At 51.5% G+C, this 115,343-nt stretch carries 90 protein-coding genes and 2 tRNA genes (1 of these 92 running past the window's edge); 51 read left to right on the top strand and 41 right to left on the bottom strand.

All coding sequences use genetic code 11. From position 1 onward, the window contains the following. Both IE073_RS11970 and IE073_RS11975 read right to left on the bottom strand, forming a co-directional pair. On the bottom strand, positions 1 to 6,925 hold a 6,925-nt coding region (locus IE073_RS11970), incomplete at its 3' end, for a DUF4347 domain-containing protein (RefSeq protein ID WP_189586356.1). A 229-nt stretch (positions 6,926 to 7,154) separates the two neighbouring features. Continuing rightward, positions 7,155 to 8,642 carry a TolC family protein gene (locus IE073_RS11975; RefSeq protein ID WP_189586358.1) on the bottom strand — a complete coding sequence of 496 codons (1,488 nt, stop codon included), beginning with the start codon at positions 8,640 to 8,642 and terminating at the stop codon, positions 7,155 to 7,157. Between the two features lie 255 nt (positions 8,643 to 8,897). On the opposite strand from IE073_RS11975, the gene IE073_RS11980 reads away from it, so the two are divergent. The 4 genes from IE073_RS11980 to IE073_RS11995 all read left to right on the top strand — a co-directional run bounded on the left by IE073_RS11980 (position 8,898) and on the right by IE073_RS11995 (position 14,259). Continuing rightward, on the top strand, positions 8,898 to 9,674 hold the full coding sequence (locus IE073_RS11980) for an efflux RND transporter periplasmic adaptor subunit (protein WP_189586363.1): 777 nt from the start codon (positions 8,898 to 8,900) through the stop codon (positions 9,672 to 9,674). A 3-nt stretch (positions 9,675 to 9,677) separates the two neighbouring features. Then, the gene (locus tag IE073_RS11985) at positions 9,678 to 11,030 is read left to right on the top strand and encodes an efflux RND transporter periplasmic adaptor subunit (RefSeq protein WP_189586366.1); all 1,353 of its coding nucleotides are present in this window, start codon (positions 9,678 to 9,680) and stop codon (positions 11,028 to 11,030) included. Between the two features lie 3 nt (positions 11,031 to 11,033). Further along, complete coding sequence (locus IE073_RS11990; RefSeq protein WP_189586369.1) at positions 11,034 to 13,148, top strand: site-2 protease family protein; 2,115 nt, start codon at positions 11,034 to 11,036, stop codon at positions 13,146 to 13,148. A 118-nt stretch (positions 13,149 to 13,266) separates the two neighbouring features. Further along, entirely contained in the window at positions 13,267 to 14,259 is a 993-nt protein-coding gene (locus tag IE073_RS11995; RefSeq protein WP_189586373.1) for a hypothetical protein, read from the top strand. 52 nt (positions 14,260 to 14,311) lie between these two features. Here IE073_RS11995 and IE073_RS12000 read toward each other — a convergent pair whose 3' ends face one another. Next, on the bottom strand, positions 14,312 to 16,402 hold the full coding sequence (locus IE073_RS12000; protein WP_189586376.1) for a M3 family metallopeptidase: 2,091 nt from the start codon (positions 16,400 to 16,402) through the stop codon (positions 14,312 to 14,314). A gap of 223 nt (positions 16,403 to 16,625) precedes the next feature. Beyond that, a complete protein-coding gene (locus IE073_RS12005) occupies positions 16,626 to 17,129 on the bottom strand; it encodes an Lrp/AsnC family transcriptional regulator (RefSeq protein ID WP_189586378.1) in 504 nt (167 codons plus the stop codon). Positions 17,130 to 17,267: 138 nt separating this feature from the next. Between IE073_RS12005 and IE073_RS12010 the strand changes: the two genes are divergently transcribed. The 3 genes from IE073_RS12010 to IE073_RS12020 are packed head-to-tail and all read left to right on the top strand — an operon-like array spanning position 17,268 to position 21,171. Continuing rightward, positions 17,268 to 18,551, top strand: coding sequence for a purine-cytosine permease family protein (locus IE073_RS12010; RefSeq protein ID WP_233350066.1), 1,284 nt, complete (start codon positions 17,268 to 17,270; stop codon positions 18,549 to 18,551). Beyond that, positions 18,548 to 20,086 (top strand): hydantoinase/oxoprolinase family protein, encoded by a 1,539-nt coding sequence (locus tag IE073_RS12015; protein WP_189586381.1) that lies wholly within the window; start codon positions 18,548 to 18,550, stop codon positions 20,084 to 20,086. Before IE073_RS12010 ends, IE073_RS12015 begins: the two co-directional genes overlap by 4 nt. Beyond that, on the top strand, positions 20,083 to 21,171 hold the full coding sequence (locus IE073_RS12020; RefSeq protein WP_189586384.1) for an S-methyl thiohydantoin desulfurase family protein: 1,089 nt from the start codon (positions 20,083 to 20,085) through the stop codon (positions 21,169 to 21,171). The genes IE073_RS12015 and IE073_RS12020 overlap by 4 nt, the downstream gene beginning before the upstream one ends. Here IE073_RS12020 and IE073_RS12025 read toward each other — a convergent pair. After that, positions 21,168 to 22,730, bottom strand: coding sequence for a tetratricopeptide repeat-containing sulfotransferase family protein (locus tag IE073_RS12025; RefSeq protein ID WP_189586386.1), 1,563 nt, complete (start codon positions 22,728 to 22,730; stop codon positions 21,168 to 21,170). The two genes, IE073_RS12020 and IE073_RS12025, sit on opposite strands and share 4 nt — an antisense overlap. Before the next feature lie 219 nt (positions 22,731 to 22,949). On the opposite strand from IE073_RS12025, the gene IE073_RS12030 reads away from it, so the two are divergent. After that, entirely contained in the window at positions 22,950 to 25,361 is a 2,412-nt protein-coding gene (locus IE073_RS12030) for a TonB-dependent receptor (RefSeq protein WP_233350067.1), read from the top strand. A gap of 249 nt (positions 25,362 to 25,610) precedes the next feature. Here the strand turns inward: IE073_RS12030 and IE073_RS12035 are convergent, their stop codons facing one another. The 4 genes from IE073_RS12035 to IE073_RS12050 are packed head-to-tail and all read right to left on the bottom strand — an operon-like array spanning position 25,611 to position 30,217. Beyond that, positions 25,611 to 26,876, bottom strand: coding sequence for a spinster family MFS transporter (locus IE073_RS12035; protein ID WP_189586390.1), 1,266 nt, complete (start codon positions 26,874 to 26,876; stop codon positions 25,611 to 25,613). Beyond that, a complete protein-coding gene (locus IE073_RS12040; protein WP_189586393.1) occupies positions 26,873 to 27,802 on the bottom strand; it encodes an alpha/beta fold hydrolase in 930 nt (309 codons plus the stop codon). Before IE073_RS12040 ends, IE073_RS12035 begins: the two co-directional genes overlap by 4 nt. Continuing rightward, on the bottom strand, positions 27,799 to 28,677 hold the full coding sequence (locus IE073_RS12045) for an alpha/beta fold hydrolase (protein WP_189586396.1): 879 nt from the start codon (positions 28,675 to 28,677) through the stop codon (positions 27,799 to 27,801). Before IE073_RS12045 ends, IE073_RS12040 begins: the two co-directional genes overlap by 4 nt. Beyond that, positions 28,655 to 30,217 (bottom strand): class I adenylate-forming enzyme family protein, encoded by a 1,563-nt coding sequence (locus IE073_RS12050; protein ID WP_189586399.1) that lies wholly within the window; start codon positions 30,215 to 30,217, stop codon positions 28,655 to 28,657. The genes IE073_RS12045 and IE073_RS12050 overlap by 23 nt, the downstream gene beginning before the upstream one ends. 79 nt (positions 30,218 to 30,296) lie before the next feature. Here IE073_RS12050 and IE073_RS12055 point away from each other — a divergent pair, with 79 nt between their 5' ends. Beyond that, a complete protein-coding gene (locus IE073_RS12055; protein WP_189586402.1) occupies positions 30,297 to 30,944 on the top strand; it encodes a TetR/AcrR family transcriptional regulator in 648 nt (215 codons plus the stop codon). Positions 30,945 to 30,950: 6 nt separating this feature from the next. Here the strand turns inward: IE073_RS12055 and IE073_RS12060 are convergent, their stop codons facing one another. The 8 genes from IE073_RS12060 to IE073_RS12095 all read right to left on the bottom strand — a co-directional run bounded on the left by IE073_RS12060 (position 30,951) and on the right by IE073_RS12095 (position 41,553). Continuing rightward, complete coding sequence (locus tag IE073_RS12060; RefSeq protein ID WP_189586405.1) at positions 30,951 to 33,212, bottom strand: TonB-dependent receptor; 2,262 nt, start codon at positions 33,210 to 33,212, stop codon at positions 30,951 to 30,953. 352 nt (positions 33,213 to 33,564) lie between these two features. Next, positions 33,565 to 36,219 carry a DEAD/DEAH box helicase gene (locus tag IE073_RS12065; RefSeq protein WP_189586408.1) on the bottom strand — a complete coding sequence of 885 codons (2,655 nt, stop codon included), beginning with the start codon at positions 36,217 to 36,219 and terminating at the stop codon, positions 33,565 to 33,567. A 2-nt stretch (positions 36,220 to 36,221) separates the two neighbouring features. Then, on the bottom strand, positions 36,222 to 37,889 hold the full coding sequence (locus IE073_RS12070) for a site-specific DNA-methyltransferase (protein WP_189586411.1): 1,668 nt from the start codon (positions 37,887 to 37,889) through the stop codon (positions 36,222 to 36,224). A gap of 112 nt (positions 37,890 to 38,001) precedes the next feature. Further along, positions 38,002 to 38,535 (bottom strand): hypothetical protein, encoded by a 534-nt coding sequence (locus IE073_RS12075; RefSeq protein WP_189586414.1) that lies wholly within the window; start codon positions 38,533 to 38,535, stop codon positions 38,002 to 38,004. Positions 38,536 to 38,756: 221 nt separating this feature from the next. Then, a complete protein-coding gene (locus IE073_RS12080; RefSeq protein ID WP_189586417.1) occupies positions 38,757 to 39,824 on the bottom strand; it encodes a tyrosine-type recombinase/integrase in 1,068 nt (355 codons plus the stop codon). Between the two features lie 62 nt (positions 39,825 to 39,886). Then, positions 39,887 to 40,321, bottom strand: a complete 435-nt coding sequence (locus IE073_RS12085) for a helix-turn-helix domain-containing protein (RefSeq protein WP_189586422.1) — start codon at positions 40,319 to 40,321, stop codon at positions 39,887 to 39,889. Between the two features lie 9 nt (positions 40,322 to 40,330). Continuing rightward, entirely contained in the window at positions 40,331 to 40,534 is a 204-nt protein-coding gene (locus IE073_RS12090) for a helix-turn-helix transcriptional regulator (RefSeq protein ID WP_189586425.1), read from the bottom strand. 107 nt (positions 40,535 to 40,641) lie between these two features. Next, positions 40,642 to 41,553 (bottom strand): hypothetical protein, encoded by a 912-nt coding sequence (locus IE073_RS12095; RefSeq protein ID WP_189586429.1) that lies wholly within the window; start codon positions 41,551 to 41,553, stop codon positions 40,642 to 40,644. A 290-nt stretch (positions 41,554 to 41,843) separates the two neighbouring features. On the opposite strand from IE073_RS12095, the gene IE073_RS14235 reads away from it, so the two are divergent. Further along, on the top strand, positions 41,844 to 41,966 hold the full coding sequence (locus IE073_RS14235; RefSeq protein WP_267905576.1) for a hypothetical protein: 123 nt from the start codon (positions 41,844 to 41,846) through the stop codon (positions 41,964 to 41,966). A gap of 57 nt (positions 41,967 to 42,023) precedes the next feature. On the opposite strand, the gene IE073_RS12100 is transcribed toward IE073_RS14235, so the two are convergent. The 4 genes from IE073_RS12100 to IE073_RS12115 form a co-directional block, all read right to left on the bottom strand. Beyond that, entirely contained in the window at positions 42,024 to 43,208 is a 1,185-nt protein-coding gene (locus IE073_RS12100; RefSeq protein WP_189586432.1) for a tyrosine-type recombinase/integrase, read from the bottom strand. A 135-nt stretch (positions 43,209 to 43,343) separates the two neighbouring features. Further along, positions 43,344 to 43,430 (bottom strand) — tRNA-Leu (locus IE073_RS12105). 146 nt (positions 43,431 to 43,576) lie between these two features. Continuing rightward, the gene (gene thpR / locus IE073_RS12110; RefSeq protein WP_189586435.1) at positions 43,577 to 44,131 is read right to left on the bottom strand and encodes an RNA 2',3'-cyclic phosphodiesterase; all 555 of its coding nucleotides are present in this window, start codon (positions 44,129 to 44,131) and stop codon (positions 43,577 to 43,579) included. Between the two features lie 7 nt (positions 44,132 to 44,138). Next, positions 44,139 to 45,182, bottom strand: coding sequence for an aldo/keto reductase (locus tag IE073_RS12115; RefSeq protein ID WP_189586438.1), 1,044 nt, complete (start codon positions 45,180 to 45,182; stop codon positions 44,139 to 44,141). A 117-nt stretch (positions 45,183 to 45,299) separates the two neighbouring features. On the opposite strand from IE073_RS12115, the gene IE073_RS12120 reads away from it, so the two are divergent. Continuing rightward, positions 45,300 to 46,034 (top strand): Bax inhibitor-1/YccA family protein, encoded by a 735-nt coding sequence (locus IE073_RS12120; protein ID WP_189586441.1) that lies wholly within the window; start codon positions 45,300 to 45,302, stop codon positions 46,032 to 46,034. Between the two features lie 154 nt (positions 46,035 to 46,188). Beyond that, complete coding sequence (locus IE073_RS12125; protein WP_189586445.1) at positions 46,189 to 48,060, top strand: transglycosylase domain-containing protein; 1,872 nt, start codon at positions 46,189 to 46,191, stop codon at positions 48,058 to 48,060. A 7-nt stretch (positions 48,061 to 48,067) separates the two neighbouring features. On the opposite strand, the gene IE073_RS12130 is transcribed toward IE073_RS12125, so the two are convergent. Together IE073_RS12130 and IE073_RS12135 are read right to left on the bottom strand one after the other, a co-directional pair. After that, the gene (locus IE073_RS12130) at positions 48,068 to 48,778 is read right to left on the bottom strand and encodes an outer membrane beta-barrel protein (protein WP_189586448.1); all 711 of its coding nucleotides are present in this window, start codon (positions 48,776 to 48,778) and stop codon (positions 48,068 to 48,070) included. A 257-nt stretch (positions 48,779 to 49,035) separates the two neighbouring features. Then, positions 49,036 to 49,809 (bottom strand): M48 family metallopeptidase, encoded by a 774-nt coding sequence (locus IE073_RS12135; RefSeq protein ID WP_189586451.1) that lies wholly within the window; start codon positions 49,807 to 49,809, stop codon positions 49,036 to 49,038. Here IE073_RS12135 and IE073_RS12140 point away from each other — a divergent pair. From IE073_RS12140 to IE073_RS12155, 4 genes are all read left to right on the top strand, one after another. Further along, a complete protein-coding gene (locus IE073_RS12140; protein ID WP_189586454.1) occupies positions 49,808 to 51,412 on the top strand; it encodes an aq_1923 C-terminal domain in 1,605 nt (534 codons plus the stop codon). The two genes, IE073_RS12135 and IE073_RS12140, sit on opposite strands and share 2 nt — an antisense overlap. 24 nt (positions 51,413 to 51,436) lie before the next feature. Then, positions 51,437 to 52,162, top strand: coding sequence for a TMEM175 family protein (locus IE073_RS12145; RefSeq protein ID WP_189586456.1), 726 nt, complete (start codon positions 51,437 to 51,439; stop codon positions 52,160 to 52,162). Positions 52,163 to 52,278: 116 nt separating this feature from the next. Continuing rightward, positions 52,279 to 53,028 carry an electron transfer flavoprotein subunit beta/FixA family protein gene (locus IE073_RS12150; protein WP_189586459.1) on the top strand — a complete coding sequence of 250 codons (750 nt, stop codon included), beginning with the start codon at positions 52,279 to 52,281 and terminating at the stop codon, positions 53,026 to 53,028. Next, entirely contained in the window at positions 53,028 to 53,969 is a 942-nt protein-coding gene (locus IE073_RS12155; RefSeq protein WP_189586461.1) for an electron transfer flavoprotein subunit alpha/FixB family protein, read from the top strand. The genes IE073_RS12150 and IE073_RS12155 overlap by 1 nt, the downstream gene beginning before the upstream one ends. An 83-nt stretch (positions 53,970 to 54,052) precedes the next feature. Here IE073_RS12155 and IE073_RS12160 read toward each other — a convergent pair whose 3' ends face one another. Together IE073_RS12160 and IE073_RS12165 are read right to left on the bottom strand one after the other, a co-directional pair. Beyond that, positions 54,053 to 55,942 (bottom strand): hypothetical protein, encoded by a 1,890-nt coding sequence (locus IE073_RS12160; protein ID WP_189586465.1) that lies wholly within the window; start codon positions 55,940 to 55,942, stop codon positions 54,053 to 54,055. A gap of 584 nt (positions 55,943 to 56,526) precedes the next feature. Further along, a complete protein-coding gene (locus IE073_RS12165) occupies positions 56,527 to 57,384 on the bottom strand; it encodes an alpha/beta fold hydrolase (RefSeq protein WP_189586468.1) in 858 nt (285 codons plus the stop codon). 76 nt (positions 57,385 to 57,460) lie between these two features. On the opposite strand from IE073_RS12165, the gene IE073_RS12170 reads away from it, so the two are divergent. Beyond that, positions 57,461 to 59,251: a gamma-glutamyltransferase family protein gene (locus IE073_RS12170; protein WP_189586471.1), complete on the top strand. Its 1,791-nt coding sequence runs from the start codon at positions 57,461 to 57,463 to the stop codon at positions 59,249 to 59,251. A 13-nt stretch (positions 59,252 to 59,264) separates the two neighbouring features. Here IE073_RS12170 and IE073_RS12175 read toward each other — a convergent pair whose 3' ends face one another. From IE073_RS12175 to IE073_RS12190, 4 genes are all read right to left on the bottom strand, one after another. Next, entirely contained in the window at positions 59,265 to 60,674 is a 1,410-nt protein-coding gene (locus tag IE073_RS12175; protein WP_189586474.1) for a sensor histidine kinase, read from the bottom strand. A 48-nt stretch (positions 60,675 to 60,722) separates the two neighbouring features. Further along, entirely contained in the window at positions 60,723 to 62,177 is a 1,455-nt protein-coding gene (locus tag IE073_RS12180) for a dihydrolipoyl dehydrogenase family protein (RefSeq protein WP_189586477.1), read from the bottom strand. Positions 62,178 to 62,261: 84 nt separating this feature from the next. Next, on the bottom strand, positions 62,262 to 63,029 hold the full coding sequence (locus IE073_RS12185) for a TVP38/TMEM64 family protein (RefSeq protein ID WP_189586480.1): 768 nt from the start codon (positions 63,027 to 63,029) through the stop codon (positions 62,262 to 62,264). A gap of 33 nt (positions 63,030 to 63,062) precedes the next feature. Next, on the bottom strand, positions 63,063 to 64,073 hold the full coding sequence (locus IE073_RS12190; RefSeq protein ID WP_189586483.1) for a DUF547 domain-containing protein: 1,011 nt from the start codon (positions 64,071 to 64,073) through the stop codon (positions 63,063 to 63,065). A 261-nt stretch (positions 64,074 to 64,334) separates the two neighbouring features. Here IE073_RS12190 and rpmH point away from each other — a divergent pair, with 261 nt between their 5' ends. From rpmH to IE073_RS12225, 7 genes are read left to right on the top strand one after another with little or no spacing between them, the layout of a single operon-like run. Further along, positions 64,335 to 64,469 carry a 50S ribosomal protein L34 gene (rpmH, locus tag IE073_RS12195; RefSeq protein ID WP_189586486.1) on the top strand — a complete coding sequence of 45 codons (135 nt, stop codon included), beginning with the start codon at positions 64,335 to 64,337 and terminating at the stop codon, positions 64,467 to 64,469. A 39-nt stretch (positions 64,470 to 64,508) separates the two neighbouring features. Further along, entirely contained in the window at positions 64,509 to 64,907 is a 399-nt protein-coding gene (gene rnpA, locus IE073_RS12200; protein WP_189586489.1) for a ribonuclease P protein component, read from the top strand. Then, the gene (gene yidC / locus IE073_RS12205) at positions 64,904 to 66,742 is read left to right on the top strand and encodes a membrane protein insertase YidC (protein WP_189586492.1); all 1,839 of its coding nucleotides are present in this window, start codon (positions 64,904 to 64,906) and stop codon (positions 66,740 to 66,742) included. The genes rnpA and yidC overlap by 4 nt, the downstream gene beginning before the upstream one ends. Further along, positions 66,739 to 67,446 (top strand): ribosome biogenesis GTP-binding protein YihA/YsxC, encoded by a 708-nt coding sequence (yihA, locus tag IE073_RS12210; RefSeq protein WP_189586495.1) that lies wholly within the window; start codon positions 66,739 to 66,741, stop codon positions 67,444 to 67,446. Before yidC ends, yihA begins: the two co-directional genes overlap by 4 nt. Before the next feature lie 8 nt (positions 67,447 to 67,454). Continuing rightward, positions 67,455 to 68,315, top strand: a complete 861-nt coding sequence (gene argB / locus IE073_RS12215; RefSeq protein WP_189586498.1) for an acetylglutamate kinase — start codon at positions 67,455 to 67,457, stop codon at positions 68,313 to 68,315. After that, positions 68,315 to 69,379 carry a DUF1036 domain-containing protein gene (locus IE073_RS12220; protein WP_189586501.1) on the top strand — a complete coding sequence of 355 codons (1,065 nt, stop codon included), beginning with the start codon at positions 68,315 to 68,317 and terminating at the stop codon, positions 69,377 to 69,379. The genes argB and IE073_RS12220 overlap by 1 nt, the downstream gene beginning before the upstream one ends. 22 nt (positions 69,380 to 69,401) lie before the next feature. Further along, positions 69,402 to 70,100 (top strand): pyrimidine 5'-nucleotidase, encoded by a 699-nt coding sequence (locus tag IE073_RS12225; protein ID WP_189586504.1) that lies wholly within the window; start codon positions 69,402 to 69,404, stop codon positions 70,098 to 70,100. Here IE073_RS12225 and IE073_RS12230 read toward each other — a convergent pair. Continuing rightward, positions 70,097 to 71,053 carry a TolB-like translocation protein gene (locus IE073_RS12230; RefSeq protein WP_189586507.1) on the bottom strand — a complete coding sequence of 319 codons (957 nt, stop codon included), beginning with the start codon at positions 71,051 to 71,053 and terminating at the stop codon, positions 70,097 to 70,099. The two genes, IE073_RS12225 and IE073_RS12230, sit on opposite strands and share 4 nt — an antisense overlap. Before the next feature lie 92 nt (positions 71,054 to 71,145). On the opposite strand from IE073_RS12230, the gene IE073_RS12235 reads away from it, so the two are divergent. From IE073_RS12235 to truA, 4 genes are all read left to right on the top strand, one after another. After that, on the top strand, positions 71,146 to 71,331 hold the full coding sequence (locus IE073_RS12235) for a hypothetical protein (protein ID WP_189586510.1): 186 nt from the start codon (positions 71,146 to 71,148) through the stop codon (positions 71,329 to 71,331). Positions 71,332 to 71,379: 48 nt separating this feature from the next. Beyond that, positions 71,380 to 71,898: a peptide deformylase gene (gene def, locus IE073_RS12240; protein ID WP_189586513.1), complete on the top strand. Its 519-nt coding sequence runs from the start codon at positions 71,380 to 71,382 to the stop codon at positions 71,896 to 71,898. 144 nt (positions 71,899 to 72,042) lie between these two features. Then, on the top strand, positions 72,043 to 72,993 hold the full coding sequence (gene fmt, locus IE073_RS12245; RefSeq protein ID WP_189586517.1) for a methionyl-tRNA formyltransferase: 951 nt from the start codon (positions 72,043 to 72,045) through the stop codon (positions 72,991 to 72,993). Further along, a complete protein-coding gene (truA, locus tag IE073_RS12250; RefSeq protein ID WP_189586520.1) occupies positions 72,994 to 73,731 on the top strand; it encodes a tRNA pseudouridine(38-40) synthase TruA in 738 nt (245 codons plus the stop codon). It begins immediately after the preceding gene. 38 nt (positions 73,732 to 73,769) lie between these two features. On the opposite strand, the gene IE073_RS12255 is transcribed toward truA, so the two are convergent. Next, on the bottom strand, positions 73,770 to 74,330 hold the full coding sequence (locus tag IE073_RS12255) for a hypothetical protein (protein ID WP_189586523.1): 561 nt from the start codon (positions 74,328 to 74,330) through the stop codon (positions 73,770 to 73,772). 44 nt (positions 74,331 to 74,374) lie between these two features. Between IE073_RS12255 and IE073_RS12260 the strand changes: the two genes are divergently transcribed. Beyond that, positions 74,375 to 74,839: a cupin domain-containing protein gene (locus tag IE073_RS12260; protein WP_189586526.1), complete on the top strand. Its 465-nt coding sequence runs from the start codon at positions 74,375 to 74,377 to the stop codon at positions 74,837 to 74,839. Here IE073_RS12260 and msrA read toward each other — a convergent pair whose 3' ends face one another. Together msrA and IE073_RS12270 are read right to left on the bottom strand one after the other, a co-directional pair. Next, positions 74,840 to 75,442 (bottom strand): peptide-methionine (S)-S-oxide reductase MsrA, encoded by a 603-nt coding sequence (msrA, locus tag IE073_RS12265; RefSeq protein ID WP_189586529.1) that lies wholly within the window; start codon positions 75,440 to 75,442, stop codon positions 74,840 to 74,842. Between the two features lie 13 nt (positions 75,443 to 75,455). After that, entirely contained in the window at positions 75,456 to 76,175 is a 720-nt protein-coding gene (locus IE073_RS12270; RefSeq protein ID WP_189586532.1) for an N-formylglutamate amidohydrolase, read from the bottom strand. Positions 76,176 to 76,875: 700 nt separating this feature from the next. Between IE073_RS12270 and IE073_RS12275 the strand changes: the two genes are divergently transcribed. Both IE073_RS12275 and IE073_RS12280 read left to right on the top strand, forming a co-directional pair. Further along, positions 76,876 to 77,667, top strand: a complete 792-nt coding sequence (locus tag IE073_RS12275) for a helix-turn-helix domain-containing protein (RefSeq protein ID WP_189586535.1) — start codon at positions 76,876 to 76,878, stop codon at positions 77,665 to 77,667. Continuing rightward, the gene (locus IE073_RS12280; RefSeq protein WP_189586538.1) at positions 77,642 to 79,186 is read left to right on the top strand and encodes a GNAT family N-acetyltransferase; all 1,545 of its coding nucleotides are present in this window, start codon (positions 77,642 to 77,644) and stop codon (positions 79,184 to 79,186) included. Before IE073_RS12275 ends, IE073_RS12280 begins: the two co-directional genes overlap by 26 nt. Positions 79,187 to 79,208: 22 nt before the next feature. On the opposite strand, the gene IE073_RS12285 is transcribed toward IE073_RS12280, so the two are convergent. Both IE073_RS12285 and IE073_RS12290 read right to left on the bottom strand, forming a co-directional pair. Continuing rightward, positions 79,209 to 81,086, bottom strand: coding sequence for a DUF885 domain-containing protein (locus tag IE073_RS12285; RefSeq protein WP_189586542.1), 1,878 nt, complete (start codon positions 81,084 to 81,086; stop codon positions 79,209 to 79,211). A gap of 79 nt (positions 81,087 to 81,165) precedes the next feature. After that, complete coding sequence (locus tag IE073_RS12290) at positions 81,166 to 82,296, bottom strand: carboxylate-amine ligase (RefSeq protein ID WP_373298712.1); 1,131 nt, start codon at positions 82,294 to 82,296, stop codon at positions 81,166 to 81,168. 127 nt (positions 82,297 to 82,423) lie between these two features. Here IE073_RS12290 and IE073_RS12295 point away from each other — a divergent pair. Next, positions 82,424 to 82,514: transfer RNA gene (locus IE073_RS12295), tRNA-Ser, on the top strand. A gap of 215 nt (positions 82,515 to 82,729) precedes the next feature. Here IE073_RS12295 and IE073_RS12300 read toward each other — a convergent pair. After that, positions 82,730 to 86,608, bottom strand: coding sequence for a beta strand repeat-containing protein (locus IE073_RS12300; RefSeq protein ID WP_189586548.1), 3,879 nt, complete (start codon positions 86,606 to 86,608; stop codon positions 82,730 to 82,732). Positions 86,609 to 86,767: 159 nt separating this feature from the next. On the opposite strand from IE073_RS12300, the gene IE073_RS12305 reads away from it, so the two are divergent. The 4 genes from IE073_RS12305 to IE073_RS12320 all read left to right on the top strand — a co-directional run bounded on the left by IE073_RS12305 (position 86,768) and on the right by IE073_RS12320 (position 91,028). Continuing rightward, positions 86,768 to 88,513 carry a bifunctional helix-turn-helix transcriptional regulator/alpha/beta hydrolase gene (locus tag IE073_RS12305; protein ID WP_189586551.1) on the top strand — a complete coding sequence of 582 codons (1,746 nt, stop codon included), beginning with the start codon at positions 86,768 to 86,770 and terminating at the stop codon, positions 88,511 to 88,513. A 293-nt stretch (positions 88,514 to 88,806) separates the two neighbouring features. Next, complete coding sequence (locus tag IE073_RS12310) at positions 88,807 to 89,148, top strand: hypothetical protein (RefSeq protein ID WP_189586553.1); 342 nt, start codon at positions 88,807 to 88,809, stop codon at positions 89,146 to 89,148. A 132-nt stretch (positions 89,149 to 89,280) separates the two neighbouring features. After that, entirely contained in the window at positions 89,281 to 89,856 is a 576-nt protein-coding gene (locus IE073_RS12315) for an NUDIX domain-containing protein (protein ID WP_189586556.1), read from the top strand. Next, positions 89,856 to 91,028, top strand: coding sequence for a BaiN/RdsA family NAD(P)/FAD-dependent oxidoreductase (locus IE073_RS12320; protein ID WP_233350068.1), 1,173 nt, complete (start codon positions 89,856 to 89,858; stop codon positions 91,026 to 91,028). The genes IE073_RS12315 and IE073_RS12320 overlap by 1 nt, the downstream gene beginning before the upstream one ends. Here the strand turns inward: IE073_RS12320 and IE073_RS12325 are convergent. Continuing rightward, positions 91,025 to 91,786 carry a sulfite exporter TauE/SafE family protein gene (locus IE073_RS12325; protein WP_189586559.1) on the bottom strand — a complete coding sequence of 254 codons (762 nt, stop codon included), beginning with the start codon at positions 91,784 to 91,786 and terminating at the stop codon, positions 91,025 to 91,027. The two genes, IE073_RS12320 and IE073_RS12325, sit on opposite strands and share 4 nt — an antisense overlap. Before the next feature lie 30 nt (positions 91,787 to 91,816). Between IE073_RS12325 and IE073_RS12330 the strand changes: the two genes are divergently transcribed. From IE073_RS12330 to IE073_RS12380, 11 genes are all read left to right on the top strand, one after another. Further along, a complete protein-coding gene (locus tag IE073_RS12330) occupies positions 91,817 to 92,587 on the top strand; it encodes a 5-oxoprolinase subunit PxpA (RefSeq protein WP_189586562.1) in 771 nt (256 codons plus the stop codon). Then, a complete protein-coding gene (gene pxpB / locus IE073_RS12335) occupies positions 92,587 to 93,246 on the top strand; it encodes a 5-oxoprolinase subunit PxpB (protein ID WP_189586565.1) in 660 nt (219 codons plus the stop codon). The genes IE073_RS12330 and pxpB overlap by 1 nt, the downstream gene beginning before the upstream one ends. After that, entirely contained in the window at positions 93,243 to 94,178 is a 936-nt protein-coding gene (locus IE073_RS12340) for a 5-oxoprolinase subunit C family protein (protein ID WP_189586568.1), read from the top strand. Before pxpB ends, IE073_RS12340 begins: the two co-directional genes overlap by 4 nt. Before the next feature lies 1 nt (position 94,179). Further along, complete coding sequence (locus IE073_RS12345) at positions 94,180 to 95,901, top strand: aminodeoxychorismate synthase component I (RefSeq protein ID WP_189586571.1); 1,722 nt, start codon at positions 94,180 to 94,182, stop codon at positions 95,899 to 95,901. 71 nt (positions 95,902 to 95,972) lie between these two features. Then, on the top strand, positions 95,973 to 96,941 hold the full coding sequence (locus IE073_RS12350; protein ID WP_189586574.1) for a zinc transporter ZntB: 969 nt from the start codon (positions 95,973 to 95,975) through the stop codon (positions 96,939 to 96,941). 7 nt (positions 96,942 to 96,948) lie between these two features. Then, positions 96,949 to 97,719, top strand: coding sequence for a hypothetical protein (locus tag IE073_RS12355; protein WP_189586577.1), 771 nt, complete (start codon positions 96,949 to 96,951; stop codon positions 97,717 to 97,719). Continuing rightward, on the top strand, positions 97,716 to 99,272 hold the full coding sequence (locus IE073_RS12360; RefSeq protein WP_189586580.1) for a hypothetical protein: 1,557 nt from the start codon (positions 97,716 to 97,718) through the stop codon (positions 99,270 to 99,272). The genes IE073_RS12355 and IE073_RS12360 overlap by 4 nt, the downstream gene beginning before the upstream one ends. Beyond that, positions 99,269 to 100,264: an AAA family ATPase gene (locus tag IE073_RS12365; protein ID WP_189586583.1), complete on the top strand. Its 996-nt coding sequence runs from the start codon at positions 99,269 to 99,271 to the stop codon at positions 100,262 to 100,264. Before IE073_RS12360 ends, IE073_RS12365 begins: the two co-directional genes overlap by 4 nt. Before the next feature lie 24 nt (positions 100,265 to 100,288). Continuing rightward, a complete protein-coding gene (locus IE073_RS12370) occupies positions 100,289 to 101,635 on the top strand; it encodes a DUF58 domain-containing protein (RefSeq protein ID WP_189586586.1) in 1,347 nt (448 codons plus the stop codon). A 24-nt stretch (positions 101,636 to 101,659) separates the two neighbouring features. Continuing rightward, positions 101,660 to 102,673: a stage II sporulation protein M gene (locus tag IE073_RS12375; RefSeq protein WP_189586589.1), complete on the top strand. Its 1,014-nt coding sequence runs from the start codon at positions 101,660 to 101,662 to the stop codon at positions 102,671 to 102,673. Next, positions 102,670 to 103,551 carry an RDD family protein gene (locus tag IE073_RS12380; RefSeq protein ID WP_189586593.1) on the top strand — a complete coding sequence of 294 codons (882 nt, stop codon included), beginning with the start codon at positions 102,670 to 102,672 and terminating at the stop codon, positions 103,549 to 103,551. Before IE073_RS12375 ends, IE073_RS12380 begins: the two co-directional genes overlap by 4 nt. Positions 103,552 to 103,568: 17 nt before the next feature. Here the strand turns inward: IE073_RS12380 and IE073_RS12385 are convergent, their stop codons facing one another. The 4 genes from IE073_RS12385 to IE073_RS12400 all read right to left on the bottom strand — a co-directional run bounded on the left by IE073_RS12385 (position 103,569) and on the right by IE073_RS12400 (position 111,213). Continuing rightward, a complete protein-coding gene (locus IE073_RS12385) occupies positions 103,569 to 104,951 on the bottom strand; it encodes an L-serine ammonia-lyase (RefSeq protein WP_189586596.1) in 1,383 nt (460 codons plus the stop codon). 113 nt (positions 104,952 to 105,064) lie between these two features. Beyond that, a complete protein-coding gene (locus IE073_RS12390; RefSeq protein ID WP_189587110.1) occupies positions 105,065 to 106,474 on the bottom strand; it encodes an AMP nucleosidase in 1,410 nt (469 codons plus the stop codon). A 152-nt stretch (positions 106,475 to 106,626) separates the two neighbouring features. Further along, a complete protein-coding gene (locus IE073_RS12395) occupies positions 106,627 to 107,874 on the bottom strand; it encodes a NupC/NupG family nucleoside CNT transporter (protein ID WP_189586600.1) in 1,248 nt (415 codons plus the stop codon). Between the two features lie 201 nt (positions 107,875 to 108,075). Further along, positions 108,076 to 111,213, bottom strand: coding sequence for a TonB-dependent receptor (locus tag IE073_RS12400; RefSeq protein ID WP_189586603.1), 3,138 nt, complete (start codon positions 111,211 to 111,213; stop codon positions 108,076 to 108,078). A gap of 263 nt (positions 111,214 to 111,476) precedes the next feature. On the opposite strand from IE073_RS12400, the gene IE073_RS12405 reads away from it, so the two are divergent. From IE073_RS12405 to IE073_RS12420, 4 genes are all read left to right on the top strand, one after another. Next, positions 111,477 to 112,115 carry a uridine kinase family protein gene (locus tag IE073_RS12405; RefSeq protein ID WP_189586606.1) on the top strand — a complete coding sequence of 213 codons (639 nt, stop codon included), beginning with the start codon at positions 111,477 to 111,479 and terminating at the stop codon, positions 112,113 to 112,115. A 43-nt stretch (positions 112,116 to 112,158) separates the two neighbouring features. Beyond that, complete coding sequence (locus IE073_RS12410; RefSeq protein WP_189586609.1) at positions 112,159 to 113,400, top strand: NupC/NupG family nucleoside CNT transporter; 1,242 nt, start codon at positions 112,159 to 112,161, stop codon at positions 113,398 to 113,400. 94 nt (positions 113,401 to 113,494) lie between these two features. Beyond that, complete coding sequence (locus tag IE073_RS12415; RefSeq protein ID WP_189586612.1) at positions 113,495 to 114,088, top strand: hypothetical protein; 594 nt, start codon at positions 113,495 to 113,497, stop codon at positions 114,086 to 114,088. A gap of 80 nt (positions 114,089 to 114,168) precedes the next feature. After that, a protein-coding gene (locus tag IE073_RS12420; RefSeq protein WP_189586615.1) for an aromatic ring-hydroxylating oxygenase subunit alpha crosses the window boundary here: on the top strand, positions 114,169 to 115,343 show its 5' portion. 34 nt of this gene lie beyond the right edge of the window; only the first 1,175 of its 1,209 coding nucleotides appear in the window; the start codon lies at positions 114,169 to 114,171; the stop codon falls past the right edge of the window.

The raw sequence follows: 115,343 nt of genomic DNA on the forward strand, positions 1-115,343 counted from the left end.
TCTCATTATCAACAGCAGACTGGTCACCAATCGCAGCATCAACAACAGGGATCGGGTTGGTAAAACTATAGGTTACGGGTGTAGAGACAGACGTTCCGTCTGGGTCGGTGGCGATAACTGATATCGTATACACTCCAGCTGCGCCGCCTTGAGAGGCATCTGCTGGTGGAGTTCCCGTAATCACGCCTGTGGCTGGATTAATCGACATCCAGCTTGGGAGGTTGGTTGCCGTGTAACTTAAAGACTCACCGTCTACATCAGAGAAGACAGTTGAAGCATCAAAAGGTACTTGAGCTGTTCCGTCACTGCCCATCTGTGCGGCCAGCGTTCCTGTCACAATTGGCGTATCATTGGCGCCTTGGATAGTGACTGTTACAGTAGCTGTATCTGTCCCACCTTCGCCATCGGAGACCTGATAGGTTAAAGTTGTTGTCGCCGTCTCACCAACGTCGAGGCCTTCAAAATCACCATTTGGGTCGAAGTTTAGGTCACCATTGGCGTCAATCGTGAACAAACCGCCATTTGCACCCGCGACAGAGTTGCCAACGTTGCCAACTGTTCCATCAACCAAAGACACAAAGAGAGAGTCGCCGTCAGGGTCACTATCGGAACCCGTGATTACATTTGTTGTCAGGGCAGTGTCTTCGCTGGTCGTCAGTGCATCATCAACTGCAGTTGGGGCAGGGTTTGTGACTGACAAATTAAAGGTGTCGGAGACCGTCCCTCCATTGCCATCAATTGCCGTCACGGTAATGGCATACACGCCCGCTGTTCCGCCTTGGCTAGCGGAGTTGTCGATCATGCCGAAGATTTCGCCTGTAGCAGGATTAATGTTCAAACCTGCCGGTAGATTGATCGCGCTATATGTAAGGGAATCACCATCCGCGTCCGTGATGTCAGCGGTGATTGAAACAGTTTGGCCATCGATTGCAGAGGTATCGGGAATTGCGGTCGCAACAACGGGCACGTCATTCACATCGCGGAAATATAGATCTCGCACGAGCGGAATGGCATTACTCCCATCAGCGTCAAGTGCAGGAACCCCCGCCAGGTTAAAGTTGGTGTTAGATGAATCAAGGTTTTCATCGTTTACATCAAAGCCATCATTGACGTTCGACCCCTCAAACACATCAGCAAGTCCATCGCCATCCGTGTCGCCGGCAGCATAAGTTGCGCCGTGGCCCGCTTCGTCTATGTCTGCAATACCGTCGTCGTCTGAGTCAGGATCAAGCACGTCTGCTGTGCCTAATCCGTCAGTGTCAACTGGCAGTAAACCGACGCTACCTGCGCCATTAGACGAGCCCGTTGGAGTCGCGTCATAGACATCATCAAGACCGTCGCCGTCGAAGTCGCCCATAAGGGCACCTGTCCCAGATGGCGCGATATAGCCGGCTGTTGTTTGAGCTTCGACATTATCAGTGATGCCGTCATCATCGCTGTCGATGTCGAGATGGTCCGCAATACCATCTCCATCAGTGTCTCGGATCACGATTGGCATTTGGATCAAGAACTCAATTCCATCACCGAGCGTATTGGAGCTATCATTACTATTTGCTGCATCGAAGGTCAGCGTAAAACTAGAGGCCGCGCCCTGTATTTCCAATGAGCCTGCAGCTGTTTGGTCTGCACCCCAATTAGATTCAGATGCTTGTGTTCCCGTTGTGCCATTTGAGCTGTCGACAGCCGTTGTTGCGGTTGTTCCAAAGTCAGTGGTTCCTGAAAGTTCTGCCCACGTAAGCCCGCCCGTCAAAGTGATAAGCGCGCTGTTATGTTCATTACCTTGGGTGGTTGGCGTTAATTGAACGATGGCCGCACCACCGATCCGGTCCATGTGAATAACCGGGTTTAGAACGACTACGGGGTCGCCCGTAACCGTGTCGTAAAATTCAAATGTCAACTCGCTGCCGAAGCTGAAAACGCCAGACAAGCTGGCATCATTTGCAAGATTGCTAGGGTCCCAAAATTCTTGCCCCGCAGCCTCGCCACCTGGGTTAAGTACATTATTCGAAAAGTTACCTAAGAAGGTCGTGCCCGAAACTGAAGTCGAATTTGTCTCCGCGCGAACGGAAATGCCATTTCCAAAATCATAAGTCGCTGTTTGGCCAGAAAGCACCCAAACGCCCGTTTGTGAATTTGTTTCGATATACCCTTCATTGACATCCAAAATGCCGTCATTGTCGTCATCAATGTCATCTGAGTTTATGACACCGTCTCCATCAGTGTCAGCTGCGAGAGACGCAGTAAAAGCTGCCGTCGAAAGTGAAGACGTGTTTCCTGACCCAGATCCGCCCGAATCATCAGAGACGCTCGAAGGAGGATTAGACGCTGTACCGACAGTTCCATCCCAAACTCGGAATCGGATTTCAGCATCGTTGGAAAAACCAGGATTGGGAACAAAACGCAGAATTGCGTCTGGATCCATTAATAATGCTTCGCCATCTGGAACAGGATTTGAGTCGGAATTTTCAGGATCACCCAGTTGGAAGTTGGTCCATTGGTGTTCGAAGTCAGTTTCGACTTCTGAGGTGTCTGGATTATCCGTGATGTCCGGACGACGATACTGCCACACGCCTTCCGTTTCATCTGCGTAAATAATACCAATACCAAGATCATTCCCCTCGGCATCAACTGTATCAAGTTGCGCCAAAAGCTCGGCCACCGTAATGATTGTCGGCTCGCCTGCAACCACTGTTGCAAACGGTGTTGGGCTGCCGCTGCCGACTGTCGTTACCGTACCATTGGAAGAGGTAGATGTTGTTGGAACTGGCGCATCATTTGACCGCTCTACGGTCATGGTTGTCGTGGCGATGGTCACACCGACAGGGTCAATCACGTTAAATGCAAAGGAACGATTGCCTTCAGAATTGTTCTGGCTTGCGTTTTGATAGGCTAACAACCGCATGAACCCTTGCAGGTCATCAGAATTCATCACGCCGATTTGAGAATTTGCATTTTCAATCGTTAGAACGCCTGTTTCATAGGACACGGCGAAAGTTGTCTCTCCATATACCAATGGATTCGGCGCTGTAATTTCGCCTGTGCTCAAATCGACAGTAAGCTGTAAATCGCCTTCATCAATTCTGAAAACTTCATCGGAACCATCATTATTTGCGGGTAAATTTATCTCAATTTGAATCTGCCCGATATTGTCTTCAGGATCATCAATAACGGCGTCAAAGGTTAGCAGATTGGCAAGTGGTGCGCCTGGTGTATCTTCAACGAATACAGCGTCGTAATCGGTGCCCGGCAGTGCACCATTCAAGTCAATGATCGGTGAGTCGTTCGTGCCCGTAAGCGTAAGTGTGACAGTGGCTGTATCCGAACCACCGTTTCCGTCGGAAATGGAATAGGTGAAAGTCTCTTGAGCAGACTCACCTGTATCAAGGTAGTCAAACGCTCCATTTGGATCATACTCAAATGATCCATTGGCATTGACAGTTAACAGCGCTCCTGAGCTAAGCGTGATTTGGTTTCCGACATTTGCCGCGACACCTTCCACAGCGGAGATCGTCAAACTGTCATTGTCCGCGTCACTATCAGCGCCATTCCCATTATCGGTAAGCAGGCTGATGACACTAAGGACGCCATCTTCACTCGTCGTAAAAGAGTCATTCTGAGCGATTGGCGCCCGGTTGTTCAGGACGCTGTCTCGGAAATCCACATCTGCTGTAAGCGGAACGCCCGCAGACGCGTCTGTGTCAATATCTGGATAGGACGCGGCGCCGGTCGCGATCCCCTCATTAACCACATATCCATCTGAAGAAGTTGTACCATTTTGCGTATCAAAGACGTCAAAAAGACCGTCACCGTCAGCATCATTTAAGGCCGTCGATAAACCTGTGGCCGTGCCGGTCAGACCCGCTTCAACCGTATCATTTGCACCTTCATTATCCGAGTTCGTATCTCGGAAATCTGGGTTATCCGTGTTATCCGTGTTAACCGGTGACAGACCATTGGGCCCGTAATTGTCATCCAATCCATCTGCGTTTGCATCAGCAAAATCTGGAGTGCTTCCGACACCGCTTGGCGCGATATAGCCTGCAGTCGTCTGCGCTTCGATGTTATCTGTTATACCGTCATTATCTGAGTCGATGTCTAGATGGTCTGCAATACCATCTAAGTCAGTGTCGATCGGCATCCTTGCCGAAAAATTCAGAGTCAGGTCATCAAACGCAATGGTATTATCAGGCAACACAGTGCCATTCGCTAAACTGGCGTTATTCTGCTCATTATAAACGTAGAAACGAACTGTATAACTACCCGCTGCGAGGACGGTATCAACATTTTCAAAGGACGTTTCATACCCACCGTTAGGTTGAGGCTGGTAACCATCCTGATAGAGGATCGACGAAGTCGCAAAACCGTCGCTAGAAATTTCTGCGGTAACATTATAATTACCAGCCTGAGATCCGCCCCAACCCGTCGGAACAAGACCATGTTGTATCGAGTTTAAGGTCGCGGCTTCCGATAGCGTGAAGGACACCTCGACGTAGTCATTCTGGTCACGTGCTTCCTGATATGTATCTGCAGACGCGTCTAAAAGGACATGTTCATAATCTGACCCCGTGGTCGTTAGACCGCTGCCGAAAGAAATATTTTGAGCCGTCGAAATAAAGCCCTGAGCTGAAGCATCGATGCCGCCTGCAAAGGACGTTCCCGCAGGCGAGCCACCGTTATGGTTCCAAGTTATACCGCCAGACACCAAAGCGCCCATTTCGGCACTGTCTAAGATGCCATCATTATCATCATCGCGATCCGTTACATCCAGAACACCATCGCCATCCGTGTCATACCCAACGGTAATCGTACCAGAAGACGCGAAGCCCTCTTCGCCCATCTCGTTCGTCACACCGAATGAGATCACTCGAGCCAATTCCATCGTACTGGTTGTGGTGAATCCAACTTCTTGAAGTGCTAGATCGAAGGTGGACTCTGGCAACGCAAAACCACCAGTCGCCACCAATACAATTTCAGTTGATGTTTGGGATTGGACGCTAACATTCACTGGAAGATCAGTCGTATTGACTGTCAAACTATCACCAATTTGGGCGTCCGTCAGGCTGATACGAACCGCCGAAATATCTCCGACGACATTTCGGATCGTTACGTCGCTGTCGACAACCGCGATCGTTGCACCAGACCCGATTGCATACGTGCTGTTGTACCCCGTTCCGAGAGCCCCAGAGGAGTCATCCGCGTCCAAATCAATGGTCGCCTCTCCGCGGAAAGCGATGTGATAAGTAAAGGTCTGGGCTACCCCTGGGTCGTCCAAGTTAAATTGGATGCCAAGTCCGTTATCGGTATTAGGGTTGACGTCAATCGTGTTCTGAATGTCGCCACCATCGTTGATGCCAACTCCTGGCAATCCACCATAGAGGTTAGATCCATCATATGCCGCAGAATAATATTGATCAAATTCTTCTCCGCCTTGCTGCTCAGCGAAAGCAGTAAAAGCGTCGATTGTCCCATCACCATCGGCGTCGCGCGCCACACCAACAACAGAGGGGTTACCGACACTTTGGTCTAATGTGAAACCTGGTCCCGCGTCAGGGTTTAATCCGGCAGGGACATTGATATTTAAATAGGTGTCAATCGTATGATAAAATTTGATCGGAGCTGTATTTGTAGATGGCGGCGTGATTGTAACGCTCTGTGTGAAATATGGATTAGGTGCTGAATATGTGGTGGTTATGACAACTTCGAAATCGGTCGCTGCATCATAAATACCCGATAGACCACCGGCATCATAAAACATGGTTGTAGTGACAATGTATGGATCGGATCCAGTTCCTGACCCCGTCACCGTTTGCCCCGACTCAATAAAAGTTACGTCGGTCGAAGCTATTCCAGGACCGTTCGCGGGACCTGAATATGGCCCCGTCAGCGCACTATCTGTGAAACCGCCAACCACAGTATTATCGACGGCTAGATACACACCGTTAAAGAGGTGAGCGCTATCGTCTGTCGCCAACGGATGATAGAGTTGTGTCTCGCCGCGGAACACAACTTGCAACTGTCCATTTGACGCTACGTAGATCAATAGTCCATCAGACCCGTCAGCGGCCATACCGCCTGACTGATTTAAAACGGTCCGGTCGAGCAGGTAGTTCCAATTATCTAAAGTTAGAACATCGGAGTCTATCTCGCCATCCGAAGCTTCCAAATCCCAGTTTCCGCCAAGGTCTGCGGAACCCGTGTCATTTGTGGAGGCCGCGATATCAGCACCCGTTAGATCGGCCATTAGACTCAAAGCATCAGAGTTCTGTCCGAAGTCGCAGCCGTAAATCAGGATATCTGCGGACTCGGTCAAAGAAGACGCGATGCCAGCAAAATCGTCGGCATGCTCGCCCTGTAATGTTTCGGCCGTAATAATACTGGTACCCAGCGTCAATTGGTCAGACTGACCATGGGATAAAATATGTATTGCCGCGACATCGTTGCGATTAGCTAACGTGGTCGTGATGACCTCTAACCCATCCGCATCGGCAGGAATGAATATGGTTTCATATCCATCGGGTATTTCTGCAGCTAATGATTCCCATCCCTCTACGGACTGGTCAATGAATACAAGTCCAGCGCCATTGACGGGTGGCTCAACCCAATCAATGTCCAGAACTTCTGCAGCGTTATCCCCAATTGTGTTTGTGCTGGATTGATAGTCAGCTTCGGCCTCACTTAGGGCAGATAGCAAAGCATTGACCTGACTAACTTCGCCTCTCGGCGCCAGAGGTGTCGCCTCAGTGTTGAAAAGGATCGCCATATCCTCAGCAACATTTTGCGTATCCATCGCGTCCATTGCAACATCTGCCCCAGTCACAAATCCCGCTGCATCCAATAGTATCCGGGGCTCTAGAGCGCGAAGACCCAGGCGAGAGGTGCTGTTTTTCAACTTATTGGTGATAGGGTTTTTGGTTTTCTCGGACATGGTCAACTCTTCCATTCGATTAAGCGGTGGCGATATTGGCCCGGCATTGACGAGAGCGGGGTAGAACTCTGTTGCTTGCCGGGCCGGTTGTTGCGCGGAAAATTCAGGGACGTTCGCGCAACAAATGTTATTAATTTGCCAATTAGGTTGAGTTGCGAAATGCGCCGATCAGGTCCATCACAAGATGGCATCGGAGCTTTCGGAACAAGCCCATTCAGCCGTTGGGACGCTAGCCTGGAGCGCGGGCACGCTCGGTCCAAAGGACCTTTAAATCGGCTGCGATGGTGTCGATATTTTCAGTTCCATCAATAGCTGTGGTGTAAGGATCATATCCAAGTGCCGTGTAGATATGCGCTGAGGCCTCAGCCATTTCCGCCATCACCGCATCACGACGAGCTTCCGATAAAATCGAATTCATTCGTTCACGAATAAGAGTTTGCTTCGACGCAGAGGACGCTTTCGCCAAGGACTCTATCTGACCGAGGATGTCACCCTGGACCATGGCGCCGTCACTGGCTGTTTTATATTCGCTGGCTAGACTTTCATATCTAGTGCGCGCCACACCGACTTGGGTCATAACAGCCATAGCTGTCGCTAAACCACGCTCTCGCTCAAGTGCAGCCTGCGCTTTCGCTTTTTTCTTTCTCTTCCCAGTTGAGAAAACTTTCAGGAGATTCCAGCTCGCCCTTGCGCCATATCCGGCCCAGTCATTATTGAAGAGGAAGTCGTTTGAGGAAGCATCAATCCCAACGAAACCCTCCAAAGATGGAAGAGCCTCTAGGGTAGCTTTCTTGATTTCCATTTCGCCTATTCTTTGCGCGTAAAGGCTCTCACGGATTTCTGGGCGGTTCTGTAACGCCTGATCGATCATTTCCTCATACGTCATAACCATCCGATTTGGACGCGGCATTTGTTCGGGCAATTGCAATGAATACTGCTGATCAGGTGCAAGCCCCATTAAAGCAGCTAATTCTAATTTTGCCATTTGCATGTCGCGAGTAAGTCGCTGCGCTTGCCCTTGAATATCGTTTAATTCACGCTGGTACGATAGGGCGGGCATCGGCGCAGTTCGACGAAGGGCGAATTGCTGGCGTGATGTTTGAAAAGCGCTGCTAACATCGCCTTCGAGGGCACGCAGACGGCTGGCAAGGCGTTCCGCCGATACAGCTCGATAATACGCACGATGCACGTCTTCCATAATTTGAATGATCGCTTTGCGACGACGTTCTTCTTGAATCAGAGCTTCATCGCCCAACTGCTGTGCGCGGATTTTAGACAGACCGAAATCAAGAATATTCCAACTTGCCGTCAGATCGCCTGTGTAAATATCACGTTCTTGCGACGTCGATGGTTCAAGAGATTGCCTGCCAGACAGGAGGGAAAGTGACGACGCCCCGGCCTCATTTGATCGCCCGTAATATTGCCCATTCGCAACGATTTGCGGCAGCATATCCCAGCGTGACAAATCATAATCGGCTTGAGCTAAATCCGCTTCCATCATGGCCACATGATGATCGAGATTATGTTTCAACGACCTTGCCATCGCTTCGTATAACGAGATTGACCCCGTTACTGGGGTCTGGCGACTTTCTATCTCAACGCGAGAAGAAGTTGCAAAATTTGCGGCTTCAGCATCTGTGACCCTCGATACGGTTGCCGAGCACCCCACTAGCAATACAGCTGCGCCGCAGGCTGTTCCCAAGAGTATTTTTCGCATGAAGTTCTCCAATATGCCACTTTTGGTTGTAGCTAGAGAGAATGTTTGAACTAATTCTTAATATGCTATCACAAATTGTAATTTCATTCGGGGGGCGCCTTGGAATACTAAACGGCTAGGTTCCTCACACGCGTCGAAATACAGATGCGTGCTACCGATACAGACACTGATAAATTCAAAACTTATAATTGTATTTTAAGATCAGGTTAAGTCTTCCTATGCAATCTTTGAGTGTATTTATAAATAGGCTCGCTTATGTCTCGAATTCTACGGCACACTATTCCAACTCTTGCATTTGCACTGGTTTCAACCCCAACCTTTGGTCTCGAGACCGCAGGTAAGGAAGTTGCGATCCCAAAAGACGAAACTGCGCTCTCAGTCTCTACACGCGGCGTGCTTGTCGCTGGGCAGTCAGCCGACATCTCTGCAGGAATGACGGGGCGCTTAACATTTACCCCCTTTAAGACAGGTCAGTATTTCAAGCGCGGCGCCACTTTGGCAAAGTTTGATTGCGAGCGTCAGGAAGCGGAACTACAATCACGACAGGCCGCGCATGCAACACAATCTTTAAGATATGAAAATCAGGCAGAGCTACTCAAAATGGGGGCTGCGGGAGAGTTAGATGTCTCTATCGCGAAGTCTGAACGCGATCAAATCGCGGCAGAGGTCTCCTCTCTGAAGATTGCCTTGAAAGATTGCGTGGTCTCAGCGCCCTTTCCTGGATTCATAACCGCACGCCACGTAGATGCCTATGAAAGCGTCCAAGCGGGCCAACCGCTTTACTCTCTCAATCGCGCCGGGACGACCGAAATCTCGATCATTGCCCCTTCGGCCTGGGCCAGTTGGGTCAAAAGCGGCACGAAATTGACGTTTAAAGTCGACGAAACAAGCGAGTCTGTGGCGGCAAAAGTCCAACGCCTATCCGCTATCGTCGATCCCGTTAGTCAGACAATCGAGATTACGGCACAATTGACAGGAAAACACTCTGGCCGACCCGGCATGAGCGGAATTGCGGTTTTTGAGGCGCCATAACTGATGGCCGAACCTGTCAAATTAAGGTCTGTTGCACCACCGGAAGCTCGACGTTCGCGTCCCAGCGTCTTAGAAACACTGATCCGCTTGGAAGGCGAAGCCATTGCCGCAACCGATGCGCTGTCCCTGCAACATCAGGCCGTCAACAAGCCCAGAGACATCCTCGACTGCGGACACATCTTTTGGGTCTCTAGAAAAGGCTCAGCCGTTAAAATCTTGGCTGTTACTGGCCAAGAACAAATGGAACGCCACACGCCTTTCGGGCAATGGCTCAAATCCGATTTAAAGACTCGAATTCAGAAAGGCGAATTGAACACGGCCAGTCAATGGCAATTCAAATCTGGGAAGAGTGGCGATGTCATTACCTACCCCTTTATTCACGCATTCTTCGCGCCCTTTTCCCCAAACCCAAAATCTGGCGGGCTCTTATTCGCCTTTGCTGCGCCACCGCCTGAATCGCATGTGCCAATTATGGCGAGATTGGGTGAAATCTACGGTCTTGTACACGCAGCGCGACGCGGCGCCAAACGCGCGCGCATGGCGCCGCGCAAACGCAACTTGTTTTTGGGAACGGTTGGAGCTCTCGCACTCATTGGTTTAATTCCAATTCCAATGACGACACTCGCCCCTGCGGAAGTCGTAGCGGATTCTCCATTCATACTGTCAGCTGAGTTTGATGGCGTGATAAAAGATATTCTTGTGGCGCCGAACGCCCAAGTAAAGGCAGGTGACGCTTTGGTTCAATTGGACGACGTCACTCTACGAAATGAGCTGATCCTAGCGGAAAAAGAGCTCCAATTGTCAGAAGTAAGGCGCAAAATGGCAGGGTTGCGCGCCTTTGTTGACGCTGAAGCGAAACGGGAATTGGCTGTGGCCAATGCCGAAGCCGATTTAGCCAAAGCGCGGCGCGATTATGCGCAAGAGCGGCTAGATAAAACAATTCTACGAGCGCCTCGCGATGGCTTGGCACTATTTTCAGATGTCTCCGAGCTGACTGGGCAGCCCGTGAGCAATGGTGAGGCAATTCTTCGAATTGCTGAACCCACACGTGTACTCTTGCGCCTCCATGCCCCCCTCGCTCATGGCGAGGCGTTGCGCGAGGGTGCGCGTGTGCGGATGTTCCTCGATACCGATCCTGTAACCCCTTTAGAAGCAGAGCTGGTCAGAGCGAGCTACCGAGCTGTCACCCTTCCAGAAGGCGGCATGGCCTTTGATGCGCATGCTATGCTGACTGATGGTGACGTGCCTCGGATTGGCGCGCGCGGCGTCGCGAAAATCTATGGAGAAAAAGCGCCACTTGGCTATTTCCTTATTCGCCGCCCATTAACGTTGTTCCGTCAAATGACAGGCCTCTGACCCATGCAGGCTGCGGCAGAGGAGCAAGCACCGCCGCTTCCGCCATTGCGGCAGGAGTTGCGCCTAGAGCGCGATGAATTGCGAGATCGTTGGCTATTGCATGATCCCGTCCGGGGACGGTTTCATGCCATCGGGCATGTTGCGTTCACGGCTTTAGCCCACTGGGATACCATCCAGCCCGATGAATTCATCACACAACTAAATGCAGAAAACCCAGATCTAGATTTCGACGCAGAGGAATTAAAAGAACTCACGGAGTTTCTTTTTGCAGAAAAGCTCCTGGACCAAAAGGGAGGCCAAGACGCTGAACGGCTGGCAACACATGAGGCGGCGCTTCGCAAACCGTGGCATGAACAGCTGATACACAAATATCTTTTTTTCAGGATACCTCTCTGGAATCCACAGGCTTTTCTGGATCGGACTGGCCCATCTGTCTCAAGATTTTTAAGACCGTCGGTTTTTAAAGTTATTTTTTTTGTGGGCCTTATCGGCCTCTATTTCGCCTTGCGACAATGGGATAACTTCACCTCAACCTTTCTCTATTTTTTCACGCCACAAGGGTTTCTTTTTTACGGCCTGAGTTTGATCGTATTAAAAATCTTGCATGAACTCGGACATGCCTACGCGGCTCGTCATTTCGGCGCGCGAGTTCCAGTTATTGGCATCGCATTTTTGGTCATGTTTCCAATCCTCTACACCGACACCACCGACGCTTGGCGGGTACAGGAGCGACGTTCCCGGACATTGATCAACGGCGCTGGTATCACAGTAGAGCTCTGCATCGCCGCGATCTCTGTATTTTTATGGGCCTTTCTCCCCGATGGAATTTTTCGCTCTATCGCGTTTTTTGCCGCCACGACGAGTTGGGCGATGAGCTTGTTTGTCAATTTGAACCCATGGATGCGTTTCGATGGCTATTATTTGATAAGCGACCTTCTAGGCGTTGAGAATTTGCAAAAGCGGGGCTTCGAAGTTGGCCGCTGGGTGATGCGAAACACACTATTTGGCTTAGACGAAGGTCTTTCGGAATCTTATCCGCGGAAAGCACTTTTCGGGATGACGATCTACGCTTGGTCGACATGGGTTTATCGGTTTTTCCTGTTCTTAGGGATCGCCATCCTCGTTCATCATATTTTCCCAAAGGCAATCGGGATTGTGCTGTTTACCGTTGAGATTGCCATGTTCATCGCCGTTCCTATCTGGCGCGAAATCAAACATTGGTGGAGCCAACGTATGTCTATCTTGTCCCATAATCGCGGCCGTGCAACCTTGGCCGTGTCGACCCTCGCACTTTTGGCCTTCGTTGTGCCTTGGCCCTCAACGGTCAGTGCCCCCGCCCTTATCCGACCTGCGGACGACACCCGACTCTACCCGCCTGCAGCAGCTCGCATTCAGTCAATCTCTATTCGCAATGGAGACACCGTAAGCGAAGGCACAATTGTAATGCAGCTTTCGTCCCCGGCATTATTGCACGCCAAGGCGCTCGCCGAGCTAGAGTTAAAAGTTGCAGAAGCACGTTGGGCCCAACGCGCGGCGTCGCTACAGGACCGTCAATCGGGCGAGCTTCTTCGGGATGAATTGGAGCAAAAACGCGAAGCTCTGGAGTCAGTCAATCGGGAACTGGACCGCTTGACTCTGCGTGCACCCCACAAAGGTGTGATTTCCGACATGCCCGACAGCTTGACGTCAGGCACACAAGTCCAGGTCGCTTCGGCGCTTATGAGGATATCAGACCACGAAAAAATTGAACTCATTGCACTTCCTTCGGAAAAGCACGCCGATCGTTTGGCCAGCGGCAATGATTTCGTATTCATCAGCGATCAAGCAGGCCGGCCCAAACGTGGCGGACAACTTGCCCATCTAGCGCCAACAGCCGACATCTACGTGACCGAGCCCGTGCTAACAGTCATGGGTGGGGGGCCAATCGCCGTGAAAGAAGATGACCAAGGTCACGCGATTGCCGATATTCCTGTGTTTAAAGTCTCAGGTCCGCTGCCCAATGAACAGCTCTTACGAGAGGAGCGCGGCGTCGTACGTATTGATGCCAAGCCGCGCAGCGCAGCTCGTGCCGTCTATAATTCAACTATGGGCATATTACTGCGGGAGACGGACTTCTAAGACTTAGGGACCCAAAAATCTTGGTTGGCTGAACTTCGATCATAGAACCGACACCTAACATCATCCATTCAGCTCACTCGGACGTATTTTGAAGGTAACCCACTCAAAGTAGGCCTAAGTGAAACCATCGATAACGACATATTTGCCCCTCCGGTCTGGAGAGCGGCCTGTTGAGAACGCGCCTTTAGTTCAAACAGAGTCTGGCAACCAATGTATTCCCCAGCATTATCTGGAGTTCCATCATACCTTAGGAACCATCGAGGAAATCGTTTCTCAAATTGCCTACTCGGCGCGCTACCCTGTATTCGTCAGCGAAGATGAAGGTGGGATATTCGTGCAGATTGGGGTTATCGGACCCGATAATTACAAGGCCATACCGAGCGAAAAAATCGTATTCGGGCGGCGCTGGCGTGTAGAACCACATCTTCCGACATCCGAAATCATTCAAACGGTTTTCCTGGCTCTAAAAAAAGCGCGCGAACATGAAATTCGTGAACAATTTGTGCTCTTGTCAGATGAACGCGTAACGACACCCTTTAATTGCCATCATGACTTACCGCTTATGGTTCATTTGTCAGATGAGCTGTCGAGACACCACCGCGAGGATTTTTCACTGATAGAGTTGCAGGACTTGCTAACTTGCATGCGGTTCCAAGACGTCGAATATGAACTTCTTGAGTCTTTGCAATTGGCTAGCGGAGCATTTGCCGTGACCTTGCGGGCGCAGACACGTTGCTCAGATTTTATCGATGTTTATGGCGCGAAAATAAGTTTTATAACCCCAACGCTCGACAGTGCGGCGCTATTGCACAATATCGCTGCAGAGTTGATCCGTCTGAGCGACCGACATGTCGACGAAACCTTTACATTCGATGGCTTCGCGAGGTTTAGTCACGCCATCGACCCCTTCGCCATTGCAGAAATGTCGGCGAAATATCGTGCACATCCGTCCAAATTCATGGATCCAAACGCGGTCGCGCCACAATTAAAGAATGCGCTAAAGTCGATGAATTATGAAGTTGACCAGAAACGCATTCCCGCTTTGTCAGACAGCCTTTACGGGGCGCGTATCAGAGAGAATTTGGCCACTTTTGGCCTAGCTATAAGCTAAAATAGTTTGTCTGGACTTGATATCGTGCATCAAGCCCAGACCTAGTCTTTCATCACTTCTCTTCGGGAACGGGAAAACCGCGTTTTCTCATGAGCGGGGCAATCGAAACATCGCGACCACGAAATGCGCGGAACCCGTCAGCAGGGTCAACCGTATCGCCAACGCTCATGATATTCTCATAAAGAGATTTGGCGGTCGCCTCGTCATAAAAACTGCCCGCTTCCTCAAAAGCTTCAGCCGCGTCCGCAGTCAAAGTATCGGACCACAAATAGCTGTAATAGCCCGCGCTATATCCACCGGAGAAAATATGCCCAAAATGCGGGGTACGGTGACGCATAACGATCTGTGGCGGCATACCCAGTTGTGCCAGCGTTTCGCGCTCAAAGGCATCTGGGTCGATTGGGTCGCCGCCAGCCATATGAAGTTTCATGTCGATCAGCGCACTACCCAAATATTCTACGGTGCTAAACCCTTGATTAAACGTCGCGGCCTTCCGCATCTTTGCCAAAAGCTCAGCAGGAATGGGCTTACCCGTCTCATAGTGAACCGCATATGTGTTCAAGACCTCAGGCGTTTCTAACCAGTGCTCATTTAGTTGCGACGGAAATTCAACATAATCTCGCGCGACGGATGTCCCAGACTGACTTGGATAGGTTACATTGGAGTTGAGTCCATGTAACGCGTGACCAAATTCATGGAACATAGTGTTAGCGTCATCCCAGCTGATCAACACAGGTTCCCCTGGTGCAGGTTTGACGAAGTTTGAATTGTTGGACACGATAACTTTTATATCCTGTCCGTCCATACGATGCTGGGTCCGATAGGCATTCATCCAAGCGCCAGAGCGCTTGCCTTTGCGCGCATAAGGATCAAAATACCAAAGTCCAACAAGGTCATCGCCATTGGTGACTTTCCAGACGCGGACGTCTTCATGAAAGACTGGCACATCTGTGACCTGCTCAAAGTCAAAATTATAGAGACGCTTGGCCGCATAAAACATGCCCTCGCGTAGTTTCTCCATCTGCAAATAAGGTTTCACCAAATTGAAATCGAGATCATATTTCTCTTTGCGAACTTTTTCCGCGTAGAAGCGGTAATCCCAAGGCGCAATTTCGATCTCTGCGCCCTCTCTATCGGCGACGGCTTGCATATCCGCCACTTCTTCCGTCGCTCTTGCTACGGCGGCCGGCCAGACAGCTTCCATCAAATCAATGGCGTTTTGCGGTGTTTTTGCCATGCGCGTCTCCAGCGCCCAATGAGCGTGGGATTCATATCCAAGAAGCTGTGCGCGCTGAAAGCGCAGCTGCAAGATTTCCGTGATGATCGCATTGTTATCGAACTCGCCACCATTATCGCCACGACCATAATATTTATTCCATACGGTTTCACGCAGCCCGCGATTGGTAGAATAGGTTAGGAACGGATCCATAGAGGATCGAGTGTTGGTTACCGCCCATTTGCCCTCTTCGCCCAATCCCTTGGCTGCATTTGCCATAGAAGAGATCAACCAATCTGGTAGTCCATCGAGGTCAGATTCATTCAATATCGTAGGGTAATTTTCTTCGTCATTTTGGACATTTTGACCAAACTTAGTGCTGAGTTCTGCCAGTCGCGAATTTATCGTCGAGAGCGTTTCTTTGTCATCTTCAGACAAGTTTGCACCCTGACGAACAAAGCTGCGGTATTGGTCCTCAACCAATCTTTGTTGGACAGGGTTCAGACCTTCCTCGTCCATATTTTCATAAACGGCTTTGACCTTGTTAAACAACTTTTTGTTCTGCGTGATTCCATCATAGAAAGCCGAGAATTTCGGAGACATTTCTGATTGAATGGCCTGCATTTCAGGCGTGGACAAATTACTGGCGTGAACGCCATAGAGCCGCGACGCACGATCTAACGCTGCACCACTGCGTTCCATGGCCAAGATGACATTCTCGAAGGTTGGCATCGCTTTATTGTCAGCAATCTGATCAATGTCTGCCTGTGCGGTAGCCATGGCCTGTTCCAAGGCTGAGCTAAAGACGTCTGGATCGACTTTATCCCAAGGTGGGACGCCGCCATAGGGACCCGTCCAATCTGCATTGATCACGTCGATGGCGGCTTGATTGTCTGGCAATGGAATACTTTCAATCTCAGTCGTCATTGGGACTTCGACCTTCGAAGTCTTGGGTGAACAAGCACTCAACAAAGCTGCGCTCAAAAGAACGGCACTCAGGGAAGCGGTCGACAAAAGCTTAGATTTAACCACGTAAAGTCTCCATATTTTTTAACAATATGGGCTTTTAAATCCTCATGACAATGCGCAACGGGGCCATAGTTGCGGCGCGGCCCTCCCATACTCTGGATATAAATTTGACGGCAGAGACCTAATCAATCCATTTTAGTTTCTCCAAAGGATATCCAAGATACCATTTGGCGCGCTCTAAAATGATGCGTGTCTTCACAATCTTTATTCCCAGATCCTCGCGACCACTTATGTCGTCAATCAACGCGTTCAGGGCCTGAGTATTTGAGCAACAGGTGAAACAGATATAATCCACATCTCCCGTGATCCGCAGACAATCCATGAACTCGGGGATTACCTCAATTGCCGCTTCAAAGCTTTTCCGAAAGGCCGTGCTGTTATTCTCCAAGGTAAACTCAACATAGGCCAAAACGTTCTCGACCATCCTGTCCAAGTCTAAGTCGGTGTGAAAGCTCACGAAGTAACCAGCTTCTTTTAGCGCCTTCATGCGTTGAAAACAGGCGCTGGGTGACAGGCCAACCCGTTCCGCAAGTTCTTGGTTTGAGATATCTGAGTTTAGATGAGTGATGGAAAGAATCATTTTATTGATCGCATCCAGCTTCAGGTTTCTTTTCTTTGACGGCATCTTTTCCTCACTTCGTTCAAACCATAAAGCGAATTTTGATTTGTCCGCAATGACGAAATTGTTCTTTGCTGGCGCTATCGCATTCGACCGATAATTCTGTAGGGATACCGCTAATACTGGAAAAAAGAGGGTGGGCCATTGGAAGATAATAGCGAATTTGCAGCGGTTACGATTACCGAGAGCCAACTTGTGCCTTGGCCGCGCGTCGCAGCCGTAGGGGCAATGGTAGCATTTTCGCTACCGACTTTTGTGACGGGTCTAGAAGTCGGCGCAGGATTGAGCCCAATGAACACGGTTTGGGCTCTGCTTTGGGGCTCAATCATTATCGTCATTATCGGCGCAACCATGGGAGTTATCGGAGCCAAATCTCGGATGAGTTCATACCTCTTGGTCCGAATAGCATTTGGTGATGTCGGCGCAGGTTTAGTGAATATCGCTTTCGCTGTCTCCTTACTGGGATGGTTCGGGGTCAACATTAATCTATTTATGGACGCCGTTGCGGGATTAGGGCGAGACGTTTGGGGCATCGAACTGCCGCCTATCGGCCTCGCAATTTTCGCGAGTTTCTGCATGACGCTCACGACATTGATCGGTTTCAAAGCGATCAACCTGTTGGCAAGTTTACTGGTCCCAGTCCTGGCTGTCGTGACAGTTCTATTGGCGAAATTTGCGCTCTCCACACAGACCCTCTCCGAAGTTTTCGCTGCAGAAAAGGCGGAAGCCCTCACTGTTGGCGAAGGCATTTCCGCGATTGTCGGAGCCATCATTATAGGAGCAATCATCCTGCCTGACATTACGCGCTTTTTGAAACATTGGAGTGGCGCAATCTATACAGCCATAATCTCCTACATTATTGTTCAGATGGCCGTCATGGGGGCTGCGGCGCTTGCGGGAGCGACATCAGGTAAAGACGACGTCCTTGAAATCATGTTGGACCTAAACTTAGGCATTGGCGCGTTCATCATCGTGATTGCGGGCAGTTGGGTTCTTAATTCTCTAAACCTCTACAGCGCCGTTCTCGGAATGAAGGCGACATTTCCCAAACTTAAAACCGTCCTGCTAACGATCGCGCTAGGCGTAATCGGCGTAGCGGCAGCCCTGATGAATATTTTAGATAACTTCATTATTTTTCTATTCTATCTTTCGGTCATTTTCATCCCAGTCGCGGGGGTTCTCATGATTGATGGTCTACTCATTCGGCCCAAGGCGTACCGGATAGAGACGCTAGAAAATAATAGAAGCTTGAACTGGAAGGGCTTTGTGGCTTGGGCTGTCGGCGCGGCCATTGCTATCTTAGCCTCTGAAGGCATCACCCAACCCCTTTCAAAGATAGCGGCCATAGACGCCGTATTGTTGTCTGCCATTATTTATATCGCCTTGGCGTGGAACGAGCGCGAGAAGAAACAGGTTATTTCGGTATGAGAATAGGGATTGATGTCGGCGGCACGCATACAGATGCGGTGATATTGAATGGTGACGACGTCATTGCCGCGACTAAGGCTTTGACATCGGCTGATGTGATATCTGGCGTGACGGCTGCGCTCGACGAAGTCTTAAAACAATCTGGGGTGTCGGTCTCATCAATCAGAACCGTTATGATCGGGACAACCCAATTTACGAATGCAATTATCGAGCGACGCGAGCTCTCGCGGGCGGCCGTCATTCGCATCGGTCTACCTTCGGGTCGAGGGATGCCGCCAATGGTAGATTGGCCGCAAGATATGATCGATGCCATCGACGCAGAAGTCTACATGTTGCACGGCGGGTATCTTTATAACGGTTGGCCTGTGGCAGATATGCGGGATGATGAAGTCAACGCCGCAGTTTCTGACATCCAACGCAAAGGCATCAAGAATGTCTCGATCGCGTCTGCATTTTCGCCGATGAACAATACGCCAGAGACTCAAGTGGCTGAAAAAGTTCGGGCGGCCATTCCCGACGCGCGCATAACTTTATCTCATAGCTTCGGGCGGCTCGGCCTGATGGAACGTGAAAATGCGGCGATTATGAACACGACGCTTCTACCTTTTGCAGATCGTGTCGTGACGTCGTTCCTTGGCGCCTTGGCCCAGCGCGGCCTCACCTGCCCAGCGTTCATTAGCCAAAATGATGGCACGCTTATGAACGCCGATTTCGTTCGCGCTTATCCCGCCCTTACCTTTGCGTCGGGGCCGACGAACTCCTTGCGCGGCGCCTATAAATTGACGGGTTTAGAAAATGCGATTGTCGTAGATATCGGGGGTACAACATCTGATATCGGCGTTATCCAAAATGGGTTCCCACGCGAGTCTAATGTGATTGTAAATGTTGGTGGTATTCGCACAAACTTCCGTATGCCCGACATCCTCGCGATCGGGCTCGGCGGGGGCAGCTTGGTGTCGAGTGATGGCAGAATAATTGGCCCTCAATCGGTCGGCCATAAGCTTGTGACCGAAGGGTTAGTCTTCGGAGGGCGAACGCTGACGACAACAGATATTTTAGTAGCGAGTGGTCATTCCGATATCGGCGACAAAGCCCGAGTTGCCCATCTGGCACCTGAGGTCGTCACCCAAGCCACGGCGACAATGCACACAATGCTAAACGACAATATCGAAATGATGAAGCCTGGCGGAAAAGACATGCCCGTCATCTTGGTCGGCGGCGGCGCGGTGCTTGTGACCGACGGATTAAATGCGGCGTCCAAATTGCATCGCCCTGAAAACGCCGGTGTCGCCAACGCGATTGGAGCCGCAATTGCGCAGGTCGGCGGAGAGTCTGAGCGTATGTTGTCTTATCGTCAAACGCCACGAGCGGAAGCGATCGCGTCGGTGACGCGTGCCGCAACAGATCGCGCGATTAAAGCAGGTGCTGATCGCGCAACCATACGCGCGGTTGATATTGAAGAAACGGCAGTGCCCTACATGGATGAGGGCGCAACGCGAGTAAGGGTGAAGGTTATCGGAGAATTGGCGCAATGAAAAAAATCGATTTGAGCCACCTCGACGATTTAGCATTAGGTTCGGTTTTCCTTGCAACAGGCGGCGGTGGTGACCCGCATGTGCCGCAACTCATCACGGAACAGGCAATTAAAGCCTATGGGCCCATCTCGTTGATCGCTCCGGAAGCTCTTGATGACGACGCCTTCATCGTCCCGATTGGAAATGTTGGCGCCCCGACCGTAAGTTTGGAGCTTCTTCCCTCCGTCGACGAAGCCGCGAAGACGATTGATGCATTTGAAGCCCATGTAGGACGAAAAGTTGACGCAGTCGCCTCATTCGAAATTGGAGGAGGGAACTCTCTGATCCCATTGGTTGCCGCAGCAGTGAAAGGCATTCCCGTCGTCGATGGTGACGGCATGGGGCGCGCCCTGCCCGAGGCACAAATGATGTCCTATGCCATCGCAGGCGTAAGACCTACGCCCGCCTTAGCGTTGGATTATGCTGGGAACCAAGCGACGTTTCAGACCAAGACTACAGAAGTTTATGAGCGCCATATTCGAAGTTTTGCTATGGCGGCCGGCGGCATGATTACGACGGCTGAACACGCAATGAGTGGCGCAGAATTGAAGCGATCCGTAATCCCCGGAACGCTCAGTTTTTCTATCGAACTGGGTCGCACATTGCGTGAAAATCGCGGGCAAGCAGAAGGACTATTGAAACCCCTTCAAGACATCTTCGTTCCCTCTATCTACGGAGAGTGTAGATTAGTCTTCCAAGGTAAAGTCATCGACAAAGCCACGCGTATTGTGGGCGGATATGATGTCGGGGAAGCGACCATTGATCGTTTCGATGGTTCGGGTGAACCTCTTAAAATCAGTATAAAAAATGAGTATCTTCTCGCGACTATTGGCGACAAAGTTATTGCGAGCGTTCCGGATTTAATCGTGATCGTAGACTATGAAACCGGTACGCCGATCAATGCGGAGCGTTTGCGTTACGGACATCGGGTTGCCGTTTTTGCTGTCGGATGTCCTGAGTTTTACCGAACACCAGAGGCCTTGCGCGTGGTGGAACCGCGCTGCTTTGGATTTGATATTGACTATGTCCCGTTAGAGAAACTCTAATCGGCCAAATTTGCGAGGGCGGCCTGCAGGCCGTCCAGTTTATTACCGTACTTTTTCCATCGATCTATTGAGCCCGAATAGAGAGGTTGCCTGACTTGCACCGAACTCGCCGTTGAAACGGCCGCGGTATTCTCGTGGAAGCGAAGACAGGCCTCTTCCCAATCCAAACCGCAAAAACTGAGCAACCGTTGGGTTTGATTTTCTTGATCGTGCACGATGTCTTCGTACCGAACTTCCATGAACCGATCCTCCGGCAGCGTTTCGCGCCAATGCGTCATCAGGTCATCAAATAGGCGATAAAAATAGGCCGTGTCGTCGAGGTCGAACGTATAATTATAGTAGGAAAACTGCGTCGAAAATAGCTGTCGAAAATTTGACAAACAACTATCCATCGCCCCGCGCCGCAATGCGATGATTTTGACCTTGGGAAAAGCGTTAGCGATCAGAGCCGCGTAGAAGAAATTAAGCGGCATTTTGTCGACCATATGGGGCGCCCCCCCAGCTAGACCTTGGGTTTGGGATAAATAGCCCTTGGCTGCGTCTTGCAGCACGAGGTCCTTACTGGCGTCCAGTGTCTCTGCATCCAATACGAACGGACTCTGGCTATTTGTCAGTCTTTTGATTTGCTCGGCGAAAACATCCAGCTCGCCAGCAGATTTGACTTGACTATGCGACGATAAAATCCGGTCCACGAGTGTGGTTCCTGTCCGAGGTAAGCCAACGATGAAAATTGGGACTCTAACTGGATCGAAAGATTCGGTGGGACGTTTGATATGAGCTGTGTTTTTGGCCGCCTCGAAAACTTTTGCCGCGCTGTCGGTGTCAAATGGGAACTCGGCCCGTTTTTCCAATTTTGCCCTTAACAACCAAGAAAGGCTCTCCTCATGCTGCCCAAGGTCCTCCAGAGTTTTGGCAATAGCGTGCCCGAGATGAAGTTTAACGTCAGAGGAATTGCTGGGCCTATCGAACATATCCTTGAGTGTCTGGAGTTGCTGCGTTTCCGGGGATTGTTTGTTCAAAGCAATCAGAGATGACCAAGCGCGATGGTGTGTGGGTTCAAGGCTAAGAACTTTTTCGTAAGCAGTTTTTGCCTCATCAAATCGACCTAAAAATTGTTGAGAGGCCGCGAGATTGTAAAAATAGTTGGGCTCTTTATCGTTCAATCTCACGGCAACTTTGAAATGCTCCACTGCCTTTTCATGATCCCCGCAGCGACTGTAAACTACGCCGAGCATATCGCGTAGATGCGCATTATTGCCGACGACTTTTGAGGCTAGATTGGCGGCTAAGAGAGCCTCATTTGAGCGGCGGAGCGTAGATAGAACCATCGCTTCATAGGCGACGTAAAAAGGCTCTTCGGGATCAAATTGTTTGGCTTTAGAAAAAAGATCCAAAGCTTTCCCGAAATTATTGTGATCGAAGGCGATAACGCCCAATAAGAAATAAGGAATTGGCGCTATAACATTTGCTTTGATCTCTTTAATCGCACTGGCGTGAACCGCCTTGTAAGCCTTCTCGCGCAAAAGCCCCAATCCGCTTTCAAGTGTGAGTTTGGGCATGAATTTTCTCTGCTAGGCTAAGTTCGTCTGAATACGTCTAAATACGTGACTCATGTGCACATATTGAAATCTAATTTTGTGCACTACGGGAATTTAGATAGAATGGTTAGAGTTTTGGCTTGATTTCAAGGCCTAATTTCGCTGAAGCTGCTGTATCAATACCGTCGACCAACCACGTTTGTTTGGCATTTCGACCAGTTCTTAGGACAAAAGAAGACTATGATCACGCCCCGCACAACCCTAAAAAACCGTTTGAAGATGACAGCGAGCCTTTTAGCCTTGCCAATCAGCTTTGCAACTTTTGCCGCTCCAGTACAAGCTCAAGACCAAGTCCAAGATGAGGATCAAATCATCGTCACAGCAACGCGCCGCGACGCCACAGTGCAAGATGTACCTTTCAACATTTCTGCTGTGTCTGCGGTTGAGCTCGAAGACATTGGGATTACAGATCTGGCAGAACTGTCTGCCTGGGTGCCCGGTTTTCACATCATCAATGGCGGTGGTCGTGAGCAAGATGGGATTGTCATTCGAGGCCTGAATGCGGATGGCCTAGGCGCGGCTAATAACAACGGAACTGTCGCGACCTACATTGGAGAGATACCACTCTTCGTGGATTTGAAGCTCAACGATATGAAGCAAGTTGAAGTTTTACTTGGGCCGCAAGGCACGCTTTATGGTGCGGGGACGATGGGCGGCGCCGTCCGATACATCCCGAACAAACCAGAAATTGGAGAACAGCTTTTCACTGTAAGAGCAGACGCCTATAATTATTCTAAAGGGAGCGGAATTTCGACGGACATTGGTTTGACGGCCAACATTCCTGTTTCTGATACATTTGCTATCCGAGCAAATTTGGACTTCTTGAATGACGATGGTTACATTGATTATGTCAATGTCGTGAACCAGATTGGTTTCTCAAACCCTGATGTTGCGAGCGACGTGCGCACAGTCAAGGATGCCAACAAAGAAGAGACACTTTCCCTTCGGGTTGCGGGGCGTTGGACGCCTGTAGATGCCGTCGATGCCACACTCACCTATTACGGACAGTTTCAAGATGTTGATGGACGTTCCCATAATGGATTTGTCGATGGACGAGATGCAAACAACACATTTATTACAGGGCGCTATGAATCGGGTACGCGAGTATTAGAGCCTAACAAACGTGATGACGAGTTGTTGGCATTAGAGGTTGTCGCAGATCTTGGCTTTGCGGAACTAACATCAGCGACTGGTTTTGGTAAATATGACGAGCTAGGTAATCGCGATCAAACGGATTTGCTGATCGGTCTGCAATATAGCTATGAGAGCTTCCCTAACTTTACAGCGATTACCGAAGAGGCCGTTCAAAGCAAGTTCTTCAACCAAGAGGTACGTTTGGTATCCAAAGGTGATAACCGCTATAATTGGATTATCGGAGCGTTTTACAACGAAAATGAGACCCAATCTTATTCCCAAGAATTCACGCCTAATCACCCCTTCTCAACAAGATCCGATGATCTAGAGTATGACGCTTTCTCGAATTCCAAGAATATTGAACAAGCGGTGTTCGGAGAGATTGGATTCGATATTACCGAAGCGTGGCAGGTCACTGTAGGCGGACGGTATTTTGAATATGATTTGAAATCCGCCAGTGAAGCCTTCGTCCCGTTTTTCGAGGCCGCAAGCTACCAACGCTCCACATTGGATGGGATTGAATCCATAGACTTTGACCCCAATAATGACGCCAAAGATGATGGTACACTTTTCAAGTTTAATACATCATATGCAATTAATGACGACGTAAATATTTACGCGACCGTATCCGAAGGGTTCCGCTTAGGTGGATCCAACGGCATCGCTCCCTGTCCAGACGTCATTCCAGATCAGCAAACTCTTTGTGCCTTACCTGACGAACAGAACTATGGGCCTGATACCACAACGAACTATGAAGTGGGTGTCAAATCCACTCTCATGGATGGGAAACTGATTTTGAATGGTGCTGTCTATTTGCTCGATTGGGAAGGAATTTTACTGGCGGGTGCAACTGAGAACGGCGGCCTTACCTTCTTACAAAATGGAGGTACCGCTCAGTCGAAAGGATTGGAAGTTAGTTTTGATTATGAGCCGGTTGAAGACCTAAACATTCGCGGCAACTACGCTTACACCAATGCAGAACTTACGAGCGATGCACCTGGATTGTACACGGAGAATGCATTCTTTAGCGTCGCCGCAGATGATACAGGCGGTGTCGACGGCGACCGTTTACCAGGTTCGCCAGAGCATCAATTCAGCCTCTTCGCAGACTACACGCATGGTCTGTCTGGTGGTCAGGACTTGGTGGCACGCGCGGGTCTATCCTATACAAGTGATATCCTCCAGCGGGTCGGGTCGATCGCGAATGGCGAAACCCTCGATGGGTACCTACTCACCAATGCGTCGATTTCTTATCAGGAAGACAATTGGAGCCTTACGCTTTACGCAAACAATCTTTTTGATGAGTATGCCGAAGCTACGATTACAGGGACAGGTGCGTCCGTGCAGACGTTCAGGGACGACTTTGGTGACGGTGGGTTGCACGTCTTCAGAGGTTTCCGCCCAACACCTATCCCGCCACGGGTCATCGGAATGCGAGCGTCCTATACATTTGAGTAAATCGTAACGAAAATCTCAAACAAACGGACCTCACATCCCCGAGTTTTGAAATACGTGTGAAGCCGGTCAGGACCATGATCGGCTTCCAGTCGCGCTTACTCACTCTTAAACCGGCTCAAGAGTCTCATCGGGCGACCATTTTTCAAAATGGTCGCCCGTAATATATTTGGGTTCTAGCATTTAGACGATGTTGCATTACGCAGACACACGGGGCCTCTGATCCCTTCACGCCAAAGCGCCAAGGAAAACTTATGCTGCACTCGCTCTCGCAACGCCTGCGCGATAATGGTTGGCCGCATCCAAATAAAAAACAATGCTCAACAAATTGAATCCCAAGATGATCGTAAGGGCGCGTTTGATGGAATCCTGACCCAAGGACGGCGCAAAGAAGTCTGACAATAGGCCAAGGATAACCGGCCCAAGACCAATACCCAATAACGTCAAACACAGAAGCATCACGGCGGAGGCCATTGCCCTCATCCGAACTGGAACAAGCTCTTGCATCGCCGCGTAAGAAATAGATGCGTAGAGAAGCCCAAACAATCCTGGCACAATATAGGCCCAATACGCCGTCGTTTTATTAGGGGCGTAGAGAAACATCACGATGAATGGAAACGCCAGTAGACCCGTTATTAAAATCGTCCAAGGCCGCCATCTCAGGTCTTTTTCTGAAAGCTTATCACAAAGCGCCCCAACGGTGATGGCCCCAATGCCGCCTAAGCCGCCCATGAGCAGTCCCAATGCCACACCGAGCTCCCCAATTGGAACGGAGTGAACGCGAATAAGGTAGAGCGGAATTCCGGATAAAAAAGCGTTCGCGGAAATACAGACAAAGACTCCGCCGAACAGAAGACTAACCATTGCGCGTTGGGATTTAAAGAATGTCAATGTTTCGCGAAGGCTCGGAGCGTCTTGATCGGTCACACGACTTTCAGAGGCTCCACGTTTCGGCTCTTTAACGGTGAGAAACAATATTGTTGCAATCAGCAATCCTGGGGTCCCGGCAACGAAAAAGGCAGCGCGCCACCCAAATTTTGCCGCGATGAAACCACCTAAAATGAAACCGATCAAAATACCCAGACTAATTCCTGTTGTGTATATGCCCAAGGCGAGGGCGCGACGTTTCGGTGGGAAAATATCTGCGATCATTGCCGTTGCAGGCGGCGTCCCACCAGCCTCACCAATGCCGACGCCCATACGAGCTAATGCCAGGTGCCAGAAGTTGCCAGCAAATCCGCTTAACGCGGTCATGCCAGACCATATCGTCACTGCGAGAGCGATTATATTCCGTCGATTTCCGCGATCGGCCCAAGCGGCAAAAGGAATACCCAATGTCGCGTAAAACGCGGCGAATAATATCCCCGTAAGCAAACCAAGCTGTGTATCGCTAATTCCAAATTCTTGTTTGATCGGCTCTTGCAAAATCACCATGATTTGTCGGTCAACGTGGTTCAACGCATAGACGATGGTTAAAACGCCGAGAATATACCATCGGTTAGAGGAACGAATGTTCATGGCGTTTCCGTTGTTAAAATGAAGTCTCGAATGTCAGCCGCAAGACGGGAAGTCGCTTCTTCTTGGGGAACATGACCGACGCCCTCATAAGAAATTAATTTGGCGTTTGGCATTATATTGGCAAATTCCTGACCCTGTTCTGGCGGCACCATGACATCTCTATCGCCCCAAATAATAAGTGTGGGTTGCTCAACTTTGGCAAGGTCACCTTCTGGATTTGGCAGAGTAAACTGCCCTGCGCGCGCGACAAACGCGTCCCCATTTCCTGGCTGGAGCATCAAATCACGCATCTGCGAAATACGCGTTTCAGAAACTTTTGAGGCGTCGCCGAAAAGCGCGGCGCTAGCTTGTTTTACTCCGGCTTCAGGCGCTTTGGTAAGATAATATTTCACCATCATGGGCACCTCCACAGGGGTCTCCGTCACACCGTTGATCGAAAACCCACCCGGAGATATCAGGACAAGTTTTGAAGCGATATCGGGATTCGCCACAACAGCGCGCCAAGCGACCAACCCGCCCAATGAATTCCCGAGCAATGTGGGGGTTTCCAAATCCAACGCTTTGACGAACGCATTAAAAACTTCGACCGTTCGGGTGTTGGAATAATCTGACAGAGGATCCGTACCGCTCAAACCATGCCCCGGAAGGTCCAATCGGATGAGACGGAAATCGTCAGAAAGATCAGCCGCAAGCGCGTCCCAGGTCTCTAGCGACGAGGTGAACCCGTGGATCATAACCAAGGTGGGCGCATCGATGTTCCCTTCCTCGCGATACCGCAGGGACACGCCGTTAACAGTGACCATCTTGTCAGTGGCTTTGAAATACGGGTTTTCCATTGGAGATGTAACGACTGGACCACTCGGATTTCCACAGGCGGTAAGTCCCATCCCAAGCCCAATAAAAAATGGAATTAATCGAAGTGTCATGTGACCGCCTTTAAAAAATTTTGGATAGCCAGTAGACTCTCCGGCTCGTCTAACATCGGAGCATGGCCAATATCGGGGATTTCGGCGACGATACAATCAGGGTGACGGCTCTGCATTTTCCGGGCTGTCTTTGGCGATAATATATCGGATGTCGCCCCTCTGATGATTAAAAGCGGTGTCGATCGCAACGCGTCAAAAACAGGCCAGAGGTCAGGCGGTGCGGCAGATGTGTCGTCTGTCCTAAATGGCGTGCTCAGTGCGGGATCATAGGCAAATTCGACTGAGCCATCCTGACGTTCACGGCAGGTTCTCTTCGAAAAGTTGATCCAGTCCTCTTCAGTGTACAGAGGGAAAACGTCAGGTCCTTGAGCCTTTATGGCAGCAACCGCCTCGTCCCAGTTTCTGAAAGGGCCCGCATTACCAACGTAGCCTTTGATCCGTTCGAGACCTGCGGGATCGATTTCCGGACCAATATCATTTATTACAGCCGCACGGATTGATTTGGGCCGCATGGCGGCCATCATCATCGTCATCAATCCCCCCATCGACGTTCCGACGGCTATCACATCAGGTAATTGAAGATGGTCCATTAAGGCAAACATATCGCCGCAATAGATATCAGGCCGGTAATTTTGAGGGTCTGGGTCGTAGGCAGACAATCCCCGCCCCCTTTGGTCAACAGATATCACGCGGTGCTTATCCCGCAACTGAAGCGCAAGATTGTGAAAGTCCGCCGAATTCCGTGTTAGTCCATGCATGCAGAGAATTGTCGGAGTCAAAAACTCACCGCGGTAGTCTCTGGCGTATAGCTCAAGCCCGTCCGAGGCGTTATAGAAAATATCTTTGTAAGCCTCAGTCAAAAACACGGTCCTCATAGGTTTTCCGTAATTCTCTTTTCAGAATTTTTCCATTTGGATTACGGGGAATTTCATCGATCAATTCAAGTCCGGCAATGCGCTGTTGTTTCCCCAGCTTCTCATTGGTCCACTTTTTTATGTCTGTAGCTTCGCCGCGTCCATTCTTTAAAGCGACGAGGGCTAATGGCGTCTCGCCCCATTTATGGCTTTTGACGCCGATAACGGCGACGTCTTCAACATCGGGGTGCTGAACGATAACGGCCTCGATATCCTGCGGGTAAATATTTTGACCGCCTGAAAGGATCATGTCCTTCTTTCGGTCGACGATGTATAAATAACCCTGTTCATCTAAATAGCCGATGTCTCCCGTGCGGAGCCAATGGGTGCCTTGTGAGTCCACCCATAAGGCTTCTCTGGTAGCATCCTCTCGACCCAAATATTCTGGCATCACAATTCTTCCGGCAGACAAAATTTCTCCTGATTTTCCAGATGGGCACTCCTTCCCATCGTCATCCAAAATTTTGATATCTGTACCGATCAAAGGCAGACCAACAGATGCGAGCCGTCCTTTGGCGTCCTCAGGGTCGAGCGTCGTAATGACCCCCTCGGTAAGGCCATAAAGCTCTATAATCCCACACTCAAATCGATCGAATAGTGCGGCTTTGACGGGTTCGCGTAATGGAGATCCTGCGCTCATCATACCGCGCATGGCGCCAACGTTAAAACGCCGAGTATCTTCTATGGCCATCATGCGTTCATACATCACGGGCACCATCGAAAGGTGAGTGATCCGATCGCGCTCTAATTGCTGCCACAAGGCTTCTGCGTCAAACTTATCGGCGATTATCAATGTTCCGCCCGCGAGCAATGTACACAACATACCGACCCAAGTGATGTTGGAGTACAGCCCGATAGTTGCAAGAAAACGCGCGGAGCTATCATATCGAAGTGCGATGGCAAGATCATAAGCCCAATCTCTGCGGCCTTGGTGCGTATGCACGATGCCTTTGGGCTGACCCGTTGTTCCTGAAGAATAGATGATATTTAAAAAATCATCCGGATTAATTCGGGTTGCAGGCCGAGCCTCGGATTGCGCCTCACGCCAATCGGTATAAGGCGTCCAATCTGGCTTTTTTTGGCCAGCGCAAATTAAATTCTGTTTGAGGGTCTTAGGGAGATGCGCCGCCAATGCATCGATCCGAGCAGATTGATCGTCAGTACAGATGATAGCTTTTGCTCCACTATCGAGGATCATACTCAGGATTGCGTCATCCGTAACGGAAGTATTCAAAGGCGCAGAGACAAAGCCGCCCATCATCGTACCAAAAAGGACTTCTGCCATGGGGGCACCATTGGCCATGAGCAAAACAACGCGGTCACCCTTTTCTAGCCCTTTTTCAGCAAGACCATTTGCGACTTGATTCATGCGGCGCGTGAAGGCCCCCCAGTTCAAAGTTTCGGTCGATGTGACCAACGCATCTTTGTCGCGGCGCCATTTTCCATGCAGTGAAAATATATCTGGCAGTAACGGATTGGTGGGTTGAATGATTTTAGACATATCTGATCTTGTAAGGTTTGACCTGCGCGCGGAAGCGCAGCAATAGAGAGCGCATTAGTTCCGTTTTTAAGGTCGTAAGTTGTCGAGTGAATCCACAAAGAAGTCGCGAAAAGAACGTATCTTGGATGCGGCGGAAGAACTGTTTTCCGAGCATGGCTTTGACGGTGTAACCCTCCGTAATATTACAACAGCGGCCAACGTAGACGTCGCTTTGGTGAATTATCATTTCGGCCCAAAGCGCGATTTGTTTGATGCTGTCCTGAACCGCCGCGCCGAAGTTTTGAACCAAGTCCGAAGTGATGCTTTGGACGCTTGCCTTCTCAACGCGGGTGATGGGCAATTGACCGTTGAAGACATTATTCATGCTTATCTTGCGCCGATGGGCGAAATTCAGGGATCCGCTGATGAAGGTTGGCGCCATTATTTTGCTTTGATCGCCTATGTGAATAACTCCCCAGAGTTTGGTCGAGAGGTGATGAGCCAGTATTTTAACCCCCTTGTATCGCGGTTCATCGAGGCTTTGCGGAAAGCCCTCCCGGATGCAGATGATGAGGCTTTGTATTGGGGGTACCACTATCTCTCCGGGGCGCTCACATTGACGATGGCAGACACCGGCCGATTGGATACATTGTCCAACGGTTTGGCGAAATCTGCGGATGCTGAAAAAGGCTACGCGCATATGATCCCATTTATCGCTGCGGGATTTAGGGCCATATGCGCGCGCTAGTTTGCTCTAGTATTTAAACCCGAGCGTCGCACTTACAGTGCGGGGAGCACGATAAAATGCGGAATATGCGCCATCGGCTCCTAATTGCCCTGGCGTTACAAAGTTATAAGCCGCAACCCGAGCGCGTTCATCCGTGAGATTGCGTCCGTAAATTCCGAAGTCCCACATTCCACTTTCGCTTGTCCATTTGGCTCCAAGATCGAATACGGTATAGGCATCCGGATCAAGAGCGGGGCCGCCCTCTGGGAAGACAGCACTTTGACCCGCTGGGAACCCTGGGTTCGCGACATTAAACAGGAAATAATCATCCCGATAAGCCGCTGAACCTGTGAACATGATGCTTCCGTGATTTTCGACATCATGGGTGTAAGCAAAACCGAAACGTGATGTTAGCTCGGGCGTATTTTGCGTCTCAAAATTATCAGCGATATTGACACCCGCGGATAAAATTTCTTCAATTTCGGCATCAATGTAACCGGCCATCGCGCTCAGCGTGAAATTCTCAGATAGACGCAAAGCGCCTTCGAACTCCAGACCCTTATACTGAGAGCTACCCGCATTAAAGACGGAGGATACGAACGTATCATTCGTGCCATCATTGTCGGAATCTACGCCCTGCTGCGTTGTGATTTGCTGATCATTATAATCAGCGACAAAGCCGGCTAGGCTGTAGGTTAAGCGGTTCTCAAAGAGACTTCCTTTTACACCCAACTCGTAGCTATCCACTGTTTCAGGACCGAAACCTTCTTGAGACAATCCGAGTGGATCTAGATCAGCGCGAGCACGAGGGTCGAAGCCACCCGCTTTGAAACCCTGCGAGAATGATCCGTAGACATTTGTATTGTCTGCAACTTTATAGCTGACAGCGATGCGAGGCGAGAATTCAGAATCTTTACGCTCCAACCCCTGGTAACCGGTCTGCGTTGCAAGGAAAATGGAACCGGTATTTGCAGCGTCGAAGGATGCCGAACCGAGGCCAAACCAGACTTCTCGTGTCACATCGGCGACGGTTTTGTCTTCCGTATATCGACCGCCCAATGAAACGCTCAACGCATCGGTGACATCATAGGTAAAGTCAGCATAGGCAGAGAGGTTTTCTTTTTTCTGGTCACCGGCCTGATAAATTGTGAGACCGAGAGAACTGAGGAGCAGATCGAAATCGCCATTGGCAGACCCATCAAGATAATAGACACCCGCAACGCCTGAAAGTCGATCCGACGAATAAAGAATCTGAAATTCTTGGCTGAATTGGTCATCAGAATAATTTGCAGGCACATCAAAATCTTGCTGTGGTAAGGCATCGAAATCAATCGGGGTAACTGTATCGCCTTCGCGATAGGCCGTGATGGATTTAAGCGTGATCGCTTCGTTTACATCCCAAGAGCCAGTGAAGGAGACGCCTTTTGTCTTGACCTCATTGCGGTCCCCCGCACCGCCGCGCGTATCATATTCGTTGTCTGTGACTGGAATAGTGCCGTCGCCACTTGGCAGAAGGCGATGCCCGTGCTTGGCGTTAGAATCATCATCCGTCATGTCGGCAGCTAGACGGAAATTCAGGCTTTGCGTTGGTGACCACTCCGCGCTGACCCTGGCGGCGAGAATGTCTTTGTTGTAGTGGCTCGCGCCTGTGAACAGGTTGTCGCCAAATCCAGAGCGCTGATAATTTGCGACAGCGGCCCCAATCGCGAATGTATCAGAGACGGGCAGTGAGCCAGACAAAATCTGATCGAATTGCCCATACGAACCCACATTAATGCGAGCTTTTAACTCAGGGTCTTCCATATTCAGACCCTTGGTGACGTATTTGATCGCCCCACCAATTGTATTTCGGCCATAGAGTGTGCCCTGCGGGCCACGGAGAACTTCGACGCGCTCGACGTCAAAAATATCAAGCACAGACCCTTGCGGTCTTGCGACATAAACATCGTCAACATAGATGCCGACCCCAGGTTCAAACCCCCACAATGGGTCCTGCTGGCCCACACCGCGAATAAAAGCGATCAGCGTCGAGTTCGAGCCGCGCGCAACTTCTATCGTCGCATTAGGCGTAATTTTTTGAACGTCAGTAATGTCAACCGCGCCAATGCTATCCAGAAAATCACCGGATATAGCCGTCACGGAAATAGGTACGTCTTGGACATTCTGGGCTCGGCGCTGCGCTGTAACGACGATTTCGTCGTCGACTTGAGCGTAAGCGGGCGCGGCACTTACTAGCGCCGCTAAAATGAGACACGAGGACGAAACTTGGAGGCGTGAGCGGTTTAACATGACTTTCCCTTATTATATTTTTACAGAAATTCAACAAACGTTCAATTTCAACATTTGTTGAATAACTAAAAGAACGATTTTGTCAATCACCCACTTTCGGCAAGGCTATCTCTCAAAATTTAGGACGGGAGCAACGAAACGAAATTGGTCTACGGCAGCCGAAAACACTTGAAGAAAGGCGAGGCTTCCCTGAAGCATTCGAATGGATCAAAAAGTTGAGAATGGCAGGAAAATGGTGCCAGAAGAGGCAACGAATATTCTAGCTAAGTTATTGAATTATCATCATTATCTTTATAGGTAAAAATAAGGCACCCCCAAAAACACCCCCAACCATTGTATTTGTCGGAAAATCTTAGGCGTTTATCGCTTCGTCAATCGCCTTCAGATCGTTGTTCACTGGCATAGCAAAGACGCAATCACCGCCGCTGGCGTCAGCCCAGAGCTGGCCAATATCACGTTTCGGCTTGGCTTGCTCTTCTAAATGGCCGCCTTTGTATTCAACCGCCATCTTACGGCCATCGGTTAAGAGCGCCACGAAATCTGGATAAAACTTACCATTGGGGAGCTGAAGCCAAAATGAGTTCTGTTTACGGTCAACATTGCGTAGCCAATAGGCAACTTTAGAATGCTCTTCTAAATAAACCGCGCAGTTAAACTCTTCACCGCTTGGCTTCAGATCGCCAATGATTGGAAAGTAGTGCTTATGGAACCTCCGCGCGCCACGATAGGGTTCGTTATAGTCGTAGCTTTGTTCATCGAAGAGAATGGAGAGGTCTGCACTTGTTGCAAACTTATCAGCTTCAGCGTCAAACAACGCGCCATAGCTTCCCGTTTCGCGTTCTTTCCGCAACGTACTGATAACGTCCGCCATCTTTCGTCGCGCCTCATATTTGTAGCGGGCAATCTCATCAAGTGAATAACCACGTTTCGCCATGACGGCTTCAATCGCATTTAGTATAAACATGCGGGCAGCTGGCTTTGTTATGTCGCGGTGCGGTATCCCTCTATCAATCCAGTTGACTAGGCGCGGAAGTGTCCAAGCGGGTTCATGGATGATCATTGAGAGCTGGGCTTGCAAGGTTCCCACAAAATCAATGAACGTTCTGCCATCTTCGCTTATGTCCAATTCGCCAGCGTGAGCCGTGTCCGTAATCGTGAACGCATCAGCGAAAGCCATCGGGTCGCATTCAGCAAGGTTCCACGGCAAACTTAGAAAATGGTCAGTTCCGAAAAGCTCCAACTCACCTTGCCGCATAAATCCAAGGCGGGGCATTAGGAAAGGCGGCTTCACGCCATCGGTTGGCGTTTCGCTGGCCTGTATGGCGTTCGATTTCAGGAATAGTCGGTCAATGACTTTTCCCGCGCCTTCAACTTTGGCAAAGCTCAACAACATCGTGTTGCGTTCATCACGCCCCATCGGGCGCTCAATTCCCAATACACGGGTTACGGGATCAAACTTCACGCGCGCCTTTAATGAAGCGGGCAAACGGTCCATCGCTAAGATGACATCGGCGGGTTTCGCAGTTGGCGTTTCCGGTAGCGGATCAGACTCATGGACATATCCGACTTGCTCTTCAACAAAGGCCAGCCGTTCATGCGGCTTGATCAAGTCTTCTGTTTCCAGTCGATCAAATCCAGCGCCTTGAACAAGGCCATCCTTCAACTTCATGGCTACATCGTTAAAGCTATTGGACGCGACAAAAGCATAGGCGCGGTTCAACTCATCGCGGGTTTTCCGCCGCGCTTTTGGCATACGCAACACGCGGCCCAAGATTTGTTCAACCGCCGTTGGAGAGCTTAATTCCGCTACGGAACACAATACATAGGCAAAGGGGCAATCCCAGCCTTCGCGCAGTTTTTGCACGGTCACGACATAGCGGATCGGGCAATCTTTCGCCTCAATATCCTTCACATCGTCCAGCTCTTTGAAGCCCGTGGCGTGAATAGCGATTTGATCGCGGTTTATGCCCTTATCCGTCACTAGGTAATCCACCACGGCTTCAGGGGTCAGGCGGTGCGGGTCTGTCTTAGACTTCGATTGCGCCTGAAACAGAATAATAGGGCGGATATACTCGCCTGTATCGGCCTCTTCCGCCTTCGCGACTTTTTCCAGAGCTTCGCGGCAATCCAGCGCCCCACCGACAACCTTTTTCCAATCCGTTTCGGTTTCCAAACGGATGGGCAGCTTGATCATTTCCGCCGCTTTCAGCGACGCCGCAGATACATGATACAAAACGTTAGAGGGAACCGTTCCCTTTCTCGGGTCAGCTTTCAGTTGCGGGGTCGCGGTCAATTCCAGAATGAGGGACGGATCGAAACGTTGTAATGTGTCGAAAGATAGATCGGTGCGGGCATTATGCGCTTCATCCACAATGACCATTGGGCGGTGTAAGCGTAGAACATTGGCCAGCGACGCAATCGGGCGGTGCGTGCCCTCAACCTTGTCCAAGCGCGCCGTTTGCGCATCCGTCAGGCCGCTGAAATGATCCATAAGCGCGCCCGAGTCCTGATAGACCTTGCGCCCCGCCGTATCGTCCACACGAAACGCCTGAATGGTTGAGACGATGATACACGCCCCGCCCGTGGCATCGGGACGTGACAGCGAGAGCGCTTCTGCAACGGTTAATACGGAAATGTTGCGGCCAAAATCAGCGGCCAGCGCCGCGCGGTAGGGATGATCCAGATTGCGAAGCGCGTTTAATGTTTGATCCAATATGGCGGTCGATGGCACCAACCAAAGCACCATCGGATTATTGACCTGCAAAAAGGATTGCGCCGCGATGCCAACCGCATGGGCCGCAACAATGGTTTTGCCGCCACCCGTTGGAATCCGAACACAGACATAAGGCGTTTCAGGCGTCACTAAGGGCGCGGGAATGAAGGGGCGCTTGGCTACATCATAAAAGGCCGTATCCGCTCCCATCGCAGGCACCTTGCCCAAATAGGTACGCAGTGTATCCAGCGCATCTGTTTGATAACCGCGTAATTCGAAATTCACCGCTGCCACGCCTACGCCCCATCAATCTGATAGGGGATTTGTTTGAACACGACGCCCGCCGTTTTCATGCGCCCCGCCGACACTGTGCAGCCTTCGCCATAGACGACGCGCAAGCCTTCAAATCCTTCGGGCGGCTGCGGTAGTGCGTCCAATCGGTCAGGGGTCAACACATTGCCCACCGCTTCGCGCGGGCTTTCCACATGGGCCGCATCATAGAGCAGATAGACCGCGCGGTCTTGGAAGACTCCCAAAAATTCGCTGGCCGCCTTGGCTGGGATCGGAACACCTGTTTCACTAAAAAATATATGCGCCGCCAGATCAGGAAAGGTCACTTCAGGGGCAATGTCGCCATATTCGTCAAAGAGAGGCTTTCCCAACTGGCAAAAGCGAAAACCTCCGCCCAGCGCGGCCATAGGTTTGGTTTTATCACCGCCTTTATCATAGCCACTAATAACACGACGCAAACGTTCCGCCGTAACGTTTTCGGAAATGCTTTTATCCATTTCAACAAGGATAAAACGTCGATTCCCCGCGTCTTGTTTGTTTAGGGAGAGAACGGCATGCCCAGTTGTTCCCGACCCGCTGAACGTGTCCATCACTATAGCGTCGCGATCCCAGTAACACGCCGCCTGAACAAGATGTTTAATAAGCCCAGAAGGTTTGGGGTAATTGAAACTACCCTCTTCAGCGAAAATACCTTCCAATTCCTCATAAGCATCCTCGTTGGTTGACCCAATAGAGACACCATCAATAAAAGAAGAAAGTCCTTTGCTCGCATCATTGTCAGGTGCTTTGAAAGCCCTTACTTGCAAGTTCATTGTATTCGCCGTTAAAGTTGATCCCCTGCTTAATTGATCATCCAGATAAGATTGAGACCAAATAAATGGCCCCCGTAAGCTTACCGGGGTAATAAATCGCCCCCCTTCAATCGTAGCATCGCTCAGCAACTCTACGCTACTTGATCCCTTGCCAAACACACCTGCTTTAAGGGTTTTATCTCCAATTTTTGTCGAGATTGATCCACTAGGAAAGTTAAGTATTCCTACACTATTGGTTCTCTTAATGAGGGGCTGAGACTCGTCTGCATCCGGTGCGCCGCCATACAGTTTTATTTTATGGTTCTTTCGATAAGCGACCACATACTCTGTTACTGACACATAGCTTTTAGACAGATAGCTACCCTTGCGTTTTTTTGCCCAAACGAATGATCCGACAAAATTTCTCTTCCCAAAGAGCTCATTACAAAGGCCCATCAATGAGCAATGCTCAATATCGTCTATTGATATAAAAATAATTCCGTCATCACGTAAAAAGTCGCGAAGCAATCTAAGCCTAGGATACATCATGCAGAGCCATTTATCGTGGCGAGAAAGATCTTCACCCTCTTTACCTACGACAGTATCTAGCCATGCCTTTATTTCAGGCGAGTTCACATTATCGTTATAGCGCCACTCTTCATTTCCCGTGTTATAAGGTGGGTCAATGTAGATACATTTCACTTGCCCCGCATAATAGGGAAGCAAGGCGCGAAGGGCTTCCAGATTGTCACCCTGCACCAATAGGTTTCCAGCGTCAGGGTCGCCCGCCGATAGGTCGCTATCGCAATGCACAAGGCGGTAAGGCACTTCGCGATGGTGATTTACAACGGCCTGTTTACCGATCCAGTCGAGTGTCGGCATGGCTTAGTAACTACCCTTTAGTCTAATGCTGGTCACGCGGTTCCCCAAATACTTGATATGGCGGGTTTGAATCAATTCAGGGTCACGGGCAAGGGATGATTCAGGTAATCGGCTACTTGCCATTAGGATCGGGGGCGTTCTCCAGCGCGTAATGACCACTGACTTCAGGCGGTAAGTCGCCAAGGTACCCTGTATTGAAAATCCGATAACCCCAGCTATTTTTTGCAGCCATTCTGTTTCTTACATTACCCGCTGGCCAAAGCGCATAGATTAGCAGCTCTTCAATTCCAGTTATAATTTCGACGTGATCTTTACCGTTGCGAATATAGTTTTGCTTCAAAAACCGCTTTTTGTAATTGGCCGCTGAAGCTTTCCAGCTTTCGAAAGGATAGATCGTTGCGACGTAAACTGTTTCAGTGTCCAGATCATGTTGCCCTAGTCGTTTTACAACAGTTTGACCGATGGCTTTGCCGATGTAGGTCAAAACTTTTCGCCCATATAGGGGATGATCCTGATACTTAGCATATAGAGAAAGGGTATTGGTAAAATCTGGGTCGACTTTCTCATATTCTTTCAATTCTTCGTAAGTGTAGGGTCCACTCCATGTGACCTCATAAATATCTTCAGGCGGATATTCGGTGGTCATGTAAAGCTCCAAAGAAAAGTGAGTCTAAGCCCCACAAAGCCTGAATGCGAGACAAAACCAAACTGGATTCAGGTTAGCGTTTTGATTTCCCGTCGGTGTCCCTTCAGGATCGGGCCAAGGTTTAACCAACCCCTACACCCTTCCTATTTTTTAGCTCATATTGCAAACGGCGCTGGGAGATGGGTGTCCTTAAAGAAAACCCTAGAGGATTCGCCCTCCCCCTACCCCATGCGCTTTGCTACCGCCTCATCAATCATCGCCTGAATTGCGGCCATTCCAGCGTCAGGCTTTGGCGCTTTGCCGATATTCAACATTGCGCGGCGCTGGGCATTAGCATCCAGATTGCCATAGCTGTTAAAGGTCACGTCCAATTTGCTATGTCCAAGGTTCTGACTCCACGCTTTCATCTGTTTAGGACCGAGGTCGCGCTCATAAGCCAGCGCCATCAGCGTATTTCTAAAGCTATGCGGGTTGTAATACTTCATTCCGTTTTCAGTGAAGGCGACCTTGAAGATTTTACGCATCGGCGCGGCGCTGGACCAATGCGCTTTGGTCAGGCCCATTGGCGCAAAGCGGTCCAAGGCGTCCTGCCTTACAAGCGTAGATGGGAAAAGCGGGTCAGTCGGCGCAAAGCCCAGATCATCTTTTAGATAGTCCAGATAGCTTTTGACCTCATCTTCAATAGCTTCCCCAACGGGGAAAAACCATGTCTGTATCATCTTGCTGGCCTTCGTCGCGACCTCATCAGGGTCTTGGATGATTTCGCGGTCGTTCCAGAGAACATGCTTCAGCTTCATGGAAACGATTGCGCCATCACGCGCACCCGATAGCAGGGTGAAGGCCAACAAGGCTCGATTGCGTCGGTCGATGGCGCTGGCCTTTGGCATGGATTGTATCGTGGCGATGATTTGCGCCACGGTCGCATGATTGACCCGTTTGACGGCATTGCCCGCCCGTTCCTCTTTATCAGTCAGGCGAAGGCTTAGAAGCGCTTTACGGACCTTTTTAGGGCTGAGCTTCTCATCATCCCGCATCCAATCAAAGAAGCCGCGCACGTGGCGGACCTTGGCCTTCTTCGTACGCATACGGGTAGGTGTCGCGCGTATCGCTTCTAGATAGAGATTTACCTTATCACGGTCGATGGCGGCAAAGTCTGCCCATCCTGTCGCGGCCTCATATTGACCCAGCGCGGCCAGCCTTTGGTCGATGGTGGACTCGGCTTTCTGGATTTGAAGTTCTTCAATCCACTCTAGTTTCAGTCGTTCGTTTTTCGGATTCACTTCGGGCATATGTTTAACCTTTCGCCAAGTGGACATTTAAGGGGGGAATTGAGAATGCTATTAGGTGTAGGTCACGCCGCTGGATTGTCTGGCCGTTTTGGACCGAATTCGGCTTCCAGCGCGGCGCGATTTGCGGGTGAGCCAAAGCGGTTGAGCGTTAGATCGCACCGGCAACACTCGCCTTTGACTGTCAATTTCGACTGATTAGGCTGGACGATAAGAAAGCTATCGGGTTTGATCCGTCGCGGGGTTTTGCACCGCACGCAATATATCTCACCATAGGCACAAGGCTGTTTTTTAGCCCTCTGTCTCGCTGTGCCCCAAGCCTTCACTTTAGAGCCTAGCAGGATAACGGGGCGCGAATGCTCAACGATGGCCACGTCCAGCCTGTCGCTTTCGATCCAGCGCCGCACCGTTCTTTTGTCTACACCTAATAGCGCCGCCAGCGTCGCAATCGTATAGGGACGATGGGACCGCACCCGATGAAAGTCGTAAGAGCGTTTCATCGCCTTGGCCTAAGTTTCATCGGTTTCGAAGAGCGCCCGTATCTCTTCCACGCGCCAGACGGTCGTTCGCGGCCCGAGTTTCTGCGGTTGCGGAAAGCGCCCATCTTTCACGCCTTGCCACCATGTGGACTTAGAGACGGGTATGGGGCCACGCGGGGATAGAATTTGGGATAGGCGGACTAGACCAGTTTGGGGGAATGCGGGGTTGTCCATATTGATTGCTCCAAGGCGATTAACGATGGATGCAATCTGTTTTAGTTCATATCAAACTTGGGGCACTTCTCTAATTTTAAAAGGAACTTCCGCCACTGGCATTGTTTTCACTGATTTTTATCTTTCACACGATCCGCTTCTGAGACACCTTCTCGAAGATACTTTCGGATTGTTTTGTCGCTCATCCTTAAACCAGCGTCCTGAATCGTGTTCTGAATTCGATTGATTGCACCATTATTCACGTTTTCAGGATCATATAAATAAGGCTTTTGAGCTGCTATTGCGTGGATTAGCTGTAGCAGTGAAGAGCGTTCCTTGGGGTTAAGCTCACGTTCTTCAGTATCTGAGGCCGTATGCTCCCCTTCCGTTTTCCGAGAATGGTACTTCTTTGCTAAAGCGAGAAGCTGGTCGGGCAAATCAAAGTCCATTCTCTCAAACCATTCAAATATCTCAAGCGTGTCTATTTCGCCCCCGCGAAATCTCCAGTGACTAATCTCAAAAAGGTCGCTGCGCGACAACGCCTCTTCACGCTCTATGAAAGCTAAACTGAGCGGAAACTGCTGCAAATCAATCGAAAGTCTATTGTTCATTCTATCGTCGTAAATAAATTTCTCGAAATCAGATCGTCCATCTTTCGGCTCGAGGAAACCCAGAGACAAAAGAGTAGCCTCCATTCTTCCCATCTTTGGTTTTTTAAGCCTATCTTTCAAATCTGCATCAGAGATACCACAGGGGACTGACCGCTTCGTCAATGGACCGCTTTCAGAAAATCTGGACGACGCTTCGGCAAACTTTATTTCGATCGACTCATCATCAAGTTCGTTAAGTAGACCCAAATGAGCATCAACGGCTCTTAGGTCCGTGCTGCTAAATCCATTCTGTCGTGTGAAAAGGCGCTGAGCAGGTCCGAGCGTTTCCACCTTGCTAAACTCTCGCAGTTCCCATTGCGTGGCGTGATAAATCAACTTCTGATTTTCGATCAGGAGAAACAGAAGTTTTTGACGGTTCATCGCGCTCATAATTTTTGACGTAACCTATCAATCAAATCTTTCAAAGTTCGCAATAGATTTCACCTACCAATCCGCTTGCTTCACGCACTCATCCCAGCGTGCCGCGCGGTTAGAGGCTCGCCTTTTCACCGCACTCGCCAAGGATTGGGACCTTTCTTTCTCGCTGGTTAACTATGTCATTTTCCAAGCACAAATAGACCCTCACTTGGTCTTGTTTGAGGCGATTTTAGGACAAGAATTAACTTCACCATGGTTTCAGTCTTCGGGTCGTCTGAAGACATTATCAATGGAGCAACGTTATGTTTTACAATTTATCAATCGGAGACGAGAGAGAATCCGACCATCCCGATGAGGGCGGAAACTGGCCCAGTACGACGGGCAACCCGTCGGGAGGTGGACGCGGTAACGCAAAAGATGACTGATTGCCTGAAACTTTAGAGAGGGTCACCCCTCTCTATTTTCAAACTAATTGATTGAGCTCAGAAAAAAGAGCCAGTCACTTTTTCAGCCCACCAATCGGCTATTTTCACTCGCTCGTCCCAATATGCGGCTCGGTTATAGGTTCGCCTGATCGCGTTCTTATCTTGGTGTGAAAGATAGGCTTCTATCGCATCAGCGCTCCATAGGCCGCTTTCATTGGCGAACGTGGAAAATGTTGTTCTGAAACCATGCGACGTGACCTCCGCCGCGCTGAACCCCAGACGCCGTAAAGCCTGATTGAGCGTATTTTCACTGATCGGCTTTTCGGCGGAGCTAAGAGACGGAAAGAGCAACGCGCCCCAACCTGTCAGCTCTCGCAATTCACCTAGCAAGGCCAAAGCCGCATCCGATAGGGGCACGTTATGCGGCACCCGCATCTTCATCCGCTCCGCTGGGACGTTCCAGATGCGCTCTTCAATATCGAATTCCTCCCAGCGCGCTTTGCGAATTTCGCCAGGCCGTGATGCGAATAGGATGTGGAGTTTCAATGCAATTCTTGTTTCAGCCTTGCCGCCATAGCTATCCAGCGCCCTTAGAAACTCCTTCAGCCGCTCTTTGTCCGTTATCGCGGCGTGATATTTCACTGTAGGGCGGATCAGCGCATCTTTCAGGGCAAAGGTCGGATCAGTCTCTGCAACGCCAGACGCCACCGCATAACGAAACACGGCGCTAATGGTGGCTCTAAGGCGTCGCACGGTTTCATAGTGCCCCAGCGCTTCGCGCTTCTTCAGTGTCTTTAGGACGGTTTGCGCTTTAATTTCATTGATCGGCATATCGCCCAGATCGTCCATCGCCAGCCGTAAGAGCCATTCCTTCTTCTGAATCGTGGCTTCGGACTTTCCCTCTTTGAGCTGTTTAGCGAGAAACTTTTCAGCGAATTTCGCGAAGGTGTGTTCAGACACGCTGGCTTTTTTCGCTTTCTTCTTTTGCTTATTCGCGGCTGGGTCAACGCCTTCGGCATGAAGTTTGCGCGCCTCATCTCTAAGAAAGCGAGCCCTCTTCAAACTAACGGCTGGATATTTACCTAGGGACAAGCTCTTCTCTTTACCGCCCAAACGAAATTTGAATTTCCAGAGTTTTGACCCTTTAGGTGTCACCAAAACGAAGAGGCTGTCATAGTCCGAAACCTTGTAGGGCTTGCCCTTAGGCTTCAGCGACTTCAGCTTTGCTTCGGTTAACGGCATCAAACCCCCAAAATCGACCCCCAATTAGGGTGGATTTGGTAAAACAGCATGATACGCCTTCGGACTAACATAGGCATAAAACACCGTATTTACTAGGCTTTATCGGACGATTTCGGATTTTATGGGAGGTCGCAATGGTGCCCAGAAGAGGACTCGAACCTCCACGTCCATACGGACACTAGCACCTGAAGCTAGCGCGTCTACCAATTCCGCCATCTGGGCACGTCATTGGGAAGCGAGCCTCTAGCCCTGCGGGTGGGGTGGGTCAAGCCAGCACGTGAAAGGCGATGTTCGTTTTTCATCACGAATACGCGCTCGCCAATTCGGCACGATTATTAGCGTATAAAACTTGCTCTGAGCAGTTCGCCTTAAGGCGCGACGCCCTCGCCGAGAAGCGGGTAACGCGCCTCTTCTTTGTAAAGATTAGGACCCCGTTTTTTAGGATGACTAGAGATGAGGCTGAACTGATCGACGAGAAACGGACGCGTTTCAAAATCCGCCATCCGTTGCTCAAACGAGACAATGCGGTCGAGCGGCGAACGCGGCTTCATATAGGCCATCGTCACATGCGGCATATATTTGCGGCTTTCCATTTGGACCTCGGCCCGCCGCGCGGCGTGGCGGCAATGTGCGTGTAAACGCTCCAACGCCGGGTGGGGTTTGACGCCTGCCCAAATGGCGTGCGGTTCGGTTTTCCCGAAATGGCCACCGCCCGCGAGTTCCAGCTCAAAACTCCCCATGCGCAAAGTGCCAATTTCATGGTCCAAAAGCTCCGCATAATCGGGATCGACGTCGCCAAAAAATCCCAGCGTTATATGAAGACGCTCTTCGCTAACCCAACGTGCGCCGGACACACCTTTTTGCTCGCGGACAATGTCACCCGCAATTTTTTCAGGGAGGAAGATGGCAGCAAATAGTTTCATAGGCGAATTAAGCGGCAGGTGACCGATATGTCTTGTGAATACGCGCGGCTTCTTTTTCCATATCATCCGTCCATTCGATGTCGTGGGCGTCGATATTTTCTTTGAGCTGCGCCATGGTTGTTGCACCGATAATATTGGACGTCACAAATTCACGACTTTCGACAAATTTCAATGCGAATTGCGTGGGCGTTAAACCGAGGCGACGGGCGGTGTCATTACAATCTTTGACGGCTTCATGGGCGAGGTCATATCGCCCTAGGAACGTTGGGAATTTTTCCCACCGGGAGCCTTCAGGTTTGTTCCCATCATCATATTTCCCCGTCAGCAATCCCATCGCCAGAGGTGAGTAGACCAATAAGCCAACGTCTTCACGCATTGCGATCTCTGCGCGCTCATAATCGAAACGCCGTGCGACCAGAGAATACACACATTGGTTAGACACCATGCGCGGCCAGTTGTTTTTTTCGGCGAGTTGCAGGAACTTCATCGTGCCCCATGCGGTTTCATTGGACAGGCCAACATGACGGATATTTCCCTTCTCGACGTGACGGTTTAACGCCCCGAGAATATCCTCGAGCGGCACCATGTCAGAGGCATCATAATCTTGATAGGAGTGAAAGCCGAACCCTGGGATTGCGCGGTCTGGCCAATGTAATTGATAGAGGTCGATGTAGTCAGTCTTCAGTCGCTTGAGAGATTTCTCAACGGCTTCGTCAATTTGCGCCGGCGTGTGTCGCGTCAGAGGTTCATCCCCATCCCGCGCCCAAGTCATCTGCGAACGGCCTGTCACTTTGGTGGCCAGAACATATTTATCACGGTTTTTACGCTGCTTTATCCAATTCCCGATGTAGGCTTCTGTTCGGCCTTGCGTCTCGGCTTCGCCAGGAACGGGATACATTTCGGCAACGTCGATGAAATTGATGCCGCGCTCCAGCGCATAGTTCAGTTGCTCATGCGCCTCTGTTTCTGTGTTTTGCTTACCCCACGTCATTGTCCCAAGGCACACAGACGTCACATCAATATTTGTTCGGCCAAGTTTACGCAGGTCCATGAAGTCGCTCCAAATAATATGAAATATAGCAAAGGGCTATTTGTATTAACGTCTTTGGGGCACTATATAAGGAGAAAGCCCCCTGCAACGGGGAAATGAGATGTTCAAGGAGATGTCATGAACCAATTCGATTCAACCAAAGTCACGGGCGGCGCACAGACCGACCTGGGTCTGCGCACATTCTTGCTCGGGACCTACCGCTATATGGCAATGGCGATGGCCGTTACCGCTGTTGTCGCGTTCTTTACGGGTCAAGCCATCACAAATGGTGTGATTCCGGTTTCACTAATTTATAACCCAATCACAGCGATTGCGTCATTCCTCATTATCGTATTCGGTTTTGGCGCTGTCGGAAAAAAACTTCCGTCTATGTCACAAGGTGGCGTGCTGGCGTTCTTGTTTGGCTTCGCCGCCTTTATGGGCGTTCTTATGTCAGCCTATGCGACAGCCTTTTTTGACCCGACCATCGTTGCGAAAATCTTCTTTATGACCGTGGCTATGTTCGGTGCTTTGTCGCTGTTCGGTTACACAACGAAGTTTAATCTCAGTGCCGTAGTAAAATATGCCTTTGCCGCATTCATGGGCTATGTCCTGATCGGTTTGGTCGGCATGTTCGTTCCAGCCCTCAGCGTTTTTGCGGGCGGCACATTTGGCATGATCATCAACATCGTTGCACTTGCCGCGATTGCAGTGATCACAGCTTGGGAAACACAGCATTTGAAGCGCGTCTATTACGCCTATGCAAATGACGCCTCCATGCAGGGTAAAATGCAGGCCTTTGGTGCCGCATCCTTGCTGCTAGCTTTCATCAACATGTTCCAAATCTTGATGAACCTTTTTGGCCGCGAATAGTCCCTAGCGGAAAATCTATTCAGGTAAGCATTCCGAGCCGCCCTTTGAGAAATCAAAGGGCGGCTTTTTCTTTGCCGAAATGTAACGCACGCGCTGCAGTTCTGGCAGATATGTTTAACACACCCTTAATCGCGCGCGGACTATGTCCTGAATCATGCGCATCTCTCGCAAATATTTAATCGAAACGCTTGTTCCACGTCTGTTTGTGGCGGGACTTAGCTGTACCTATTTGACGGGTATGGCTGTGTTGGCAGGTTTTGCGATGTCGGCCAAAGACCTGCCTGACCCGAAAAAACTATGGGAGCGGAACCGTCCCGTCTCCGTACAGATCGTGGACCGTAATGGGCGCGATGTTTTAGTGCGCGGCGCCACCGTCGAGCGCCCTGTTGATTTGGATACCCTGCCTTTTCACGTCCCGATGACATTTCTTGCCACGGAAGATGAGCGCTTTCGCAACCATATCGGTGTCGACCCGCGCGCTTTAACCCGCGCGATGTGGCAGAATATTCGCGCCAAACGCTATGTGCAGGGCGGATCGACCCTAACGCAACAATTAACCAAAAACATCTTCCTGACGCCCGATAAAAAGCTGTCGCGTAAAGCCCAAGAAATGATGCTGTCCATTTGGATGGAAAGAGATTTCAGCAAAGACGAGTTGTTGGAGATGTATCTCTCTCGCGTTTATTTTGGCAGCGGGTCTTGGGGGCTGGAGAATGCGAGTTTGCGCTATTTCAACAAACCTGCGGCAGAGCTGACGCTGGCAGAGGCCGCCATGTTGTCAGGGCTCTTGCGCGCACCGTCTCGCCTAAACCCTGTGGCTGATTTTGACGGGTCAGTGAAACGCCAACACGTCATTTTGAATTCGATGGAGGCGCAAGGTCTTTTGGATGTCGGGGTATTAGACGCAGCGAAAGCGGACCCTATCGAAATCCACAGCCCAAAAGACACCGAAGGCGCGCAATATTTCGTCGATTGGATCTGGGATGATTTGGAGCGCCGTATCGGTGTGCCAACCCAAGATATAATCGTACAGACAACCCTCGACATTGAGGCGCAGACGGCGGCGCAAGCCGCGTTAGTCACCCACCTCGACCCAGATCGGGGCGCGACACAAGGCGCGATCATTAGTTTGGACGGTACTGGCGGTGTCTTAGCGCTGGTCGGCGGACGCGATTATGGCGAGAGTCAGTTTAACCGCGTCACGCAAGCGGTGCGACAACCGGGATCCGCCTTTAAACCCTTTGTCTATCTCACCGCACTCCGCGCTGGGAAGTCACCTTGGGACACAACACTCGACGCACCGATTACGATTGAAGGATGGACGCCAGAGAATTTCACAGAAAAGCACTTAGGAACAGTCACGCTCCACACGGCCTTAGCGAAATCGCTGAACACCGTCGCGGTTTCGCTGGGCGAAGAGGTGGGGCGCGAAAATGTCGTTTCCACGGCCACGCAAATGGGTCTCGCAAATTTGAAACCATTCCGCAGTCTTGCGCTGGGTGCGCAGGGACAAACCCCGTTAGCTGTCGCGGAAAGCTATTTGCCCTTTGCAAACTGGGGAACACAGCGCGCTGCCTATGGCATCCTGTCAATTTCCACAGCCGACGGTACGCCGCTCTATGATCGGGTCGCACCCAATGGCGCAATGGTACTGTCCCCGAATGAATTGGCGGACATGAACTATATGATGATAGAAGCTGTGGAGCGCGGCACGGGTCGACGGGCGCGGGTTGAAGGCCATATGATTGCGGGGAAAACAGGAACGACCAACGATTTCCGTGATGCGTGGTTTGTCGGATATGCGCCCGACCATGTGACGGCCGTTTGGGTCGGCGATGACACGAATGCGCCAATGGCAAAAGTCACAGGCGGCAGCATTCCTGCGATGATCTTTGCCGACACAATGAAGGTCCAACTCGTCGATGCCCCGGCCGCCAGACTCCCTGTTTCTGTTGAACCGGACTGGGCGCGAAAGGATGCCCAACTTTTGAATCTATTAGACCAATTAGAAACCCGCTTGCCTTAAACCCAGATTAAGGCGCGAAGAACCACCGTCCACCCACGAAAAAATTATAAGATCTATGGATACCCGGTAAGTCTCTGTAGTTCGCCCGAATGTTGCGATCGCGGCCAGACACATATTCAAATCCTGCGGCTAAACGTAAGTTTTTGGTCAGTTCATACGACGACCCCGCAAAAGCATTGGCATAAGTATCCGTATAGGCATCATCGGCAAAGACGGCGAAATTTGGGTCATTATCTGCGGTGCCTTCGAATGTCACTTCGCGGCGTAAGACCCCTGCACCTGCGCCAAGAAACGGGCGGAATTTGTGACCGTCACGGAAGTCGTAAAACACATGCAAGCCGTAGGTTTTGACGGAGCTATCACCCCGCGTATCCGAAGCCCCATTCAGCCCGACGATGTCGGAATAACGATAGGCATGTTCCAACTCTGCGCGCCAATTTTTGTTCAGCCTATATCCAACCGCCCCTGCGATCTCATAGCTATTGTCAAATAGAAGATTGTTCTCATCTTCGATCGCACCATATCCGCGCAGCGCGATGTAATAGCCTTCGCCTTTGGTGGCTTGCGCGGTTGCGGTTTGAGCGGAAGTTCCCAGAATCAGAACAGCGAAGCTCAGAGAACAGCAAAGTTTGGAGAGTGGGCGAAGCAATCGAGCGGGTCTGGCCGCAGAAGATCGAATGGATAAAATCATATCTGGTATATTTTGATCGCGTTTCATTTTTCGCGCCTAAATCCTGCCTGCCAACTTATCAAGACAACTAAGCACGGTCTGGGGAAAGTCGACATTATGAGAAACCGCCTTAATTCCGTTCACTTTCAGTTCACACTGGCACTTTATGGGGGCCACGATTGGACGTCGCCCCTTTTGAGGTGTTCAATCTGTCGGCCCCCAATACACCGACATATGCGCCTTCCGCAGTATGTGGGCTGGGGAGGGCGCATATTTTAATCGAGCGCGTTGAGTGCTATAGGCTGCTAAAATTCCGCACCGACGGCATGTAGAACTGGGCCGTTTTTACTGAGCCAACGTTTGGCGCTTTTCACATCATCGAAAATACGGTCACAAACGGCCCAAAATGCGGCACTGTGATTGGCTTCAATCATATGCGCACATTCATGCGCACACACATATTCCAATACATGAGGCGGCGCGCAGATCAGGCGCCAAGAATAAGAAATATGGCCTTCTCCCTGTCGGGTGATGCAACTTCCCCAACGGCTCTCCGTATCGCGGATCGAAACTTTGCCCACGCGCTTATCCAGTTTCTCAGCATAATGATGGCTGGCCGCTTCTAACTCGGCGCGGGCTTCGCGGATAAGGAAACGACGGACACGGCCCGGGAAGCTCTCCGCGTCAGGACTGGGCACAATGATCTTCTGCCCGATTCGGTCTATTTTCGCCCGACCTCGTCCCGTCGGATTCACCAATCTAAATGGCTGGCCCTGAAATAAAATTTCCCCACCCGGCACAAAAGGCTGGGGAGAAGGTAACGCTTCGAGTTGGACATCAATCCAATCGCGCTGCTGCTGTGCAAATTGACGGGCCTTAGCGAAAGCAGAGGTGCCGGGCACCACAACATGTACTTCACGCGACCCCGCTTTGACCTTTAGTGAGATACGGCGTGCCCTGTCTGAGTGCACATAGAGCACGCGCGGGTCGCCGCCATCTCGTAACGGGAAATCTGCCTTGCTCGGTCGGGCCGGCATGTTATCGTCCACGCCAAGTAAAGATTTCAGGAAACCACTCATGTCGCGTCAGTTATCATCTCTGTTAAAAATTTCGGTCGCTGGATTCGTCCTCTTAAGTGTGGGGGCGTGTAAGCCCGCAGACAAGGGCCAAGGTGCATTGAAGTCTGCGGGTGTGGAAGCGCTGAATTTGAGCAAAGCAGATACGTCCATCTTTGGCAAATATTTCGAGACAGCCGCTTGTGACGTGGATGAAATGGAAGCGCTCGGTGCGCTAGCAGGCTTAGGATTGGGTGAAACAGGCACAAATAATCTTACATTCGCAAAGCGTAAATTTGAGGCTGGCCGCGTCGTTTACTCAGATTTTCGGATAGAGACATCAGACACGGAGTCTTTTTCTTCCAAACAGATCACGTTCCATTGTCCGCAGATGGGCGAAGAAGCGCCCAATTTTGAACGCCTTGATCTGAAAGATGCAACGCTGCGCGAGGATGAAATTACCGCGAATTTCGGGACGCTGAGTGTTTCCCACCCAACAGCCGACGCCGCCAAAGCCCTCGTCGCAGGTATGATGAGCTCAGACAATGACACCTCTGGTGATATCGGATTTGGTGCTGTGTCTGTCACAGGCGTCAAAGTAACAGGCGACGCGTTCTCGGGTACACTTTCGGCCCTCGCCTGGGGTGAAGACCGCGGCGCGGACAAACGCGGGACAGCCGACCTCATGTTAGAAGAGCTGAAAATGACAGTTCCAGGCAAAGATGGCGTTCAGGATATGACCGTCGACTTTGAGGGCATGGGTGCGCGCAACTTAAACATCGGCGCAAAGCTGCTCCCGCGATACGGCCTGTCTCCAAACGGCGCGATCAGCCAATTTATCGGCAGTTTGAATACAGGTACCAAGCCCTATGACGAATTGATTATTGGGGATCTTGATGTTGATGCCGAAGGCTTTTCGCTAGATTTTGACGGCATTGAAGGAAAAACAACCGAGGCAGGCGATGTCATCACAACGCGGCAATCTTTCAACCCCATGACCATCACACTGAAACCTGCATTGGGCGAGAACCCCGAATTTAAACGGGCATATACGATCCTTAAATCACTGGATTTCGAAACCATTGAAATGTCAGGCAGCTCTGTAACACGTTTGGACAAGAGCGATGACAGTATCGCCGTCTCGGACGGTTTGTGGGTCATCAAGGATGCTATGAAATTAAATTTTGAATATGAAGCTGAAGGTCTGGCAGAGATGCTGAAAAGCTTGCAGACAGCTCAGAGTGTGACGTCGCAATCTCAAATGGCGGCGATGTATGAGCCGCTGAAACTGCGGTCCATGCGTTTTACGATGGAAGATAATTCTATCGTGGCGCGCGGCTTGAAACTCGCAAGTGAAATGACGGGTCAATCCGAAGCCAATATCAAACGCGGTTTGGGCATGTTGGTTTTTGGGGCCGCGATGGCCGCCGAGAATGAGGTGCAGGCCGAAGTCTATTCCGAAACGATTGAGGCCTTCGCCGATTTTGTGAAGAATGGCGGCACGATGACGATCGAAGCCAACCCGCCCGCACCCTTCTCGCTCGCTCCGCTTGTTACTGGAAAAGGCGCAGATGTGGATCCCGCGACACTAGGTTTCTCAGCCAGTCAGGAAAATGAAGCGCCTTAAGTCCATTCAGCATAAGGATGTGATATGATCAGAGACAGTCTGTCAGAGCTTAAAGGCCTAGATCACGATCCAGACTTCCGTTGGCGTGGGACGAGTGTCACGCGCATCGAGAATCTGTCTGATATTGTCTTTGCGATTGCCTTAGGCATGCTGATTACAGGCGTAGATGCGCCCCGTACATTGGTGGACCTGCGCGAATTTTTGGTCAACATCTTCCCGACCATTCTGGGGTTTTGCGTTTTATTAGGGTTGTGGAATGGGCATTACACATTCTTCCGTCGCTACGGCGTTGCCGACTCGAAGATCATTATCTTAAATGCGGTCTTGATTTTTATTGTCCTATTTATGGCTTACCCGCTTCGCTTCGCCTTTGACTCACTCTTTGGGTTTATCACACAAGTTTTCACGGGGGATTACACGCGATCCATCAACCTCGGACTCAGGAGCTACAGAGACGCCGCCGAAATCATTGCCTATTTTAGTCTCTTCTATTCTGCATCCTTTGCGGTTTTCGCGATGATGCAGGGACATGTGCTAAAGAAAGCTGAGCTCCTAAGTCTCAACGCGCATGAATTAGCGGTTTCCAAACAAATGCATTTGGTCCGCTGGTTACAATGCGGCACAACCCTGCTCTGCGCGATCCTCGCGTGGTTTACCCCCCTTGGCCCCGCTGCTGCGGGACTAATGGCTACATTCAGGCCTCTCTTCCTGATTGCAGCCAAGCGCTATCCTGTTCCAGAGACAACATAAGCCATACATTTTCATAGCCCCACCCTGCGCGGATTGGCCGCCCACGCTCACTTGAAACCTTCACACGCGTCGCGCATATGGTGGGCAACGTAATCTAAACCCTCACGGAGCCTTCCATGAAAGTCCTCGTCCCCGTCAAGCGCGTGCTTGACTATAACGTCAAGGCCCGGGTCAAACCCGACCAATCGGGCGTTGACCTGTCCAATGTCAAAATGAGTATGAACCCGTTTGACGAAATCGCCGTCGAAGAGGCTGTCCGTCTCCAAGAAGCTGGTACAGCGACCGAGACAATCGTTGTTTCGATTGGTCCCGCAAAGGCGCAAGAGACAATCCGCACAGGCCTTGCTATGGGTATGGACCGCGGTGTTCACGTCCAAACAGATGAAGATCTTGAGCCTCTCGCAATTGCGAAAATCCTTAAAGCGGTCGCAGAAGCCGAAGGTGCCGATCTCATCGTGATGGGCAAACAAGCTATCGACAATGATTATGGCGCAACAGGCGGTATGCTCGCAGCTCTCCTCGGCTGGCCAATCGGCTCAGCCGCAAACTCTATCGCTCTGGATGGCGGCGCGCTTAGCGTTGTCAAAGAAGTCGATGGCGGTTTGCAAACGGTGAAACTGCAAATGCCAGCCCTCGTAACGGCTGACTTGCGTTTGAACGAGCCACGCTATGCGTCGCTTCCAAACATCATGAAAGCCAAGCGTAAGCCAATTGACGCGAAGACACCTGCCGATTTTGGTGTGGACACAACGCCGCGCCTCAAGACCCTAAAAGTCACAGAGCCAGCAGCACGCGAAGCTGGTATTAAAGTCGAAGACGCAGCAGCGCTGGTCGATAAATTGAAAAACGAAGCAGGAGTGATCTAATGGCTGTCCTCGTTATTGCAGAACATGACAACACAACGTTGAAAGACGCGACACATAAAACTGTCACCGCAGCTTCCCAGATGGGCGGCGACGTTGACATTCTCGTTGCAGGTAAAGGCATCAAAGATGTTGTCGCCGCAGCCGCCAAAATTGACGGCGTCCGCGCGGTTATCGGCGTTGACCATGACGCCCTAGAGCGTCAGCTGGCCGAAGCCATGGAAGTCGTCGTCGTCGGCCTAATGGATGGCTATGACGCGGTCCTTGCGCCTGACACAACCTCGCATAAAAATTACATGCCACGCGTCGCAGCCAAGCTCGATGTGCAGCAGATTTCTTCCGTCACGGGCGTTGAAAGCGCGGACACATTTGTCCGTCCAATTTACGCCGGTAACGCCATGGCGACTGTGCAGTCCACAGATAGCAAAAAAGTCGTCACTGTGCGCGCAACAGCCTTTGCAGCGGCAGGCGAAGGCGGCTCTGCCTCGACGTCCGATGCGGATGCAGGCCTCGGCGCGCTGAAATCTGAATATGTAAGCGAAGAGCTGTCCAAATCGGATCGCCCAGAATTGACAGCGGCAAAAGTCGTCGTCTCTGGTGGTCGCGGTATGGGTTCGGGCGAGAACTTCAAATTGCTTGAAGGCATTGCCGACAAACTCGGCGCCGCGATGGGCGCTTCACGTGCTGCCGTGGATGCGGGTTTTGTGCCCAATGATTGGCAAGTTGGCCAAACAGGTAAAGCCGTGGCACCACAGCTTTATATCGCCGTCGGTATTTCTGGCGCGATCCAGCATTTGGCTGGCATGAAGGACTCGAAAGTCATTGCCGCTATCAACAAAGACGAAGATGCGCCGATCTTCTCCGTCGCTGATTACGGCCTCGTCGCAGACCTGTTCAAAGCTTTGCCTGAGCTAGAAGCTGAATTAACTAAAGCTGGCTACTAAGCCCTATTGTTATCATAAATGAAAAAAACCCCGACACTTTCGTGTCGGGGTTTTTTTATGGCTCTAATTCTAAAAGACTGAATTTACGGAATTATCGTCACGCCCGTTGCGCCAGAGCTAAAGGCGTCGCGCACAACGCCTGCATCAAAGAAAATCATGCGGCCAGGGTCTGTCTCGACCTGCGGATTATTATCGCTTGCCCATGCCACGACGAATTGATCTGTTCCGTCCAAATAAGCCGGCGTAAAAGTAACGTCACGGTCGCTGCCAAAGAAATTTGACAGATCAATGTCGAATTCATCTTCTTGCGGTAATTCCGTGATCATGCCGCTATTATTGAGCGTATCTTCAATAATTTGCCCGTCAATCACATAAACAGCGCTTCGGAAACGCGAAACGCCCAGGAACTCCTGCTTTCCATCACCATTCATATCTTCGACCATAGCGCCGAAACTGGAGCCCTGCCCCCCTTGGCGCGTTAAGGTGGCGGAGGATGATCCAAAAAGACGGGTATTTGTATCGGGATCAATCGCTGCGAATTCATCCCCGTCGATCATGAAAACATCATTCACACCGTCGAAGAACAGCAAAGTCGGGATACCATCGCCGTCATAATCCTGCCCGGCCACCACTGTGCCAAATTCATGGTCCCGCAGTCGAAAGCCTTGCGTGGTCAAATCTAACGCGTCTAGATCGACGGATGTGGTGCTTGCGGTTCCCAAAACCGCACTTTTGAGGAAGAATAGGTTATTGTCCGAGAAATTACGTTGGCGTAAAATCAAGTCTGCAACGCCATCCCCGTCGACATCTGGGATCGGGAGAAAATCTGCCGTTTCGGCCCGAACGAAACCGTTAAACTCATTTCGAAAATTAAACGTCACGTCGAAACCGTCGGCTATGGTTTTAGGCGTACCCGTTCCGTCGACACCATAAATAATGCCAGCTTCGCCCGATCCGTCATTCCCGCTAAGCAGAACGACGGCAATATCATTGATGTCATCCCCGTTCACATCTGGGATGAGCGTTGCATTTATTTCCCCATCGGGGCTGGTGATCGAATAAACAATGCGGTCGGCGATACTGCTCGGGTCTATATTTCCCCTCAACGCGGCATATTCCGCTTCGCTATCGATGGGGAATACATAAATATTACCATCTGCAGACAGCAAAACATCTGTCCCACTCCCATCGGCCTGCGCCAATGCACTCAACGCATTTGGTGTGAAATCGCCTGTATTGTTAGTGGTTGTAAACCTCACACCTGAGGCTGTATCGGCGCCAACACTTTGGTTCGACGTAGCGCCCGCGATAAATTCGCTCTCAATGATATAAGCGGAGGCATTGCCCTTGCCCGTGACATTGGTAACGGCCAGTTCGGCGTTCCCGTCACCGCTCACATCTGGAATTTTCGTAAAAGGAACTCCGAAAGTCTGAAGCGCTGTCTCGCCTTGGATCGTGAAAGCGGATGTTTCGGCATCATCGTCGACATCCAATATTTGGACTTTGAATTCAGACGCTAGATCAACGCCTTGGAAGGTCCCGGTCAGATCGAACTCATAAAGATTATCGCCATTTGCATCAGCGGGGGCTTCAAAATTGAAAACCCGCGAAGTCAATAAGGTTGTTGTCACAACGCGGTTCCCATTAGAATCGGGAGCAGTAATTGCGAAACTCACCGTGAAAGGTTCGGCGTCAGGCCCCACCAAAGCCAGATTGCGCGGCTCTTCATTGCTCGGCGCACTGACGGTGAAATCCGTAAAAACGATATTCTCGAAACTATTATTTTCTTCGATGCTGGCTTCGAACAGGCTCGGGATACCGCCGTTTGCAGGGGGTTGCACAACAACGGGTGGCGTGGGCGTCGGCGTGGGAGCGCTGGATCCACCACCTCCCCCACCGCAAGCCGATAGAACCGTAAAAAGAGCTGATCCCATTAAGGGCTTAAACGCCTGTCCGCGCGCAATCTGTGTCATATACTCAACCTCCCGAAACCGCGCGCCCACCAGTAAAGTGCAGAATGGGAAAATAAACGCAAGGTCATTTTCTACGCCATTTGATTTTATCTCTTCGAGGAGGACGTCCGCTTTTTGCGGAATTTGAAAACCTGTCCCGTCTTCGAAGCCAGCTAACCCTCTGTAATCATGTACTTTCCTATAATCGCATTCCCGCTCCAAAAACTTGTGATACTTTACACAGGTTCTTTCGGACACGGGACAGGCGGGGCCTCGCTTGCTGGTTTGAGAGACGGTGGGTCTGAGCGTTGGGTGGTGAGACATCCGAGTGTGCCGGGACTTTAGGAGTGAGAGCCGACCGCTGGTTCCAAGTGTGCCAACTGCGGGGTTTATGACTGGCCGCTTCTTCAAAAACCATTGCCGCAAGGTTTGCATTATTCGTCTGACAATCGGGTGATGTGGCAATCGCGTAAAACAAAAACTATAAATTTGGTATTCCATCGCGGATGCCAACCTTGCGGACGGTCCCGCTTATAATTTTGGCTTCGGCAGTTTCCCCCTGAAATATGGAGATGGGCTGTGTAAGCTTTCGCTTGCCCAATCTCCTAACGTGCAGTGGTTCCGATAAACATAAGCGCCTCTGTCACAAATTTTGGATCCATCACGGCGCTAACATGCGACCCCGATAATTCACGATATTCAGCATTTGGGATAATCTTCGCAAGCGCCACCCCCGAGCCATTGTCAAAATCGCGATCGCCCGTCATCACCAAAACAGGAATGTCAAAGGTCCGTAGGAGGTCGGCACCCGTGTAAAGCCGCGACGAGAGCGCCCCACGAAGCCCCGCCACGCTGCCGCCTGTCGCTTCAATACGCGCTTGAAAAGCCCGCGCCCCGGCGGTGTCTTCTCCACGCGCGAGTTGGTCAAGCGCGGCACGAAATGCGTCATTACGGTCTGTATTGGTCTCATCTGCGGCTGCGTCACCAATACCGCCCAACACCAAGCGTCCACCTTCTCGGGTTAGCAAATGATATCGCAACGCTGTCAACGCTCCAAAGGAGTATCCGACAATTGCATGGGCATCCGCATCCAAATGCGCCATCAACGCGATTTGATCACGCGCAACGGCGTCACGGGGCCAAGCGCTTTCAACGTCTCGCACTTGGGACTGTCCGTGACCGCGCAAGTCGGGGGCAATGACGCGATATCCCGCATCGACAAGGGCATCGAAAATACCCGTCTCCACAAAGTTCTGCTGCGCCGAAGAAGAAAACCCATGCAGGAGCAACAAAACAGGCCCCTCGCCGCGTTCCAGAAAACTGATCTTTTCGCCGTCAAAGGATGCGAATGATTGGCGTTGCGTTTGCAAATTTTCGCTGGCTTGAACCGCCAAATTTTCGATATTCAACGCGGGTGTTTGGCAGGCTGAAAGTCCAATTACGCAACCTAAAACGAAACTCATTTTTCGAAAAATATCCATGTCGGCAAAATGCGAGTTGCCCCTCGAATGTAAAGCAGAAATCCTCTAGAGGTCTCCTATGACACGTACACTCCTCCTCACATCTGCTCTGCTCTTCTCCGCTTGCAAAGGCCTCGACGTTCCACCGCCCAGCTCGGATATGAACACGCCGCAGATCGCAACGACGCCAGCGCCGAAAACAGGCATGGTTGCGGCGGCAAACCCATTGGCAACGGAAGCGGGCCTGAAGGTCCTACGTGCCGGTGGCTCTGCTGTGGATGCCGCGATTGCTGTGCAAGCCACATTAGGTCTCGTTGAGCCACAGTCGTCAGGCTTGGGCGGCGGTGCGTTCATGGTACTCTATGATCCGAAATCCGCCAAAGTCTGGGCCTATGATGGGCGCGAAGAAGCCCCAACAGGCGCGACGGCAACCATGTTCCAAGACCCGACAACAGGAAAACCTCGCAGTTATTTTGAACGCGTCGGCTCCGGACAAGCCACAGGTACGCCCAGCGCGATGGTCATGCTGCACAAGGCACATGAAGATTACGGCACCTTAGATTGGGGCACCCAATTCGACAGCGCGATCACGCTGGCCGAAGACGGATTTTCTGTCAGCCCCCGCTTGGCTGGATTGATCACGCGTTTTGGCGGCTATATCCTCAAGGATAACCCCAATACGCGGGATTATTTTTTCACCGAAGACGGAACGCCAATTCCTGAGGGCTTTCTCCGCGACAACAAACCTTATGCCGAGACATTGCGGGCCTTGGCAGAAAACCCGCGCGCCCTTCTTGAAGGTCCCATTGCCGAAGACATTGTCGCGGCCACACGTATGGACCCCTTCCCTGGGACATTGAGCCTTTCGGACATGGCCGCCTATCAGCCCCGTAAAACGGAAGCGCTGTGTACAGAATATCGAGAACACGCGATATGCGGCGCCCAACCCCCAGCCAGCGGCGGTGTCGCTGTGCAGTCGCTACTGGGCGTGTTAGAAAATTTTGACATGGCCGATGTCGGGCAAACAGCACAGGGTTGGCATCTTTTTGCCGAAGCCAGCTTCCTGGCCTATGCTGACCGCGATAAATATGTCGCCGATCCAAAATTCGTCGCTGTTCCCATTCGCGAAATGCTCGATAAATCTTATTTAAAAAAACGCGCAAGTTTGATTTCAGACGATGCTGTTATGCAAAATGTTACGGCGGGGGACCCCGTCGCCTTTGCTCGCGGGAAAGATGCGACGCCCGATAATCCGGGCACGTCTCACTTCACAATTGTCGATAAAGACGGCTTGACAGTTTCCATGACAACAACGGTCGAAGGGGCCTTTGGCAGCCAGCGAATGGTGCGCGGTTTTCTACTCAACAATCAGCTCACCGATTTTTCAGCCCTTGATCAGGACGCCGACGGCGTTTTGATTGCCAATCGTGTGGCCGCTGGAAAACGTCCGCGCAGTTCCATGAGCCCGCATATTGTCTTCGCGCCAAATGGCGAATTCCTCTTCACCACAGGATCGCCTGGCGGAAATTCAATCATCGCTTACACAGCAAAAACGATTGTCGGGATGGTGGATTGGGGCCTGTCGCCACAAGACGCAATTGAGCTCCCCAATGTGATTGCACGCAATGGGTCGCTGCGATTGGAAGCTCAGAATTTACGGAATGCTGAGACGTCCGAAATTGATCGCGGCGTCGGCGCAAAAGAATTTGGCATGGATGAGGCAACCGTTTCCGCACTCGAAACAATGGGTCACGATGTCCGCCGCTCTCAAGGCGAAATCTCAGGTCTACATATTATCTATCGGCAGCAAGATGGCACCCTTATTGGTGGTGCCGATCCACGCCGCGAAGGTACAGCTATCGCCCAATAAACGGGCTGCACTCTTACGCTGAAAGCGGCAGCGTGAGTAAAAACCGAGTCCCTGTCTCATCCGAGGACATGAGGTTCAAATCGCCGCCTTGCGCTTTGGCTAACTCCTTGGATATCGACAGGCCCAAGCCCGTTGAACGGGTCTCCGCGCTATGGGCTTGGCCACCTGAAAATGCTTGAAACAGATTATTGCGGGCGCGGTCTGGCAACCCGGGGCCCGTGTCTGATATGCGCAATTCGGCAAGACCTTCGCGGACTTCTGCCCCGACGAGTAAACGACATTGTGCCGATTTATGCGCGATCATCGCTTGGGCCGCATTCCGGAACAGATTGTGAAAAATACGATAAGCGTGGTCTGGATCGGTCCGCACCATTAAATCCGTCGGAACAGTATTGCGAAAATTGACCCCCGGAAACTGCGCAATGACGTCAGCCGCGGCTTCACCGATAATAAACGCAATCCGCGTGTCTTGGATTTGCGGGTCGGCCGTTTCGGCTTTGGAATAAGACAAGACGTCGTCTGTCAAACTGATCCCGCGTTCTACCGTGCGCGTCAAACGTTCCCCCATCTCGGCCATCTTTGGCTCCGGGTTCATAGACAGGCGGTCTGATATCAGGAGGGCCGACGATAGCACATTTCGTAGATCATGGTTGATCTTCGCCACAGCCAATCCCAATCCCGCCAAGCGTTCGCGCTGATGGAAGGCGGCGCGCAGGGATTGTTTCACATCGGTAAATTCGCGTTGGAGCTGCCCGATTTCATCTTGGCGTTTGGAGCGCGTCCGAATAGCGCGTCGCCGCGCAGGGTCTTCGCGAAACGCTGTCATGTCTTCGGCCAATTGCTGAACAGGACGAATAATCATGGCCGACATCGACAAATAAATGAGCCCCCCTGTAATGATGGCAATGATTAAGGAGAGCCAAAAAATTCGTCTGAAATAGTCGCGCAACGCCAATCGCAATTTCTCACGCGGGATAAGAAGCTCTAGGGAGTCTTGCCCCGCAACGGGGCTGTTCGAAATCACACGCAGGACTTCTTCACCATCAGAAAATAGATCACGAAAGGGCTGAAGGAGCGACGGGAACCGAGGGGCTTCGCGCAAATCTAATGTGGTGACAGCCCCCGTTTCTGTCGGCGGGGCACCTAACATTAACTCAGTCATACCATCACGCTTGGCCGCCATCAGCATGACGTCGGTGTCAGCCATGAATTGATTAGTCAAAATCGTTGAGGCTTCGTAATCAGGGACACCGGTCAAAGCCTGCGCGAGCAGTCCCGCTTGCTGCGTGCGTTCAGACAGCCAATCCTGACGAAACAACGCTGCGGACGGAATGAAAAGAAGCATCTCCGCCAGCATGACAAAGCCAATCGTTAAAAGCAGAAGCTTTGACGATAATCGGCGCGATATGAAGCCATCAATCATGTGGGATACTTAGGTCGCAGCGCCCAATTTTCCTAGGGGAACTTATGCCTAATGAAACTTAGCCCAGAAAGCGGCCGTCTTTCGCGGCATCGCATTAGGGCCGAACAGATCTTCGGTATACAGGCTAGATGCCGCACGTTTCACGGCTTCCGACCGGGTTGGGTAAGGCGAAATTATTTGCGCCAATTTAGAGAGCTTCATGCCGCCGGTCATCGCGACGGACAACATATGGATCATCTCTCCCGCATGTTCGCCCACAATGGAACCGCCAAGAACCTTTCCTTTGTGGTTCACAACGATCTTTACCCCGCCCTTGGTCGAACGTTCTGCGATAGCACGGTCATTTTCGTCAAAATGAAATTCAACTGTTTTGACCCGATCTCCAAATTTCTCACGCGCTTGCGCTTCGGATAAGCCAATATTGGCGAGCTCTGGGGACGTGTAAATCGCGGCCGGCATACGGTCATTTTTCGCACTCGAAAAACCTTTGTTCAGTGCCTGCGGGAGAAGGAAGAAGTTCTTGAAGAGCTGGCCTGCGTGGAAGCCCGCAATATGAGTCAGTCCACCCATGCCTTTGACGACGTCCCCCGCTCCGTAAATCCTCTTATTTGATGTTCGGAGGTTGCCGTCCGTTTCGATGCCGCGCTTGTCGAACTTCACGCCGGCCGCATCTAGACCTAGATCGTCCACCGCTGGAGCCCGGCCTGCGGCGACCAGAAGATGAGAGCCCTTAATTAGAGTCCCGTTTTCCAGTTCAATAATGATGTTTTTGGCTGTCTTGCGTATCTCCTTCGTCGCGGCGGGCGCGTGAAAGGTGACGCCTTCTTCCTGCAATGCTTCAACAAGGACTCTCGCATGTTCTGGCTCGTTACGGCCCAATGGCGGGGCAATATCGACAATCGTAACTTTGGCACCAAGACGGCGGAAGGTTTGCCCCATTTCCAATCCAATAGGTCCCGCACCAATAATGAGTAAGTGTGATGGGAAGGTCTTAAGGCTAAAGATAGTCTCATTTGTCGCGTAGTCGACCTTATCCAAGCCTGGAATTGGCGGCGCGGAAGCGCGACTGCCCGTGGCCACAACAAAACGCTTGGCGCGCACCCGGGTAGTGTCGGACTCAACTGTCTTTTCATCGACGAAATGAGCGTATTCAGAGATGACCGTTGCCCCGAAACCTTCGAACCGTTCGACAGAATCCATTGGCGCGATTGTCGCAATCACGCCTTGAATATGCGCCTTCACGGCCTCCCAATTCACTTCGGGTTCGACAGGCTTAACACCAAGGGACGCGCCCTCACGGCGGGCTTGGGCGACTTTACCCGCTTTCAGAATAGCTTTTGATGGAACGCAGCCGTGGTTCAGACAATCGCCGCCCATTTCGGCACCTTCAAAGAGGACAACGGATCGCCCAATTTGCGCCGCGCCCGCGACCATGGATAGGCCAGCAGAGCCCGCGCCGATTACGCAGAGGTCGACGTCATATTCTGTTTTGCTAGTGGACATAAAAGCGTTCTTTCTCGCTAAAATTTTGACTGGCAGCAGGCGAAATTCCAGCCACCAAATATTGTTTGGAAACGTCAGATAACGCTATGAAGCGTCCAGATTGACAGACGAATTTTTGAAGAATTTTTTATAAATCGCAGGGATGAGCGCAACGAAAGCCAGTGCGCAAAATGCTGGAAATAAATTGGCTCCAGCCGCCTTAACAACCGCACCTACGTCAACTGCCTCGCCAGCCGCAGCTGCGTCCAGTAATGTCCCACGCAATCCTGCGCCTATCCATGTATAGGCAATTGTACCTGGAATAATTCCCAGCGCGGTTGAAATAAAGAAATCTCTGAATTTCGCGCCCAAGATGGCTGGTGCGATATTCACGACCGCAAATGGGAAAATTGGGATCAAACGCAGCGTGAATAGATAGGACAATGCATTTTCATTAAACCCCGCCTCCATCTTGCCGACAAATGGACCCGCAACGGATTTCAGGGTTTCGCCAATCGACGTCTTTGCCGCAAGGAATAGGAGACAGGCCCCGATGGTCGCACCAACAATCGTTGCGGGCGCACCGACGGCCAAACCAAAGAGAAAACCCCCACCAATTGTTAGAGCGCTAGCTGGCACCATAAAGACCGTCGCCGCGACGTATATTGCTATGAAGGCTAGCAGAACGAGGATAAAGTTCTCCTGCACTAAGCTGTTCAAATAAACGGCATTCTCGCCCAATGAAGTGGGGCTGAGGTAGGTGTGCCATCCTTGAGATATGGCGAAAGCGAATCCTAGCAAGATGACGTAAATCGGCCAGAGTTTAATCCAGATAGGTTTGGACAGTTTTTTGGAAGTTTGCGTGTCGGTCATTTTCAAATCTCTTATCTTCGCTTTACCAAAAGGCTATTCGTTCAGCGACCAATCATAATCGTAACCCTCAATCTTCGCGCCAGCGTCAAGTGCGGTTTTCAACTCGGGTCCTGCATATTTACGGAAATGATCTAACGTCGCAGATTTTGAACCGCCAAAGTCTTCTCTGAACCAGTCATAGATAGATGATGCCTTGAGTTTACTCCCCTTAATCGCGACGCCGCGCGGGGAGTTTATAAAATCCCGTGCCGCCTGCTCTCGGTCCGCATCCAGCGTCGCGCCGACCCAGATTTTATCACTGAGGTTTGGGCAGCCAATCGAGGCGCAATTGACCATGTAGTGAACCAATGACGGGTTCGCATAGCGCTTACGTAGGATCTCGTGCTCAATTTTGTCCAGACTCAAGGCCGCACCATTGACTGTCACGACATCGCGCTTCCAAGGCCCCATCGAGAAAATTCCGTCTTTAATCTTCCGAATGGATGAAACGGGATAATTCTCCAATACGATTTTCAACGTCAGTGCGTTGTAGAGATTTGCCCAATAGGCGATCTGATTGGCCTCGGACATAGTGTCAGGATTTTGGGTCGCGAGGTAATCGGTATACCCAGAAATCGTTTCCAGCTCCCCTGCAGCTTTGGCACCAGCGTAATCAAAAAGATTGAGGCCAGCATCACCACGAGAGATACGGCGTTTCAAAATATCAGCATAGGCCTGAACGGCGGGCGCAAGGTTTGGCGCTGCGGGTGAAGGCATTGAAACACCTTCTGCGGCCTGTGCGACCTGAGCTACGATGGTCTGCGGTGTTGATGTGGGATCGGCGATAAGGGGCTCACTTTGTATAAGGGACGATGGGCTATCCGCCACAACTGGTTCAAGGACAGCAACGTCTGGCGCTACAAATTGTTCTGGTGTCTTTATTGTATGTGTGACTTCAGCCATGCTGACGGTTGCCTCTCCGCAATCGGGTGCAGCCCAAACCAAGCCGGGAAGCGCCATTGCCGCCATCGTCAGTATCGTCTGAGTCAATAGGGTCAGGCGCATATGAAAATCCTATGTCTTGCGCAGCGTTGAAAGCCTGTTAGGCGGATGATTGCAATGAGTCAGTGAACGCTTAGCTCACGCGCTGTCACGTTTTTGTGCCTGAACTGTGAAATAGCGGCATAAAATTTGTGAAAAAGGTTACATCCAACCGTGAACGCACGTCTTGACAGTGTGGTTACACGCGCGTAGATCGCGCCCCTTGAGATAACTGGCTAGAAACTACTCCGTTTCTGCCCTGCCGAACCGATAAAGAGAAATCCGATGAAACGTACGTTCCAGCCGTCTAACCTTGTCCGCGCCCGTCGTCACGGTTTCCGTGCTCGCATGGCAACTAAGAACGGTCGCGCTATCTTGGCACGCCGTCGCGCAAAAGGCCGTAAAAGCCTTTCCGCATAGTTTGACTGTCTAAGACGGTCCGGCGCGGTGAAAGCCGCTATGACAAATATAAAATTCAAACTCGGAGTGCTGAAAAAGCGTTCCGAGTTTTTGTATGTCCGCAATGGACTTTATTCTGCCAAAGGTGGAGTTGTCGTCCAAATGCGCGAAAATGCCGCCCGCGACGGCATCGGCGTCGGATTCACGGCCACGAAAAAAATTGGGAACGCCGTCATTCGCAACCGCGCGAAACGGCGCCTTCGTGAAGTCGCTCGCGCGCTTTTACCTGAATTGGGACTAACGGGGCACGACTACGTGTTCATCGCCCGCGACTCCACGACTGCGCGGCAATGGACGGACCTCCTTGACGACACGCGTAAAGCCCTCATAACCCTCTCGCGTCGTGCCTCCGGGCCGACAGGGGAAGATAACACTCAGCCTAAGAGCCAGTCCGCATGAACGAACAAAAAAATCTCATTTGGGCTATGATCCTATCGGCGATTGTCGTGTTGCTCTATTTCACATTTGTGGAAGGTCCAATGCAGCAGCGTGCGCGTTTGGATGCGGAAGCCGAGGTCGCACGGGTCACGGCTCAGCAGCCCAGCGAGACATCGACACTGGTCATAGAAGACCCAAAATCCCGCGAGGAACTGATCGCTCAAGGTGAAGCCACGCGAATTGAAATCGATACGCCCGTCTTGAAAGGCTCTTTTTTAACGACAGGCTCGCGCGTTGATGATCTGTCATTGAAGGAATACAACGCCACGCTCGATCCAGAAGATGGCCTTGTCCAACTTCTCAACCCAGCTGGCGGTGACCGCGAAGCCTATATCGCGGATAACTGGACGGCCGTAGATGGCGGATCGGGCACAAGCTCGGCTTGGACAGTTCTGTCCGGCGATAAAATCACGCCAAGTTCCCCCGTTGTCTTGCAAAAACAAGTCGGTGACGTTCGCATTCAACGCGAGTTGAGCGTCGATGATTCCTACCTCATCACGCTCACTGATACGCTGACAAACACGGGATCAACCGAGGCCAATGTTGAGCGCAAAGGCGTGGCCCGGCAAGTTGGTCTTTCTGACGACCTGACAAACTTTTTCATTATCCAAGAAGGCCCTATCTCGGTCATTGACGGAAAATATCACGAGCAGAAATATAAGAAACTGCGCAAGCAGGGCGGCTGGACTATCACCGGTGAAGGTGGCTGGGTTGGCCTAACAGACAAATATTGGCTTCAAGCGGCCATCGCGCCGCAAGGCAGAACCGTCCAAGCCGAATATGATTTCAAACTGATCAACGACAAAGATGTCTATGAAACATCTTACACAACCTCAGCTCTGACCCTGACGCCTGGCGCAACCATTACGTCCGTTGGACACATGATGGCCGCGCCCAAAGACTACAAAATGCTTAACGCCTACGAAGAGGCAGGCATAGGCGACCTGACCAACGCGATTGGCTGGGGTAAAATGAAAATCTTGGTCAAGCCTATCACGCGCTCTTTGTCCTGGTTGGGCGAAAAACTCGGAAGCCTTGGCTTCGGCATCTTGGCTCTGACGTTGCTGATCAAGCTTCTGATGTACCCGTTATATTCCAAACAATATGCATCGCAGGCTAAAATGAAAAAAGTCCAGCCTATGCTGAAAAAGCTTCAGGTGCGGTACAAAGACGACCGTATGAAGCTGCAGCAAGAGATGATGGCACTTTATAAACGAGAAGGCGCCAATCCGGCGGCCGGCTGTTTGCCGATCATTCCGACGATCTTCGTATTCTTCGCGCTTTATAAGGCGGTGTTTATCAACATCGACCTGCGCCATGAGAGCTTCTTAGGTTATATCCAAGATCTCTCGGCGCGCGACCCGCTGTCCATCATCAACGGCTTTGGCCTGTTCCCTTGGTCAGGCATGCCAGATTTCATTCCTGCGTTGCTGACGATTGGGCCGCTCGCGATCCTCTACGGCGCGTCGATGAGCCTGATGTATACGCTAACGCCGACCCCTTCTATGGGCGCGGGCGATCAAGCGGCCATGATGGCGAAAATGATGAAATGGATGCCTTGGATGTTTATGTTCATCCTCGCTGGCTTCCCAGCTGGTCTATTGCTTTACTGGATCTGGAACAACATCCTCTCCTTTGCGCAGCAATATTGGATCACACGCAAAAATGGCGTCGATACACCCGTCGACCAGTTCTTCCGTAAATTGACCGGTCGCCCTGAACCCATCGTCGAAGGCGAAGCCGTCGAGGTTGAGCCCAATTCTGTGAAGAAGACGCCGAAGAAGCCAAAGAAATGACCGAGACCCGTCATGACGACACTGAGGCTTCGGAACCCTTAGGACCTCTGGCGACGACGCCAGAATTTACGAAGAAACAGCTGGAGGACGGTCGCTTACTGTTCTCACGTGACGTGACTTTCATGCTGTCGGTGGTACAGCTTTCGCAGCTACCGCCTCCGAACCGTCCAGAAATTTGTTTTGCGGGACGATCCAACGTCGGTAAATCATCTCTGATCAATGCTCTGACCAATCGGAAAGGCATCGCACGCGCGTCAAACACGCCTGGGCGCACACGGGAATTGAACTATTTCAACGTGGATGACCGCTTAAATCTCGTCGATTTGCCAGGTTACGGTTATGCCCGCGCACCAAAGACGGCCATCTCGACTTGGACTAAATTGACGCGATCCTTCCTGCGGGGTCGTGCCGGTTTGCGCCGGGTCTTCTTACTGATTGATAGCCGACACGGCGTGAAAGATTCTGATCTCGAACTGATGGAAATGCTCGACGATGCGGCCGTAACCTATCAGCTAGTGTTGACGAAAACGGACAAAATTAAGAAGTCAGAACTCGACAAAGTTATGCGCCGCACCTCGCGCACAATTGGGAAACGCCCTGCGGCTCATCCTGAACTGATGGTGACGTCTTCCGAAAAGAAGACAGGCATAGACGATCTACGCGCTGAAATCGCGACCTTGGCGCTGGCGCATCAGCCGCTATAACAGCTGTTATGCAACGCCGTAAAAACGAATCAGGTTGGACCAGTGCTCAGGTTCTGTCAGAGGCCCTTCCATTTATCCAACGCCACACAGGCCGTTGGGTCGTCGTAAAGTTTGGCGGCCACGCGATGGGCAGCGCGGAACTTACCGCTGAATTTGCGAAAGACGTTGTTTTGCTGCGCCAATGCGGTCTACGCCCCGTCGTTGTACATGGCGGCGGTCCTCAAATCGGCTCCATGCTAGAGCGTCTACAAATCAAAACACAGTTCAAGGACGGCCTGCGTGTCTCCGATATGGAGACCGTCGGTGTGGCTGAAATGGTCTTGTCCGGCGCGATCAACAAATCGATTGTCAGTGCGATCAATGTCGCCGGCGGCAAAGCTGTCGGCATCTCTGGCCGCGACGCCCGTTTGATAACGGCGCGCGCAGTCAATGCAGATTTGGGCTTCACGGGCGAACCTGTCGCGACCGACGTCAGCCTGATAGAAACTCTAGCCCATAAAGAAGCTGGGTTCATTCCCGTAATATCCCCCATCAGCGCGGATGACGCCGGCCACGGTTATAACATAAATGCTGACACCGCCGCTGGCGTGATCGCATCTGCATTAGGGGCTAGCCGCCTGATGCTGTTGACCGATATTGAAGGCGTCATGGATAATGATGGTAATCTTCTGACAGACCTCACTTGTGAAGATGCACGAGGTTTGATTTCGAATGGGACAGCAAAAGGCGGCATGATTCCGAAACTTACGACTGCGATTGATGCTGTAGAAGGCGGAGTTGAAGCTGTTGTCATTTTGGATGGACGCAGAGCGCATGGCTTGTTGGTTGAACTCTTCACTGACATGGGCGCAGGAACACTCATTCGGTGATGCGAGCGATTATTCTAAGCTTACTCTGGTGGCTCTGCCCGACCCTTGTGGTGGCTCAAGGTCTCACATCTGCGCCGCAGGAAAATTTGGCGACAACGAACACAACGAATAATTGGGATATTTGTAACGAGACGAGTTACGTTCTTCGTTTCGCTTCGGCTTATATTCGGTCCGACAGATTACAAACTGCGGGTTGGTCCAGCATTCAACCTGGCGCCTGCACAGCAGTTGTGACGCCGAAAAATAGCCCCCGCTTCCTATTCGCGGAAAGCCTGCCCATCCATCGCGGCGGCGTGCGCGAATGGAAAGGCGCTGTAAAACTTTGTGCGACTGAGGATGATTTCGTTTCTGATGCGACCGACAATTGTCAGCTAAAGAATATGGGTACACGGAACTTTTTCCCTGTAGATCCAGTAGAAATCCGAACCGCTTTGATTGAGCCCAATGACTTTGGCGAAACAGCTGAGATCGCGGGGCTACAACGATTATTGCAAGACTCTGGATACAAAATCACCCGAGTGGATGGCTTGTCGGGCAGACGGACCATCCGCACCATAAATGAAGCCAAAGCCGATTTGGCGCTCGACAAGGACGCAACAAACCAGGACCTCATGGCGGCGCTTATTCCTGCGGCCGAGAAAGCGAGAGAAACAGTTGGTCTCGATATTTGCAACGACAGCACATCGCGTGTCTATGGCGCAATTGCCGTTCAAACTGACGGCAATTGGACGTCACGTGGCTGGTGGCCCGTAGAACCAGGGACGTGCGTTAAACCCTATGATCGCAGTCTAATTGGCTCTCAAGCTCACGTATTTGCCTTGCAAGAAGCGACAGATGAAAACGGTGAAACCGCACCTGATCGCCGATTAAGGTCAGAAACCGTTACACCCACGCAATTTTGTATTGCCGAATCTCGTTTCGCGGCGCTTGGTCAGGAAAATTGCCTTGAGCAAGGATATGCTGCGGTCGCATTCCGGCCTGTTCCGACGGAAGCTGATGGACAAATTTTACGCCTAACTGACGCAGATTTTGTAGAGGGCAGTGCAGATGGCTTGCGTCGCTGATCAATCCCGTTAATGCCCCGTTATGTCTTCTACCATGTCACCTGATCTTGCCCATATTGATAGTTGGATATTTGATCTCGACAATACGCTTTATCCTGCGGATGTTGCGTTTTTCAATCAAATCGTCGTCAAGATGAACCAATTCGTCTCTCGCTATCTGTCTTTAGAGCCTGTGGCCGCGCTTCACCTACAGAAGGAATATCTGGCTGAATATGGTACGACACTTTCGGGTATGATGGCCGTTCATGGCATGGATCCAGCCGCCTTTTTAGATTATGTCCATGATGTGGATCTGGACTTCCTGAAGCCCAACCCCGCCCTTCGGAAAGCAATTGCTGCCCTGCCAGGCCAGAAATATATTTTCACAAATGGCTCCAAAGGTCATGCGCGGAATGTGGCGTCACATTTGAAACTTTTTGATCTTTTTGATGGTCATTTTGGGGTCGAGGATACGGGATATATCCCTAAGCCCAAAGCCCATGCTTATGACGTCTTTCTCGATGTATTTAACGTGGACCCAACCAAAGCGATTTTCTTCGAAGACAATCTTCGCAATCTCGAAGTCCCGAAGGAGCTCGGTATGCGCACGGTCCTCCTTGTCTCCGATGAGGATTGGAGCCACGAACCCGAGGCGGCCCGTCCAGCGGGGGCGAACACTGAGGCTGACTTCGTCGACTACGTATCCAACGATTTGGCAAAATGGTTAGAAACCCATACTTAGCGGCGCAAGTCGGCCTCTGTCAGTGTACCGTCTTCGATTAGGATACGTGTTGGCAGACTATAGACTTGCAGAACCTGGTTGTCTCGCGTCGATGTAAACACGAGGTTCTGTTTGTCGGGTGTGAATCTAGCGCCGAAATCAGCGGCGGCGCTGTTTAAAGATGGGCCCAGATTTTGTGGCTCAGACCATGATCCATCTAGCTTACGAGACACAAAAATATCGCTGGCCCCTGATCCACCTCGATCTGGGTAGCTCAACAACATCAACCCGCCCTCGGGTGAAACCCAGCCGTAAGTGTCGCGCAAGGGCGAATTTAACGGCGTACCCAAAGCTTTGGCGGGCGCTAATTTGCCGTCGGCTTGCCGCTCCGCGATAAAAATGTCCCGCTCGCCTACCGCGTCCAACCTTTCTGACCAGAAATAGAGGTCCCCTGCATCGGTCAATTGCGGGGCGGTTTCATTGTGAACATAGCGAAGCGTTGCGACTGCTCCATGTCGCGGACGGTTAAGGTCGGCCAGCTCACCATAGACCAGATCCAAAGGTTCAGGCACGGCATCGTTATTGGTCAAATCTAAACGATAAAGATCAAAGTCCTCTCGTACACTCAAGTTTGAATAATTCTCGCGCTTCGCAGACCAAGAGAACAGAAGGTATTTTCCATCTGGCGATACGCTTGGCCAATCCACTCTCCCGGCTTGAGGCAAAGACACTGGTCGAGATTTTTGCCAAACCCCAACGATCTTTTGCGAAATCTGCAAAGTCTGAGGACACGGACCGATTTGCGCGCAATCGCTCTGCGGAAAGTACGCCGTCAGACCATCAGGCGTGAAAGCGGGCGTGAGTGTAATCTGGCCTACCTTGTTTATTGAACCCTCGGCGAATTTTGCCGGCAGCTCATTTGCGACTGCGGCGAATGGGACCAGAACGCCAAGTATAAGAATTAAGGGCTTCATGTTCTATCTACGAGATGAATGCCCAGTTCAGATGTCATCTCTGCGGCATCGCGCGCCTTGACCACGGACATCTCACTACCCACATAGGTGGTATGAAAGATCGCTCAAAATCTGCCATTGCATTGAATATGAATGCCGTAAATTGCCCACGCTGCAACCTACGTCAGCCAAAACTCCGCATGCCCCGCACATTGCGCCAATTTTTCTTTGGTGGTTGGACCTGCGAACGTTGCCACACGGATATGGATAGCTTCGGGCGACCTGTTTTCAAACACTAGCGGTCCGCTCGTCTTGACCGTGCCGCTATGCCACCCTATCTGGTGCCCATGACAATTCGACCCATATTGACCGTCCCTAACCCGATCTTGAAAGAGGTTTCCAAGCCTGTGGCTGAGGTCACGGATGCCACGCGGAAGCTGATGGATGATATGCTTGAGACGATGTACGCCGCGCCTGGCATTGGGTTGGCGGCTGTGCAGATCGGCGAGCCTGTGAATGTCATTGTGATGGATTTGGCGCGTGAAGGCGAAGACCCTCAACCGAAATATTTCGTTAATCCAGAAATTTTGGAAACCGTCGAAGAGATGCAGCCTTATCAAGAGGGCTGTTTGTCTGTTCCCGATGTATATGACGATGTGGACCGCTCCGAGCGGGTGCAAATCACCTACCTAGACTACAATGGTAAGCGTGTGACGGAATGGGCCGAAGGCTTATACGCGGTCTGCATTCAGCATGAGATGGATCACTTGAAGGGTATCGTCTTCATTGATTACCTTTCCCGTTTGAAACGCGAACGCGCGGTGAAGAAGGTTCTAAAGGGCGAAAAGCTCAAGGCCGCGGGATAATGGTAAAACGGTACAGGAATGGCCTCGTCATATTTTGCCTAGGTTTAACCGTGCAAGCTCAAATTTTTATGATGATGGGCGTTAATTTTCCAACCACTCTGAGCCCTTACATCAGCGGCCGTTTTTGTTTTTAAATAGGCCAGTATGACCCTCAATGTTGTTTTTATGGGCACGCCCGAATTTGCCGTGCCCTCCCTCGCAGAGATCATTGCCTCTGGTCACAATGTTGTGCGCGTTTATACCCAACCGCCACGTCGCGCGGGACGCGGCAAGCACCTGACAAAGTCACCTGTCCACCAATTTGCCAAAGTCATGGGCCTCCCCGTCGAAACGCCAGAGAGCTTTCGCAAATCTAAGATCATCGACGGGCTAGAGTCCCTTAATGCTGATGTCGCTTGCGTAGTCGCCTATGGACAAATTCTACCACAGCGCGCGCTGGATGCCCCGACTTACGGGTGCCTCAATCTTCACGGCTCGCTTCTGCCGCGTTGGCGCGGCGCGGCGCCAGTCCAACGCGCAATTATGGCGGGCGATACTCAAACAGGTGTCCAAATCATGCAAATGGCCAAGGGCTTGGACACGGGCGACATATTGCTGTCCGAAGCCACCGACATACGCGCCTCAGACACAGCCGAAACATTGTCCCAACGCCTGTCACAACTGGGCGCGCAGATCTGGCCACGAGCTTTGGGCGCCATAGAGCGTGAGGCCCTGACCTCCACACCGCAGACGGGGGAACCAACCTACGCGCATAAGATCGACAAAGCCGAAGCCCGTATTGACTGGTCTCGCCCCGCGCAGGAATTGGATTGTCATATTAGAGGTTTATCGCCCTTCCCTGGGGCCTGGACAGAATATGACGAAACTCGCGTGAAAATTCTGATGTGTGAGAATATTTCTGAGCGTGGCAATAAACCCGGTGATTACCATCCTGGCACCCTTTTGCGACGCGAAGAGCAGGTCGAGGTTTGCTGCGGCGCAGGAGGCGAAACGCTTTTGCGTCTTTTGCGTGTTCAACCCGCAGGCAAAGCAGCCATGTCAGCGCAAGACTTTATGCGAGGATACAAACACGACGCCATCATCGGCTTTGATTAAATGGCCCGCTTTAAACTGACGATCGAGTATGACGGCGGTCCTTTTCAGGGATGGCAGCGCCAAGATCATGCTGAAACGGTACAAGGTGCGATGGAAGCAGCAGCGACTCGTTTGAACGGGTCGCCGGTCACGGTTTATGGGTCGGGTCGAACCGATAGTGGCGTGCATGGATTGGCTCAAATTGCACATGCCGACTTCGACAAACCGTTGCGAGCCGATCAAGTCCGTGATGCGCTAAACTATCATCTTAAAAATCATCCTATCTCTGTCTTGGCGGCCGAAGCCGTTGACGATGAATTTCATGCGCGCTTTGACGCGACCGAGCGACAATATCTATATCGCATCGTTGACCGTCGCGCCCGGCTTGCCTTGGACCGCGGTCGCGTGTGGCGGGTGCCAGTGAAGCTAGACGTCGACGCCATGCATGACGCCGCGCAAGTGTTGATCGGCCAACATGATTTCACGACATTTCGCGATGGACAATGCCAAGCCAAAAGCCCTGTAAAAACGCTGGATGAAATTACGGTCCTACGTGCAGGTCACGAAATTCATTTACATTACCGCGCGCGGTCCTTTTTGCACAAACAAGTCCGTAGCTTTACGGGCAGCCTTGTCGAAGTGGGTCTTGGCAAATGGGACGCTGAAGATATGCAAGCCGCATTAGAGGCCAAACAAAGAACAGAGTGTGGTCCGGTCGCCCCGCCCGATGGGTTGTATCTGGTTAAAGTGGTTTATTGATCAACCTTAACCCCGTTCTTTGAGAGCGGGGACCAATTTTATGCACTTAGGGCGAGCTGAACGAACGTCAGGCTCACTGCGACGATAATGCACCCCAAAAGTGTCGCCATCCCCCATGAGAATTCTGCGACTTTCTGGGCGAGTCGAATGTCAGCCGCCAGCAATCCAAGATAAGCGGCAAAGGCGACGCCATTTGCGACCATAAAGGGTAAGATACCCAAGCCAACCAATCCGAACATCAAGCCCGCAATACCCACGAGGGCAAAGACCGTCCAATTGCGCGTGATGACCCAAGGGCGGGCTCGGTCCATTTTCTCAAATATCATTCCAATGAGATAGGCCAGTGCAGGAAACGCAAAGAGCCAAAGGCCTGCTACCAACACAAAGGGCAGGACACTTGGCAGGATCACATCTGAATCAGCCAATCGTGCACGTTCTGTTTGCACGCCCAACACAACAAGCCAGAGCGGCATCAAGCTGGCCGTCAATCCGCCAAAGGAGGCCTTCAGTCCTCTTCGGGAGAGATCGAAATAAACTTCCCAATTCGGCCAATTTCCGAGAACGGCAAAAACGCCGAGAAGTGGTTTTGTAATTCGCATGATTTGCCACTATGTTAGGAACACAATAGCTGCAAGGAGACTCCATGCCAAAACTCGATCTCAGCCAAATTGAGCCCCACATTGGAAGTAATTATCCGGCACCATTTGATACACCTTGTAAGGCTCGTAGTGGGTTGCGCCTGTCTGAGGCTGGCGAAGTCACCCAGTTTGGTGCGAACCTGATGACCCTATCTCCAGGGGCGTGGAGTTCGCAGCGTCATCATCATTCGACCGAAGACGAAATCGTAATGATCATATCTGGACACCCAACGCTTTATGAAAGCTCTACAGGTGTCCCTCTCTCTCCTGGTGATGTCACGGTTCATCCGATGGGCAACGGCATCGGGCATCATATGAAAAATGAGACCGATGCAGATGTGATCTACCTCGTTGTCGGTGGACGAAACCCGGAAACTGATAGCGCCGTTTATCCTGACATCGACTTGGACCTACCTGCCAATGGCACGCCTGATCGTATCTACCAGCATAAGGATGGCACCCCGTACTAATTATTCCGCGGGCACAACTGTTTCAGGTAACGCGCAGAAAATCCCTGTCGGGCCATGCATACAATAGCCCTGCGGGTTTTTCGCGAGATATTGCTGATGATAGTCTTCGGCCGCGTGATAAACCTCAGGCGCCGAACGCAATTCCGTCGTTAGTGGTCGCCCATAGGCTTCGGCATAGCGCGCGATAGCGGCCTTAGTTTGCTCCATCTGCGCATCGGAATAGGTGAAGACAGCACTGCGATATTGCGGGCCAACATCATTGCCTTGGCGGTCGCCTTGGGTCGGATCGTGATGTTCGAAAAAGACTTTCAGGATTTCATCAAAGCTGATGACCGTTGGATCAAACACAACATGGCACATTTCGGCATGTCCCGTTTTGCCTGTACAGACCAGGCGATAATCAGGCTTTGGCGTGTGTCCGCCCGAATAGCCGACGCTGGTGACGTGAACGCCGTCGAGTTTCCATAAGATGCGTTCCGCACCCCAGAAACAGCCAAAGCCAAGTTGGACCTGCTCGAACCCATCTGGAATGGCTGCGAACATATCTTCGCCATTGATGTAGTGTTTGTGGTTTTCACACAGGCTCAAATCCATCCGGCTCATAATCGTCTCTTATCTATAGCATTGACTTGAGGGCATCGCCGATCAGTTTCACAAATCGCGCAACACCCGCTTCGGTGTCGATGTGGTCTTGGCGTATCTCGATTGCAAGATGCGGCAAAGCGCGCGGCGCTATGTGGAGGTCAACCGTATGGTTGAGGTCCATCGCCGAATAGGGCTCATTAATGCCAACGGAATATTCGCGCGCGAGTTGGTTTAGCAGCAGCTTAAAGCGTTCTGCGCTGGCTTTGTCATGTTTGACCAGCAAGCCCATATCGAGACGGCGCCGCTCGCCCATATGGGGTTTCGGCGTGAAAGAATGGACGGAAATCGTCAGCGGGCTGTTCTGTGCGCTGAGCTGTTTAGACAGGGCCTGATGATAGGGTGCATAAAGCGTGTCGATCCGTTCTTGGCGCACCTCTGCATCGACGTCTTGGTTGCCGGGAATGACGGTGCCATCCGAATCTTTCGGGATCAGGCTGTCCATACGTTTGCTGCGGTTCGGATCAATCAGCAGGCGCGAAAATCCCGCCACAATCCCGCCGCAGCCAAAGCGCGCACACAGCCCGCGAATGAGTGCCTCAGTCCCAATATCCCACGCTATGTGGCGCGTGAGGTCTTCGCCGGTGAGGCCAAGATCGCCATAACGCTCGGGGATATGACGCGAGGCGTGATCGCCAAAGAGGAAGAGCGGGACGTCGGATGTCGACGGAATAATGTGAAAGGGTTCGGACATATGCGCCTGTGATAACAGAAGTGAGCGGAAGATGTAGCGCTGTTATCATGTCCAAGATGAACCTGCCCTGCGTCAGTCGACACGTGTCAACAACCCAAGCGCCATCGCTCACAGCCCGGGTTGAAACTTGGGTTTCAACATGAGAGACGACTAACCGATTGTTTAACCCAACGCGGGTTGGGTTGGCGGGCGGCAACCCGCAAATCAAGGGACAAGCCCTTGTGAAAAAGGACTGTCCGCAGGATCAGCACTCACGACGGAGTACCGAAGTAGAAAAGTGTTTTACGCAAGTAATAATCCTGCGGCGGTGCTGACGAACAACGGCCTCACTTGATTGCACCCGTTCCAGAGTGTCAGGCACGCGCTACTCGGCTCCCTTATACTGGCGTTACCCCGCATAAATAAGCACACCGTCTTCCAGACCAGCAAGTAACGTCTCACCTGTCCCATGTCCGAAAGAACCCTTGTAAGTTACCACAGGTTTTTGGGCCGGGGATTCAGTTTTTTGAAACGGCGGTTTTGTGGGAGATCGCGGGGGACTGAAATAGTGGAATAATCCATTCAGAAATAGGAAAAGACAGTGGAAACCATTTTGAACAATTTCATTTTTTGCGAGTCACCTTAGTTTGATATTCATAATATTCCATGTAAGGAATATTATGAATAGCAGTGATTCGAAGAATTATCCTGAAAGGCTAAAATGACAAAACTTAAAGGTAAAATCGTTGAAGCCCGAGATAGCAATTCAGTAGACATCAACGACTCAGTTGGTGCTTCTCTTAAGCATTTGAGAAAATTATCGGGTCTAACCCAGCTAGAAATGGCTAAGAGACTGGATGTTGGACAAGCTGCCGTTTCGAAAATCGAAGGCCGGGGAGACATCCATATTTCAACGTTAGAAAAATTCGTCGAAGCCCTAGGCGCCACTTTAAAAATAGACGCCTCTTTTCCAAGTTCAGCAAAGTTGGCTTTGACTGTAAAAGACGCCTTCGACATCATCCACACTGATGACAATCAACTTGTGTTCCCTATTTTCGGCGATGACGAATTTAAGCGAAACCGTGATGTTGTGCTAAGTATCAGGCCGCAATACTCAGAAAAAATTATTTCTGGTGTAAAAACGGTGGAGCTCAGGCGGAGGTTCCCTATAGCTGCGCCGTCAGGCACTACAGCATATATTTATTCGACATCACCTGTTCGTGCAATGGTTGGCATGGCAGATATAAAACGCGTGCTTAAGATGCCTGTCAAAGAAATATGGAGTCAATTTGAAGAGGTCGCCTGCATTGAAAAAAAGGCTTTCGATCAATATTTTGAGGGAGTCGAAAATGGTTTCGCACTTCAGTTTGAAAACATTCGATCTTTGAAAACACCATTGCCCTTAAATGAGTTAAGAGAGAGATTTGGATTTGAGCCACCACAATCATTTCTTTACGCCAAGCATGACCTTAGAAGGGCATTGAATAATGAGTTCGCAGTCATACATCATTGATACGAACATTATCATAGGGCTAGAGGACAATCATACTGTTAAGCCAGCGTATTCGACCTTTTCAAGTCTAGCGGCCAAACATAAAATTGACGTTCTTGTACACGAAGCGGCAAGAGATGACATTAATCGCGATAAAAATGTTATTCGCAGAAATATATCTCTCAGTAAGCTCGAAAAATTCCAAGAAATAGGCAAAGTGAAAGGGCTAACAAAAGTTGATCTTGAGAAAGAATACGGCCCGCTCTCAAAACATAATGATGTTGTTGATGCTAGATTACTTAATGCTGTAAAAATCGGTGCTGCTGATTTTCTAGTCACTCAAGATCAAGGTTTACATGACCGTGCTCAGAAACATTCTACGGATCTATCGCGTCGGGTTCTTTTTGTAGCCGACGCAGCGCAGTTACTTCAAAGTACTTATGAACCAAAAGAAGTTCCTATACGTAACGTTGCCGACGTATCTGCACACACCATAAATGTAGAAGATACGTTTTTCGATAGCTTGAGAGATGGTTACGGACGCGAGACTTTCAATCAATGGTGGAAAGATAAATGTGTCAAAGGGCGTCGACCATGTTGGGTCGTGTACGATAACGATCAACTAGCAGGATTAATCGTCCGAAAAGATGAGAGTGGTGACGATACCGATGCTTCGCAGAAACTTAAGAGAATATTGAAAATATGTACCTTCAAAGTGTGCCCTGAAAAAAGAGGCGTTAAGCTGGGGGAGCTATTGCTAAAGCAAGCCTTTTGGTACGCGCAATCCAATGATTATGACCTTGCATACTTGACAACATACGCAGAACAAGACGCACTAATAAATCTGTTAGAATATTATGGATTCGAGCACACCTCCACAAAAGGTGACGGTGAATTAATATATGAACGCAGGTTCTCTAACGCGAAGCTCGCAACCTCTGAGGGACAAAATGTTTTTGATGCCGATCGGCTAAACTACCCTAGATTCGTAACCACTGATAACGTTAGAGCCTTTGGAATTCCAATCAAAGAAGATTATCACGACATCCTTTATCCCGATCTTCGAAATGCCGTGCAATCTGATTTGTTTAAGGACGCCGCAGAAAATGGAGTGATGAAGCGTCCGGGAAACACAATCCGAAAAGTATATCTTTGTAGAGCACCATCAAAGTTAGCTGAACCCGGTTCAATTTTATTTTTCTACAAAAGTAAATCCTCTGAACCACCGTCTCAAGCAATGACAGCTGTGGCCATTTTGGAGGAAGTAGCGTTAGCGAATTCGACGAAAGAATTGATGCAATTAACTGGCGGCAGATCGGTGTATAGCGAGTCCGAATTGCAGGGCTGGCGAGCCGATGAAAAGCCCGTAAAAGTCATCAACTACCTGCTCGTAGGTTACATAGATCCGCCAATAGAGTTGCAAGAACTTCGCGAAAGAAAAGTTGTAACGGGCAAGAACCCACCTCAATCAATTTATGAGCTACGAGGAGAAAAATTGACGAGCCTTCTGCAACGAATAAACTTAGGTTTCGAAGTTTGATTGAAGGCTCTAAATAACACTACTACCCCGCCTTCTCCGCCGCAATGTAATTATCTATCACTCGCCCCAAAACCGTCATCGGAACGCTGCCACCTAAGACCAACGCGTCATTGAAACGGCGGAAGTCGAATTTATCGCCTAACTCCGCTTTGGCTTTCTCGCGCAATCTATTGATGGCGGAGTGGCCAACTTTATAGCCGAGGGCTTGGCCGGGCCATGCGCAGTAGCGATCGACTTCGCCGCGCACTTCTTCGGGGTTAGAGCCGTTATTTTCGACGAACCACTGATTGGCTTCTTCACGGGTCCAACGCTTGGCGTGCAGCCCCGTATCAACAACGAGACGACAGGCGCGGAACGCCAGCGATTGCAGATAGCCCAAACGCCCAACAGGGAAATCATCATAGACGCCAAGTTCGTCCGCGATTTGTTGTGCGTAGAGTGCCCAGCCTTCGGAATAGGCATTGAACGCCAGCAGAGAGCGCGTGAGCGATTGTTTAAACGCATATTCACCCTGCCAGACATGACCCGGAATGGCTTCGTGATAGGTCAGGTCCGCGAGGTTGAATTTATTGTGCAAATCGGTCGAGCGTAGGTTGATCCAGAAATGTCCCGGCTGCGTGCCATCAATCGACCCTGCCCCACCATAAGCCCCCGGCGCGCCGGCTTCGACATCGGGGGAAATGCGTTCAACTTTGAGGAAGCCCGGCACAAGTGTCTCAAAGGCTTGTGGCATACGTCCGCGGATATCGGTTACGGCATCCTCGATGAAGCTCATAATTTCGGCGCGGCCCGCGTCACCTTCTTTGAAGTGATAGCGTTTATCCGCACCCAGCGCCGACATACGCGCGCCAACACTGCCTTGGCTGTAGCCGACAGACTGGAGGATGGGTTCCATCCGCGCGTGGAGGCTGGCCAGCTCATCAAGGCCCATTTGGTGGACTTCATCGGCGGTCATAGTCGTCGTCGTGCTCGCCTTGATCGTCCAATCATAATAGGCGTCGCCGTCGGGTTTTGCCCAGACGCCTGCATCGGAATTGGCACGCGGCGCGAGAGCTTCGAGGGCTTCGATTTGGCGGATCAGCGCGGGGATGACGTCTTGGGTTGCGATGGACACCGCTTTGTCTTCATAGGCCCCGAATGCTTTCCCGCGTGTGGCCACGGATTGCACCAAACCCCATTCGACAGGCGCACGGTCGCGCGCCCCGCGAAGTTGGCCAAGCGTTTTCTCCATCAGGAAGTCAGGGAGGATCACACCCTTTGCGCCATCGGCGATGACGCGCTCCGTCTCTCCATCCAACTGCGCGGCATAGGCTTGCATACGGGTGAGATAGGCGTCAGCGTCATCGGCGCTCTCAATGGCGTGGGAGGCGTCGAGGAAGCTCGGAATTTCAACAAAGGCGCCCGTGTTCTGCGCCACGGCATAGGGTGAATTGCGATAGGACCAATTATAGTTCAGTTGCGCGACATCGCCATAGGGGAAGTTGAACCCTTCGGTGGCGCGTTCAAAGACAGAGGTTACGACATCCATATCCAGCGCAATCTCTGGAGAGAGGGCGTCAGTGTCGACACCTTGTAATTTCCCAAGCAAGGCGCGTACGTCCCCTGCAATTTTTTGCTGTCCTGCAATAGAGCGATCCGTCAGTTGCGATTTCAACGCCGCATATTCCCCCGTGGCGATACCAACACTCGACGCGGTTTCAGGATAGGCGCGGAGCATGAAGTCTTTGGCATTATCGAGGACAGCCAAGGCGCCTGCGTCGGGCCCGGAATGCGTCGCGTCTTCGCTTGTCTGTTTCAAATCAGATATTGATTCTGGATTGGAGCACCCTGCCCCCAAAAGTCCTGTCATGGCCGCTGCGGCAGCAGATGTTTGTAAAACTGTGCGACGGGAAAACTTCATGGCGGACCTCATAGATAATGACAGTCTGTGTTTGCGATGAAATGCGCGCGTTGGCAATGCGCAGAACGTGATCCTTTCCCTAAATACCCGCCACAGTTTCCTTGACCAAGTGATCTACCACCGCGTTGAACGCATCGCGCTTTCGCAGGCCCGCCGTGCGCGCTTGTTCATAGACTTCGGTTTGCCGGCAGGCGGAACTGCCGCGGCGAATAATCTCTCTCGCATTCTCGACTTCAGCTAGGCACCCCAGCGCGTCTGCGTCTTCAGATATCCACGCAATTAATTCTTCTAAAATATCGGAATATGGCACTGATTTCCCGCTACCGAAATCTATCAATTGCCCCGTCACACCATGACGTTGCGCCATCCACCGATTTTCACTGATCAGGAAGGCGGGATAAACGCGCCATTTCATATTATCTTGCTTGAGGCGTAAAATTCGCCGCGTCAGCGCTTGGTATATTGCGGTCACTGTGATGGCATCATCCAGCCGCGTGCAGACGTCACACACACGCATTTCCAGCGTCGGAAAATTGTGGCTGGGGCGAATGTCCCACCAGATTTTCGTCGAATCCTCAATCGCGCCAGCCTTCACAATCGCATCAATCAAACGCTCATATTCGGAAAAGCTTTCAATTTCTTCTGGGATGCCTGTGCGTGGCATACCGTCAAAAACAGACAGGCGGTAAGACTTCATCCCCATTGCCTGCCCTTCCCAAAACGGCGAGCTGGTGGTGAGCGCCAACATGTGCGGCAGAAAATATCGGATTTGATTTTGCACATCGATGCGGTGCTCGGGATCTTCCAACCCAATATGCACATGCATGCCACAAATCATCATGCGTCGGATCGCGCCCTGCATATCACTGACCAGCTTTGCATAGCGTTCGCCTTGGGTGGGCAATTGTCGTTTCCACGGAGTGAAAGGATGCGTAGAGGCGGCCATCAACGCCATGCCCATATCATCGGCGATGCGTGCGATTTCGCCCCGCATATTGGCAATTTGTTCTCGCACTTCGGCGGCGGTCTCGCAAACATCTGTGGCAATTTCGATCTGACAGCGTAAAAATTCGGGCGTCACGCGCGGACCAATCGCCTCGCGGCAAGCGCGGAAAAACCCCTTTGGCGGGTTACCCATGACATTGCGCGTCTCGGGATTCACGAGGAGATATTCCTCTTCCACGCCCAATGTTAGCTTCGCCACCATTATAGACCGCTATCAGCTTCATGGGGTGAATGCAAAACCCCGTCAAAAGGCCTTGCACGGAGCGTTTGATAGGCTATATCGCGCTCCTTATTGGATACCGCTCATCCGATATGACGATTACCTCTGTTTTGGTGGGGTGGCCGAGTGGTTTAAGGCGCACGCTTGGAAAGCGTGTTTAGGTTTGTAGCCTAACGTGGGTTCGAATCCCATCCCCACCTCCAGCAGCACACCAAAAGCCATTAAAATAATTGTCCTAAACTCTGATCACGAGATGGCAGCGCCAATTCACCCCCAACTCAATTGGAATTAGCAAAATCCCAAAACTAAAAAGTGTCACCGTTCGCGACACTCATTCAACATACTCTTAGCGTTGGCCAAATTCATACGCGCCAGGGAACGGACTGGCGCGTATTGTTAGAATATTGGAGTGGCTATACTACCCGCCGATGCGGCCTTGCAATCTGACGACTGCGGCTTCGCCAGAGGTAGCGCCTGAGAGGCCGAATGACCATTTGTCGGTTGTTTTGGAGCGGAACTGAATACCGCCGCCAAAGCCAGTTTCGGCTCCGCCATATCCATCATCATAAAGCGCCAGGCCACCCGCGACTGACCAGGTTTCATTTGAGCCAAGATAGAGATCAGGGAGTGAGGCCAAGGCCGCAGACCCATTACGGATATTATCAATCGCTTTTGCGTTTCCGAGAATGGCATCCGTGTTCACAGCTATTGCTGATGTATTGGACGCAATGGCAAGTGTGTTCCCCTCAATCCGCTCTGAGTTCACCGCGATAGCAGCGCTATTCACTTCGACGGATTCCGCAACAACGGGATTAAACCCAAGCGATTGTGCGGGTGCCTGTTCGCTTTGGCGGTTCAAGTTTGAGCCGATCACATCGGATGAAACACCTGTGAGTTCTGAACCGCCAGCACCGTCGCGAGACGTTCCGACTTCACCAAGCGTTTCACTTGGATCAGACAACGCCGTCAAGCTCGTTTCGAAGTCTGTCTCGGTTTCAACACCCGTGCTTTGTGACATAGTCACAGGCGTATCTGCGGCAGATTTTGTCGTCCCTGCGGGCGCGGAGGGGTTAGCGCCGCTCCCTTCGAGTGTTGTGACACGGCCTTCCAAGCCATCGACTTGCGCCTGTAAAGCGCCGCCATCAGACGCCAAATTTCCATTTGCGTCTGTCGTCAATAATCCGACGATGGCGCCTTGGCGGGATAAAGATAAGGCCGATACGATACCTGGCATCACATAGGTCGTGGTGCTCGCTCCAAACATCATTTGATTATCAGCGCTCGTGATCGCATCTGCACCAATCGCGGTGGAGCGAGTAAAGCCCGCATTAGCGCTGTCACCTAAAGCGACAGATTGATTGCCTGAGGCTTGCGCATCCGCACCGAGCGCTGTTGAGCTAAAGCCCGTCGCATCTGCGCCTTCACCAATCGCTGTCGCATCATTCTTATCTGCGACGGAACCAGCACCTAAAGCCGTTGCAGCAATCCCCGATGCAGACGCATCTTGCCCGACAGCGGTGGCGTTTGTGTTCGTGGCTTCGGAGTCATCGCCCAAAGCTGAAGACGCTGCGCCAGAAGCGACCGCATCCGCACCCAACGCCGTCGCGCTGAAGTTCGTCGCATTTGCCATTTGGCCGATGGCTGTGGCATCCGTTGAACTCGCAATAGCTTCACCGCCAATGGCAATGCCATTGACGCCTGTGGCTTCTGATCCCGTTCCGATGGCGACAGCATTCACGGCTGTGGCTTCCGCACCTTCCGTGACGAGGGTACCGCCAACCTCTGTATAGGTCGCACCGCCCAGCGCGACTGCGCCGACAGCAGAGGCTTGCGCGCCTTCATTGAAGTTCGTTCCGCCACCCAGCGCAACCGCGCCATCGCGAGAGGCTTGCGTCCGTCCGCCGATGGCGACGCCATTGCGCGCTGTCGATGTTGAGGCAAAACCAACCGCAACAGCATTATTGGCTGACGCCCGTGAGAACGCCCCCATAGAGAAGGTGTGAGAGGCAGAGGCCCGCGCGCTATCACCAATGGAAATGGCGTTAATTCCTGTCGCCTCGGCCTTTACGCCAATCGCGATGGCATCCACTTGGTTGGCAAGCGTACCTGACCCCAGCGCGACGGCATTATCGCCAGAACTTTGTGCGCCTGCTGTGATCAGCGTGTTGTCTAATGTGCTATAGACCGCGCCACCTAATGCTACAGAGCCTGCACCAGACGCTTGGGCCGCCTCATTGATCAACGAGGATGTGGCAAGGTCAATAGTGACATCGCCGCCTCCAATCGCAGTCCCACCAACTCCCGTCGCTTGCGCATTATGCCCCAGTGCGCTCGCATTTGATTCCGATGCATCTGAACTTGCACCAATTGCGGTGGCGCCCCCTGCCGCGGCATTTGACAGGCGTCCTAGTGCGCTAGTGAATTGTTCCGATGCAACAGCGGCAGAGCCGAGTGAGGTTGAACCCGTACCAGTCGCTTGAGAGAAAGCGCCAACACTGCTCGAATCTTGAGCGGATGCGTTCGAGACGGCCCCGATGGCTGTGGCTCTTAAACCTGTGGCTTGAGACAAAGCCCCCAATGTGCTGGCGTTGATATTTGATGCAATCGACCCCGCACCGACCGCTGTCGCTTGCGCACCCGTCGCATCAGAATTTGCACCAATGGCGGTCGCATTCTCCGCGAGGGCTTGCGCAATATATCCAAAGGCAGTCGCATTTTCAGCCGTAGCTTCGGAGAAGGCAGCAACGGCAGTCGATTGAAGGTCTGTCGCGCGAGATAAATAGCCAACCGCGTTAGAGTTTTGACCCGAGGCCAGAGACGCCGCACCAATGGCGCTACTATGGAGCCCCGAAGCTCCGGCTGAATAGCCCAAAGCACTGGAATTTGTACTTGTTGCACCAGCATTGCCACCAATAGCGGTGGCTTGAACGCTAAGGGCTTGCGAGGCTTGGCCGAAGGCACTTGAATTCCCCGCAGTTGCCCTAGCGTTAGCCCCGATTGCTGAGGACCGAAGGCCGCTCGCGAGCGCACTTGCCCCAACTCCCGTGCTATCTGTCGCTGAACTCATCGCGCCGTTGCCCACTGCCAAGGAACTTTCCCCAGTCGCGGCCGAAAAACTCCCAAGCGCAATGGAATCAAGGCCTGCAGCATTTGCATCCCGGCCAATAGCTGTTGAACCAAAAATAGAATATGAATTTTGACCGATGGAGGTAGAAGATTCTCCTATGGCCTCTGCAGCGTTTCCTACAGCTGTTGATTCTCTACCGCTCGCTTCAGATTCATATCCCAGCGCCGTTGAGCTCACGCCTGACGCGTCCGAAAGCGAGCCAATGGCTGTTGCAGTGTCGGTTGCGGCATTTGCAAAAGCTCCGATTGCAGTAGCATTAAGGCCTGCGGCTTGCGCAGAAAATCCGAATGCACTCGCATTATCTTGCAATGCACGTGCGTTTGCTCCGAAAGCGCTGGCTCTAAAATCCTGCGCAGTTGCAAGTGCTCCGAACGCGCTAGAATTTTCCTTTGAAGCTAACGAAGCCGTTCCAAAAGAGGAACTTTGCGCACCTGAGGCAGATGCGCCCGCCCCAACCGCAACTGCACTGGCAGAGGTTGCTTCTGCATTTGCCCCTAGTGCAACGCTAGATGATCCAGCGACGTTTGCTGAAAACCCGATTGCGACACCATTGTTAGCGGCGCCTGTCACAGATGCCGCTGAGCCTAATGCGACTGCCCCATCCGTCGCGGCTGTAGATTGATTGCCGATTGCGATTGCGTCATTACCTGAAGCGAGTGCGCCGACTTCATTCGTTGACCCGCTACCACCCCCAATTGCGATAGATTGCGTGCCTGTGGCCCGAGCCGCGCTGCCAGGACTGCCGCCGCCGCCCAAAGCTAAAGAATCGGTTGCTGTTGCTTGAGCATTAGTCCCAACAGCCGTTGCTTGCTCAGCTGTAGCCTGAGAAGATGTCCCTAGCGCCACCGCACCGAATGCGGTTGCATCAGCCGAAGCCCCTAAAGCGATACTCGCTTCACCGCTAGCTACCGTATTCCATCCAAGAGCCGTAGAGTCGGCACCTGACGCAATTGCAGTGATACCACAAGCCAGACTACGGTCATCATCAGATGAGTTCGCCGTGCCATCATTATCCGTAGACCCCAAATCGACGTTTCCGTCATTATCGCGATCTAACAAACAGTCATCCGCAAAGGCGGCTTGGGGGATGAATGCAATCGGTAGAGCGATGGCTAAAGCCAAGCTGGCAACGCCAGACCCGAGAATAGATTTGAAATTTAACTGTGTCATTATACGCTCTCTGCTTGCGATTACCGATAAGAAAATAGCCATCGGCAACGCCGATGGCCTATTGAATGGTTGCGCCCCCGCACCCCGTTTCAGTTCAATGCTGGAGGCGTAAATCGGGATTTCCATTGAGTCATTCCCCATATGGGGTAAGAACGAAACATGGTCGCAGATAAACAATCACAATCTCAAAATGCAGAGATGTCATCTCAGATTGCGGCCAGTGATTTAATTGATGTGAGTTACGCGGCCCTGTCCTCAAATGACGGCTTTCAAGACATAATTGATGGCTGGGATAATTATATTGAAATTTTGCATGACCCGCCACAGGCCAAGACATTGCTGTCGAAGGTCCGTTCACATATCCATCGCGCAAAGTCGCTCTTTTCCGTATTGGGTCCACCGAATGTTGTGGATCCGATTTTCTCTGAAATTCAGCGATCAGACGTGCCTTGTGTAGCCCTTGCTGCAGGAGACTTTGTCATTGAGGCAAATCTAGCCGCCCAATCCGAATGGGGCGTCATGTCTGGCGAACGCACCTCTTTCGATTGGTTACGACAAGACAGTATTTCGCAAGTCCGGCAAATGCGAGCTTCATTGAAAAGTGGCGAGATCGCGAAACCTCAAATCCTCACAGTTTTTGGCCTGACTTCGAAGGACTTTCAGGATCGGGCGACGGAAAGTTTAGCCGAAATTTATTCGATCTCTCATGAGCATCAGAGCGATGCGCCTATCATCATTCGTGCGCTTCGACAGAATTGGTCAGATGATACAGAGGCCGCGTTGCGGAATTCTTTTGCTCTCACAAAAAGCGAGGTCGCTGTTGCTCGCGCCTTTTTGGAGACAGGAAACACAGAAATAATTGCAGAATCCAGAGGAACCACGACAGCGACAATCCGAAAACAACTTAAATCTATTTTCGCGAAGACTGGCGTCTCTAATCAAGCGCAATTACAGAAACTTTTGAGCCTGATGTCATCCAGCGAAAGACGTCGGATGCGGGGGCAATTAGCCGACTGGCAGGACCCTTTGGGCCGCGAAGTCAAAATCAAAGACGGAAAAGGGCGTCAGATCGCCTTCACCTTTATGGGTGATAAAAATGGTCGGCCTGCCCTGCTATCTCACGGATCAATTACGGGGTATGTTTTACACCCTGTCACGCAAGACCGATTGAAGCGAGCAGGCATAAAATTATATGTTCCCTGCCGCGCAGGATTTGGACACACAGACCCATTCATGGACATGACGGCATTAGAGGCTGCAGCCCACATAAACCGTACGCTTTTAGATCATCTCAATATTGGACCCGTTCCAGCAATTGGATTGATATCGGGTCTTATCCCGTTAGTTTATCAAGCCGCGCAAGACCCGAAAATTTTCTCACGACTGATGGTGATAGGCGGCTGCGTTCCAATTTTTAAACGAGAGAGGCTCAAGGAGCTCCCCATAAATTCCAGAGTTTTGCTGACGTTACAGAGGGAAGCCCCTCACATCGCAAACCTCGCTATACAAGCTGGGTTTCGACAAGTTCTGAAACATGGGCCAAGTTACATGGTCAGAAAAATATACGGGAATTGTGACACAGACCGGCAAACCCTTAGAAACCTGTCCACATTGTCGCTGATGGTTGCATCCAGCAAAATGTTAACAGTTCATGGGCCTCGAACATTTGAAAGAGAGCTCCCACTGATTAATTATGACTGGGAAAATGATTTCGCGTCCTGCGGCCTGTCACTCACAGTTATGCAGGGGTTGGAAGACCCTGTTTTCCGGCCAAAACACGCAAAAGCGATGGCCGGTCAACATAAAGATTATCACATCATACCGGTAAAGAATGCAGGACAGCTTGTTTTTTTACAACGTCCTGAACAAGTAGCCGACGCCATTATAGATTGGATTTCACAATGAGTGTATCATTGAGGCCAGTTTGGAAAAGGCGACGTCTTAATTTGATTAATCTAGTGATGTATGAGCTAAGCAAAGCTTAGACAGCCGGCGCTTAAATAGCTCGTACCTGATTTCGCAACATCAAGTGCCATTTGAGATCTGTGGCTGATTTCTGGCAATTTATAAGGGCCTTTGCGCAAGAGGATAAAATTTCAGAAATTCATGTTTTTTCTAAACACTTGTATTTCAGGCAATTTCACGTAAAGAGTTTTTAAGACTTGCGGGGCGCAAGTGTCATTACTTGCGGGGGCGCAATGTCTATACACTCTCAGGCTGGGCTCAGCCCACATTATTCCATCGGTGATTTTAGCGTCGCAACGGGCGAGACGGATGGAATATTTCTTGATGGCCATTTCTTGCAAATCTGCCAAAGCCTCTGTTCCGATTTAGGTTGTGATGAGGTGAGAAATATTCTCGTTACCTATAAGCTAATTGGGAAGTATGGCTCTGAAATTCCTAAAACAGCCCTCTTTATGCTGTCTTGCACGCAAGATGGTCCGATGATTTCCAGCCCCTCAGAAGACCAATGGTTTATCCATGATGGGATGGCGCGGTTTGATCTCGTGCCAAAAGAAGAGGTGGCTCTGTCACACTAAAGTGTGAAACTCTCGCTGCGGCGGACTGGCGGCATAAAACTCGATCGCCACAGCGAGAGTGTTTTACCTAAACGTCCAGTCTATCTGGGCATTTTGGTTTAATCACCGAACTCGTCCTGCTAACGGCGGCACATGACTCTACCTTCCAAATTACCACGTCCAGCCTTTCGTTGGAAACTTGGCGCAGCTGAGACCAAATTCGAAAATCCATGGATGCGGGTCGAATCTATTCCTGCGGTCGACCCGAGTGGTCAAGACACGCATTATGGCGTCGTACGGTTCAAAAATTTGGCCGTTGGGGTCGTACCTTATGCCGACGGTTACATCTGGTTAGTTGGTCAAAGCCGCGTGACCTTTGAGGCCTATAGCTGGGAAATTCCCGCGGGCGGTGGGGCGTTGGATGAAGACCCCAGCCACGCGGCGCACCGAGAGTTGAAAGAAGAAACAGGTTTTACGGCAGGGCGGCTTGAGAAAATTCTGACAATGGAACTTTCAAATTCGATCACCAATGAACGCTGCGTCGTCTACCTCGCAACCGACCTAACAGCCGGCGAGAGCGAGACAGAAAGCAGCGAAGATATTTCGTTGTTAAAGATCAGTTTGGATGACGCAATCGCGGCCGTGGACGCGGGCGAAATCCGTCAATCGATCAGCGTCGCGGCCATCCTTAAACTTGCGCGTCTGCGGGCCGAAGGACAGCTAACATAATGGACGCCGACGTCATCATCATAGGCGCGGGTGCGGCGGGCATGATGTGCGGCGCTGCGGCGGGTCGGCGCGGCAAATCTGTTATTATACTCGATCACGCTGAACGGGCTGGCGAGAAAATTCGTATCAGCGGTGGCGGCCGTTGTAACTTTACGAACCTGCATTGCGGACCCGATAATTTCATCTCCGAAAACCCGCATTTCGCGAAATCAGCGTTAAAGCGTTACACGCAATATGACTTTCTCGACCTCGTCGAAAAATACGGCATTAAATGGCACGAGAAAACCAAGGGCCAGCTTTTCTGCGATGGGCGTTCGCAAGAGATCATCGACATGTTGTTGACCGAATGCACGAAGGCGGGAAATGAATTACGACTAGGCACGGAGGTTCTCGGTGTTGAAAAGTTAGGCGACGGTTTTGTGGTCACCACGCCCACGCAAACACTTGCGACCTCGGCTGTTGTTGTGGCCTGTGGCGGGCCATCTATTCCGAAAATGGGTGCAACTGGATTTGGATATAAATTAGCGGAACAATTCGGTTTGAACCTCATCAAGACCGAACCCGCCCTCGTCCCACTGACCTTCACCGATCAGATGAAAACGCCTATCGCCGCATTGTCTGGCGTCAGCGTCGACACGGTCATCACCAATGAGCGGGCCAGTTTTGACGAGGCGCTATTATTCACCCATCGCGGCTTGTCTGGACCCGCGATCTTGCAGATCAGTTCTTATTGGAATGCGGGCGAAGCCATCACCGTCAATATGGCACCAGGCCGTGACGCCTTGGCGGAATTACGGAAAGCCAAAGCAGAGACGCCCAAACTCTCGCCCGAAAAATGGCTGGCGCAATATCTGCCTGCGCGCCTCGCGTCTCATCTGGCGCTGACCTTTAACTATGCACGTTTGGCCGATATGCCTGACCGCGAACTGATGAACCTCGCCCTACAAGTCAGCGCTTGGCATATTCGCCCCGCGGGCACGGAAGGCTATCGCAAGGCCGAGGTCACACGCGGCGGGGTTGATACGGATGAGCTCTCCTCAAAAACGCTTGAGGCCTGGAAAGTGCCTGGCCTTTATTTTATCGGCGAGGTCGTCGATGTGACGGGACATCTGGGCGGACATAACTTTCAATGGGCTTGGGCCAGCGGCGTCGCCTGCGGGCAAGCCCTTTAAAGCAAGCCATCCCACAACAGCTTTATCCCTGTGACAAATATCAGGCTATACATCACCCGATAAAATACGGCTTGGTCGATGCGTTTGATTAGCCATGCACCAAACAGAACCCCAATGGGGGCCAGCGGAATCAGCGCGGCTGAGATGGTCAAATTCGTCCGATCAAATTGTCCCAACATGCCATAGGGTACAAGTTTGACCGCGTTTACGACCGTGAAAAACATCACGGCCGTTCCGGCATAGATACGTTTATCCAGACCTTGCGGCAGGGCGTAGGCCTGAAAGGGCGGGCCACCCGCATGGGCAACAAAACTGGTAAAGCCCGTAATTGTGCCCGACACCCAAGCTGCGGGGCGGTTACCCTTGAGCCAGTCCGCGCCGGTTCGCAGCCGAGGTCCCAAGACAGCATAAATCGGAAAACTAACGGCGATTAAACCGACACACAGCCGGACAAAAACTTCGCTTACACGATCAGCAACCAACCCTCCGATGATGATGCCAAGAACAGCTCCGGGCAGCATCAATAGTAATAATCGCTTATCCCAATGTTTGCGATAGGCCCAAACACCGATCCAATCCATCACGATCAAGATCGGCAACATGATGGCCGCCGCCTGAATGGGGGAGATGGCCAAGGACAAAATTGGGACAGCAAAAAGCCCGAGGCCGCCGAAGCCGCCTTTCGCCAGCCCCGTGATGAGCACCGCAAAAATTGCAACCGTAATGAAAAATGGATCAGAGAGCATTTCGGGGTTCATACAGCCTCTGAAAGTCGATAGGTAGGACGAATGAAGACCATCGACATCAATGCAGATATTGGCGAAGCCGACACGCCCGAATGGGAAGCGTCTGAAGCCGCTATTATATCCGCGATCTCTAGCGCGAATATTGCCTGTGGGGGACATGCGGGCGACGAGGCTACTATGCGCCGAACTGTGCGAAATGCAAAAGCGGCAGGCGTCACAATTGGGGCCCATCCTGCCTATCCCGATCGCAAAAACTTTGGCCGAACGAGCCTTGTTTTGGGGCAAGATATTGAGACAGCTGCCCTGAAAGCGACCCTTCGCGCACAAATCTTGGATCTCGCCCGTATTTGCGATGAGAAAGGCGCGAGGTTGGCCTATGTCAAACCCCACGGCGCGCTTTATAATGACTCAGTCTTTGATTTTGAAAAAGCGATACTCATTTCAGACGTGATTGCGGAGCTGGATATGGACTTAATGTTCTTGGGCGGGCCGAATTCCGAAATGGCGCGCGCAGCAGAACAACACGGGCTTCGTTTCGTCGCCGAAGGTTTCATTGACCGTCGCTATACGGATGATGGACATTTGCTTTCGCGCAAAATCGAAGGGGCGGTCATCAAAGACCAGAAAGAGCGCCTCGCACAAGCCCGATCCCTGGCGACGACTGGCGAGGTCAAAACACATTCTGGCAAAACCCTCATCTTGCAAACGGGGTCGCTCTGCGTACATGGCGATAGCGCTGGGGCGGTTGAAACCGCGCGCCAAGCCCGCGCCGCGATTGAGGCCGAAGGCCTCACCATAAAGGCCTTCGCGTAATGTCTCCTAAAATCATGCCACCCACAATTCGCCCCTATGGCGATCACGCGCTTTTGATTGAATGGAAAACGGATGGGTTTTCCGAAACCGTCAATGATACCATTCATGCTTTGGCCGCAAAATTGCGAGAGAGCCGGAAGTACATTGAGGTTGTTCCAGGTTACGACTCGCTTGTCTGCGTTTTTGATTTGGGGAAACGTTCGATGGCGGCCACAAAAAACCATGTTGAAGACATTCTGTCTCGGCAAACTTTACGCAGTGCCGAAATTGGAAAGCTTGTCGAAATTCCTGTGAATTATGGCGGCGCATTTGGTCCAGATATGGAGACAATTTGTGCCTCGGCGAAGTTGTCAGTGGATGAAGTCATCGCCCTGCATAGTCAGTCAGAATACCGGGTTTGCATGATGGGCTTTATCCCCGGCTTTACATTTCTCTCGCCTGCGCCGACGGCGTTGCACCACCCACGCCTCAGCACACCCCGCGCCAAAGTGCCTGCGGGCAGTGTCGGAATTGCAAACTGGCAGACGGGTATTTACGGGCTGGAATCGCCGGGGGGCTGGCAAATTATTGGGCAGACACCTCTGTCAATATTTCAGGCTAAACGTGAGCCACATTTCCTTCTGACGGCCGGCGACCGCGTGAGGTTTATTCCGCAATGAGTTTGAAAGTCTTACACGCTGGCACCCAAACCATGATCATGGATGCGGGCCGCCCCGGTCATCGTCACCAAGGCATTCCAGGTGGCGGTGCGGCTGATAAGTTGTCCTTTGCGATCGCCAATCATTTGGTTGGCAACCGCTGGGACACGCCCGCGTTAGAATGCGCGTTAGGTGGCCTGCATATCCGATTTGAGCACGATGCGGTAATTGCGATTTCAGGTGCACAAATGTGGTCACAAAACCAAGGCTTGAATTTACCCCTGAACAAAGCTGTCCCTGTTGATGCAGGCGACATTCTCACCATGAGTTTTACCCGAGCGGGTTGTCGGTCCTATCTGGCAATTGCGGGTGGGATTGAAGTTGAACCTTTCATGGGGTCCGTCTCCACCTATATGCCCGCTGCACTCGGGGGATTGGACGGCGGTCCGTTGAAAACGGGTGACGTTCTAAGAATTGGCGAGGTTCAAGGCCCACCAAATTCACTCCCTGGCGGTCATGTTCCGACACTGTCAAACCACGTGGTTCTACGCGCCAGCGCCGCGCCAGAATGGGACGCCCTTTCTGATGCTGGCAAACGTTATCTTTTCACCACACCCTTTTTTGCGACGACCGCGACCGACCGCATGGGGACACGGTTGAAAGGCGATCAGATCACCTTGGACACACCCGTTAAAATGACCAGCAGCCCGCTGTTACCCGGCAGTCTTCAGGTTCCGCCTGATGGTCAGCCTATTCTCGCGCTGGCAGATGGTCATTGCACAGGCGGTTATGCGCGGGCGCTTCAGATCATTCAGGCCGACCTCTGGCTATTGGGACAAATTGCCCCCGGCGCAGCGGTGAGCTTCCGTCGGTGTTTCGAAGAAGACGCCCCGAAAATTCTACGCGCGAAGAATAGCTATTACGCGGGTTTGATACCCGGGTTTTCGTTCTAATATGACCTACGTCCTGCTGGACGATCAAGGCACAGGGAAGCAACTTCTTTTCCGCGAAGCTGAACGTATTATCACGGCGAGAACCCGCGCCGATTTACCCGCTGCTTTCGACGCCATTGAAGCGGAACAAGCCAGGGGTAAATGGCTGGCGGGGTCGATGGCTTATGAATTGGGCCATGCGTTGGAATCCCATTTCGAAGCGCCACAGATTGAAGCTCCCCTCATCCAATTGGGCGTTTTCGATGCGCCTGTGGATCATCCGCCCGTAGACTGGCTATATACGCGCAGTATCCCTGACCTGGAGTTCGTGCCCAGCTGGAGCGAGGCAGACTACCTCGCCCGCTTCGATCAGGTACAACGTTACCTGCAGGCAGGCGATTGTTACCAAGTTAATTTGACCTTTCCCCTATACGCGGAAAGCCGCGCAACAGCTCAGCAAGTTTACGCCGCTTTTCGTCGTCGCCAACCGGGCCGATATGGCGCCGTCGTCAGTTTAGGCGGCGCGGATATCGTTAGCTTCTCCCCGGAGTTATTTTTCGAACGCCGCGGCCAAAATATGCGGATGCGTCCGATGAAAGGTACGCGCCCTCGACATAACGATGCAAAAATCGACGCCGCAATTTTGGCTGAGATGCGCGCCGAGCCCAAAAGCCAAGCCGAAAACTTGATGATTGTTGATTTGCTGCGCAATGATCTGTCGCGATTGTGCGAAGCAGGAAGCGTGAAGGTGCCAGAACTTTTCACACTAGAAACCTACCCCACCCTTCATCAGATGACCTCGCAGGTCACAGGTCGACTGCGGCCGCATGTTAAATGGGCCGAAATATTGCGCGGTCTCTTTCCCTGTGGGTCCGTAACTGGAGCTCCAAAAATTCGCGCAATGGAAATTATCCAAGATCTAGAACTTGGCCCCCGGGAAGCCTATTGCGGAAGTGTCGGATATATTGCGCCCAATGGAGATGCCAGCTTTTCCGTAGCCATCCGAACCGTCCAAATGCGAGCAGGAATCTTACGTTATGACGTAGGCTCTGGCGTAGTTTTAGATAGTGAGGGGTCTGACGAATATCGCGAGTGTTTGTTGAAATCGCAAATCTTCCAGACCCCGCCTGAGAATGTGTTTGAGACGTTCCGACGAACCCCGACAGGCGAAATCCCAAACGCAAACCTCCACATTTCTCGCATGGCCGAGGCGAACGGGACTCCCCTCAAAACGGTTCAGGCCGAGTTTAAAAAAATTCAGACAAGCCGACCTCAAGAGGACCTGCGCGTTCGTTTCGAACAACACGGTGACGGATTTAAAACCACGTTTTCACCCTATCTCGATCTCAGCACGCCGTTAAAATTAGCCATCTCCCGATACCCCTTGACTGAAGCTTCACAAATGACGGTTAAAAAAACGACCCGTCGCGACTTTTATGATGGGGAACGCGAGCGCATTGGCGCAGGAATTTTGGTCGATGAAGTGATTTTCCTCAACGCGAATGAGGAAGTCTGCGAAGGGTCTTTTACCACAATATTTGTGGAGAAAGACGGACAGCTTTACACGCCTGACTTGTCCAGCGGGCTGCTACCAGGAATTTTGAGACAACATTATCTGGAAACAGGAAAAGCAGAATCGAAGGTTCTCACCCTGACCGACTTAAGTGCTGCTGATGCAATTTATGTCGGGAACAGCTTGCGCGGCTTAATGCCCGCACAATTTATAAATATGCTGCGACATTAAGCTCGGACCATTGACGGCCTTTTCCTGCCCGCTAAGGTAGTGGCAACAGAACCTAAAGGCTGACACACCACGTGGCACTTATTATACACGCTTATCACGTCGCGCCGAACGGCAAATCGACGCGAATTCCGGATGCAGAACTTGGGCTTCCGCGCCCTGAGGGAGAGGGTTATGATTGGTATCATCTGACCCGACATGACCCGTCCATTCAGTCGGTCTTCGAAGCTGATGCTTTTTTAGATAAAGTTGCAGAGCAAACCTTACTGGCGGAAGACTCTCGCCCCCGCACAATTATGCGGAATGACGACGTTTTAATTAATTTACGTGGCGTGAATTTGAACCCCGGCTCAGAACCTGAAGACATGATCGGCATTCGTTTTTTCGTTCAGCCCACGCGTATTGTGAGCGTAGAGAAACGCCCTTTGCGGGCCACAGGAGACATTGCGGCGCGGTTGGATCGACAAGTTGCCCCCAAAACGCCAGGCGGTTTTATGTCAACATTCGCCCAAGCCATGATCGAACGGATGGCGCCCACAATCACGGAGCTGAACGAGCAAGTCGACGGATTGGAAGAGAAAATCGAAACGGGCGAAACAGAGGCGGCCCGATCTAGTGTCTCAGGTTTGCGCCGCCAAGCTATCATGTTGCGCCGATATCTTGCTCCACAACGCGATGCGTTAAATTCACTCTCCCAGCAGACACTGTCTTGGATTTCGCATGACGACCAATTGCGTTTGCGCGAAGCCGCAGATCAGGCCACGCGCGTCACAGAAGAATTGGACGCCGTTCGCGAACGTTGCGCAATTGTGAAAGACCAATTGACCGATATTCGCGCCGAACAAATGAATAATAACATGATGATTTTGGCCGTCGTTTCCGCCGTCTTTCTGCCGCTGGGTCTTATCTCAGGCATGATGGGCATTAATGTCGGCGGAATGCCTTGGGTCGAAAGCGGTATGGGGTTCTGGTATGTCACCGGAATCGTCATTGGAGTGGGCGTAATCCAGTTCATTTTATTCCGCATTTTGAAATGGGTGTAGCCTCCGCGTGATCCGCTTTCTGCGCCTTATCTGTTTATCCATCTACCTTGCCTGTCTTTTGGGGTTGGGTTTCGGGAATGCGGCTGCGCAAACGGCTGACTCTGTTGACGTTGAGAGCGTCAACGCAACAATGCCGGGCCAAGCCGATGCGGATATTGAATCAGCCTTTCGAACGGTCAAACGCAATGAAGCCTATCAATTTGAATTAGCGGAACCGATCCCTCAGCGTCCGCCCAATCGATTCATGCGATGGTTGGGCAAAGTCATTGGTGCAATTTTCAAAGTTTTGGGACCGCTTCTCGAAATAGCATTTTATCTGGGTGTCGGCGGCCTCATATTGGGTGCGATCTATCTCATTGGGCGCGCGATTTATGAAACACGTTTTGCCAAAACGCCCGCAACAGAGGCGGCCGAACCAGACGTCCCTCTATATCAGCCAGCTCAAGCGCAAGCTCGTATCCTCTTGGACGAGATTGACCGTCTCGCCGCAGAAGGCCGATATGGCGAAGCCGTTCACACTCTGCTTTTCCGCTCGATTCAGGATATTGACCGTAATCGGCCCAATGTCGTCCGTCGCAGTTTGACGGCGCGCGAAATTGGCAGTCTGAGCGTGCTGACCTCCGACGCACGCACCGCTTTCTCAACAATCGCAGGCGTTTCAGAACTCGCCCATTTTGGAGGCGTGTCCGTCAACAAGGCGGGATTTGAAACGGCGCGCGCCGCCTATGCTGACCTGGCAGGGGTTGCTCCGGCTCAGACGCGGAGGCGACGGGCATGAGTGCGGCAAGCCGACATAGAGACGCCGTTTTGTCCAAAAGCCTGTCCGGTCGACAGTCTGCGGAACGACGTCCTGGAGCCGCTGGCGTCCTATTCCGCCCGATCACGCTGATCAGCTTACTACTCATCGGGCTTTTCGCGTTTGGCGCGTTAATCGTCCTGAGCGGTTTTGCAAAAGATTTGCGCAAAGCCCCACCTGGGCAGGCAACGCCACGCTCCATTTCCGCAGTCGGCTATCAGGCCCTTACAGAATATTTGAAGGAATTAAATTTTGACGTCGCGGAAACACGGGGTGAGCGGGGCTACTTTGATCGCGAAAGCCGACTGGTCGTTTACACACCCTCAAGTCCCTATGCGCGTCTAAAACGAACATTAGAGGATACAGAAGAGGAAGTCCGTTTGATTGTCCTGCCGAAATGGTCTGTCGGTCAAATGATCCCTCAAAAGGGCGAGTCGGGCCGAAATGACTGGGCGCGAAAAACAAGCGAAGAGGGTCTTCATTCGGCAGGCGACTATCAATCCATGATGGAAAATATGCCTGTTATCCGCCGACACAGTGAGCCCACAGTCAACGCCCAAGTTTTTTTCGACGTACCAACTGAACGTAGTTTGCCGCCTAAATTATCTCCTGACTTTAAGGACCTTCAATATTTCGATCTGAATACAGCGTGGACGGATTATCAAAGTGAGTTACGTGCGCTTCGCGAAGCTGAGGCCGAGGACCGTCGACGGAAAAATGCGGAGGCTGAAGGCAAAGACTATACGCCCAAAAAAGCAAAAGAAGCGTCTGACGCCGATGACGCCTCAGAGACGGAAACTGTCGACCCGTTTACACTGCCTGAACATGATAGCCTGATGCAGATAGATGGCAAAACCGTCTTGATCCGACTTGAGAACACACAAACCTATATTCTGTCAGAACCTGATCTGATCAACACGATGGCATTTGAAACCCAATCAGGCGCACATCTCGCCAGCGCCATCATCAATGAAGTCATCGGTGAAGCCGGGATGGAGTGGCAAGTGATAGACTTTGACGTCAGCCTACACGGGATTGAAGCCAATCAAAATATCATCAAATTAATGGTCACCCCACCCTTCTTGGCGGCCACGCTTTGTTTGTTGGCGGCAGGTGGATTGGTCGCCTGGCAAGGTTTCAACCGTTTCGGCGACCCCGCACGTGTCCGCCCCGATTATGCGCAAGGTCCGGTGAGCTTGGCCGAAACGGCTGCTGGATTTATGGAAACAGCCGGACGCGCACATAAGACTGGCGACGCCTATGCGGACTTAATCCGAAGGCAAGTCGCTGAGGCGCTGGGATTTGGCGCACGCTCAATGGAACATACAAATACGTTAGTAGACGCACGCGAAAAGCGTCTGGAACTACAGCCCCGTTTTGCTGATCTGAAACACGCCATAAAGACGGCCGACACGCAAAGTTATCCGCAATATGCGAGAGCCCTGACGGCGTGGCGAGACGCCATGACGGCCACCAATATGACGATATCAGATCAAAAGAATATAGATCTTGGACAAGAGGACCGCTCCCTATGACCGAAACACCTACGACAGACACGCGCCCGAATGAGAGCGCCCTCGCCGATATCCAAAACTTAGCTGCGGCCGTACGTTCTGAGGTGGGGAAGGTCATCATTGGTCAAACCGATACCGTTGACTTACTTCTGACGGCATTGCTGTCCCGCGGGCATATCTTGCTCGAGGGTGTTCCTGGTACGGCTAAAACATTTATGGCGCAGGTTTTTGCGCATGTGACCAAATTAGATTTTGGACGCATCCAATTCACCCCTGACCTGCTGCCAGGCGATCTATTGGGAACAAACCTTTTCTCCTTTCAGACAAATGAGTTCACTTTGGTAAAAGGTCCAATTTTTTGCGACATGCTCTTGGCCGATGAAATCAACCGAACGCCGCCAAAGACGCAAGCCGCACTGCTTGAGGCTATGCAGGAGCGCCAAGTCACCATTGACGGCCAAGGCTTCCCGCTTGGTGAAAATTTCATGGTTGTCGCCACACAAAACCCGATTGAACAACAAGGCACTTATCCCTTGCCCGAAGCCCAACTAGACCGCTTTCTCTTCAAACATATTTTGTCCTACCCGACACGCGACGAAGAAATCCGTATTGTGCAACAGCATGGCCAACGTGCAGGCACACCGAGCTTGAACGAATTAGGGCTCAAAACTGTTTTGACAAAAGCGGCGCTTAAAAAAGCCCGCGCCTCGATTGGGGCTATTCATCTTAATGATGAAGTGACAAATTACGTCGTCGATTTGGTCCGCGGCACACGCGACAATCCATTGTTTGAAACAGGGGCCAGCCCGCGTGCCGCCGCCATGATCGCAAGCTCATCCCGCGCCTATGCCGCGTTGCAGGGCCGTAATTATGTAATCCCTGATGATGTCAAATCGATTGCCCTGCCCGCACTTCGTCACCGGGCCGTTCTCTCACCTGCGGCTGAAATCGAAGGCCGCACAGCGGATGAAGTGATCACAACCGTCATCGAACAAACGCAGGCACCGCGTTAAGGCTGCGGCCAAGACGTTTCTCTTGTGACATTTCGCACTCAGACATATCCAACTCGAGCCGCCGTTTTTGCGGCAGCGCTTGGCTTGCCCGTGACGCTGCTGCTCGCGCTCTTTTTGCCCGCGCTCTGGTTGATTGGGGCGGCGTGGGTTGCGGGTTTGCTCGGCCTGATGGTGTTGGATATTCTGCTCTCGACATCAATCAAACGCATGGCGCCTGATCTGGAGTCCCCCGGGTCAGGATATGTTGGCCATAATTATGACGTAAGGGTCACGACGCCATTTGGCCCTGGCGTGCCACCGCGTTCGCCAGAACAACGCCTTAGTGTCAACGACCGCCTGACGGTGTCGCCATCAATCGCGCGTGCAGGACAAGGCGAAGGCGGCATGTTAGCCCTCTTTAGCATCCGCACAGAATTGCGTGGCACAGCTGAGCTGGAACGGCTCTGGACACGCTGGCAAGGCCCGTTGGGGTTAGTCTGGCGACAGCGCATCGATCCGCTGAACCGCGAAATCCCCGTAACGTCAGATACGCAAATGGTCCGCGACACTGCCGCAGAAATTTTCACCAAAGATGCCAATATCGGGCAAAAACTCCAGCGCCTGCGCGGCGAAGGAACAGAGTTTGATGGCCTGACTGAATGGGTGGCTGGCATGGATAAGCGGTCAATTGATTGGAAACATTCCGCCCGCCACGGGACCTTATTGTCGCGAGAATTCCGCACTGAACGAAATCATAATATCGTCTTTGCCTTTGATACAGGACATTTGATGGCAGAAGCTGTGGAAGATGTCGAAACTGGCGAAGCCATGACAAAGCTAGACCGCGCGTTGAATGCGGCCTTGCTCATGGCGTTTGTCTCGCTAAAGATTGGCGACAAAGTCGGGCTCTATGCTTTTGATCAAAAACCATATCTGTATGCGCCAGCAATCGGTAACACGCGCAGCTTTGCCCAAATCCGTCGCGTGTCGGCCCGTGTGGAATATTCCACAGCAGAGACGAACTTCACCCTCGGTCTCAGCCAGTTGGCCCAGAACCTTCAACGACGCACCTTGATCGTTGTTTTTACAGATTTCGTCGACAGTACCCAAGCCGAACTTATGGTCGAAAATATGGCCCGCCTGCTCAAACGACATATCGTGATCTTTGTCGCTTTCCGAAATACTGCGCTTGATAGCTTGATAACGCGAGCCGCAGACACCCCCGAAGAAGCCGCTGCAAGTCTGATCGGCGATGGCCTAATGCGCGAACGTGAGATCGTGCTGAAGCGCCTGCAACGCATGGGTGTCAATGTGATTGACGCCAATGCCGACACGCTCAACATGAAAGTCCTCAATACCTATATGATGCTTAAGGCCCGCAATGCGATTTAAGGACCACATCACGGGAGAGACGTCATGAAACGTCGGACCCTCACGCTGAAATCCAAACGCTTTCGCGAGGAGCGTCAAGAGGTTTGGAAAGAGATGGAAACGATGCTGCAACGCATTGAGGCTCGCTCTGTGCGCGGACTGACGGATGAGGAGTTAATTAAATTGCCCCGCCTCTATCGGTCGACGCTTTCATCGCTCTCCGTGGCGCGGGCGACCTCGTTGGATCAAAGTGTCGTCACTTATCTCGAATCCCTCTGTACGCGCGCTTATTACGTCATTTACGGCAGCCAGCAGCGCTTGCGAGATCGTATCTATAATTTCTTCGCCCGTGACTGGCCATTGGCAGTTCAGACGGCATGGAAAGATGTCGCCGCCTCCAGCTTTATCTTCGCCTTAGGCATTTTAATTGGCTTCGTTTTGGTCTCAAATAATCCGGATTGGTTTTACTCCTTCATGAGCGCCGAGATGGCAAGCGGTCGAACGCCCGCCGCTTCGGAAGAATATCTACGTAGTACGATCTATGGCTATGAATCTGAGGACGGGGGACTTGGTGCTTTCGCCGCGTTCCTCTTTTCAAACAATAGTCGGGTGTCGATATTTGCCTTTGCTCTCGGATTTGCTTTCGCTCTCCCGACAGTGGCGCTTTTACTCTATAACGGCTTGTCCATCGGCGCCTTTATCGCTGTGTTTGCAAGCAAGGGACTGGGCTTCGAAATTGGCGGTTGGTTGTCCATTCATGGCACGACGGAATTGTTCGCAATTGCTCTGGCGGGTGCTGGGGGCATGCTCATCGGACGTGCGGTCGCATTTCCGGGGGATATGACACGGGTCGAATCTATGCGATCCAAAGCCGAACAGGCGGCCATCATCTTGGGTGGGGTCGTTGTGATGATGTTCGTCGCGGGCCTACTTGAAGGATTTGGCCGACAATTGATTGATAATGATTGGGTGCGTTACGGCATTGGCGGGTCAATGCTGACGTTCTGGCTGCTCTATTTCTTCCTACCGCGTAAATCGCTTGAAAGCGCAAAAGCATGAGCGCCGCAGGATCACTCTCAGTCGATCAGATTAAGCTAGGTCGGCGTCATTTGGTGACGCCAGAGGGCGTTGATTTACAGATCGAATTGGCAGATGTTGGCTCGCGCATTGGGGCTTTTGCGATTGATCTCATTATCATGATTGTTGTGTTAATCGCGGCTGGGTTCGGCCTGAGCTCGATGAGTATTTATAATGGGGAACTAGCCTTTACGATATTCGTCTTGATCGCATTTCTTCTACGCAGTTTCTATTTCACCCTATTTGAAATGGGTCGGCGCGCGGCGACCCCTGGAAAAATGCTGATGAAAATTCGTGTTGCGGCGCGCGGGAAAGCCCGCCTTTCCGCCGCGAGTGTTTTCGCACGGAATGCCTTGCGAGAGATTGGGTTCTTCCTGCCAATCGGTTTCCTGTTTGGCATTGGGCAAGGCGGAGTCGATGGTTGGATCAGCTTATTGGTGTCAATCTGGGCCGGAATATTTTTGATGTTCCCCCTCTTTAATCGGGATCGGTTACGTGTTGGCGATCTGGTCGCGGGCACTTGGGTGGTTAAATCACCCCGCCCAATTCTTGCCGCTGACTTGATCACCACTGACGCCCCGGAAGTTGAAGCTGCCTTTGCGAAGTTCGCCTTCACACCCGCCCAAATCGACATGTATGGGATCAAAGAACTTCATGTTCTGGAAGATGTCCTGCGCGCCAGAGATAGAGAGGTGATGACCGATGTTGCGACCCGCATTCGGACAAAAATCGGATGGACGTGGGAAGAAGGCGAGAGCGACGCCACCTTCCTGCGCGCCTATTACGCGGCTTTGCGCGGACGTTTGGAATCTAAAATGCTAATGGGTGTGCGTCGGAAAGACAAATTCGACCGTCGTTAATTTGCGGTCAGGCCAGTCTAGCACTCAATCACATTAACGGCCAAACCGCCTTGGCTTGTCTCTTTATATTTTGAGCTCATATCGAGCCCCGTTTGGCGCATGGTTTCGATCACCTGATCCAGGCTCACCTTACCATGACCTGTCCCATGCATGGCCAGGCGCGCCGCATTGGCCGCTTTCACTGCGCCAATTGCGTTGCGTTCGATACAGGGAATTTGAACTAATCCGCCGACAGGGTCACAGGTCAGTCCTAGATTATGCTCCATTCCAATTTCCGCCGCACATGCGGCCTGTCGAGGCGTTGCCCCCCAGACAGCGGCCAAACCCGCAGCGGCCATTGAACAGGCCACACCGACTTCGCCTTGGCATCCCATTTCCGCCCCAGAAATCGACGCCCGCTGTTTATAGAGCAGCCCAACACCGCCCGCCGTCGCGAGGAAAGTTCGAATTTTTTGATATTCAGGTGTACCGTTTTCATCGCAGCAATAATGCCGAATGATGGCGGGAATGATTCCGGCTGCGCCATTTGTCGGGGCTGTCACAACCTGTCCGCCCGCCGCATTTTCTTCGTTCACCGCCATCGCGTAAACATTTAGCCAATCGAACAGCGTTTCTTTTTCATTCGCGCCTGGGGCGGCGATTAACTTCGCCCAAATGTCAGAGGCGCGGCGCGAAACTTTCAATCCTCCGGGCAGAGTGCCCCGCGTTTTTAATCCGCGTTCTATGCCCGCCAACATCACATTTGTGACGCGGTCCAGGCGGTCACAGGTTTTCTCACGCGGACGTCGCGCGTCTTCATTGGCAAATACAACTTCAGCAATGGACAGATTATTCGCGTCGCAAATCGCAAGCAGGTCAGCCGCAGAGCCAAACCGAAAGGGAACTGTTGGGCCGCCTGTCGTGACGCGGTCATTCTTGGCAGGTTTGGACAATTGTCTGTGACTGGCGGTAAATCCGCCACCCGTCGAATAATAAGTGCGCGCGTAGAGCTGCTGCCCCGCCGCATCGAAGGCCTGCATTTCCATTTCATTGGGATGTAATTCAGCGGTCTGTTCATAATCCAAGACAATGTCAGTGTCTGGGTCGAACTGTATGGTTAGACCGTCCCGTGTGAAGCGTTTATTCGCATGTAGCCCGCGCAACGCGGCCTCGGCGGCGTCAAGATCGATGGTTTCGGGTTTGAAACCTAAGAGGCCCAACGCCCCCGCGCGGGGCGTGCCATGACCGACACCGGTAAAGGCGAGTGACCCGCGAAAAATCATGCGAATACGGTGGGTTTTATTGCGGTGACCTTGCGTCTCTAAACGGTTCCAGAATCGCTGCGCAATTCGCATCGGTCCAACAGTATGGGATGAAGATGGCCCGATGCCGATGCGGAAAATATCGAGTACAGAAAGCATAGTGAAATCCAATCCCAACTATCGAAATTCACCCATAGCTCAAATCTGGATAGATCATCTCTCTATTTTCGGAAGCCGAGGATGCCTCGTCAGAAAATTAATCTACGCAGCGCCTATCTGAAGACAGGATCATCCAAGCTGCGAAGTTTCCGCGAGTGGAGTGTTCCCGTCTCGGCTCCATTTTTCATAATCCGCATGGCTTCCAAGCCGATGTTGAGATGCTGTGCAACGCGCGAACGATAAAAAACAGCCGCTGTCCCAGGCAATTTAATCTCGCCGTGCAAAGGGCGGTCCGAGACACAAAGCAGCGTTCCATAGGGCACACGGAAACGATAACCATTGGCGGCAATCGTCGCGCTTTCCATATCAATCGCAATCGCACGAGATTGGTTCAAACGTGGTCGGAGCGCTGCATAGCGCATTTCCCAATTTCGGTCGTCCGTCGTAACGACAGTCCCTGTGCGCACGTGGCGCTTCATTTCTTGGCCTGACAATTCCATCACGTCGCCAATCGCATCCGTTAGCGCAATTTGAACTTCAGCAATCGTCGGCAGCGGAATGTCAGATGGCAGAACATCGTCAAGCACTTGGTCATCTCGAAGATAAGCATGTGCCAGAACGAAATCGCCCAAAATTTGCGACGACCGCAATCCACCACAATGACCCAGCATCAACCAACAATGGCTCCGAAGAACAGCGACGTGATCCGTGATGGTTTTTGCGTTGGACGGACCAACGCCAATGTTGATCAAGGTGATACCCATGCCGTCCTCGGCCATCAGGTGATAGGCTGGCATTTGCGGCAATTTATAATTTGGATCTTCGGCATAGTCAGCGCCATTCGTGATAACGCCCTGACCTGGCGCGCAGAACCCAGTAAACTCGGACCCCTCGCCGACAACTTCGCGCGCATGTTCTACAAATTCATCAACATAGCGTTGGTAGTTCGTAAAGATCACAAATTGCTGGAAACATCCCGGCGCGGTCCCGGTATAATGGCGCAGGCGCTGTAGAGAATAATCCGTCCGCAACGCAGGAAATAGCGCCAGAGGATAAGGCTCATCTGACGCGCGTTCGACCACCCCATCGGCCAAATCATCATTGATATGGGTAAGATCAGGCAAAGGAAAATGCTGACCAATCGCAGCGGAACGCTCGGCCGATAATTCGAAAGCCGATGGATCAATGGCGAAGACAAGCGGAATGGGCGTGTCAGACGGACCGACATAATACTCGACTTCGTTCACGACTTCGATCCGGCTCAACTGATCCAGTAGATAGCCTTCGAAAATGTCGGGCGATGTTATGGTTGTGCCGTACCAACCCGGCCCGCGAATGGAGACAAACCCAGAAAACTTGGTTTCGCCGGCATGACGTTGCCCAATCCGCAACAGAAGATAAGGATAGGTAGGTTTCGGTCCGACGGGACCTTTGCCTGTCGTGGCATAGGTTTCGAAATCTGTATTTAGATCATCAACGGCACTGTGATAAATCCGACCGAGTTCCCGAATTGCCTCGTCCATATCGTTACAAGGGGCAAGGTCGTTAAAAAAGGTGGGGATGTGGCCGAGCAATTTCAAATCAAAACTCCAAAATCGAATTAAATTTTTCAGGCCCTAAATGATATTTCTGGAATTGACCAGAACAATCGACAGGTCCGCGACAAAGCGTGTCTTTAAATCGGGGTCATTCCGGCGAGGCTGGCCACTGCGATCACGACCGACGCAATGGCTGCGCTCATGAAATTGGACAGGTTACCAGCCAGAACGGTGCGCAAGCCGAGCTTTGAAATTTCCGTTTTCCGCTCTGGAACAACCGCGCTCAGGCCCGCAATCAAGATGGCCAAACCACCGAAATTGGCAAATCCACAGAGCGCCAATGTGATCGCGATTTGCCCCTGCACAGAGAAATCATCCTTCACGCCAGTGAAATTAAAATAAGCCAAAAACTCGTTGAGCACGACTTTTTCGCCCAAGAATCGTCCCGCGGCGGCGCTTTCGTCCCATGGCACGCCGATCATCCACGCGACAGGTCGGAACAACACGGAGAAGACGCCTTCCAAGGATAGATCAGGGTAGCCGAACCAGCCGCCAATGCCGCCCATGATGCCATTGATCAGCGCAATCACGGATAAGACAGCGACCAACAAAGCCATGACAGCGAGCATGATTTGCAAGCCTGTCATCGCGCCATTGGTCAGGGCTTCAATGAGAGAACCCGCGCGGTTTTTATCCACGTCCTTGGCGTCCAAACTATCAATATCAAAAGGCGTTTCAGTTTCAGGCACCAAAATACGCCCCATCAACAAACCACCCGGAGCGGCCATAAGCGCCGCCGTGATCAGGAGTTTGGGATCAATGCCGATGGCCGAATAGGCAACTAAGACGGTACCTGCGACAGAAGAAAGGCCAAGGCTCATCATCACAAATAACTGCGACCGTGTGATCTTGGGCAGGTAAGGCAGGACGGTTAGCGGTGCCTCAGCCATGCCGACAAAAATATTGGCGGCCGCACAAGTACTTTCCAAACGGCTCGCGCCTGTGATGCGGCGAACGACGCCGCCAATCCCGCGAATAATCCATCCCATGATGCGCAGATGAAAGAGAATCGCGAAAAGCGCTGCTATGAAAATAATGATGGGCAAGATTTGGAAGAAGAAGATCACATTTGTGCCGCCCTTCTCATCGCCCAGCTCACCGAACATGAAAACGGTGCCCTGTTTGACATATCCCGTCATGGCCTCGACGCCCGCTGACATCGCGCCCAGAACAACGTCACCCACTGGAGTCAATAATGCGAAGATTGCGATCGCGATTTGGAGAGCGAGCGTCCGCGCTGCCAGATCATAACGCACGGATTTTTTCGCGTCAGAGAAGAGCCACGCAACGCCCAGTAAAACAAATATACCGATAATGCCGGTCATAGGGTGTCCTCTCGGGGCGGACTGAAAACGGCCGCTTAATCTCAGGATAACTTGTCACCCACACAGACAATGGACGCAAGGGGGCCAGCCTATGCACAGCTGTGGATGACCCTCTCCATATTGCGCAAATGAGGCCCCCAAATGCAAACAGGGCGCCCCGAGGGGCGCCCTGTCGTAAGTTTTGTTCCTGAAGCGTTAGCTTTAGAAATCGTATTTAGCACCAAAACGAAGTTCCCAAGTCGAAACACCGACGTTGACAGATCCTTCGCCAGCGTTCGAGTTAAAGTTTGAGTACACATATTGACCCGCATCATTGATAGCAACGTTTGTCAGTGGCGCACTTCCTGGGAAACCGTTCTGCTTGAGAACACCCCAGTCGCTGTCGATGAAGTTACCAACATTTTTCATGACTGCGAAGACAGACGCACGGTCGCCATCGCGCAAACCCGGAAGCTGCTGGCTAATACGAAGGTCAATTTTCGCAAACCAATCGTCGTTAAACGCGTTACGTGGAGCAATTTGCCCAGCATACTCGTCAAGTCCAGTTTCGTTAAGGTAGTTGAAGAAAGCACCTGTATCGATACCGTCAAAGATTACATTTGGATCGTTTACGCCTGTTGGGACGTAGAACAATTGATTGTCCGTACGGAAAGATTCACCGAATGCGCTGGCATCATTATAAGTGAAGGAGAACGGACGTCCTTCGTTCAAGCTAGCAAACATCGACAAGCGTGTTTTATAGTCTTGAACTAGTTCAACTTCATAGCCTGCACGGAATGTGAAGCGATGCTTGATCTCATAGTTACTTGTCGCGACGCCCGGATCCTGCGGGTTGGAGCGCGAAATGTTGTTGTAGTTAGAGAACGCAACCGATGAGGTCATTGGGTTTACATCTTCAGCATCTGTGTAGGCGTAAGCCAATGTCCAATCGACACCATTGTCATATTCCTGCGCGATCGAGCCGGACAATGTAAAGGATGACGCTTTGTCTTTGGCATTGGTCAAAACAAAATTGTTGAAGAATGGATTGTTGTTGAAGATCGGGCGACCATCAAAGGTTTGTCCAGTCTGTTGCAAATCTAGGTTTGTATAAAGAGCGGCAGATTGTGTGAAAGATCCCAGAGCATCAAGGTTCACGTTATATCCGTTACCCAAGAACCCTGTGTTCAACTCAAATGTTGTACCCAAAGAAAGTTTCAATTCAGACGGAATGTCGAATTCTGGGTCGAGTGCATTGACAGGACCACGACCATTAGCTGCGGCGACGGCAGCCACTGCTGAATCTGGAACATCAAAGAACGGAGTACCCGAACCACCACCATAAGTGAAGTCGCCTAAGTTTCCGCCACGTGTGCGGGATTCAAACAAGGTCACGCCATTGTTTGAATAGTTATTAGATAACCAAACGTTCGGGTTACCGCCTGAGTAGAGACCCAAACCACCGCGGAAAGACATTGTATCCGTGTGATTATAATTAAATGCAAAACGTGGCTGCAGCAGAGATTTGCCGTCCAAGTTTGCATCATTTCGAATACCAAAATCATTAAAGAAGCTTTGGTTGAATGTCGGCTTATCATCAGATGTGTAAGCATCGAGACGCAAGCCAGCCGTCAAAGTCAATTGATCCGTAACGAACCATTCGTCTTGAACATAGGCTGTCCAGATTTGATATCCAAATTTCGCAGCACCATCATCAATGTTGTTTGACCCAGCAGCGTTCTCGTAACGGAAGTCAGAGAAATCGCCATTGCGGAAATCTTCGATGGAATCGAAAACCCATTCGCCTTCAGCTTCCTGGATGAAAAGGTTGAAGACTTCGAAGTCTTCAAGTTCTGCGCCAATTGTGAGGTTATGTTGGCCAGCAGCATAGTCAGCTTTCGCTTTATATGATGTGAGCTCATAGTTCAGTTGGTTGGCGTGACGGGAGTCATCGGCACCAAGATAGACAGTCGTCCTGCGAGGGCCTTGGTTACGGATCTGAACTTCACCGAACTCAAGACCACCGAGCGGAAGCTGACGGTTTTGAAGATCAAGATGTGAAACGCGCAATTCAGTTGAGAGCTTGTCGTTCCAATCGGAATAAAGCGCGCCGCTGATTGCGTTAAGCTCTGCGCCACGTTCGTAGAAATGGTTTCCGTCGGACAGGCGGTTTGTGCCTGTGTCGGAGCCTGAGATGCTGAAACCATCATTGTAGTTATATGTCGCCGCAAGACGGTGACGATCATTGATGTTCCAATCAAGCTTTACGAGAAGCTTTTCGTCTTCGTTGTCGACTGTGGACGGCAAACCACCGGAAACATAGCCATATTGGCCTTCGGCAATTCCGATGATTTCGTCAAACTGAGCTTGCGTGATGCCAGTGCCTTCTGGTGTGTTCGCACCAAAAAGGTCTGCGCCTTCGAGCTTTTCATAGGCCGCGAATAGGAAAAGCTTGTCTTTTACGAGCGGCAGACCAACATTGATGCCATAGCGGATTTCTTCGAAACCGCTATTGTCAAGTGTTTGGCCATCGGCCTTATCGCCTTTAAAATCTTCAGACGTGTAATCGATAAACGCGCTGCCGAATATCTCATTGGCACCAGATTTTGTCACAGCATTGATGTTACATGCTGTAAATCCGCCGTATTCAACATCGTATGGTGCGAGCTCAACAGCAACCTGTTGGATTGCGTCGAATGAGAATGGAAGACGCTCTGTTGGGAAACCGTTGGAGTTCAAACCGAAGTTATCGTTCAAGCGGATACCGTCGACGGTCAGCGAGTTAAAGCGTGGGTTGGCACCAGCACATTGAACTGCATTGCTGTTCGTCTCATCTACATAAACACGTGGGTCGAGGCGAATGATGTCTTTGATGTCGCGGTTAATTGCAGGCGCATTTTCCAAGGTGTCGAGACCGAAGATCGAAGACGGGCCAGGTGCGACTTCGCCAAGAACCTGACGCTGCGCAACAACAACAATGACGTCGTCAATATCGCCGCCGCCAAGAACAAAGTTCAGCGAAGATCTTGAGCCAACGCTCAGAGCCAAACCTTCAACGCGTTCTCCTTGAAAGTTATCGGCGCTAACGCTGACATCATACAGACCAGCTGTATTCAAGTTGCGAAGTTGGAACGCACCGCTGGAGTCTGTTGTGACAGTACGCACAAAGCCAGTTGTCGTGTTTGTGATTGTGACTTGTGCGCCAGCGATTGGGCTTGCGTTATCATTTGTAACATAACCACCGATTTCAGAGGTGATGACCTGAGCGTGAGCGACGCTGGAAGCGGACGCGATGGTGAGGGCCATAACGGAGGCCGACATAACGGCGCGGTAGCCGAAGGATGCGATAATTTTATTCATTTGAAAAAATCCACAGAAGGTGAGGTTTCGGGCGAGATTGGCGGCCCCCTATTCTTCCTTTATGACAGTTTCATGACAGATAAACGTGACTCACCGTCACAAATACAGTGTCCCAAAAAGGCAAATATGACGGTTTGTCCACCTAAACCCTTATAAACGTGGAGATTCTGTCATCTTTACGTGTGACACTCTTGTGAAATTCATCTGTGCATGAATTCTATTCCGTGTGTTTTTTTGGACTCTGTTGCTCTAAAAGCACACAAATGTTGCAGCTGTCCCCTTTACCCGATTCGCCTCGCATCCTCGCGATTGCCGGCGGGAGTTGTTCTGGAAAGTCCACTCTCGCCGCCTATCTGCGCGATTATGTGGGGGCAGATAACTGCCGTCTCGTCCGTCAAGACGACTATTACCATGACATTCGCGAACGCGGTGGATCGCCGATGGTCAACTTTGATGTGCCAGAAGCGCTAGATTTTGAGCTTCTGCGTGAGAATTTATTGGCATTCAAACGCGGTGAGTCTGTGGCCCTGCCCAATTATGACTTCACGACGCATCAGCGCCGCACTCCGACAGAGCCCCGCAACCCCAGACCCCTCATTATTGTGGAGGGTATTCTTTTGCTGGGACAGCCTGCCCTGCGCGATGTCTTTGATCACAGTGCCTTTATGCGCTGCGCGCCTGAATTGCGGCTGTCGCGGCGCTTGGAACGCGATACGACGGAACGCGGACGCTCGCGGGACGATGTCCTGCGCCAGTTCCATGGTCAGGTCGAACCCGCCCATCAAGCCCATGTCAGTCCGTCACAAATCTATGCGGACCTCGTGATTAATCAGACGGAATATATCACCGATATGACGCGAGTCGTGGAATCTCTCGTGGCAATGGTGAATTCTGGCAGCTAAGGCGAAACTCGACTTTATCTGAGACCTTCGCAAAAGAGCCCCAATGGAACATCGCGCCTTTGGCATTATCGGCATTATCCTGATCCTTTTGATTGCGTGGTTAGCGTCGGAAAATCGGAAGGCCATTCGTCTGCGGACGGTCGGCGTCTGTTTTGCTCTACAAGTCGCGATCGCTGTCTTCGTTCTTTATATACCCGCTGGCAAAGGCGTTCTTGAATTCATGGCCAATAAGGTCTCGACCCTGTTGTCCTATGCGGACTCTGGCATTGGATTTGTCTTCGGAAATCTTTCTAGCTTGGATGGGTTCTCCTTCTTGGTGCGGGTCTTGCCCGTTGTGATCTTCTTCGCGGCGCTGATGGAAGTGCTTTATCATCTGCGCATCATGCAGGTGATCGTCAAAGCGGGCGGCTCGGCTATTCGCTGGCTCACGGACACGCGCCCTGTTGAGAGCCTAAACGTGATTGCCAATATCTTCGTTGGCCAAACCGAAGCGCCGCTATCGTTGAAACCTTATCTTTCGGGCATCGGCAAACCCGAGCTATTCACGATCATGGTCTCTGGCCTCGCCTCCGTCTCCGGCACCGTACTGGGCGGATATATTGCGTTGGGAATTGAGCCTAAATATTTGCTCGCCGCGAGTTTCATGTCTGCGCCGGCGGGTCTACTCATGGCGAAAATGATTATGCCGGACAATCGCGGAGAAACTGCGGCAGAGAAAACGAAGGAAGCCAAAGCCATTTACGCACTCGCCGATGAAGGCCCGCGACATGCGAATGTCATTATGGCTGCGGCGGAAGGTGCGCAGAATGGCGTGCGACTTGCCGTGGCGATTGGCGCGATGTTGATCGCCTTTATCTCGCTGATTGCTTTGCTCAACGGTTTGTTGGGCTGGGCTGGCGGATGGTTCGGGCATGGCGACCTATCGATGCAAACCATCTTGGGCTGGATCTTCTCACCTGTCATGTGGTCGATCGGTGTCCCCTGGGCGGAAACCCAAGCCGCAGGCGGTATCTTTGGCGAAAAGCTAATCATCAATGAGTTCATCGCCTTTGGCTCTCTTATTGAAGCCGAAAGCGGGCTAAGCCCGAAAACAGTCGTCATTCTCTCATTTGCGCTCTGCGGCTTTGCTAACATCAGCTCGATTGCGATCCTGCTCGGCGGCCTTGGTACGCTCGTCCCAGACCGCATGCCCGACATCGCACGCATGGGCGTCAAAGCTGTTTTCGCCGCTAGCCTCGCCAACTTGATGAGCGCGGCACTGGCTGGGATATTAGTGACGCTTTAGGCGAACCTACGCCCCACGAAAAAGATGTCTGCGCGCCAGGTCAGAGCCATGATAGGTCGGGGCAAACCTCAGATCCGATGAAGAGCGAACTCTCATGCCAGCCCATTATGCCATCTCTGAAGCCTTCATCACCCTCGCCGCACTTTACTGCGGATGGAAGCTTTTCACCTCTGGTTATAAATTCGCAGCGATCGGCACGCTGCTATTCGGGGCCGCCGCAGCGATTGGCATTTATCGTTTTCCTAGCGGCAAGGTCGAAGAGCTCGCGCACATCCATGCGATTGCAGGACAACTCGGAGGGCTGGCCGGCATTGGACTTATTGCCAGCGAATTCCTGCGGTTGGCCCTCCCACAGACGCAGCGCAAATTGGCAACCCCCATTGCGCTCGGACTGCTACTGACCTGCCTTATCATTGCGGGGGTTAGCCCCGCGCATGGCGTACCGTTCTTTCTTGCGTGGTCTGTGATCGCAATGGGCGCGGCCTTCGCGTTACCCTCGCTCACTATTTCACGCCGGATTATTTACGCGCTCATAGCAGGCGGTATGTTGCTCAACGTGATCCTGTTTAGACAATCACCGCATCTGTCAGCGGCGGTGAGTTGGCATGTGTTCCACACCCTTGTTGCCATCTGGCTTGTCGCGATTTTCTTCTTGTTCAAAAAACAGACCGCACGCCGCCCGACATAAGTGCATGGCGGTCTCATTCGCTCGCCATCTTCCTTATCAGCGCAGTCCAGCGTAAGAAGGAAATTCTGGAGCGTCTCATTATGCCAAAAGCAATGCCCAAATCCGATACACCCTTTATGTCTGACAGTGATGTCGTCGATCGCGTGTTGGAGCATGTTGCGGCGGGCACCACGGATCGCGGAACGCAGACTTGGCACGAGCCTGTTCAAAATTATCAATCTGAAACCCGTCTTGCGCAGGAACTTGCGCTTTTCAAATCTCTACCGACCGCCTTCTGCCCCTCTATCGCATTGGCGAAAGCAGGCGATTACATTGCGCGCACGGCGGCTGGGACGCCCTTAATCATTGTACGTGGTTATGATGGTAAAGTGCGGGCTTTCAAAAACGCCTGCCGACATCGCGGTGCAGAATTGGCCGCAGGTAAAGGCTGTGCCGGAGCTTTTGTCTGCCCCTATCATGGTTGGTCCTATGGCTTGGACGGTGCCTTATTGGGTATTCCCCATGAAGACGGTTTCCCCGACATCGATAAGCTCGCCAATGGATTAGTGGAAGTCGCCGCAATTGAAACCAAGGGCCTCGTCTTTGTCTGCCAGAGTGAAAGCGGTTTAGACCTTCAGGACAGTTTCGATGAGGCCAATCGCGATGAAGACAGTCTCGATTTTTTAAACGGCATTCCCAACGTTTTGGCCCCCGACCAAATTATTTTCGACGAGAATGAAATCATCGTTGAAGCCAATTGGAAACTACACCTTGAGAGCTTCTTAGAGGGGTATCATATTAAGGCGACGCACAAGGAAACCTTTTTTCCTTTTGGCTATGACAATCTCAATGTGATCGAATTTAACGGCCCCCACGCCCGCGTCACATTCCCGTTTCAGCGTATCACACAATTGGCAGATGTTGCCCCCGAAGACCGTGAGGTGTCAGACAAGCTAACCTATTTAAACCATATGTTTCCCAATGTAATTTTGGCCGAATTATCGCATCACCGCACATTGGGAATCCTTGAACCGCTCGGGACAAAGCGCACGCGTATTACGACCTTTCACATGACAAAATCAGAAGCGGTGGCAGATAGGGATGCCGCGATTGCGACGGCCGCTCGTGATTTGGATTTCGTCAATGGAACGGGCCAAGCCGAAGATATTGCGATGGTCAATGGTATCCAACGTGGCCTCAACTCTGGCGCCAATGACGCCTTCACCTTCGGACAATTCGAACCTGCAATCGTGCATTTTCATCAGCAGTTGGCGGA

The organism is Litorimonas cladophorae (assembly GCF_014652455.1).
Classification (GTDB): Bacteria; Pseudomonadota; Alphaproteobacteria; order Caulobacterales; family Maricaulaceae; genus Litorimonas; species Litorimonas cladophorae.

Coding starts and splice junctions, on each gene's coding strand:
- IE073_RS11975 (WP_189586358.1), bottom strand. CDS start 8,642: ATGCGAAAAATACTCTTGGGAACAGCCTGCGGCGCAGCTGTATTGCTA.
- IE073_RS11980 (WP_189586363.1), top strand. CDS start 8,898: ATGTCTCGAATTCTACGGCACACTATTCCAACTCTTGCATTTGCACTG.
- IE073_RS11985 (WP_189586366.1), top strand. CDS start 9,678: ATGGCCGAACCTGTCAAATTAAGGTCTGTTGCACCACCGGAAGCTCGA.
- IE073_RS11990 (WP_189586369.1), top strand. CDS start 11,034: ATGCAGGCTGCGGCAGAGGAGCAAGCACCGCCGCTTCCGCCATTGCGG.
- IE073_RS12000 (WP_189586376.1), bottom strand. CDS start 16,402: ATGACGACTGAGATTGAAAGTATTCCATTGCCAGACAATCAAGCCGCC.
- IE073_RS12005 (WP_189586378.1), bottom strand. CDS start 17,129: ATGCCGTCAAAGAAAAGAAACCTGAAGCTGGATGCGATCAATAAAATG.
- IE073_RS12015 (WP_189586381.1), top strand. CDS start 18,548: ATGAGAATAGGGATTGATGTCGGCGGCACGCATACAGATGCGGTGATA.
- IE073_RS12020 (WP_189586384.1), top strand. CDS start 20,083: ATGAAAAAAATCGATTTGAGCCACCTCGACGATTTAGCATTAGGTTCG.
- IE073_RS12025 (WP_189586386.1), bottom strand. CDS start 22,730: ATGCCCAAACTCACACTTGAAAGCGGATTGGGGCTTTTGCGCGAGAAG.
- IE073_RS12030 (WP_233350067.1), top strand. CDS start 22,950: ATGATCACGCCCCGCACAACCCTAAAAAACCGTTTGAAGATGACAGCG.
- IE073_RS12035 (WP_189586390.1), bottom strand. CDS start 26,876: ATGAACATTCGTTCCTCTAACCGATGGTATATTCTCGGCGTTTTAACC.
- IE073_RS12040 (WP_189586393.1), bottom strand. CDS start 27,802: ATGACACTTCGATTAATTCCATTTTTTATTGGGCTTGGGATGGGACTT.
- IE073_RS12045 (WP_189586396.1), bottom strand. CDS start 28,677: ATGAGGACCGTGTTTTTGACTGAGGCTTACAAAGATATTTTCTATAAC.
- IE073_RS12050 (WP_189586399.1), bottom strand. CDS start 30,217: ATGTCTAAAATCATTCAACCCACCAATCCGTTACTGCCAGATATATTT.
- IE073_RS12060 (WP_189586405.1), bottom strand. CDS start 33,212: ATGTTAAACCGCTCACGCCTCCAAGTTTCGTCCTCGTGTCTCATTTTA.
- IE073_RS12070 (WP_189586411.1), bottom strand. CDS start 37,889: ATGCCGACACTCGACTGGATCGGTAAACAGGCCGTTGTAAATCACCAT.
- IE073_RS12075 (WP_189586414.1), bottom strand. CDS start 38,535: ATGACCACCGAATATCCGCCTGAAGATATTTATGAGGTCACATGGAGT.
- IE073_RS12080 (WP_189586417.1), bottom strand. CDS start 39,824: ATGCCCGAAGTGAATCCGAAAAACGAACGACTGAAACTAGAGTGGATT.
- IE073_RS12085 (WP_189586422.1), bottom strand. CDS start 40,321: ATGAAACGCTCTTACGACTTTCATCGGGTGCGGTCCCATCGTCCCTAT.
- IE073_RS12090 (WP_189586425.1), bottom strand. CDS start 40,534: ATGGACAACCCCGCATTCCCCCAAACTGGTCTAGTCCGCCTATCCCAA.
- IE073_RS12095 (WP_189586429.1), bottom strand. CDS start 41,553: ATGAGCGCGATGAACCGTCAAAAACTTCTGTTTCTCCTGATCGAAAAT.
- IE073_RS14235 (WP_267905576.1), top strand. CDS start 41,844: ATGTTTTACAATTTATCAATCGGAGACGAGAGAGAATCCGACCATCCC.
- IE073_RS12100 (WP_189586432.1), bottom strand. CDS start 43,208: ATGCCGTTAACCGAAGCAAAGCTGAAGTCGCTGAAGCCTAAGGGCAAG.
- thpR (WP_189586435.1), bottom strand. CDS start 44,131: ATGAAACTATTTGCTGCCATCTTCCTCCCTGAAAAAATTGCGGGTGAC.
- IE073_RS12115 (WP_189586438.1), bottom strand. CDS start 45,182: ATGGACCTGCGTAAACTTGGCCGAACAAATATTGATGTGACGTCTGTG.
- IE073_RS12120 (WP_189586441.1), top strand. CDS start 45,300: ATGAACCAATTCGATTCAACCAAAGTCACGGGCGGCGCACAGACCGAC.
- IE073_RS12125 (WP_189586445.1), top strand. CDS start 46,189: ATGCGCATCTCTCGCAAATATTTAATCGAAACGCTTGTTCCACGTCTG.
- IE073_RS12130 (WP_189586448.1), bottom strand. CDS start 48,778: ATGAAACGCGATCAAAATATACCAGATATGATTTTATCCATTCGATCT.
- IE073_RS12140 (WP_189586454.1), top strand. CDS start 49,808: ATGTCGCGTCAGTTATCATCTCTGTTAAAAATTTCGGTCGCTGGATTC.
- IE073_RS12135 (WP_189586451.1), bottom strand. CDS start 49,809: ATGAGTGGTTTCCTGAAATCTTTACTTGGCGTGGACGATAACATGCCG.
- IE073_RS12145 (WP_189586456.1), top strand. CDS start 51,437: ATGATCAGAGACAGTCTGTCAGAGCTTAAAGGCCTAGATCACGATCCA.
- IE073_RS12150 (WP_189586459.1), top strand. CDS start 52,279: ATGAAAGTCCTCGTCCCCGTCAAGCGCGTGCTTGACTATAACGTCAAG.
- IE073_RS12155 (WP_189586461.1), top strand. CDS start 53,028: ATGGCTGTCCTCGTTATTGCAGAACATGACAACACAACGTTGAAAGAC.
- IE073_RS12160 (WP_189586465.1), bottom strand. CDS start 55,942: ATGACACAGATTGCGCGCGGACAGGCGTTTAAGCCCTTAATGGGATCA.
- IE073_RS12165 (WP_189586468.1), bottom strand. CDS start 57,384: ATGAGTTTCGTTTTAGGTTGCGTAATTGGACTTTCAGCCTGCCAAACA.
- IE073_RS12170 (WP_189586471.1), top strand. CDS start 57,461: ATGACACGTACACTCCTCCTCACATCTGCTCTGCTCTTCTCCGCTTGC.
- IE073_RS12175 (WP_189586474.1), bottom strand. CDS start 60,674: ATGATTGATGGCTTCATATCGCGCCGATTATCGTCAAAGCTTCTGCTT.
- IE073_RS12180 (WP_189586477.1), bottom strand. CDS start 62,177: ATGTCCACTAGCAAAACAGAATATGACGTCGACCTCTGCGTAATCGGC.
- IE073_RS12185 (WP_189586480.1), bottom strand. CDS start 63,029: ATGACCGACACGCAAACTTCCAAAAAACTGTCCAAACCTATCTGGATT.
- IE073_RS12190 (WP_189586483.1), bottom strand. CDS start 64,073: ATGCGCCTGACCCTATTGACTCAGACGATACTGACGATGGCGGCAATG.
- rpmH (WP_189586486.1), top strand. CDS start 64,335: ATGAAACGTACGTTCCAGCCGTCTAACCTTGTCCGCGCCCGTCGTCAC.
- rnpA (WP_189586489.1), top strand. CDS start 64,509: ATGACAAATATAAAATTCAAACTCGGAGTGCTGAAAAAGCGTTCCGAG.
- yidC (WP_189586492.1), top strand. CDS start 64,904: ATGAACGAACAAAAAAATCTCATTTGGGCTATGATCCTATCGGCGATT.
- yihA (WP_189586495.1), top strand. CDS start 66,739: ATGACCGAGACCCGTCATGACGACACTGAGGCTTCGGAACCCTTAGGA.
- argB (WP_189586498.1), top strand. CDS start 67,455: ATGCAACGCCGTAAAAACGAATCAGGTTGGACCAGTGCTCAGGTTCTG.
- IE073_RS12220 (WP_189586501.1), top strand. CDS start 68,315: ATGCGAGCGATTATTCTAAGCTTACTCTGGTGGCTCTGCCCGACCCTT.
- IE073_RS12225 (WP_189586504.1), top strand. CDS start 69,402: ATGTCTTCTACCATGTCACCTGATCTTGCCCATATTGATAGTTGGATA.
- IE073_RS12230 (WP_189586507.1), bottom strand. CDS start 71,053: ATGAAGCCCTTAATTCTTATACTTGGCGTTCTGGTCCCATTCGCCGCA.
- IE073_RS12235 (WP_189586510.1), top strand. CDS start 71,146: ATGAAAGATCGCTCAAAATCTGCCATTGCATTGAATATGAATGCCGTA.
- def (WP_189586513.1), top strand. CDS start 71,380: ATGACAATTCGACCCATATTGACCGTCCCTAACCCGATCTTGAAAGAG.
- fmt (WP_189586517.1), top strand. CDS start 72,043: ATGACCCTCAATGTTGTTTTTATGGGCACGCCCGAATTTGCCGTGCCC.
- truA (WP_189586520.1), top strand. CDS start 72,994: ATGGCCCGCTTTAAACTGACGATCGAGTATGACGGCGGTCCTTTTCAG.
- IE073_RS12255 (WP_189586523.1), bottom strand. CDS start 74,330: ATGCGAATTACAAAACCACTTCTCGGCGTTTTTGCCGTTCTCGGAAAT.
- IE073_RS12260 (WP_189586526.1), top strand. CDS start 74,375: ATGCCAAAACTCGATCTCAGCCAAATTGAGCCCCACATTGGAAGTAAT.
- msrA (WP_189586529.1), bottom strand. CDS start 75,442: ATGAGCCGGATGGATTTGAGCCTGTGTGAAAACCACAAACACTACATC.
- IE073_RS12270 (WP_189586532.1), bottom strand. CDS start 76,175: ATGTCCGAACCCTTTCACATTATTCCGTCGACATCCGACGTCCCGCTC.
- IE073_RS12275 (WP_189586535.1), top strand. CDS start 76,876: ATGACAAAACTTAAAGGTAAAATCGTTGAAGCCCGAGATAGCAATTCA.
- IE073_RS12280 (WP_189586538.1), top strand. CDS start 77,642: ATGAGTTCGCAGTCATACATCATTGATACGAACATTATCATAGGGCTA.
- IE073_RS12285 (WP_189586542.1), bottom strand. CDS start 81,086: ATGAAGTTTTCCCGTCGCACAGTTTTACAAACATCTGCTGCCGCAGCG.
- IE073_RS12300 (WP_189586548.1), bottom strand. CDS start 86,608: ATGACACAGTTAAATTTCAAATCTATTCTCGGGTCTGGCGTTGCCAGC.
- IE073_RS12305 (WP_189586551.1), top strand. CDS start 86,768: ATGGTCGCAGATAAACAATCACAATCTCAAAATGCAGAGATGTCATCT.
- IE073_RS12310 (WP_189586553.1), top strand. CDS start 88,807: ATGTCTATACACTCTCAGGCTGGGCTCAGCCCACATTATTCCATCGGT.
- IE073_RS12315 (WP_189586556.1), top strand. CDS start 89,281: ATGACTCTACCTTCCAAATTACCACGTCCAGCCTTTCGTTGGAAACTT.
- IE073_RS12320 (WP_233350068.1), top strand. CDS start 89,856: ATGGACGCCGACGTCATCATCATAGGCGCGGGTGCGGCGGGCATGATG.
- IE073_RS12325 (WP_189586559.1), bottom strand. CDS start 91,786: ATGAACCCCGAAATGCTCTCTGATCCATTTTTCATTACGGTTGCAATT.
- IE073_RS12330 (WP_189586562.1), top strand. CDS start 91,817: ATGAAGACCATCGACATCAATGCAGATATTGGCGAAGCCGACACGCCC.
- pxpB (WP_189586565.1), top strand. CDS start 92,587: ATGTCTCCTAAAATCATGCCACCCACAATTCGCCCCTATGGCGATCAC.
- IE073_RS12340 (WP_189586568.1), top strand. CDS start 93,243: ATGAGTTTGAAAGTCTTACACGCTGGCACCCAAACCATGATCATGGAT.
- IE073_RS12345 (WP_189586571.1), top strand. CDS start 94,180: ATGACCTACGTCCTGCTGGACGATCAAGGCACAGGGAAGCAACTTCTT.
- IE073_RS12360 (WP_189586580.1), top strand. CDS start 97,716: ATGAGTGCGGCAAGCCGACATAGAGACGCCGTTTTGTCCAAAAGCCTG.
- IE073_RS12365 (WP_189586583.1), top strand. CDS start 99,269: ATGACCGAAACACCTACGACAGACACGCGCCCGAATGAGAGCGCCCTC.
- IE073_RS12375 (WP_189586589.1), top strand. CDS start 101,660: ATGAAACGTCGGACCCTCACGCTGAAATCCAAACGCTTTCGCGAGGAG.
- IE073_RS12380 (WP_189586593.1), top strand. CDS start 102,670: ATGAGCGCCGCAGGATCACTCTCAGTCGATCAGATTAAGCTAGGTCGG.
- IE073_RS12385 (WP_189586596.1), bottom strand. CDS start 104,951: ATGCTTTCTGTACTCGATATTTTCCGCATCGGCATCGGGCCATCTTCA.
- IE073_RS12390 (WP_189587110.1), bottom strand. CDS start 106,474: ATGGACGAGGCAATTCGGGAACTCGGTCGGATTTATCACAGTGCCGTT.
- IE073_RS12395 (WP_189586600.1), bottom strand. CDS start 107,874: ATGACCGGCATTATCGGTATATTTGTTTTACTGGGCGTTGCGTGGCTC.
- IE073_RS12400 (WP_189586603.1), bottom strand. CDS start 111,213: ATGAATAAAATTATCGCATCCTTCGGCTACCGCGCCGTTATGTCGGCC.
- IE073_RS12405 (WP_189586606.1), top strand. CDS start 111,477: ATGTTGCAGCTGTCCCCTTTACCCGATTCGCCTCGCATCCTCGCGATT.
- IE073_RS12410 (WP_189586609.1), top strand. CDS start 112,159: ATGGAACATCGCGCCTTTGGCATTATCGGCATTATCCTGATCCTTTTG.
- IE073_RS12415 (WP_189586612.1), top strand. CDS start 113,495: ATGCCAGCCCATTATGCCATCTCTGAAGCCTTCATCACCCTCGCCGCA.